Below are 89,590 nucleotides of genomic sequence, written 5' to 3' on the forward strand. Positions count from 1 at the left end.
TCTTCCGATCTGGTTATACCGGAAGTATTCTTCCACTGTTTGGTACTGTTCTTGCCCTTAGCTCGGTATGGACACTGATTCCTGCGGTCTTGGCATCCACCATCACTGTGATTAGAACCGCACTTGAAGACCAGACTTTACAGGAAGAGTTGCCCGGCTATCGAGACTATGTACACCGCGTACGCTTTCGTTTGTTTCCTGGGATATACTGAGAAACCGAAGTGAAGCAGGGTGAGAAACGGTGAACATGAAAATATTATCAGGCGACTGCCACTGTCGAAATATCACTTTTCAAATAGAGCTGACAAACGACTCCTCAACATATATACCCAGGGCATGTGATTGTGATTTTTGTAAAAAGCATGGTGCCTCCTATATATCTGATAAGGCTGGACAGCTAACGATCAAGGTAGAAAATGATTCAAATCTAAGCCGGTATAGGCAAGGCAGCGGAATGGCCGAGTTTTTACTATGTAAAGCGTGTGGCGTATTAATCGGGGCCGTCTATCGCGAGGCTGGTCAGATGTATGGGGCCATCAATAGTAAATCGATCGATAATGGGGCAGATTTTGGGAAGGAGAGCGTTACATCACCAAAGTTACTAGCCGACAGTGAAAAAATCGAACGATGGAGAGATCTTTGGTTTTCTAAAGTAGAGATTAAATTTGTAGGCGAATAACATTTTTTATGGCCTCCCGAGTCGGGACGATTGCACACGGTAAAAAGCACCAGCTGTTCCTCACCCTACTTTTGAATCCAGTGCATCGCGACGCTGTCTGTATCGAGGCAGTAGCCAGTCAGGGTGGGCATTATGTGAATGGAGCGCTCCAGCATGAAAGCGGAAGTTAAGGAAAAATTCGAAAGCTATCCCAGTCATATAAAACCACTTGTTCTTCAGTTGAGGGAACTGGTATTTAGCGTTGCAGAAGATTGGCAGTTAGGCGAGATCAACGAATTTTTGAAGTGGGGAGAACCAAGTTACCAGGTTAAAAACGGCAGTCCGATACGTATGGACTGGAAACCAAAGTTTCCGAATCAATATTTTCTATTCTTTCATTGTCAAACGAAACTTGTTGATACATTCCGAGAGCTGTATTCGGAAGTATTGGAGTTTGAAGGTAATCGCGCCATCGTGTTACATACAAATAGCGATCTACCAATAAAAGCCATTCGGCATTGTATAGAAATGGCAATGAGATATAAAAACATCAGGCACTTACCACTACTTGGCGCGTAGATGAACGCGCGGGCACACAAAACGCGCCCACCCTACCTACCTACCTGATCAGCGTAATAGATCGATCTGCTAGTGGAAATCTACGGCACCCGCTTCAAGTCACAGCGGATCTGCCCCTTCAGGAAATCATCCACCTGTATCAGTTTCTTGATGCCCCGACGAAACTCCCGGGTGGTGCCAAGGAGATCGGCGCAGTCACTCACACCATAGTTGTTGGAGTGGTTGCGACACACGGATACCGTCTGACCGTTCTCCTGAAACTGTACCCAACCGGTGGTAACGTACCTTTCATCCTGATCCCGAAACCGAATCGATCGACTCTCTCCTCTTACCAGGTCGAAGGCGATAGGTTTGGTGTCTCGCCATTTCCTGTGGTATCTGACTTCAAGCGGTTCCAAAACACACTGCACCAGGTCGCCGTAGCGGGCGTTCTGTCGCATTTGCATCAGCGCCTCTTGTTTTCTGGCATCGGCGTCTATCTTGGCTTGTCGTTCAAGGGCTTTCGCTTCAATGCGCGCCTTATCGAGTTCAGCCTGCTGTTCATACGCCTTGAGTTTTTGCTCCTGGGTCATCTGGGACCATTGCTCATCGGGGATGCGCAGCGGATTCGATGTCGTGCAGCCCGAGAGCAGCAGCAACGAAGCAAAGAGCAGGTGAAAGGCGAGAATCTTTGTATGCATGTGTCGGGCTCCTTATTAATCGAGGTCGACAGTTGAATGGATAGTTTATTGGTTGTAAGAATATACCGCCTAGCTGCGTTGGCGAGTCTTATTGGGGTTAATTTTGCCAGAATCTCTCGACAGTAAACCGTAACACCTTAACATTACACGCCAATTTTCCGGACATGGAGAAGTCCGGTTACTTAGTCTGACCGACTCGCGCTATCCCGCTTTCTCCGGTATGTGGTTAAAATAGGCGGATATTCTGTAGGTAGAGATGAAAAGCGGGAGCAATCAGTGCATAGAATCGTTCAAATAACTATCGCCACGATTCCCCTACTGTTAACACCCGTTCTGCTACTGCTGATCGGCGAAGATATTTTAAGTTTTGGCGGCGGGGAGAAGGATGTCGTCATCGCCATTCCGTGGCTGATCTGGTCGTTGATATTTGCCGTCTCTTCCTATGTGCTGATATTCAAGCGTTGGCGATTGAGACGCTGGTGGGTTAGATCCGCCATCGTCGCAACCGCGACGCTGGTTATCCTTTGGCTAGTCCTGTTTTTGTTGAGTATTGCAGGGTTGGTTTAAGTGGGTTCGGTCGGATGGCACGTTTCCGTGCTCATCCAATCCGACGACCTTCACTCCTTCCAGAACGGTTTACTACCCTCATTGTCCGCATCCGCCCGGCTGACGCCAATGTCACTGAGCAAACGGTCATCCAGCTTGAGCAGCGCCTGGCGCTGGCGTTGCCTCTCGTAGGCGGCGTACAGCCATTGAAAGACCGGGAGCACCCGTGCGTTGAACCCGATCAAGCGAAAATTTGATGCCTGTAGATTGAGTTGTTTGGTCTGCGTTGTCATGATCGCTCCTTATCCTGATTGCCTGGCGATCAAGCTACGCCTCCCCTCCTAATCGATCCAATCGTATGATCCGATACCGCCCTTCAGGAATTGTGATGACACGAATAGCCCGATATCTGCTTTAATTAACCATCAATTAAGCTCCCTGTGAGGAACCCATGGAACTCTACCAACTCAAGACCTTTGTGAAGGTGGCCGATGAAGGCAATCTGACCCGCGCCGCCGAACTGCTGTTCACCAGCCAACCGGCCATCAGCGCCCATATCAAGGCGTTGGAAGAGGAGTTGGGGGTCGAATTGTTCCAGCGCACACCGAAGGGGATGCAGCTCACCCCCTCGGGCGAACTGCTGTACCAAAAGGCGGCGGGCATTCTGGCTTCAGCAGACGAACTAAAATCGGCTGCCCAATCACTGCGACAGGAGTTGGTGGGCGAGCTCAAGATCGGCGTACATACCGATTTTGAATTTGTGCGTATCGCCGAGCTGTTAAGAGTCTTTACGGCGAAACACCCCAGGATACAACTGCATTTCCTGGCGGGCATGTCAGCCACCAACATCCCCGATGTACGCAAGGGCAATCTGGATGGGGGCTTTTTCTTCGGTCCGGTAAAAAGTGCCGACCTGACCACCCTGGAATTAGCCCAGGTTCCCATGAAAGTAGTGGCACCGGCTGCCTGGCGTAACCGGGTGGAGCAGGCATCGCCCGAAGCCTTGTGCGCCTTACCCTGGATCTACACGTCACAAAACTGCCCCTTCTACACCCTGCGCAATCAAATGTTCAGCGGATATCCCTGCACCCCCAATAAAGTGGCCTTTGTAGACAGTGAAGACGCCATCCGGGAACTGATCAGGGCCGGTTCCGGTATCGCCCTGCTGCGTCAGGACGATGCCGAAACGATGGAGCGAGAGGGCGTGGGTTACTGCTGGTCAGGAGAAGTCCCTTCCATCGCACTTAGCTTTACCGTGCAAAAGCGGCGCCAGAACGAACCGCTGATTCAGGCAGCTATAAAAGAGATCACAGCGCTCTGGGGTGTCGAGATGGAAGCTCCGCTGGAGAAGCTGATCGATTCGGCTTGAGTCACCGCTGCAGGGTGGGTGTAAAAAACGCACCCACCCTGCACAACTTACACCTTATTAAAACAGTACCTGCTTAATCATCCTTCTCGTAGTCATCAGGTAGTTTATGGGCAATGCCCTTATGACAATCAATGCAGGTCTTGCCCTTTTCCATACCGGGCTGCATCTTCTCTTTGGCACGATTACTCTGTTTGTGAAAATCCATAGCATCCGTAGCATGACAATTGCGACAGGCCCGCGAGTCGGTCTCTTTCATGGTCGCCCAAACATGCTCGGCCAGCTCCAGGCGTTTCGCCTCGAACTTTTCCGGTGTATCCACCGTACCGATAATTTTATGCCACACCTCTTTTGAAGCATAAATCTTTCGCAGCATCTTTGCGCCCCAATCTTTCGGCACATGACAATCCGGACAGGTGGCACGCACACCAGTCGGGTTTTTGTAGTGAATACTTTTTTTGTACTCTTGATAAACCAATTGCTCCATCTCGTGACAAGAGATGCAGAACTCCAGCGTATTGGTGGATTCCATAACCGTATTGAAGCCTACCCAGATAATAATACCCGCGACGCCGCCTGTGCCCACAAGAGCCAGCAACGCCTTGCTAGGGTTGATACGGATCCATTCAATCAATCTTTTCATCGTAGATCTGCCTGTACTGCTGACAATGAAAAGCCCTGCCAAAAACCTTTCTGGCAGGGCTGACAACGTTCTATAAACGGTTACCGCTCTTTCGGTAGGGTCTGGGCGTAGGCCGCGATATCCAGCACATCCTGGCGGGTGAAGGCACGCAGTGCGGGCATCTTCTCGGCAGGTTGACCGTTGAGTATCTTGTTCAGGTGCTCCCAAGGATTGCCACTGGCATTGTCACCGAGTGTCTCGCCCATATCTTTCGGAAGAAGACCTTTCTCTCCGTGGCATTTTGCACAGGCGGTTTCAAACATCTGCTTACCGTTAACCGGATCGCCCTTTACCTTTTTCGTGGCCCGGTCTATGTAATCATCCATATTGACCTGCCCCTTACTGACAAACATCGCCAGATCATTCAAATCAGCCATTGCCATTTTATCCGCGTAACCGTGTTTCGGATCTTTTAGCAGTGCGACGATTTCGCTAACCGGTTTACCGGCCGCACCTTGAATGCCTTTGATACCGGTAAAGTGTGATCCCTTTGCATAGGCACCATCCTTGCCCATAAAATCCCAACCATGGCACTCTTTGCAACGCCAACTGTCCTTGGCCTTCTTCCCCTCTTTTGGATAAAGCGCATGAGTAGTTTTCGGCTTCTCAACATCAATGACCTTATACCACTTGTCATACAACATTCCGCCACGGGCGATAGATGCCTGATTATCGGCAGCCTGTGCCACTGTTAAGCCGACGACAGTCAATGTCGAGACAAGTACAAGCGCCCACACACCCTTCTCTATTACACCTGTTTTTTTCATGCTTCTGACTCCAATTAAGAGTGACACGGCCAATTCCGCTGTCGACACCTTACATCTTCAACCTTAAGAAAACATTAAGGAGAAGTAAAAATAGGTAGCTATATTTTAGCACAATAGAAACATCACTCAGCATTATTGATGTACTTCACAAGGTGATCGACAAAGCTGAGGGTTTGTGTCGATCGGTCGAGCATGCCTGAAACTGGCCAGGCCAACCCGGCGAGTGAGTAAATTTGAATCACGCTGTCGTAATCAGCCGCTTTGCGGGCAACCGATCTCGCATGACAACAGCGCACAAGTGCTAATTTTACTGCCCTGTATCTGGCCATAACCCGCCTCTCCGGTTACCCTGTCGTTCACAAAAGGAGACGCGGTATGTCCGACACCCAGCCCCAATCCAGCCAAGCCATGACGGTCTACCTCCAGCCCGGTCGTTTTATCGACGCCGATGATCCGCGTGTTATCGCTTTTACCGACCAGCACCGGGTAAGCGACGAGCCGGAGGTCGCGGCGGCCGTACGTCTGTATCTCGCGGTACGTGACGAGGTCGTCTACGACCCGTATCGGGTGGGTCCGGATCCGCGCTACTTTCGCGCCAGTGACTGCCTGACTACCGGTAGCGGTTTCTGCATTCCCAAGGCGGCGTTGCTGGCCGCCTGTGCCCGCGTCATCGGCATACCGGCTCGGGTCGGCTATGCCGATGTGCGTAACCACCTCTCGACCAAGAAACTCGACGAGTTGATCGGCGGCAATGTCTACGCCTGGCATAGCTACACCGATCTCTACCTGGAAGGGAAGTGGGTCAAGGCGACACCGGCCTTTAACAAACAGCTGTGTGAGCGTTTCGGGGTACATGTACTGGCGTTCGACGGCCGCCACGACTCCCTGTTGCAGGCCTACAATACCGCAGGAGATCGGCACATGGAGTACGTACGGCAACGCGGCGTGTTCAAGGACGTGCCCTACGAATCGATTCTCGCCGATTTCGAAGCGCACTATCCACGTTGGCTACATCATCGAGCGGACCTTGACGATGCGCTATTTGGACATCAAGGCAACGTTTAAACGGCAGACAAACCGCTCCCGCACATCCCTGTGCTCCGCGGCATAAGTCCATCCCCCTACAACGCCGCTCCCGGCCATCCTTGGCCTCCGCGGCATAAGTCCATCCCCGTCCAACGCCGCTCCCGGCCATCCTTGGCCTCCGCGGCATAAGTCCATCCCTGGACAAAAAAAATGGGCCTCTGGAAAGTGAGGCCCTAAATGAGAGAATAGGAGACTAGATGATCAAGCCTGCCGGCAGTCCGAGACTGCCGGCATTTCGCCACCTCAACCTGGGCGGCAAAATCGGGTTATGGCGCGAACGCCTGAATGCCGGTCTGGGCACGACCCAGAATCAGCGCATGCACATCGTGGGTACCTTCATAGGTATTGACCGCTTCCAGATTCATGGCGTGACGAATGACATGGAACTCATCCGAAATACCGTTGCCACCGTGCATATCACGAGCGATGCGGGCGATATCCAGCGCCTTGCCGGCGTTGTTGCGCTTCATCAGAGAGATGGCCTCCGGTGCCGCCTGGCCGGCGTCAAACAGACGACCCAGTTGCAGACAGCCCTGCAGACCCAGTGTGATCTCGGTCTGCATGTTGGCCAACTTCAACTGGATCAACTGATTGGCGGCCAACGGCCGGCCAAACTGTTTACGGTCCAGGGTGTAAGTCAGCGCACGGTGCCAGCAATCCTCGGCCGCCCCCAGTACACCCCAGGCAATACCGTAACGAGCGCGATTGAGACAGCCGAAAGGTCCGGCCAGCCCCTTCACATTAGGCAGCAGATGTTCCGCCGGGACGAATACCTCGTCCATGACGATCTCGCCGGTGATGGAGGCACGTAACGAGAACTTGCCTTCGATCTTGGGAGCGGAGAGGCCTTTCATGCCCTTCTCCAGAATAAATCCGCGAATCACGCCTTCGTCGTCCTTGGCCCAGACAATGAAGACGTCGGCGATCGGTGAATTGGTAATCCACATTTTGGAGCCGGAGAGGGAGTAGCCGCCATCCACTGTACGGGCACGGGTTTTCATGCCAGCGGGGTCAGAACCGTGATCGGGTTCGGTCAGACCGAAACAGCCTACCAGTTCGCCGGTGGCCAGTTTCGGCAAGTATTTTTCCCGCTGCTCTTCGGTACCGTAGGCATAGATGGGGTGCATCACCAGACTCGACTGCACGCTCATGGCGGAACGGTAACCGGAGTCGACCCGCTCCACCTCGCGGGCAATCAAACCGTAAGAGACATAATTAAGGCCGGCGCAGTCGTAACCGTCGATGGTGCAACCCAGCAATCCCAACTCGCCCATTTCGTTCATGATTTCACGATCGAAACGTTCGTGCCGGTTCGCTTCCAGTACCCGCGGCATCAACTGCTCCTGGCAGTACTTGTTGGCGGTGTCACGCACCATCCGCTCCTCCTCGGTCAACTGCTGATCCAGGAGTAACGGGTCATCCCATTTGAATGGAGCTCTTGCCTGTGTTTTTGAATTCATAGCCACTCTTCCGGTTATCTGAGAAGGGCGGATGCGCTGCACTTATCCACCCTGCGTCTGTATCAATTGTAGGGTGGGCACGTCGTTTGTGCCCACCATCTTGTTCCGTACCGCCCGCTGCGCGTGGGCATAAAAAGCATGCCCACCCTACCCAGCTAAATATATTGACCGCTGTCGACCTTAATGACTTCACCGGTAATCATACGCGCCGCATCGGAGAGCAGGAACAGTACTGCATTGGCAATATCTTCCGGTGTCGCCAACTCCTTCAGCACGGTCTCATCCAGCGCCTTCTGCAGAAACTCTTCCGGCAGTTTTTTCGCCATCTCGGTCAACACCATGCCGGGCGCCACGGCGTTAACCGTCACCCCTTTGCCACCCAGCTCCCGGGCGGCGGTCTTGGTGAGGCCGATCATACCCGCTTTGGCGGCACTGTAGTTGGCCTGGCCGAATTTACCGCGCATGCCGTTAATGGAGGTGATATTGACGATCCGTCCATGGCCCTTTTCACGCATCCGCGGCGCCAGCGCCCGAATCAGATAAAACGCGCCGCCCAGGTTGATGTTGATCACCGAGTGCCACTCTTCATCACTCATCTTGGCGATACTGCGATCCCGGGTGATGCCGGCATTGTTCACCAACAGCGTCAGATCGTCGGGCAGTTCATCTACCGCCGCCTGCACACTCTCCGGGTCACCGATATTTACCTGATGAAAAATACCGGGCGTCGACCCGCTTTCTCCCCTACTCAGATCAAATACGTGGACCTCGGCACCGGCCGCTTCCAACATCTCGGCCACCGTACGGCCGATACCGCTGGCACCGCCGGTCACCACTGCTTTTGTGCCTGAAAAATCCCACATATCGATCTCCTCAGAGGGCGCAGGAGAGTGACAACTCCTGGGCCGGCCGGAACCCCGAGCTGGCCAGGAAACGGTTCAGGTCGAAATTCTCCCACTCCACTTCGGTGCGCACATGCTCCACCTGCAGCGAAGCCAGGTTATCCATCAGCTGGGCCATCAGTGCGGAGCCGATTCCGGCCCCTTTGTACTCCGGCCCAACGCCCAAGGTATCGACCACGGCGGTCGATTCGGCACAGCCGAAGCTACCGTAATCGACCCGCGCCATAATGAAACCGGCTACCAATCCATCCTGCTCCGCCACCATGGAAACACGGATGCCGCTGTCCGAGATCACCTCGGCCACCTTCTGTTTCAGGTAGGTTTCGCGATCTTCGCTGGTGATGTGCTTGTCGATGCGCCGGATCGAATCCAGATCGGACTCGGCCAGGGAGCGTACCGGACGCAAGCCGATATCCTCCTCTTCCTCCAGCTCCAGTTCCAGCGGGCTGGTATCCCGGGTCAACACATTACGTGCAGCGAGACTGAAGCCGGCATTGGCGAAGTAAGCGAGCAGTTCTTGCTGATGCCAATTGGCCTGTGTCCGCAAGGTATCACAACCCCGTTTTGCCGCTTCTTCCTTCAATGCATTCATCAGCTGCATACCGACACCCGAGCCCTGCTCGCCCGGCTGCACGCCGAGAGCATCGATCACGGCCACCGGCTGACGGGTACCGAATTCACCTCGCAAGACATGGGCAAACAGAAAACCGCAAAGCTGATCATTCACGCTGGCGACAAAACTGATATAGGTTTCCGGGGAGCGACCCATCGCCTGCAGACGTTTATTGAAAAACTCCGGGCGCGCATTGCCGCCCAGATTCTTATCCAGACCAATGACCTGCTCAATATCGCCTTCCTGCAGCGGCTGTATTTGGCATTTTTTTTCCGACATCTCAACCCACCTCCGGGTATTGTGTTAAGCATGCGATGCGTCAAAGCGCATCGCCTGTCTCATACGGCGGGCGAGCGGCTCCACTGCGGATCGGTATGGCTTGATCCCATCCGCGGGAGCGGTTGCCCGATTTGACCTGCAATCACTCAGTGTAGCGAGTCGTACTTCGCCTGCAGCGCTTCCTGGGTCTCCTCAAAATCCGGATTGGGTACGATACAATCCGGCGGGCAAACCAACTGGCACTGCGGCTCATCTTCGGCGCCGACACACTCGGTGCACTTCAGCGGGTCGATGATATACATTGGGTCACCGGCGGTGATGGCATCATTCGGGCACTCGGTCGGGCAGGCATCACAAGCCGTGCAGTCTTCATTAATCATAAGGGCCATAGCTGTTTCTCCTTACGTATAAATAGTGGGTTAGGACGCGATGGCCAGTGAGCCCTGCTCAGCCAGCTTCTCGTAACGATAAGCACCCCAGATAGCGGCACCGATGGCGCCGGCGTAGGGTGAATCAGGGTGATTAACCGCCTTGGTCGGAATCTTCATCTTAACCATAGACTCATTGATCGAATCCATCAGCCCCTCATCCAACGCCAAGCCGCCACTCAGGAAAGTAACACCTTCATTGGCCTTGATCACGCGCAACAATTTCACCAGTCGACCCGCCATGGAGTCGTGGATACCGCGCAGGATGTTGGGTGCCGAGATACCGCGGGAAACCATGTTGATCACATCGGTCTCGGCCAGCACCGCGCAGATGCTGGAGACGTTTTCCGGATTGTCCGCCTGCTTGGAGAGTTCGCCGATCTCGTTCTGGGCAATACCCAGGTAGCGGGAGATATTCTCCAGGAACTGACCGGAGCCCGAGGCGCACTGGCTGGTCATGCGGTAGGTCAACACCTTGCCGTGCTCGTCCATCTTGACCGCACGCCCGTTCAGGGCGCCCATATCCAGCACCGAGCGCGATTCAGGGTTGAGGTAGATGGCGCCACGAGCGTGTGTGGTCATGGAGTAGAAGTGACCGGTGGAAAACTCGATATTCTCACCCTCGCCGGTGGTGGCGGTGTAGTGGATATCGCCTTCGGTCAGACCCGCCTCTTCGATCACTTCGTCGTAGGCGCGCCGCGCCAGCTCCATCGGATCACGTTGGCGGATCTTATCGTTGCGGCGGGCTACCCACTCGATGTTGTCACCGTCGATCTTGAACAGTACGGTCTTGATACAACCGGTGCCCACGTCTATGCCTATACTTGTCGTCATGGTTATGCCTCCTCAACGGCACGACGGGCAAACTCCGCACCGCCCAGTGCACCGGTATAAATTGAATCCGGGTTGATATTGATCTGAACGTCACCGTAGTTTTCATTGACCAACTCACGCAGCTGCTTGACGGCGGCTTCGTTTTTGGCCACGCCACCGGTGAAGGTGAACTCATCAGTGATACCGCCGGAGCGGGAGATAATCGACATGGCGCGCAGAATGATGGCGCGGTGCAGACCGGCCATGATGTCCTCGCGTTTCTCGCCCAACGCCAACCGGTCACGTAGCTCAGCGCCGGCGAACACGGTACAGGTCGAGTTGATACGCACCGTCTTGTTGGCCTTCATCGCCATCGGACCCAGTTCGTGCAGACCCAGGTTCATCTCGTCGGCAATATAACCGAGGTAACGTCCGCAACCGGCGGCACAACGGTCGTTCATCTGGAAGTTAACCACGATGCCCTTGTCATCGATCTGGATACCCTTGGTGTCCTGGCCACCGATATCCAGCACGGTGCGGGTCTTGGGATACATCAAGTGAGCGCCCAATCCGTGACACAGAATCTCGGAGCGGATGTGCTCTTTCGGGAACGGCAGACGTACCCGGCCATAACCGGTACCGACTACGTAGGTCTCTTCCAGCTCCATGTCCAATACGCTCTTGATCGCCTTCATCACATCGTCCGAATTGACGCTAAGATCGGTCTCTTCAGCCAACACGTTTTTCAGGGCGCGCAGGAACTTGCCTTCCATGTCATCATTCGGCGGCCGGTTCTCCACCTCGATGATCGACTTGTCGTAGATATTGATCAGGGTATCGAAATTCATCCCCATCTCTTTCGCGGTCGCCTCGGCAATGTTCATATACTCGGAGCCGGCCAGGTCGCGGAAGAAGTCGGATTTTCTCACTACGCCCGGCGCGAACAGACCCTGCAGTTTGTTGGCAAGACGTTCAAACGCCACATCCAGTACCGCGCAGATCTTATCCTTCTGCCCCGGGTAACGCAGATCACCGGCGTTCTCGGCACAGGTCCGATGCAGGTCATCCAACTGCTCCAGGAACAGCTCCAGACGGAAGTGACGCTCCAGATTCAACAGCAGGCGATCGATCTTCTCGCCCTCCAGCCCGGATAATCCCTCCAACGCACGATGGAACAGGGTCAGACGGGTGCTGATGAACGCTTCCAGCTTGGCCACGCGGCTGGCGGTATCGTAGTTGGAACGGGAGTTGGTGATACCGCGGCCCAATACTTCACCATGCTCATCCATCACCACGGCCTTGGTGGTGGTGGAACCCAGGTCAATGCCTATATAACACTTCATGCTGTGGCCCCCTTATGCGCTCTTTCTGTTGGAACGACGTTTCTGATCGACCATCTGGAAATAACTCTCCAGGCGGTTTTTCACGTTGGCCGCAGAGAAGTAACGTGGATCAACCAGATCGGTCTCAATGAACGCGCCCGGTTTGCCGGTGCGTTTCTCGATTTCATTCATCATCATCAGCTGGCCGGCGGAGAAGCTGTTGCAGCTCTTGATGGAGTTGATGAGCAAGCCGTCAGCCTGGTACTCATTCATGTACTTCTCGATCATGTCGACACGGCTCGGCATGTTGCGGTTGGTGTAACAGCCCAGGCAGTAGTCGGCCAACGACTCCAGCGGATTGGTCGGGTCATGGCGGAAACCGAGGTCATAAACACCACCCACTTTGGTGTAGGTGCTGGCCACAACCACCGCGCCTTCGTCGTAGAACATCTTCCAGAACTCACGGAAGCTGGTCCAGTTAGGCGGACCCTCTACCACCAGGCGGTATTTCTCTTCGCCCATGTCACCTTCCGGCGTAATGGGGCCAAGGCCGGCCTCTATCCGTTTTTCGATTTCACCGCGCAGCAACTGGTAGTACTCGATCGCATCCTGGGTACCGCGGAAAGCGGTGAAGATCGGGCCGATGTAATAGACGCCGCCGAAGTAGGCATCGATCGGTGAGCGTACGTTCTTGGCACTCTCCAATACCCACACCAGGTCATCTTCCGCCTTGGCGGAGCGGGCCAGATTCTCCCGCAACCGGTCGATGTCGAACTTGACGCCGGAAGCCTTCTCCAGTGCTGGGATCACCTCTTCCTTCAACTGCTTGACCACAAACTGGCGCATGTTGTCGGTGATGACGCCGTCGCCGGTATAAGGCACCTGTAACATCACGGTGTCGCAGTTGTACTCTTTACGCAGCAGCTCGAACCACTTCATGAAGGTGAAACAGCCGGTGTAAGAGAGCAGCAGCAGATTGGGTGGAGGCATCACCTTGCCATTGGGCGCGATATTGCCCTTCGACATCATGCCGATGTCCGCCTTCACATAGGTACAGACATCTTCCGAGTGGCCGCCACGTTCGGCGTCCATGATCATGCCGCCACTCTGCTTGCGCATGCCGTTGTTGATCGCATTGATCTCCGGCAGGTTGTTGAGCAGACCGAAGCTGTTGATCAGCTCATTCAGGTTACCCGGAACAAAGGTTGAGACGATCTTTTTGCCGGTCTCCGGTGCACTGGTCAGCGCATCGTAGTTGCGTGCGATCATCTCTTTCTGTTTGAGCATCGACGCTTCTTTGATGACTTCTGGATTGGTTGCAGTATTCATATTGGTCTTAGCTCCACAGTTTGATCGAGTCGGCAAAGGTACCTGCCTGTTCACGGATCGGCTGCATCTGACCCGAGTTCTCTGCATACTTGAAGGAGATGTGCGGTACGTTGTTTTCGCTCATCTTGGCGGCCAGCAAGGGACGTTCCAGCAAGGCCGGATCGCAGAAGCTGGGGGCGGCAAAGATCACGCCCTCGGCCTGGTTCTTGTTTACCGAATCCAGCAGGTACTGCCCCACTTTCTCCTGGGTGTCGCAGTACTTGGCGGAGGAGTCGGCCGAGTGGTGCAGGAAGGCGTCCGCCAGGTTCTTGATCGGGTCACCGTCGGTGGGCACCTCTTCCATCAGCCAGCGATTGACCAGCATGTAGTCGTCGTCCACCACGTAGCAGCCGGCCATCTCGATCGACTTGATCAGATTCAGCGGCGGCTGTTCGCAGAACGAACCGCAGGTGATGATGCGGCAGTTGTCGCGGATCGGTCGATCCTCTTCCTGGGCCGCGGCCAGATAGTCGGTCAACATCACGATATGCTCTTCCACCGGCAGTACCTGACCGGCGCGCATCAGCAGGTAAACTTCGGAGCTGGGCACTTTCCAGGGCTCGGCAGAGCGCATGGCGTAGACATCCCGCACCAGTTGACGGTGCTGGTTGTAAATCTTGATGGAGTTGCTTAGCGCCTCATCGCTGATGGTGTTACCGGAAAGCTTCTCCATGTCATGACGCAGCTCCTGCATCTCGTTCTGGTAATACTCGCCACCGATATCGTCACGGTAGTTCTGCGGTACGTCGAAATACTTGGCGTAGACATTCGGCTTCATCAGCTTCCACATACCGGAGAGGTTGCGGATCACGTCGCAGATACTGGGGAACAGCATACCGTCAACGAAGTCGAGACGACCGGTCAAGCCCAGCTCGATGGTGGAACGGGGAATGCGGCAGATGTAACTCTGATAGAAGGCGTCACCATGGATCACTTCCAGGCCATCGCCTCCACCGAGGATACCCAGGGGCAACATACCGGCGGCGTGGATGATCTCTTCCGGAATATAGACCGGCATGAATCCAACCACTTTGCGACCGGGTGCGGCCTCTTTCCAGGCACGTGATGCAGCGAAGGTGGTATCTTCATACAACTCTTCACAGCGTGCGATTATCTCTGCAGTACTCATACTTACCTGTCCTCCCATTTGGCTGGACGTTTCTCGAGGAATGCATTCAAACCTTCTACAGCATCATGACTGGCCATCAGACCGTCCAGATAAAGGGCTTCAACGCTTGCCAGTTTGGCTTTGATACGCGCCACCACGTCACTCCGCGCCGCCTGCACCGCGAAACGCAGTGAAGAGGCCGAGTGGGGCGCAAGAAATTTGTCGAAATAGGCGAGTGCCGCCGCCTGTGGATCGTCTGCCACCTGATTGACCAACCCCATACGCAGCGCTTCGTCGCTTTTCACACTGCGACCGGAAAACAACAGATCTTCTGCATTGGCCTGGCCGATCCGTTCCGGCAACAGACAGGAGGCGGCCGGGGCGAACACGGCCAACTGAATCTCCGGCTGTCCCAGTCGCGCATCGGTGGCGGCAAACAGCAGATTGCCGGCGGCGGCCACTTCCAGTCCGCCACCCAGGCATTGACCCTGAATGGCCACCAGGATCGGCACCGGGCAATCCAGCATGGTTTCAATCAGTTGATGCAGTGAGCGCAGCATGGCTGCGCAACTGCCGGGCAGATGCTCCTCCACACTGGCGCCGAAGCTGAAGTGGGGACCTTCAGCATCCAGCAGCACAGCACGCAGCGAAGCCTGCCCGGCATATTGCTCGAAGGCCGCTTGCAGTGCGCCGATCATGGCGGCATCCACAATATTGGCCTTGGGACGGTTGAGGCGCAGGCGCAGCAGCGCCCCGTCCCGGTCCATCCAAACTTTGAGCGGCGAATCGCTCATGCTTCAGCCCTCCTTACCCGGCATCAGACTTTCGATCAGTTCCGGAGTCCAAGGAGTAGCTTCCGCCAGGGCCTGGCGCAGGGCGACAAAATCGATCTCGCGGCCCACTTCGCGATTACCCTCGTTGAAGGCACGGAAGCCGGTACGCGCTTCGTTCATCATATTCAGGGCCAACCAAGCCCGGGAGTTCTCTTTGTTGCGATTCCACGCTTCCAGTTTCGGTTTGCGCAGTTCTTCCAGACTCTTGGTCATGCACTCGGGGAAGGTTTCGATCAGCTTGGCGCAGAGCGTTTCCACCGCCTCGTCCAGCAGGCTGAGGTCGACTTCGCCCTGCTTGATCAGCGCCTTGGCGGCTTTCGCTTCGTCACCGGTCTTGAATTCGCCGTGCACGATGCGGCCGTACTCATCCAACATCTTGTCGGTAACCGCCATCGGATTGGCGACAAACTTGCCGTCCACCTTCAGTGCCGGCACGATCTGGGAGACGATACCCAGGCGGTACGCCTTGTGCGCGGAGAAGGGTTCGCACAGGGTGCCGGAGACCATCGCCTGCTCACAGCCGATCATCACCGGCAGGAAATCGGTGGCGCCACCGATAGCCGCCGAACCGTGCTTGGGACCGGCCTGGCCGAAGTTCGCCAGATCCTGGGCCACGGAGTAATCCGCCGCCATGCCGATCTCTTGTCCGCCACCGATACGCATACCGTTGACCCGGCAGATTACCGGCTTGTCACAACCCAGCATGGCACTGACCATATCATTGAACAGGCGCATGTACTGGCGATACTCCTGGGGATTGCCGGCGTAATACTCGGCGTACTCTTTGGTGTTACCGCCGGTACAAAATGCCTTATCGCCGGCACCGGTGAAGACCACGGCATTGACGTCTCGCGCGCAACTGGCGGCACGGAAGGCGAGAATGACGCCCTTTACCATTTCGGTGGTGTAGGAGTTGTACTGGGCCGGATTGTTCAGGGTGATCCACATATTGTAGAGCCCCTCTGCCACGCTGCCGTCACGACGCTTGGCCGGACGCTTCTCCACCAGCAAACCCTCGAAGCTGAGCTCCGGCACCAGGTTGTGATCGACCATGGAGGCCGGTTTGCTATCGTTGATAATGCTGCGAGTTGAATCTCTCATAATACGTCCCCTTTAAAGATTCGGAACCAGAATGGCACGCTCGGTCAGAAGGTGGCCCTTGGCCGCCTCGAACACCGCGTTGATGTCGTTGAGTGAATGAAGTTTGACGAACGGCTTCATCTGGATCTTGTTCCGCATCACCAGATCCAACGCCTTCGGATAGTATTCGGGCAGACAACCCCAGTTGCCTTGCAGACGGGCACTGAAGGCCATCAGGTTGGAGAGGCGAACCTCCAGTTTGGCCATGGTGAAACCGACCACCGCCAGGTGCGATCCATAGGTGATCAGGCTGAAGGCGGTCTCTTGTCCGGGCGTTGAGCCGGAACACTCAAAGATCTTCCACTCGGTGGCACGCAGGCCGTTGGCCTTCACATGCTCCTTGATCAGTTTCTTGATCGCGCGGGCATCGTGCTCTTTGGCGTTCAGCGTCAACTCGGCACCAAAATCCTTGAGCTGATCCAGCTTGCCCTGATCCACATCGATGGCGACCACATGGGCGCCCAGGGCATGGGCAATCTGTACCGCGTAACCGCCGACGCCGCCGACACCGATGACGATAGCCACATCACCTTCGTTGATGTCGGCCAGTACCGCCGCCTGATAGGGAGTCGTGACCGCATCCGCCAATACCGCCACCTCGGCCAGACTCATACCGGCCGCCTCCAGCTGTTTCTCATCCACCGGACAGAGTCCGCGGGCCGGCACATTGATATGGCTGGCGAAGCCACCCTGGATATCGTTACCCGGCATCTTCTGGCTGCGGCACATGGTGCCCAGGCCGCGCTGACAGAGATCACACTCGCCGCACGGCATCACCGCGGGAATCACCACCGCCTTGCCCAACAGACCTTCGGCACCTTCACCACAAGCTACCACCCGGCCACTGATTTCATGCCCCAGGGTCAGTGGCAGCTCATGGTTGGTACGGACACCGTCATAGAGAAAACCGAGATCGGTATGGCAGACACCGCAACCGGCCACCTCTACCGTCACTTCTCCGGTAACCGGCGTCTCGAAGGTGCAATCCTCTTTAACGAAAGGCTCGCCCACGGCGGTCATTAGCCAACGGTATCCCTTAATACTCATAGTCTGTGGTCTCCGAAATTCTTATTTCACGCACTCATACTGTGGCAATGAATTATATTTCACTTTTAAGCCTTGTCAACCTAAATTCGTGTACTATATTTCCTTTGACACAGCCAATTTCATGAAATATGATTCATTTCACCTGCAACTAATCGGGTAATTCTGAGCAAAATCCTGAGATATATGTCCTATATATAAGGTATACCTAATGAATGATTCTGCATCCACTGAGATCGCCAAAGGCAGCTCCACCGGCGCTCCCCGCTCACTCTCCATTGCCATGCTCGGCAGTGGCGGTTCCGGTGTCATGACTGCCGGCCAGCAACTCCTGGACGCAGCGGGCCAAGCCGGCTGGTACGGCATGATGACCCGCTCATCAGGCCCGCAGATCCGCGGTGGTGAAGCCGCTGCCCTGCTGCGCCTCTCTCCACAACCGGTGGAGACCCACAAGGGCCGCTTCGACATCCTGTTGGCGATCGATTGGCTCAACGCCGACCGTTTCGTCGGCGAGATTATTCTCGACAGCGACAGCATCGTGATCGGTGATGTGGGTGGCCAGGTACCCGAGGCAATCAGCGCCATGGGCGGCCGTTATGTAGAGCTGCCGCTGGGCGAACTGGCCAAGGGGATCAGTGGGGGACGCCCCAATATGGTGGCACTCGGCGCACTGGCCCAGCTGATCAGCCTGCCGGTGGATGCCCTGGAAAAGGTATTGACCAAGTCACTGGCCAAAAAAGGTGAAGCGGCCATCGAAGCGAGCATGGCCGGGGTACGCGCCGGTATCGAGCAGGCGTCGGCCATCCCCGATATCCCGGCGTTCCGTATCGAAGCGAACAGTCAGCGGGAACGCTGGAGCATTACCGGCAACGAAGCGGCCGGTATGGGCGCCATCCGCGGCGGCATCCGCTTTGTCGCCGCCTACCCCATCACCCCGGGCACGGAAATCCTCGAATGGCTCGCCCCCAACCTGAAAAAGGTGGGCGGCGTGCTGGTACAGGCGGAAGATGAACTGGCTTCGATCAACCAATTGATTGGCGGCTCATTCGGCGGCACCCCGTCCCTCACCGCCACGTCGGGCCCCGGACTGGCATTGATGATCGAGTCGATCGGTTTGGCCGTCGCCTCCGAGACCCCAGTGGTCGTGGTGGACGTGATGCGTGGCGGTCCCTCAACCGGTATCCCGACCAAATCGGAGCAGAGCGATCTGAATATCGCCCTCTACGGCCTGCACGGCGATGCCCCCCATGTCGTGGTCGCCCCGATGTCGATCGGCGACTGCCTATTCACCACCCAGTGGGCCACCCATCTGGCAGAGAGCCTGCAGACCGCCGCGATCGTGCTATCCGATCAGTCGTTGGGCCAGACCCGCGCCCTGATCGACCGCCCGGCCGACATCGCCTTTGTCTCCGGCGGTCGCCAGATCACCAGCAAGTCGGAAGATTTCCGCCGCTATGTGGTCAACGAATCGGGCGTCTCGCCGATGTCGATTCCCGGTACCCCCGGCTGCCAGTACACCGCCGACGGTCTGGAACACTCGCCCACCGGTACGCCGTCGAGCCGCGCCGAGGACCATATCCAGCAGTTGAATAAACGTCAGCGCAAACTCGACCAGTTCGACTACGGCAACCACTGGGCCAAGGTCGAGGGTGAGGGCGAAATGGCCGTCCTCACCTGGGGTTCCAGCACCGGCCCGGTCAGCGAAGCGATCGATATGCTGGCGGCAGAAGGTCGCAAGGTCCGATTAATCAGCATGCGTCTGCTGTCACCGGCACAACCGGAACGGCTGGCCGCCGCCCTGGCCGGCGTGGCGCGCACGCTGGTGGTCGAGCAGTGCCACGGCGCCCAGTTCTACCACTATCTGCGCGCCCACTATGACTTGCCCGGCGAACTCCGCTCCATGGCGGTGCCCGGCCCCCTGATGATCCGTCCCGACGATGTCTACAGCGAACTGAAAGCGTGGGAGAACGCCTAATGGATACCGCAAACAGCTGTCCCAGCCTGAAACCGAATGAGTACAAATCCGGCACCAAGCCCGTCTGGTGTCCGGGATGCGGTGACTACAGCGTACTGCTATCCATAACCAAAGCGATGTCGGAGATGAACCTGGCACCGGAAAACGTCGCGCTGATCTCTGGTATCGGTTGCTCATCGCGCCTGCCGGCTTACCTCAATGTCTACGGTTTCCATGCCGTGCACGGCCGCGCCCTGCCGGTCGCTACCGGCCTCAAAGTGTCGCGCCCCGATCTGACCGTTCTGGCGGCGGGTGGCGACGGCGATGGTTTTTCCATCGGCGGCAACCACTTTATGCACGCCTGCCGGCGTAATGTGGACATGACCTATATCGTGATGGACAACCAGGTCTACGGCATGACTAAAGGCCAGGCTTCACCCACCACCGATCCCGATTGGGACAAGAGTAAACTGACTCCGGGCGGCACCAAGATCAATCCCTATTACCCGCTGGTGATCGCACTCGCCTCCGGCGCCAATTTTATCGCCCGCGCCTCCAGTACCGACCCCAACGGTGCCGCCAAGGTGTTGGTGGATGCGATCCGTCACCCCGGCTTCTCCTTCGTGCACATGCTCAGTCCCTGCGTCACCTTCCGCCCCGAACAGAAGGAGTGGAAAAAGACGGTACGCCCGGCCCCGGTCGAGCCGACCGGCGATGCCGCCGTCGCCGCCAAACGCTTGATGACCGATGACAACTTTTTCCTCGGCACCCTGTACAAGGGCAACCGGCCGGCCTACCAACCGGAGCTGAAAACCACGGTGGAGCATATTTCTGAACTGGAACAGGGGTTCATCCTATGACACCGCTGCGCATCGCCAACAAGGCCGAGCTGCTGGCCCGCACCCTGACCATGTTGTCGGAAACGGTTGAACGTTACGACCTGTTTGCCGACCAGATGGAGGTGGTGAACAACCCGGAAGCGGCGGAGATATTTCGCTGGCTGGAGAAAAAACAGAGTGATCGAACCCGCGTGGTCCAGGAACTGAGCGAAGGGTTATCACTGCCGCACATTTCACCTTGGGATTACAACTGGGAAGACGCCATCAATATCGAGGTACCGGGGCATAGCAGCGCCCACTACATGATGACGCCCTATCACACCCTGTCATTGGCCATTGACGTGGAGCAGAGCGCCGCCGATCTGTTTGCAGATATCGAACAAAATGCCGAACTGCCGGAGGTTAAAAAACTGGCGCACGGCTTTGCCAGAGAAGCCGGTGATTATTGTGATTACCTGAAGCAAAAACGGGAACAATATCCGCAACCGGAAGCGGGCTGGGACGAGGACGAAGACCCTCCGCTTCTGCTTGAATAGTTGCTTATGAAACCTTTATTTGTTTTTTTTGATTGCAGCAAAAAATAGTTAGTCGTCGATGATCATCGAAACGGAGGTGACTAACTGGGCAATGTAGCTAGGTAGGGTGGGCACGCCTTTTGTGCCCACGCGGAAGGTGCGACGTGAATAATATGGCGTGCAGATATACGGGTTAACCCAAAGACGCATCGATGCCGACAGCCGCAGTTCATGACAAATGTCATAAACAGGCAAGATCAGAACAAAAAGAGGTTGACGCAAAATCAATTTAGTTTATTTTGAAACTAAATTAATAAAAATAATTCAGAACGCGAAAACTGTATCGGTTTATTCCAGTAACCCGATACAGCATCCTTACTTTAAGAACAACAGATGAAGGCATTGGTGATGAAAGAGAGTTTACAGGCAGGATTATCCAGAACCGACCGCTACGAAATCGACAAACCCCGTACCGTAAACTTTGTGGGTGACGACTGCGCGGTCTACTCCACGCCCAGCCTGATCTACGACATGGAAGTGACCAGTCGCAACCTGCTGCTGGAACACCTGGATGCCGGTGAAGACTCTGTCGGCACCCGCGTGGAGATGGATCACACCGGTGCCACCCTGCTCGGCATGTGGGTCGAGATCACCGCCACCATTACGGAAGTGAAGGGCCGTATGGTGAGCTACGAATTTAGCGCCCGCGATGCCTTGGAAAATGTCGCCAAGGGTAAGCACACCCGCTTTATCGTGGATACCGAACAGACCGCTGCACGTCTCAAGGCCAAAGCCGCAAAAGCCACCAGCTAAGGCAGGCAAGTATGACCACTGAATTACCCACAGGAAACACCAAGATCCCGACCTACTGTTATCAGTGTGTCGCCGGTCCCGATCTGCTCAATGTCCGGGTGGAAGACGGCATTGCCACCGAGGTTCAACCGAACTTCGACGCCGCGGCCTGCACCCCCGCCGGCGGCAAGGTATGCGTCAAGGCATTCGGGTTGATTCAGAAGGTCTACAATCCGCATCGCATCCTTACGCCGATGAAGCGGACCAACCCGAAAAAGGGACGCGACGAAGATCCCAAATTCGTTCCCATCAGCTGGGACGAGGCGCTGGACACCATCGCCGACAAAGTGAAACAGATCCAGGTCGAAGGCAAAACCGACGAGGCGGGCTATCCCAAAATTGCCGCCAGCTTTGGTGGCGGTGGTACCTCCACCTACTACATGGGCACCTTCCCCGCCTTTCTCAGCGCCATCACCCCGATCGACATGGGTTTCGGCAGCGGCCAGGGGGTCAAGTGTTACCACTCCGAGCATCTCTACGGGGAACTGTGGCACCGCGCCTTTATCGTCACCCCGGATACGCCGAAGTGCGATTACATCATCTCCTTCGGCATGAACATCGAAGCGTCCGGCGGCGTGTGTGGCGTCAAACGTCACGCCGATGCACGTGACCGCGGGGTAAAACGGATCCAGGTCGAACCCCATCTGTCCCAGACCGGGGCCGCTTCAGCCGAGTGGGTACCGATCAAACCGAAGACCGATCCGGCCTTCATGTATGCCCTGATCCATGTACTGCTGCACGAACAGCGTGATCGCCTGGACAAGGTGTTCCTACGTGACCGTACCGGATCCCCCTATCTGGTCGCCCCCAACGGTTTCTACCTGCGTGATCCGGAGACAGAAAAACCGCTGATCTACGATTTGAAGCGTCAACAGGCGGTTCCCTTCGACACCGCCGACACCGAACCGGCACTGGAGGGGCAGTACATCCTCAGCGGCATCGAGATCGGCGCCGATGAGGATCGTTGGGAACACAAGGATATCAAGGTCACCACCGCCTTCGAAAAACTGATCGAGCACATGAAACCGTTCACCCCGTTATGGGCCGGACGGGTGTGCGATGTGGACCACAAGATCATCCGCCGCATTGCGCTGGAATACCTGGACCACGCCCGTATCGGCGAAACCATCGAGGTGGATGGCCGCACCATGCCGCTACGTCCGGTGGCGGTCACCCTGGGCAAGACGGTGAACAATGGATGGGGAGGCTATCACTGTTGCTGGGCCCGCACCATGCTGGCGGTGTTGGTCGGCGCCCTGGAGGTTCCCGGCGGCACCATCGGCACCACGGTACGTATCAACCGTCCCGCCTCGGACCGCAACGACAGTGTCAAACTCTCTGAAGACGGCTTCCTCGCTTACCCGATGAATCCGACCGACAAGGAGAACTGGCTGGCCACGCCGGATGTGCGCAACGCCAACCGCACCCTGGTACCGCTAGTGGGCAACTCCGCCTGGAGCCAGGCATTGGGCCCGACCCACCTGGCCTGGATGCAGCAGGAGAAAGGGCCGGAGCATTGGCCGCAAGCCACCAAACCGGCGCTCTGGTTCGTTTACCGCACCAATCCGGCGATCTCCTTCTGGGACACCAACCAGATCACCGAGACCATCGCCAGCTTCCCGTTCACGGTCTGTTTCGCCTACACCCGGGACGAAACCAACCACATGGCCGACATCCTGCTGCCGGACCGCACCGATCTGGAAGGACTGCAGTTGATCCGTATCGGCGGTACCAAATTCATCGAACAGTTCTGGGATCACCAGGGTTTTGCCCTGCGCCAGCCGGTCACCGAACCGCAGGGCGATACCCGTGACTTTACCTGGATCAGCACCGAACTGGCGAAACGCTGCGGCGTGCTGGAGCAGTACAACAAGGCGCTCAACCGAGGCGCCGCCGGCGTCGCCCTGAAGACCGACTACTACGATTTCAGCCTGGATCTGGACCAGGTGCACGATGTGGAGACCATCTGGGAAGCCAACTGCAAAGCCGCCAGCGCCGAAATTACCGGCGGCAAGGAGAGCCAGGGGCTCGACTACTACAAAGAGAAGGGTTACCGGCTGACCGACTTCCCGCGCATCAAGTGGTACCTCACGGCCAAGATGGAAGACGAAGGGGTGCGCTACGAACTGCCCTATCAGGAGACCCTGAAACGGGTTGGCGTGCAACTGGGACGCCGTCTGCATGAGCGCGGTATCAGTTGGTGGGACGAACAGTTGGAAGAGTATGAACCGCTGCCCGACATGATGGATTTCCAAGCCATCTGGGAGGGGGCGCTGGAGCGTAACTTCGGTGTCGATATCAGCGACTACCCATTCTGGCTGGTCACCTCACGCAGTATGCAGTACGCCTGGGGCGGCAATGTCTCGATCCAGATGATCCGCGAGGTGTCGAAGAACATCGGCACCCACGGCGGCCTGGTGATGAATACCGGCCAGGCCCACAAGCTGGGCCTGAAGGATGGCGACCGGGTGGAGATCACCTCGCCGCTCAGCGCCACCCGCGGTGTCCTGGTGACACGTGAAGGCATCCGCCCCGACACCCTGATGCTGATGGGCCAGTTCGACCACTGGGCGACACCGTTCGCCAAGGATTTCGATGTGCCCAGCATGAATTCCCTGGTGCCGATGCTGCTCGACCTGACCGACTCCAGCGGCTCCGGCGCAGATCTCGCCAGGGTCAAGATCAGAAAGATTGGAGAGGCAAAATGACCCGTTATGTGATGGTCGCCGACATCAACCGCTGCGTCGGTTGCCAGACCTGCACCGCGGCTTGCAAACACACCAACGCCACCGCCCCCGGGGTGCAGTGGCGCAAGGTGCTGGACTTCGAGGTGGGCACCTATCCCAACGTGCGCCGCGCCTTTATCCCGGTAGGCTGCAACCACTGCCTGGACGCCCCTTGTGCCGACGTCTGCCCCACCAAGGCCACCTACAAGCGACCCGACGGCATCGTCTCCATCAACTACGATCTCTGTATCGGCTGTGCCTACTGTATCCAGGCTTGCCCCTACCAGGCGCGGGATCGTGTGGATGTACCGAACAAGGCCTACGGCAAACAGTTCGGCCAGATGAAGCATGAACAGAAGGTCCCCCACAGCGAACGTCGCGCGGTGGCCCAGAAGTGCACCTTCTGCGTCGACCGCATCGATTACGGTACCGCCAACGGCCTGACCCCGGGCATCGACCCGGACGCCACGCCGGCCTGCGCCAACGCCTGTATCGCCAACGCCCTGATCTTTGGCGACATCGACGACCCGGAGAGCAATGTGTCCAAGCTGTTGCGTACCCATGAACATTTCCAGATGCACGAAGAGCTGGAAACCGGCTCCGGCTTCTACTACCTGTGGGAGCGTAAATGATGTTGGCTCCGACCTTACAAAAACGCTGGGACTGGCGCGCCGCCGGTAACTTTATCTGTGGCGGCAGCGGATCCGGCCTGTTGCTGGTGGCGGCACTGTTATCGGTACTGGGCATGCAAACCACCGGCTACGCCCTGCTGGCCAGCACCTTCGTCGCGACCGGTCTCGGTCTGGTGTGGCTGGAGATCGGCCGCCCCCTGCGTTCGATGAACGTGTTCCGCAATCCGGCCAACTCCTGGATGACACGGGAAGGCCTGGTGGCGCTGCTGCTGTTGCCGCTCGGGGTGATCACCTTTTTCAGCGGCTCTACATCGCTGCTGATTCTCAGCGCCATTCCGGCGGCCGGTTTTCTCTACGCCCAGGCGCGCATTCTGCACATGGCAAAGGGTATACCGGCTTGGCGTACCCCGGCCATCAATCCGCTGATCATCAGCACCGGCCTGACCGAAGGGATGGGCATCCTGCTGATCTTTGCCGGTCTGGTAGAGGGCAATGTGGCAGTGCTGTTCGACGGTTACGGCTGGATAGTGGCCCTCGCCCTGGTATTGCTGCGTGGCATGGCCTGGATCAACTACCGCTACGCGCTGGCCGGCAACGCCCCGGAGGCGACCCTGCAAGTGCTGGAGCGGGCCAATATCGTCATCGCCCTGCTGGGCGTCGCGACCCCTATTGTGTTGCTGTTCCTGGGTAAAAGTTATGCCGCCTATCAGCTACCGCTGGCCGGGGCTGCCGGATTCTTCATGGTGCTGTGCGGCTGGTTCTGCAAGTACCAGATCATTATTTATGCCGCCTACTACCAGGGCTATGCCATTTCCCACACCCCGGCACGGGGCGGCGGCAAACCCGGTCCCGGACTGAAACCCGGCTGGAGATTACCCCAATGACAACGGCAGCTGTAGAACAAAAAACCATCCATGAGGTCCGGCTGCACGGTCGCGGCGGCCAGGGTGCGGTACTCGCTTCCAAGATCCTGGCCAAGGCCCTGGTGATGAGCGGACAGCATGTCACCGCCATCCCCGCCTTCGGCTTCGAACGGCGCGGCGCCCCGGTGGCCGCCTTCATGCGTTACTCGAACCGGCCGATCCGCGCGGTCACCAACATCTATGCGCCGGACTACATCATCTGTATCGACCCGAGCATCCCCAAGGCAGTGAATATCTTTGCCGGGGTGCAACCGGACAGCACCCTGATCCAGGCCACGCGCAACTCGGCCGAGTCCCTTAACTGTCCGGAGCAAGTGACCCGGGTCGTGCTGTGCGATGCCATCACCATCGGCATGGAAGTATTCCGCCGTCCCATTACCAACACCATCATGCTCGGCGCCTTCGCCAAAGCCACCGGCATTGTCACCCTGGACGGGCTGCGTGCCGGACTGGAGTCGGCCAACTTCCGTGACGCCGGCCTGGAACAGAACCTGATCGCGGTGGAACGCGGCTTTAACGAATCGATCGTCAAACAGCGGCAAGGGGATAAATGGATATGAACCTAAGCCGGAGATACAAAACGGTCTCATGTGCAGAATCCATGATTGTCGGGAGAAATCGTTTTCTCTCGCCAAGCGCGCCAAGATCGCAAAGATTTCTTGTGTCGGAATCTAAACGAAGAATTCCGTTTTCCTTGGCGTGCTTTGCGTCTTGGCGAGAATACAAAAGATCTGCTCCGTTAAATAACGGTCTGAAAAATGCGCATCGCTGCCATTACGCTTGCCGCCACACCACACATTTGGCGCTTGTCGCAAGCGATGTACCCATCAGAGGATTCTGCGAATGAGCCAAAAAATGAAAGCCCATCCAAGGCCCGACATGAGCCAGGTACCGGACAACCTCTGCCCGGTCGCCATTATTGAAAACGGTATGCTGCCGGGCGACTGGCGCGCCGAACGGCCGGTGGTGGACCGCGCCAAATGCGTCAAATGCGCCATCTGTTGGATTTTTTGCCCGGTGCAGTGCATCGTCGAAAAGCCGGCCTGGTTCGACATCAACTATGACACCTGCAAGGGTTGCGGGATCTGCGCCGTGGAGTGCCCGCACCGCGCCATCGAGATGATTGAGGAGATTAAATAATGGCCTCGCCCGCGCTGAAAATGAAACACCCCGGCTGCGCCCAGTCCATTGTCTGCGATGGCAACGAGGCAGCCGCCTGGGCGGTGGCCCTGGCCCGCCCCGATCTGGTGGCGGTGTATCCGATCACCCCGCAGTCTTCGCTGGTGGAGTACGTCTCCCAGTTCATTGCCGACGGCAAGATCGAGGCCGAGCTGATGAATGTGGAAGGCGAGCACAGTGTGCTCTCCGCCCTGCACGGCGCCGCCCTGGCCGGCGGCCGCACCTATACCGCGACATGCGGTCCGGGTCTCGCCTTCATGTTCGAACCCTACTGGCGCACGCCGGGCATGCGCCTGCCGATCGTCGCCTCCCTGGTAACGCGCGACGGCATCACCCCGCAGTGCGTGTGGGGCGGCCAGCAGGACGCCATGACCATGAAGGAGACCGGCTGGATACAGATCTACTGCGAAACCGTGCAAGAGGTGCTGGACACCACCGTCATGGCCTACCGCATCGCCGAACATCATGACGTGATGCTGCCGGTCAACATCTGTCACGACGGCAACTATCTCTCTTACGGCGTCACCCAGGTGGACGTGCCGGAACAGTCCGCCGTGGATGACTACCTGGGCGAGAAGAACATCAACTGGCACGTGGCGCTGGACCCGCTGCGGCCGATGGCGGTCGATCCCCTCACCGGTGGATCGGGCGGTCCCGGACCGAGCAAGTTTGTCGCCTATCGCCAGGGTCTTTGCGAAGGGATGCAGAATGCACTCGGCGTGATCGAACAGGCGCACAGTGACTGGGCGGAAATCTTCGGCCGTGACTACGCCCCGCTGGTGGAAGAGTACCGCCTGGATGACGCCGATTACGCCCTGGTCACCATCGGCTCCATGACCGGTGCCGCCAAGGACGCCGTGGACAGCGCCCGCCTGCGTGGCGAACGGGTCGGCCTGATCAAGATTAAGACCTTCCGTCCGTTCCCGGTGGCGGCGATGACCCGCGCCCTGAAGAGAGTCGAGGCAGTCGGCGTGATCGACCGCTCGGTGCACTACGGCTGGAACTGCGGACCGCTCTACCAAGAGGTATTGAGCTGTCTCTATCGCACCAGCAAACCGATTGCCGCCGGCTCTTTCATCGGTGGATTGGCCGGTGCCGACTTGACCGAGGGCCACTTCGCCCGTGCCATCGAGCGCACGGCACAGCTGATGGCCGGTACGGAATTCGACGGCCCGGTGTGGCTGAACGAGAACGATTGAGGAGCGCCCGATGAACAAGACCCACTATCTCATCGCCGGTGCCAGCCATGCCGGCCTGGAAGCGGTCCATCGAATCCGCCTGGTGGATGAGACGTCGCCCATTACCGTGGTGACCCGCGACGCCCATCCGCCCTATTCGCCCACTATCCTGCCCTACGTGGTGTCGGGCCAGAGCGAGCCGCAGCGGGTGGTACTGCGCCAAGCCGACTGGTTCGAACAGCACCAAGTCAATCTGGTCAGTGACAATGAGCTAACCGCTATCGATGAAACCCAGCACATCGCCACGCTGAAGTCCGGCGCGCAGTGGCAGTATGAAAAACTGCTACTGGCCACCGGCGCCGATCCGATCGTCCCGCCGATTCCGGGACTTAGCGAAACACCGTTCCACGTACTGCGCACCATGCAGCACGCCATCGACCTGCGCGACCACGCCGGCCAGGCCAAGCGCGCCGTGGTGTTGGGTGCCGGCCTAATCGGTATGCACGGCGCCGAGAATCTGCGCCACGCCGGTCTCGATGTCACCATTGTGGAGATGTGCGACCAGGTGCTGCCGGGCTATTTCGACCCGCGCGCCGCCTCGGTGATCGAGCGAGCCTTCAACGACAACGGCATCCTGATGGTGACGGGTAGCCGGGTGGTGGAAGTAAAACCGGACGGCGAAGGGTGTCAGGTGATGTTGGAGAACGGCGACAGCCTGCGCGCCGACCTGCTGCTGGTAGCCACCGGCGTGAAACCGCAACTGGATTACCTCAAGGGCACCTCGGTGCAGGTGGACCAGGGCATCCTGGTGGATCGCCGGATGCGCACCGACGCACCGCATATCTGGGCCGCCGGCGACGTGGCCCAGGCCGCCGACTTTTACGGCGAGGGCCAGGTGATGATGGGCATCCTGCCGGATGCCGTCACCCAGGGCGCCGTGGCCGCTATGGACATGGCCGAGGATGACGCCTTGAAACCCTACGTCGGCGGCGTGCCGATCAATACGTACACCTTCTTTGGCCAGCAGGCGATCTCGGTCGGCCAGAGTATGAACGACGACCAACTGGAAGAGCAGACCCGGGTGGACGAAGAGAACAACGGCTATCTGAAGATCCTGCTCAAGGATAACCGACTGCAGGGTATCTCCAGCATCAACCAAGAGATGGATGCCGGCATCATGTGGCAACTGATCCTGCGCAAGATCGATCTCACCCCGGTAAAAGACGCCTTTATCGCCCGGCCCCTGGAAACCGGCCGCGCCCTCATGTCCAGCAGCTGGCGATAACGGGAGAACAACGCATGACCGCCTATAACACCATCGCCTTCGACCCGTCCCGTTGCGAACTGTGCAATGACTGCGACGCCTGCATCACGGCTTGTTCGCAGATCAAGGCGGGCAGCGATGATCCGCAATATTCGCGTATCAAGATCGTCGCCGGCTTTAACGGCAACCCTCCCGAACTGGCACTGTGTCGCCAGTGCGGTGACCCGGAGTGCGTCAAGAGTTGTCCTTCGACCGCCCTGAGCAAAAATGCCGAAACCGGCCTGATCGACTGGGAAGAGAGTCTCTGCGTCGACTGTCTGCTCTGCACCGTCGGCTGCACCTACGGCGGCATCACCTACAATGCCGAACTGAAACATGTAGCCAAGTGTGACCATTGCGACGGCGACCCGGCTTGCGTCAAGGCGTGTCCGACGGGCGCGCTGACCTACATCACCTCGGCCAGCATCTTCAACGAACAGCATGAACGGGAAGATCTGTTTGTGCCCGGGCTCTCCGCCTGCCAGGGCTGCAACTCCGAAATGATCATGCGCCATTCGCTGCGCAAGGTGGGACCGGACACGGTGCTGGCCACCCCGCCCGGCTGTATCCCCGGCATGGGCTCGGTCGGCTTCAACGGCACCACCGGTACCAAGGTGCCGGTGTTCCATCCGCTGTTGACCAATACCGCCTCGATGCTGGCCGGCCTGAAAAAGCAGTACAACCGCATGGGGCGCAACGTTACCGCCATGGCCCTGGCCGGTGACGGCGGGGCCGGCGACGTGGGCTTCCAGTCGCTCTCCGGCGCGGCGGAACGCAATGATCAGATCCTGTTCATCTGCGTCGACAACGAAGGTTACATGAATACCGGCATGCAGGCCTCCGGCAGCACCTCTTACGGCTCCTGGACCACCACCACACCGGTGGGCACGCAGATGAAGGGGAAGCGCACGGGGCAGAAAAATCTCGCCATGATCATGATGAACCACAACTGCGAGTACGTAGCCACCGCCTCCACCGCCTTTGTCGAAGACTATTACGAAAAGCTGGACAAGGCGCTGGCCGCCTCCGAACGCGGATTCGCCTATCTGCACATCTACTCCCCCTGCCCCACCGGTTGGCGTTTCCCCTCGTCCCAGACCATCGAGGTATGTCGCAAGGGCGTAGAGACCAATTTCGCGCCGCTCTGGGAATATGAACGGGGTGGTGAATTGCACTTTACCCATCCCATCGATAACCCTCTACCGGTCGAGGCCTATCTGAATCTGAGCGGCAAATACCGCCACGTCGACAAGGAGCAGTTGGCGTATATCCAGGAACAGGTGAATGAGCGGGTAAAAACACTGAAACGCTTTGCCGGATTAAACTAAAAAATAGACTTGAGGAGTGTGACACCATGTCGAATATTGGTGCCGATAAATATTACTTTGATGCCGAAGCCGAGTGCATGCCGCGCGAGCAGCTATTGTCACTGCAGCTGCAACGGCTTAAAAAACGCCTGCAGCACGCCTATGACAATGTGCCGCACTATCGCGAAGCGTTCGATGCCCAAGGGGTGAAGCCGCACGATCTGGAAACGCTGGAAGATCTGGCCAAATTCCCCTTTACCGTGAAGAACGATCTGCGTGACGCCTATCCGTTCAACATGTTCGCCGTTCCCCGCGAACAGATCACTCGCCTGCACGCCTCGTCCGGTACCACCGGCAAGCCGACCGTGGTCGGCTACACCGAAGGCGACATCAACAACTGGGCCGATCTGATGGCGCGCAGTATCTCCTGCGCCGGCGCCCGTCCCGGCGATATCGTGCACAACGCCTTTGGCTACGGCCTGTTCACCGGCGGACTGGGTGCCCATTACGGCGCCGAAAGGTTGAAATGTACCGTCACCCCCATGTCCGGCGGCAACACCGAAAAGCAGATCGCCGTCATGAAGGACTTCGGCTCTCACGTACTCTTCTCCACCCCCTCTTACGCGCTGAACATCGCCGAAGTAGCCAAGAGCGAAGGGGTCGATCTGGCATCCGGTCCGCTACGTATCGGCCTGTTCGGCGCCGAGCCCTGGAGCGATGAGATGCGCGGCGAGCTGGAAAAACAGCTCGGCCTGAAAGCGATGGATATCTACGGCCTATCCGAGATCATGGGGCCGGGCGTGGCTTGCGAATGCCCTGAACAGAATGGCCTGCACGGCTGGGAAGATCACTTCTTGTTCGAGATTATCGATCCCGACACACTGCAACCGCTGTCTTACGGCGAGGTGGGCGAACTGGTGATCACCACCCTGACCAAAGAGGCGCTACCGATCATCCGTTATCGCACGCACGACATCACCCGCCTGACCGATGAACCCTGCGCCTGCGGCCGCTCTCATGTGCGTATCCTGCGCGTCGCCGGCCGCAACGACGACATGATGATTATCCGTGGTGTCAACGTCTATCCGTCGCAGATCGAATCGGTCCTGGTCGGCATCGCCGGTGTCGCTCCGCATTACCAACTGGTTATCCAACGCGAAGGGGTATTGGACACCCTGACCGTGGACATCGAGGCGGAAGCCGATTTCAACGGTGACAAGCAAGCCCTGGGAGCGGAAGTGAAACACCACATCAAGTCGCTGATCGGTGTGACCTGCACGGTCAACGTACTGGGTACCGGCGAGGTGCCGCGCTCCCAGGGCAAGGCCGTTCGGGTACGCGACCTGCGCAAGAAATAAGCAGTTCGTCTGCAGAGCTGGTGATGATGGAGAGAAGGCATTTTTCTCGCAAAGAACGCAAAGAGTACAAAGACGGTAGGAAACCGAATTTAAGTAGATAACTCCGTTTTCCTTGGCGTTCTTTGCGTCTTGGCGAGAGTATAAAACATTATGGAAAGAACTAAACCGAGGAGGTTATCGTGGGCTTTTGCAACGACTGCAGCCACTGGCGATTCGAGGAAAATGTCGTCCTGCGCAACGAGCACGAACAAGAGGGCTTCGGTCTCTGTGAACTGTTCGATCAGATGCGCGCCAATCCGTTGCGCGCCCTGATACGCACCGACGATGAATTTGCCGAGATCCAGACCCGCGGCGAGTTCGGCTGTAATCTGTTCGAGCAGAAGTAGCACACGGGGCACGACCCCGGAACACGATGAAGCGGCTTCCGGCAAAGGGAGTTATACAGGGTGAGGACGTGTCGGGCCAGGAGGCCCGAGCACGCCCGACCCGCCTGTGGACACTGGCAGAGAGAACATGAAAGAGGAAACCCTATGACTATCCGAGATCGCGTTGATGCACTGCTGAGTCGTATGCTGGATGCGCCGCAGTATCCTACTCAAGGCGCTGTGCTGTTTGTCGATCTGGAGCAACGCACCCACCGCAAGGCGTACCTGCCGAAGGCGGTAACGACCACCTTCCTGAGTGGCCGGGGCGCCAATATGTTCCTGCTCTATAACCTGCTTTCCGGCAACAACGCGGAACCGCTCGATCCGGAAGTTCCGCTGATTTTCGGCAGCGGCATCTTTACCGGCTACATGGCTTCCGCCACCCGCGGCAACGTCACCAGCCTTTCGCCGGAGAGTGACGCGATCCTCGACAGCAATGCCGGCGACTATTTCCCTGCTTTTATGCGCCACCACGGTTACGACCACCTGGTGCTGTATGGACGCCACCCGCAATGGACGCTGCTGAAGATATCCTTTGAAGACGTGCAATTCCTGGACGCCACGCCTTACCTGGGCATGAATAACCTGGATGTCACCGAAGCCATCGAGCGCGATTTCGAACGTACCGAACGCAAAGACATGGCGCTGGCACGCATCACCAGCGCCGGCGAAAACCAAGTGCTCAGCGCCGGTATCATGGGCGGCATCAAGGCGATCTGGGCGCGCGGCGGCGCTGGCGCCAAGATGGGATCGCTGGGATTGAAAGCGATCATGATCGACGGCGCACCGGGCAAGATCGCCTCGTCCAAGGAGTTCAAACTGGGCGCCAAGGAGATCAGCAACAAAGTGATCGGCACCAGCGTGATACACAACGCGCTGAAGACCGTCGGCACACCGTTCCTGTACAAGCCGAGCCGCATCCTCGGAGCTATCGGCACCAAAAACAACCAGGAGAACACCTGGGTCGAAGATCTGGACGCCGACAACTTCGACGTCTACCGCACCGGTATGGACGGCTGCTACAAGTGCCCGGTGAAGTGCCGGCCGCTCAACGACATGACCCCCGGTGCCAGCGGCGGCTTCGGTGCCAATGCATTGAAAGGCGTCACCGGCAACGCCAGCTACGACACCGCCCAGGCCGAAGTACAGCACGAGCATCACGCCAGCTATCAGGGCATTAAGGGTGACGGCGTGTTCGACCGCTACGACAAGGGCGACGGCCCGGAGTATGTCACCGTCGGCAAGTTCGGCCCCAACATCGGCATTAAGGCACCTGAACAGGTGCTGCGCCTGAACAATATCCTTAACGACCTGGGGCTCGACTCCTCCGGCACCGGTGGCGCCATCGGCTGGGCTATGGAACTGTTTCAGCGCGGCATCATCGACACCACCGCCACCGGCGGTCTCGACCTCAGTTGGGGCAACTACGAAGTGGTGGAAAAGCTACTGTTCATGCTGGCCAAACGCGAAGGTTTCGGCGATGTGGTGGCCGATTCCAGCCAGGCGGTGGCCACCGGCAAGTACCCGCCCGAGGCGTTGGATTACCGGATGACGGTGAAGGGCCTGTTTCAGTCCGACCCTCACGACAGCCGCATTCTCAAGGCGTTTGCCCTGGGCCTGGCGGTGGCTACCCGTGGCATGGACCACCTGCGCAACCGGGTTACCCTGGAGATCAACGCCCGCATCAACGACGACGCCGAGTTCAAGACCGCCCTGTATGGCGGCCAAGTGTCGGCCGAACCCAATCAGTACGGCGGCAAGGAGTACGCGGTACGCCGCTGTGAGGACACCTTCGCGGTGGGTGATTCAGTGGGTATGTGCCGTTTCACCACCAAGCTGTTCAACTCACCCTCGCTGACCGGCACCGAGGAGTTTGCCGAGCAGCTCAAGCTACTGACCGGGATCGAGATGAGCAGCGACGACTTGCTCAACAGCGGCCGTAACGTGATTGCGCTGGAGCGCATGATCAACGCCCTGCGCGGCCTCGGCGACGCCGACGATACCCTACCCCGACGCTGGTTCGAAGAACCCAACAGCGCCGGACCCTTTAGCGGCGAAAAGATCGACCCGCAGGCGTTCGAAGCGCTGAAATTGCGTTTTTACGAAATCTCCGGATTCGAGCCGGACGGCCTGCCCAACAGCGACTGGTGGAACCGCCTCTCCCAGGTACTGACCGGCTACAGCCTGACAGTCAATCTGCCCCAGTTGCCCGGAGTGAAGCGCAACAGTCTGGTCATCAACCGGCCGGTAAAGGATATCCAGGAACTGCGACAGCGCCTGATTAGCAGCCTGCCGCAAGCGGCCGAGGCGCTGGACGACAGTTCGTTCGGTATTTCCATTAACGACCACCTAGTGGTCGCCTCGGAACAGGGCCTGGCCCTGCACAACGGCGACGAGGTGAGTCTGGTGCCGATGCTGGCGGGAGGGTAGCACACGACAGAAAGCGGTGTGGAAAAGGTACAAATATCAGTATCATGTTAATATCTGGCGGGAGAGAGGTCCAAGTAGGGATGTGAGCGCATGACTGAGATCGTCAACGCCCCCGCGGGGGATGAGGTAAGCATTGAAGAGCTGACAGAGGTGGTCGGGGCGCGCGTGCGTTCCGTACGCTCCCGGCGAGGCTTGACACGAAAAAACCTCGCCTTTCATTCGGACGTCTCAGAGCGTTACCTGGCCCAGTTGGAGCGTGGCACGGCCAATGTTTCACTGGCCCTGTTGTCGCGCATCGCCAAGGCACTCGGGGTACGCATCGGCTCGTTGCTGCCGGAGCAGGAGGAGAGTTGCATCAAATACCCGCCTTTGGGTGAATTGATTGAAACCTTCACCCCCGAGGCACAGGAGAAGGCGTTCCAACTGTTACGCAACGCCTTTTCTCCGGGCCAGGGCGCCTATCGCGGGGTGGCTTTGGTCGGCCTGCGCGGCGGCGGCAAGAGTACCCTGGGCGAACGGCTGGCAAAGCATTTCCAGGTACCGTTCATCCGCATGCAGAATGTGATCTCGCAACTGGCAGGCATGGACATGGGTGAATTGATCTCCCTTACCGGCCAGGGCAACTACCGGCGGCTGGAGCTGCAGGCGCTGCAGCAGACCATCACCGATTACCGGTACGTAGTGCTGGAGACCGGCGGCAGCCTGATCTCCGAGGCGGAAACCTACCGGGTGTTGCGCGAGCACTTCTATACCGTCTGGGTGCGCGCCTTGCCGGAGGATCACATGAACCGGGTGATCGAACAGGGTGACATGCGTCCCATGGCCGGCAACCAACAGGCGATGGATGACCTGAAACTGATACTGGATGAACGCGAAGCGGATTACCGGCTGGCCAATTTCGAGGTCATGACCTCGGGCCAGAGCGTCGAGCAGAGTCTCGATGTATTGATCAAACAGTGCGCCCCCTACCTGCAGGGCAACTGACCGGTCCAGGTTCGCTTCACTGATTGGCCGGCGCTGCCGGCCATCCCTACCTTTCCCCACACCTCCTTTCTGATCCCGACGAATCAAACCGTAGGACGGGTGGCGTCTCAGTCACCCTGCGATCCTACAAAATTGCTTAACCGGCGATGCACTGTATTGAACAACCACTATTCAAACAAGGATCAGAACCATGCCCGAAGCCTTTATCTGCGATGCCATCCGCACCCCAATCGGCCGCTACGGCGGTAGCTTGGCCACCCTGCGTACCGACGACCTGGCAGCCCTGCCGGTGCAGGCGCTGATGGAACGCAATCCCGATATCGACTGGTATCAGTTGGACGATCTGATCTACGGCTGCGCCAACCAGGCCGGCGAAGACAACCGTAACGTGGCGCGCATGACCGCGCTGCTGTCCGGCCTGCCCGACGCGGTACCCGGCGCCACCCTGAACCGCCTGTGCGGCTCCGGCATGGACGCGGTGGGCACGGCCGCCCGCGCTATCAAGAGCGGTGAAGCACAACTGATGATTGCCGGTGGCGTCGAATCGATGTCCCGCGCCCCCTTCGTCATGGGCAAGGCAGAGAGCGCCTTCTCCCGCCAGGCGGAGATCTACGACACCACCATCGGCTGGCGTTTCGTCAACCCGAAGATGCGGGCGATGTACGGCGTCGACTCCATGCCGGAGACCGCCGAGAACCTGGCAGTTGAGTTTGGTATCAGCCGCGCCGACCAGGACGCCTTTGCCCTGCGCTCCCAGCAGCTGACCGGCGCCGCCCAGGAGGCCGGCCGCCTGGCCGAGGAGATCGTCCCGGTCACCCTGCCGCAGCGCAAGGGCGATCCGATTCTCTTCGACCGGGACGAGCATGCCCGTCCCCAGACCCAAATCGAACAGCTGGCCAAACTGCGGCCCATCGTCCACCCCGAGGGCAGCGTCACCGCCGGCAACGCCTCCGGGGTCAATGACGGCGCCTGTGCCCTGCTACTCGCCTCCGAGCAAGCGGCCAAGCAACAGGGGTTGACGCCGCGTGCCCGCATCCTCGGCATGGCCACCGCCGGTGTGCCGCCGCGCACCATGGGCTTTGGCCCGGCTCCCGCCAGCGAAAAGCTGTTGGCCAGGCTCAACCTGAGCCTGGACGACATGGCCGTGATCGAACTCAACGAAGCCTTCGCCGCCCAGGCCCTAGCGGTGACCCGCCACCTGGGACTGGCCGACGACGATGAGCGCATCAACCCCAATGGTGGCGCCATCGCATTGGGTCATCCGCTAGGCATGAGCGGTGCCCGCCTGCTCACCACCGCCACCTATCAGTTGCAACGCAGCGGCGGCCGCTACGCACTTTGCACCATGTGCATCGGCGTCGGTCAGGGCATCGCCGTGGTGATCGAGCGGGTTTAATAAAGAGAAAACAGGAGGCACGATCACCAACCCGTTCGCGCGTGAACATTTCATTCCTTCTCCCTCAGGGAGAAGGCCAGGATGAGGGGATCAACTGATAAAACCCAGGAGACGGAGCCAAACCACCAACGGGTGGCAAGTAATACGCCCTGCCCTGCGCGGCTCAACGTCGCCCCCCAGTGCATTTGAGCCACCGCAGGGGCAGGCCCCTGTGCCTGCCCGGGACCGATTTACCGGCTTGGCGCCCCGGCGCAGAACCGACTAATAACTACTTCAGTACAGAGCACAACACTATGAGCAATAACACACCCGACCTGAACGGTATCACCGCCCTGCTGCAAACCCGGATCAGCAACGGTCAACAGAGCCTGCCCAAGGCAGACCTGAGACAACTGTTGGAGATGGCCGGTCTATCCCTGGCTGGCAGCAAGACGATGGCCGGAACTGAACTCGCCCTCACCCTGACCAACACCCGCGAGTTCGGCATGGTGATCAGCGTCGGGCTGGGTGGTGAAACCGGCGCACTGTTGGCCGGCGCCCTGCAGAAAGGCCAGGGCGGCGTCAGTGCCGCCGCCGAACTGACCAACGGTGACGACCTGTTGCAGGCATTCAAGCAGACCATTGCCTACCGTCAACTGGCAGGAGCGGTCGCCGAACAGACATTGACTGACTGTTTCGACACCTTTATTCAACTCGCGCAACACTATGCACCGACAAATCCGGCAACCCCCTTCGTACTGGATCGGCTGGAACTCAATCCGTTCAGCTTCAGTGACGAGCGGATCGCCTTCAACAGCGGCAGCTGTACATTCAGCCGCCCGGCGCCCGTACCGGCACCCCGTCCGGCCGGCAAGATCCACAAGATGCTGCACCCCAAATCGATCGGCATCATCGGCGTCTCCGGCAGCAAGATGAACTTCGGTCGCATCATCCTCAAGAACATCCTGGCCAGCGGCTACCCCGCGTCGCAGATCACCATCATTCGTCCCAATGAAACCGAGATCGACGGCGTGAAGTGCGCCGAAAGCCTGGCTTCCCTGGAGCACAAACTGGACCTGTTCGTGGTGGCGATCGCGGCCGATGCGGTGTTCGACCTGGTGGATGAAGTGATCGCTACCCACGCTGCCGAAGCAGTCATGTTGATCCCCGGCGGACTGGGCGAAACCGCCGCCAGCCGGGAACAGGCGGCGGCGATGATGAAACGCATCAACGACGCACACCGCAACGAGGATGGCGGACCGGTGTTCCTGGGCGGCAACTGTCTCGGTATCGTTTCCCACCCCGGTGAATACGACACCTGGTTCATCCCCAAAAACCGCCTGCCACAGGGTCAGCGGAAGGCGGAGCGCAACTCGGCGCTGATCAGCCAGAGCGGCGCCTTCATGATCACCCGCATCAGCCACAACCCCTGGCTCGACCCCGCCTACATGACGGCATTGGGCAATCAAAACGACCTGACCCACGGCGACATGGTCAACTACTTTGCCGAATTGGATGGCATTAATACCATTGGCGTCTACGCCGAAGGATTCCGAGATCTGGACGGACTGCACTTCGCCAAAGGGGTCCGCAAGGCGGTGCTGAAAGGCAAGCAGGTGGTGCTCTACAAGGCCGGCCGCTCCGTGGCGGGCGCTAATGCCACACTGGGCCACACGGCATCCATCGCCGGCGACTTTGACCTGCTGGAAGCGGTCATCACCCAGGCCGGCGGCATGGTGTGCGACGACTTCGACCGCTTCAACGACCTCTTTTATATCGCCGACTGCCTGCATGACAAGACTATCGGCGGCAACCGCCTGGGGGCGGTCAGCGGCGCCGGTTTCGAAGCGGTGGGTATGGCCGACAACATCCAGACCGACAACTTCTCACTGGACGTGGCAGCCCTCTCCCCGGAAACCGAAGCACGCATCGGCGAGATCCTTAAAGCCAAGCGGCTGGATGCGCTGATGGAGATTCGTAACCCGATGGATATCAACCCCGGCGCCGATGATGAAGCACACCTGCAGTGTGCCGAAGCGATGGCCCAGGATCCCCACATCGACGCCGTGGTGGTGGGCCTCGACCCCATGTCACCGGTGATGCGTACCCTGGTGGAAAACAAGCTGCGTCCCGGTTATGACATCAGCGACGAGCAGAGCATCGCCCACCAGATGCCGAAGATGGTGGCCGCGCTGGACAAACCGCTGATCGGTATCGTCGACGGCGGCGAACTCTATGAACCCTTGGTAGCAGAGATGAAAGACCGGGGCGTCTGTGTATTCCGCTCCTGTGGTGCCGGTGTCAAGGCGCTGTCGCGCTATACTCGGGCGCGATTGCGGGCGGAGGAGATCAGGCAACGGTTCGGCGAATAGCCCTCCACACGGTAACAATGCCGGCCGACAGTCACTGAATAGCGAGGGCTCATGGAGCTTCCATCAAAAACCAACTGGGGGGCCGTTGTCATCGCACTGACGGCCGGCATTATCGCCGCGGCACATTACGGCAAGGCCCCGTCGGCATTACCGGAGATCCGCACCCAGATACCGATCAGCCTGATCGTAGCCGGTTGGATCATGTCAGTGTTCAGCCTGACAGGCATGGTATTCGGCATCGCTGCGGGCACCCTCGCCGATCGCCTGGGGGCCAGGCAGCTGGCCATGCTGGGCCTTGGCACCCTAGGCCTGGGCAGCCTGATCGGCGGCCTGGCCGGCTCCGGCGAAGTGCTGTTACTCAGCCGCGTCATCGAAGGTTTCGGATTCATCGCCGTAGCGGTGTCGGCGCCAGTCCTGATCATGCGCGCCACGGCTCTCAAAGACCTGCAGCTGGCGCTCGGCATCTGGACCACCTACATGCCGGCGGGCATGGCCCTCGCCATGGTTTTCACGCCGCTGCTGATCACGCTCATGGGCTGGCGGGCGATCTGGTTACTGATCGCACTTCTCTCGCTGCTCTGGCTACTCCTGGTGTGGTTGAAAGAGGGCGATAGCGAGCGAGCATGCACGGCGGCCAAACCGCCCGCGCACGGTCTGCTGGAAAACATCCAGCTGACCCTGGCGGCACCGGGTCCATGGCTGCTGAGCATTGCCTTCAGCTTCTACACCCTGCAGTGGATCTCACTGATGGCCTGGCTACCCAGCTTCCTGGTAGAGCAACGCGGCCTGTCGCTACAGATGACGGGTCTACTGACGGCGTTGGTGGTGGCTGCCAATATCCCCGGCAACCTGGCAGTAGGCTGGCTATTGCGCCGCGGTGTGGCGCGCTGGGCGGCATTGATGATCTCGGGTTTCGGCCTCGCCCTGACCGCGCTGGGACTATTCAACGACGGCTTCGCCGACCCGATCCGGTTTCTGCTCTGCCTGGCGTTCTCCTTCTTTGGCGGTATGACACCCGGCGCGGCCCTCTCCGGCGCCCCCACCGTCGCGCCCACCCGCGGCCAGATCGGCACCGTCAACGGCATGATGGTGCAGGGCTCGCACTTGGGCCAGTTGTTGGGTCCACCGGCTCTGGCAGCGCTCGCCACCTATACCGGCGGCTGGCAAGAAACGCGCTGGCTGATGCTGGCCGGCGCCGGCGGCATCGTCATCGTGTCACTCCTGTTCCGCCGCCTGGGGATGAGCGAACCAAGCCTCCAGCACCGGGCGGCCCCACCCGAAGCGGAGACAACCCGCTGAGACAAACGTCGACTCAACACCACCAAACCGACGCTGTCGACTGCCATTTCAAGGCCTCACCCCGCTTTCGCTACAAAAGCCGGTATTGTCCAACCGACACCGGCCTTTTTCAGTCCGTAACTGCACAGGTTAATACCAGACCGAACACCTATTGACACCCGACACGTGAGAAACCAGTTCCCTCTAATATTATACTTTGGTAACGTGTGTGGTTATTGGAACACTCACACGGCAGGAAGCTGAACATCCCACCCAATCAGCTACCTTGCCGAAACGACTGCACAAAAACAGGCAGGATAATGCATAGAACAATAAGCCGCATAACTCACTCATCCGAGCGTGCTTGCTGTATTTCTCACTTATCACTGCAAGAATGCTGGGTAATCAAATGTTAGGCTTATAAAATAATTATGAACCCAGATGACACTAATTTTTTAGATTATCTATCAAAAGAGGAATACAACCTCCTTGCATCTATAGTTAATCTAAGACTAGACATTGACGTGTTCAGTATGCTCGATGGTCTTTACAAAACTCCATTAAAAAATATTGAAGTAAAAGACTCTGAGGCAGTTATTCCAAGCTTATACCTATTTGTACATTTTCATTACTATTTCTCTGTTAGTTGTATTCTGAGGTCTCATGTCACAGAAGGACTCGCTTCTTTGCGTAAAGCTATTGATGCAAGTCTTACTGCATACAAAATTCTAGAAGATCCCACTTCAGAAGAAGCTTATCTAAATAGAGAATGGCTATTTCAAAACATTAAAACACATATCAAGAAAGCAAGAGACAAAGACAGTTCGCTATTTCCTCTTGCAGAAACACTAATCCCAATGCATGAAACATGCAGTGAATATGGCTCTCATGCTGATTTTAGCGCTCTTGAGCATCGAATTGATGTTTACGCTATTGAAAACTCAGAAAAAAGAAAACTAATATTCAAGTATTTTGACTATCCCGAAAATTCGGATATGTATCACTGTGTTTTCGTTGATATATTGCTTTGTTTCCATACAATGCTAATTATATTTCAACCATTTATGTCATCTAGACTAGGTGGTAAACAAGCAGAATGGGAAGCAGAGCTAGAAAAAATAGGGCAAGCATTAGCCAATGAACAAAATTCATGCCATGAACATTTGCAAGGCTCATAAAAAAAGCCTAACAAATGGGTCAAGCACGCTACGCTTGGACGCGCAAACAGCGCGCGCCACTTACCCGAGTCGTTAGAGCACCGAGTTACCCACAACTTGCAGACACCTCGCATAGTCAGCTGAACTTCCCATGGCCTAGTAGATGCACCCTGAATATGATTGGGAGTTACGAAATGTTTACGTCTAAGCAGGTACTTTTCGGGGCTGTATTTATCGCACTTTCTTCGACATCCACAGCCTCCGATTTTACGCCTATTATGGCTTTCCTCCTCGTTCCTTTTGCTTTAGCTGGAATGGGCATTTGGGCAGTGACCTGGCCCACTACAAAACACACCCGACCGATGTCTCTGAAAATACTGATTCGTACCTTTGGCCTATGCCTTATATTTACGCCAACCCATACACCCGGCGGCAATGGGCAAATGGCTTCCGTTGCATTGTATGACATCGTTTTTTCCGCACTGGGTGGTGATTCGGTATATGCTCGCCAAGCCTTCATTAACGTGGTGATACTAACTCCCATTATCGCTCTACTGCTTATCGGCATCATGAAAGCCATCAAAAGAAGTAAAGCAGAGCGTTAAGAATCAGCGATGATATTCTGTTTACCTTAGCCGATGTTTATATTGAGTAACACAAGCAACTGCGTATCATTTACTTTACACAATGAGTTATTCATTTGAAGATAATTAGAAATCGATAATCTGGATCATTTCACAAAGCAATCAGGCAGGTTACTAAACTTTAAACTTTATTTTTCAGTGAAGAAAATCACTACAAAACCATTCCTCTGACAAGCCTTACCACAGCCACCATGCTGTCTGCAGGAAGGAATATAAACTTATGCCATACAGAAAAAGGAAATAATAATGTTAATCAGTAATATGGAGATATTGCCAGGAAAGCAGATTCAGAAACATCTGGGTCTGGTGCAAGGCAGCTCGGTGCGCGCCAAACATGTCGGTAGAGACATTATGGCGAGTTTAAAGAATATATTTGGTGGAGAGCTGAAGGGATACACCGAATTGTTACAAGAGTCTCGTGAAGAGGCAATGGGTCGAATGCAGCAACAGGCGGAAGCGATAGGTGCCAATGCGATACTCAATGTGCGCTTCTCCACCTCATCGGTCGCCCAAGGCGCTGCTGAGATTTATGTCTATGGCTCGGCAGTCATTCTGGAGTAAGCGACATGGTTGAATTGATCGTATTTCTCGTTCTGATGACACTAGGCTACCTGGTCGGACAGTTCGCAGAAAAGCGCCACTACAAATCAATTATCGAGCGCGAGAAGGGTCTTAGCGAGTTGCCTACGGTTGCCAGCCGATTCCCGCCACCGGGAAAAAGGCTGGACCAGTGCCTGGTAACGGGTAGCACGGTAATCTCAGTGGATTATTTCAAACGCTTTATCGCTTCTCTGCGCAATCTTTTTGGTGGTCGGGTTACCTCTTATGAAACCTTGCTTGACCGTGCCCGCCGTGAATCCCTGCTGCGGATGAAAGAGCAGGCGAAGACAATGGGGGCGGAATATATCTTTAATGTGAAATACGAGACAGCATCCATATCCAAGGGGAGTAAAAACACCATCGGCTCGGTTGAAGTGCTTGCCTACGGCACGGCCCTGCTGCGTCCACAAGATAGATCATGAAGTTCGAGCATCGGGAAATTCCCGAAGGGATAAACGCCACCAAAGTTCATCCCCTTCGGGAGCTGGCCGTACTACTTGGTGGTGCGCTACTGCTTATTGCCCTACTGCTCTATGTCCTCGGACTATCTGCCGGCTTCCTTGCCCAATACATCCCCTTCGAAATGGAGCAGAAACTGACTGCCTCATTTCCGGTAGATGAACCACGCTATGCCGAAATTGATAACTATCTCGCTCGAATCAAAGCAGAGGTAGTCACAGCGATGGAGCTTCCCGAGGGAATGGAGATTACCCTGCACTACTCCAGTGACGACACAGTGAACGCATTTGCCACCCTCGGCGGCCACGTGGTGGCATTCCGCGGCCTGCTCGAAAAGTTGCCCAATGAAAACGCCCTGGCAATGCTGCTTGCCCATGAGATAGCCCACGTCAAACACCGCGACCCCATTGTCAGCGTAAGCCGGGGCTTGACCATTAGCACCGTACTGACGTTGGTACTGGGACAGAGCGATCTGGATGTATTAGGCAATACCGGACTCTACACCATGCTCCATTTCAGTCGAGAGATGGAGCAAGCGGCCGATATCGAGGCACTGGAAGCGGTATATAAGATCTACGGACACACCCAGGGTGCGGATGATCTGTTTCGGGTCATCCAGGCTTATCACAAAAAGTTGGGAGAAAAGGATAGCTTTGAGTTCCTACAATCCCACCCGCTTGACTTGAAGCGCATCAATGTCATCGACTCCTATGCGGAGAGCAATCACTGGAAAAGTAATGGCGAACCAATACCCATACCACCGAAATTCTTTAAGGCGATGAACAAATCGGTCCAGCATGTGGATAAATCATCTTAAAAATTTTTGCCATGGATGTATCAACTCATTTCCGACTCGCCATGGCATATGCTCTACGGCCGTCACTGAGTACCTAATATTTCCCACCTCGATAATCTTCGAACGCCTGATCATAGGCTCCACTCTGTTTCAACTCGGCCAAGCCATTATTGAACTTTTCCATCAACGCCTTATTTTCCGGAATTTTTTTTGACAACACCAGATGGTATGCCATAAGCGAGGTGTGTTTCGGATGGTAGGTGATGCGTTTCCGTTCCGCCGGCAAAAGATCTCGAGAAAGCACCGCCAATCCCACATTCAGATCACACACAAACAGCGAGATCCTACCATCCAGTAGTTTTTTCAGATTGACCGTATCCGAAGATCCCACCTCCGTTTTGAATTTTCCCGCCTTCTTAGCCTCTTCAAAAGGTATGCCGTAATAGTAACCCTCACTGATGCCTATTGTTTCATTTCCCAAGTCATCAAATGAGTCCCAATCAAAGTCTCTCGATTTAAGATAAAAGAAGTAGTCCTTGGGTTCGAGTACAGGTTCGCTGTAGTAAAAGTTTTCGTCCCGCTCTTTCGACCAACTCCAGACTGATGAACCATGCCACCAACCCGCCCTGGCCAGGGTCAGTGCACGCCGCCAGGCAAAGAATCCGAACTCAACATTCACGCCCTGTAGTGCAAAGGCCTGCTTAACAATATATGAGGCAATCCCGTTTCGTTTGAGTAATTCCGAAGTATAGGGTGGCCAGTCTCCAGAAGTTAATCGGATCGACTCTTCCGCCACCGCAATACTCAACGACCCCAAGAATAGGAATATCACTACGACCAATGCACTTAATCTACCGCGCATAAGATTATCTCCGAAGTCGGATTCAAGAACCCCTAAGGGAATGGAACAACGGCACACCACCTGCAAGCAACAAGGCTATGCAACACCTCTTCCAAGAGGCTCATAAGACCTATGATCGAACTCAACTGACTGCCGATAGATGCCGATTTTCGGGCGCTCCACGTCGCATTTAGGGCTCTGTTAATATTTCGCGGTTTGAAATGCCCTGAATAGCGGCCTTATACCCACCAAATGCCTGGATTTAGTCATTAAAGGCACCCTAATTTACCTTTGCACTTTCAGTAAATCAGGTTTAAATGCGCCTCAAACTGATGTGTCAGCGACCTTGTGAATACGGCAGGCCGCTTATCGTGCCTTGTTTCGGGGCCGGATAGCGGAATGTACGCTGGAAGAGATCAGGGATGCCACCAACAAAGGTTGGGGTTTAGGTAGTGAGCGGTTCAAGAAACAAATCAAGTAGGGTGCTAATCGTCGGATGAGTTCATTTGGGAGAGGGGGAGACCGAAAGTCGAAGGGATATCGGCAATCAGCTAATAATCAATTACTCCGACCCTTGATATATGAATAATAAACAGGTCATTATAATTATCGATAGGCGACCCGTGTCGCTGAATAACACTGCTAACTGAATAAAAAAAAGATCACCAAGGTATCGTGGAAATCTATCAAATTATAATTGGTATCACAATTGGTGTAGCTCTATTTATCGCAATTGTGGCATTCGTACGAACTCCACCATCAGATAGATGGCCGCCAAATCAACATGTAAAGAAGCCGTTTTCGTTCTGTCCATTCCGCCTGCTGGTCAATAATCCGAGCCTGCCATCTATCGATACGGTTAATCTCTTTATCAAGGACTCGAATGACTCACTGGCGCCGGCGGCATCTTCATTGTGTCACTCCTATTCCGCCGCCTGGGTATGAGCGAACCCGGCCTACAGCACCGAGCGGTTGCGGATCATCGGTAAACGGTCACTTAATCAATAGTGGGTCAGCCAGGTAGGAAGGGCACATTTTTGGTTATATGTTTTTAATTTCCTAGCCTAGTGCCGTAACCACCGGCCGCTATAGCCTGAAGCTCTGGATCAACTGATTGAGCGTTTCTGCCACCTGCGCTAACTGCTGGGCCGACTGCTTAGTCTCATTTCCATTGGTGGCGGTTGTTTCACTACGCTGGTTGATGGCGCCCATCTCCTCTTCGATCTTCCGTGCTACGCTGCTTTGTTGAGTGGATGCCTCTGCAATACTGCGATTCAGCTCGGCAATATTGGCGACTGAAGCGGCTATCCGCTCAAGCATTGCACCAACTCCCTCAGATTGCTCAACAGTTTTACTTGCCAAACCCTGACTACTTTCCATGGCATCCACGGCTTGTTGCACCCCCTCTTGCAGACTGGAGATCATCGCCGCAATCTCTTCGGTGCTATCCTGTGTCCTGGCGGCCAGCGTCCGTACCTCGTCCGCGACAACGGCAAAACCTCGCCCCTGATCACCAGCCCGAGCCGCTTCAATAGCTGCATTTAGTGCCAATAAGTTAGTTTGCTCAGCGATCCCTTTAATCACATCCAGCACTTGACTGATGTTGTCGCTGTCAGCCCTCATGCGACCGGTTAGCTCTACTGAGTTCTGGATATTGCTAGCCAAATGGGTGATCTGCTCCAAGGTGCAGTCAACCTGATCACGACCCGCAGTCGTGTCGCGGCTGGCGTCGTCAGCGGATTGGGTGGCAGAGTGGATTTGACGTGAAACCGAGTCAACGATCTGCCCCATCTCATTCATTGCTTGTGTGACACGGTTGATCTCTTGTTGTTGCTCCAGTATTTCTTTCTGGCTACTTTCCACAATCCTGTGCAGCCCCTCGGCCTGTGTTGCCACCTTGCCGGAGTGCATCGAAGTTGATGCAATCAAATGGTGCATTTTATCAACCATTGTATTGTACTCAACACAAAGGGTGCCCATCTCATCCTTGGATGTGGATTCCAGTTTCGCCGTCATATTGCCCTTGGCAACTTCACTGACAGCAGAAACGAACGAACTTATCGTGCGCTTGATGGAGCGGTAGAATCCGGCGTACAGATACAAGATCAAAAGAATCAAAGCAATGAGTGACGCGATGATCGCCAAACGCTTGGTAGATTGAGTATCGGCCTGTTCATCGAGAATCCCTTCAATCTGCTCGACCGCTGGTGTACGCATAGCGAGCGCACCCTTTATGAATACATCAGACTCCTTCTGAAACTGGGCAACAGATAAACGCGTACCTTGAGATTTAGTGATATTTTCTACATAGCTGACAAAGGCCTCAACATTCCCCAGTGAGTCATCGATAGCTTGATTGAGTCTACCCGTTGCCAACCCACTGTCAGAGAGGCTCGTCGCTGATTCTCTAAATGTCCGTTGCGAACGCTTCAGGGTTTGTATGCCATCCTCTAGAAGTGCCTTATTGGTGAATGACGTATAGCCATCGGCCCCTACCATCACACCGACCATGCGCAAGTTTGCCAAGGCATTAGCTAAATCTGCATATTCATGAACCAAAATATCTGCTGTCAGCGAAATGGCCGCATTTTCGTTTCGCGCCAGACCGCTATTTCTAGCTAAAGAGCGGAGTAGTGAAAGCGCCTGATTAACACCTTTACTATCATTTTGAAGTTGTTCGTTAAGCACACGGGAGGTGAAATTTTCTTTTACCAGACCCTCCCAGGCTTGCGCTAATGCTGATACGTCTTCAGACCAGGTTTTGTAACGCTCACTCGTTAGATTGAAGGTACTCTGTTTTTGAAGTGCATCGCGTACTTTCGATACTTGCAACTCCATGATGTCATCCATCTTTTTGGAGCCGCTAATCTTTTGTGCAGTGTTCAGGTCACGGTATTCCGATATGGACAAGTAGACATCGTAGAACTGATTTAAAGCCTGGAGTCCTTCGCGAATGGCTCTGGTTTCCGCAAGGGATGAATTGAGCTCTTTGACTACAAACGAACTTAAGAAGCCTATCGGTAGCAGAAACAGGATACTGATTAGCGAAAACTTGGCCACATAGTTTAGGCGGCTCATTAGAAGTTCTGCGGGTACAAATAGAAGTCTGCTCATGCTGAATTCCCTTCTATGGCGCCATATAAAAAAATAGGATTGGAATCATTCAATTGACAAGTGATCAATAAAAAATGATGGCTGTACCGGACTTTTACGGCATATCAAGTTTACCGAATAAAGCGTTCACACTGCTACTTAATGAATATCCCGGTCTTCCAGGCGCTCCCCTGGGTCATCCACGGGTTGTTCCGATAGGGCGTGTTCGATCAGGTCTTGCTGCTGAATCTGATGCAACCGTCCATTACCGCAGGCCGGCGAGGCCGAGGGTGCACGACCGGCATAACCGAGCGCGACCTGGCGGGGCTTACTAACCCGCAGATGATGCTGAATTTGATACCAGGCACCCTGGTTACGCGGCTCTTCCTGACACCAGACCAGCTCTGACATGGATACGTAGCTTTCGAGTAGTGCTTTCAGGGTGCGCCGGGGAAATGGATACAACTGCTCGACGCGTAATATGGCGATGTCATCAATATTTTTAACACGTCTCGCCTTGAGGAGTTCGAAATAGACCTTGCCGCTACATAACACAACCCGACGAACATTGTGGTCGACGATATCATCGACCTCTTCGATGATCAGCTTCAACCGTCCTTCACTCAGTTCCTGTAACGAGGATACCGCCATTGGATGGCGCAACAGGCTTTTCGGCGTCATAACGACCAACGGACGGCGAAAATCACGATGGTACTGGTCCCGGAGCAGATGAAACAGTTGTGCCGGGGTGGTCGGATTCCAGACCCGCATATTCAGCTCCGCACAGAGCTGAAGAAAGCGCTCCAGACGGGCCGACGAATGTTCCGGCCCCTGACCTTCAAAACCATGCGGCAGGAACAGGGTCAACTGGCAGAAACGGCCCCATTTCAGATAACCGCTTGAGATGAACTGGTCAATGACCACCTGGGCACAGTTGGCGAAGTCACCGAACTGCGCTTCCCAGATCACCAACGTATTCGGGCTTGAGGTGGCGTAGCCATATTCAAAGGCCAAAACCGCCAACTCGGACAACATCGAGTTAATGACTTCGAACCGCGCCGCTTCATTGATTTGGGTAAGCGGTATGAAATGTTCGTCGTTTTCCTGATCATGTAGCACCGCATGACGGTGAGCGAAGGTCCCCCTTCCGCAATCCTGTCCCGACAGACGTACCGATGCGCCTTCGTCCAGCAGGGTGGCAAAGGCGAGGTTTTCGGCCATACCCCAATCCAGGGGCTGTTCGCCCTCAACCATTTTTCTGCGCGACTCGAGCACCTTGTTGGCCCGCCCATGTAGCGTAAACCCTTCGGGAACTGCGGTCGCCTTTTCACCCAGTTCGATCAGCTTGGAGAGGGCTACCGGGAATTCGCCGCGGACTTTCGGGTCAGCCTCGATAAAGCGATTCCAATCATTGGAATCGTATCCGCTGCGCGATCCATCAAGATACTCCATGACTGTGACACGACCTGCATCGAGCGTCTTGCGGTATTCATCGCTCAGCTGTTCGGGATAGCCGCTAGCGATGATTTGCTGTCGAATCAGGCGACGTGCGTAGATCGCACGGGTGGTTTCCATCTCACGGATCTTGCGATACATGGCGGGCTGGGTGACCATCGGTTCATCCGCCTCGTTGTGCCCCTGCCGGCGATAACAGACCAGGTCGATAACGACATCGTTATTGAAGGTATTCCGATAATCCAGCGCCAACTGCGTGACGAACACCACTGCATCCGGGTCGTCGCCGTTGACGTGGAAAACGGGGGCTTGAATAAGTTTTGCCGCATCGGTGCAATACAGCGTCGAGCGCGCTTCCAGCGGCAGACTGGTGGTAAAGCCGATCTGGTTGTTGACCACCACGTGCAGGGTTCCGCCGGTCCGGTAGCCGGGCGTCTTCGACAGGTTCAGGGTTTCGGTGGTGACGCCCTGGCCGATGAAGGCGGCGTCACCGTGGATAAGAAGTGGCAGCACCTTTTCCTTACCGGCTTCACCCAGTTTATCCTGGCGCGCACGCACACCGCCTTCTACAACCGGGGATACAATTTCAAGGTGAGACGGATTGAAGGCAAGGGAAACATGCACCGGTCCGTTCGGCGTCCGGATGTTGGAGTAGAACCCCTGGTGGTATTTGACATCGCCGGAACCGCTGAAGTGATCCGGCTCGTAGTGACCTTCAAATTCAGCGAACAGCTCCTGTGGCGATTTCCCCATCAGGTTAATCAGTACATTCAAGCGACCCCGGTGCGCCATACCTATGACAATATGGGAGATCCCCTGAGTGCCTCCTCTCTGCACAACCTCGTCCAGCAATGGGATCAACGCATCCCCGCCCTCCAGGGAGAAGCGCTTCTGTCCGATGTATTTACGGTGCAGGTACTGCTCCAACCCTTCTGCCGCGGTCAGATCCTTGAGAATGCCGATTCTGTATTCCGGATCCAGTTGTCCCTGCCAATCGCCATGCGTCGACTCCAGACGTTGCTCGATCCAGCGCCGCTGTTCGGGATCGGTGATGTACTGATACTCGGTGGTGAGACTGCCGCAATAAACCGCGTCGAGGATTTCAACGATATCCCCGATGCTTCTCTTGTTGATCGGATCGATACTGACATGATCGATCTCCATCTCCAGGGCTTGTTCATCCAGCCCGTAATAGCCCGGATTCAGCTCGTCGGGTTTTGTCGCCGTTGCGGTGGATAGCGGGTCCACGTTGCCATAGAGATGCCCCAGATAGCGATAGGCCGAAATCAACCGTTCGGCGGCACCCGTGATCTCCTTTGATCCGATTCGCTCGAACTGCGCCGAATTGAGGCCGAAGTCCTCCGCGAAGCTGGTTTTCTGCGCATTGTCAAAGCCATAGAAATAGTACTTCCATTCGACCGGAACGCTATTGGGGTCCAGTTTGAAGGCTTCGAAGAGTTGATCGATGTACTCCGCGTTTTGCGGTGTCAAGCCTGATTCTCTGATCGAGCTGACGTATTTGGGACTCATGTTGATATCCGTAGTATTAAAAAATGAAGTTAAAATCCGCCCGATAACCGGCTTTTTATATTCAGTCTTAACGGCCAAGTATCTGCCATTTTTTCTAGGCATTGGCTCCAAATAATCAATATTTCATTACTAAATGGTCTTAATAATGTTCCTTTTATAGGAATTTTGGCTAAAAAACCCAGTACGCGTGATAAGTAGGCTCCAGGCGTATGGAGTGCTGCCGCCGTGTCGTTAGCCAACCGGATGAATCCCCTAAGACTCTGTGCGCAGCAGGTGCTTTGATGCCAAAAGATAAGCTGGCTATTCGCCGATTAAGGAAATGATGGATGCCTACTTATCCTCTCCTGTTTCAGTCGCTTGGCGGCAGTGGCCGCCGAGCAGACGAACGGGGCGCGCCATTGCTGTAACAGAGCCCGTTTCAAGGACAACCCCTATATTGGCATTATGTATTAATAATGTATTCGTTTTATAGATAAATTGTATTTAATGAACCTAATGGAAAATAGACAACCTGTCAAGAAGCCATTAGGAAAATGATGGGTCTCTTATCTCTGCAATGCCCCAGGCATATTAATCGTAAAAATAGATTTATACATAAAATTTAACTTGTTTGTACGATCAATGAAAACCGCCGTATAAAGTAATCACTGCGCTGTGTACAGGCTGAATCAACCCGCAGCACCTTGATTATTTCTCGATCAGTAATAGGAGGTTGCGCCATGTCTGAAAACAAATGTCCGTTTCACCACAGCGCTGGCAGGGGCCAGACCAACAGAGAATGGCGGGCCAACCTGATCATTCTCAACGGCAATGTCGCACTGGAATCGATGGAGTTTAAGACCTTCGCTTTGTCGGTGGTCATGAGGACATCTGGGAGCCCGAAAAGGATATTTACTGGAGCAATGAAGATACCTGGTTGGATGACAGGCGCTATTCCGGCGGACATATCGAAGTCAAGCTGAACCGGAGCCCTGTTGTTCAGCCATAATTGATATTCCCTTCATATTGATGGCGATAAGGCCCCACTGCATGGCAACAACCTTGCTGGGATATGTCCGCCACGTAATAAAACGTAACAGCCGTGTCCCTACCCCAATCAAATTTGTCCCACGCCCACGACGCAAAAAGGTCTACGACGTCCCATGGATCTGCCATCCCGGCTACACTGACTTTTGAGGGATAGCGGTCAGGATCCCCGATCGGGAGGGATAGACACCCCTGTAACGCTACCCATGTCGAAATATGAATAGAGCACCGGGAGTCAGGTAACAGAGATGAAGGCAGAAGAGATTCGCGCGCTTCAAGCCCCCTTGAAGCAGCAGTATCGGGAACAACCGGAGTCGGCACTTATCACACTTAAGGCCCAGTCCCGCATTGGTGAAGGTATTACCTGCAAGATTGAAACTGGCAAGGCGATGGTGGAGGCCGGGTTACATCCGGCCACGGGGGGCGACGGCCTCAGTGCCTGCTCCGGGGATATGTTGCTGGAGGCTCTGGCGGCTTGCGCAGGCGTCACCCTCAACGCCGTTGCCACGGCTATCGGTATCGAACTCCGTGATGCCAGCGTATACGTAGAGGGCGATCTCGATTTTCGCGGTACCCTCGGGGTGACCAAGGAGGCCGACGTGGGATTCAAACAGATCCGCCTGAACTTCGAGCTGGATTGTGATGCCGACGAAGAACAGCTCGCCTCCTTGCTGAAGCTGACGGAACGTTACTGCGTCGTCTACCAGACATTGACCCACGTCCCGGCGATTACGATGACCCTGAATCGATAAGAGGACGATAAAAAAACATTAAGCCGTACTCTCCAGACGGGTCTGTACTGGCCTTGGCATCATCGGCACACTTCGTCATATCAAATTCAGAGCCACATCGGCCCAAAGAGAAAACAACCATGCTAGTGACCTTCACCTGCCCGGCCTATGCCAATATCACGATGTTTGGCGATATTGCTACTCGACTGCTACACATGATGGGTCATAGCGGTACGGTACCCAGCGCAATACTGGCAGATGAGATTCATGGTGCCTTGACACGCCTTGAAGCGGCCATCGAAGCTGAGATGGCCGTTCCCGGTACCGATAACGTGGAGAATAACGACGATGAAGAGCCTGTAGTACCCTTGGCTCACCGCGCCCTGCCACTGATCGAACTACTGAAAGCCGCCGATAAGGAGCACTGCGATGTGATGTGGCGCCGTGGCAGTTGATGAAGCGATATACCATCCTTGAATCGCCTGTCACCGCTTTAGGAGATCATACTGAACACCGCTGTACCTGAGGCAATAAACCGAACTCACCAAAGGCACACACAGATGAAACGGTCACGATGCCACAGCATATTCCGCCCCGGCATTCAGATCCATCTCGCAAAGCTCCGGCGACACCTGAAAGTCGGCATCGGTCCAGTTCGCAATGTCTTCAACGGTTACGCCCTGCCACACTTCACGCAGTATCAAGCCCGTTTCCGTGATATCAAATACAGCTTTGTCGGTCACGATAACCGACACGCATCCACGCCCGGTGAGAGGTAGATTACACGCCTTGCGTATCTTGGAGTTACCCTGTTTATCCATATGGTTTAATGCCGCTATGACTTTCTTTGTGCCATAACAGAGATCCATTGCCCCGCCGATGCCCGGCCACCATTTTCCTTCACGCGGCACGGCCCAATTGGCCAGATTGCCCTGCTGGTCGACTTCCAGACCGCCGAGGATAGTGACATCGATATAGCCGTTTCGCATCGCCCCCAATGACGTGGTCAAATCCATAATGGCCGACCCCGGTATCAAGGTGATCGGTTCACAGCCGGCATTGGTAATATCGCTGTCGGCCGCGCCTGTCTGGGGCTTGCCCGCAAACCCGAAAATCCCATTTTCACTGTGAAAGATCACCTCTACCCCGCGTGGTAGATAGTTGGCCGTTAATGTGGGTATGCCAATACCCAAATTGACGACTTCACCATTTTTCAGCTCTTGTGCACAGCGTCGTGCTATTCGCTCTCTGGCTGACATTTTGTCGATTTGAATGGTTGTCATGCCCCCCTCCACATGCGTTTTATACGGTGCTTAGCCGCCCTGTCTTGATCCAGTGTGTTCTGTAATGTTCATGCTGCGTTTGTAAAGGCTTGCCCTGGACAACGGCGTCGACAAACACGCCTGGGCAACCTACCCGTTCGGCCGGAATATCTCCCACCTCAACAATTTCATTTACTTCGACGATGGTATAGCGCCCCGCCATCGCCATATCTTTTTGATTCTGTGTACTGGTGTAGCGAAATTCGACGTTGCCCATCGGGTCAGCTCGATAACCCTTGATAATCGATACATCGGCAGTAATGGCCGCCTCCAACAGGTAATCGCGCCCATCCAGTTCAACTTTCCGCTTTGCTCCATCCAGTTGCCGGAACAAGCCGGGCTGGTCCAAAATACCAACCCCCACGGGTACCAACACCCCGCCCAGCCCCACGCCTCCTGCACGTATTTTTTCCGCCCAGGTTCCCATGGGATAAAACTCCTTGATCAGCAGCCGGTCGTTTAGATACTGCGTAGTGGATTCAAGCGTAGTTCCCACGTGCGACCCGATCAAGCGATCTATTTGCCCGTTTTCAAACAGTTTCGCCTTACCAAACCCGCCCGGCATACCGGCGGTGTTGGTAATCAGGGTCAAGTTTGAAACGCCGTTATTTTGCAACCACTCTATACAGCACAGGGGTTCACCGGCGCCGACAAATTCGCTAATCATGACGACTGAACCCGCACCTACCTGTGACATCGCCACATCGATATTGGTAATTTTTGAGAACATAGACTCTCCTCCGCACTCTGTCTGATTCACAGTCATGCAGTAGCCATTCGGCAGAACCAACTCGGTTACGAAGCTGCTTCTACAAAGATGTGATCAGGTTCTTCTCACTTCATAGGCGCACACCCGCTGTATTGAGGATCAACGGCTATTCCTGCATACTCCGACATGATCTGCATCCGGCACCAATGCATGGCTGCGACAAAAAAATCCTAACAGCAGGCTACAGCGAGGTCTGTCACCTGGATGACAGTTTTTACGTGGATTCACTCGACTACCTATTGGACATCAGCCCCTGGACCCAGGAGCTATCCGCCGAACAGATGCGGAAAGTACGTGCCGCGATACGCTGCCGATCATATGTGGCAGGCGCGGTGATATGCCGCCGGGGAGACCCGGCGGATATCTGGCTCGGGGTTTGTGAAGGGATCGTGAAACTAAGCGTCAGCTCCGCCAGCGGAAAACATGCATCGCTGGCCACCGGTATACCCAAAGGCAGTTGGCTGGGTGAAGGTTCCTTACTCAAACGTGAAATACGCAAATATGATGTAGTCGCCCTACGCCACACCACTATCGCATTTATGCCCGCAGAGACCTTCTTCTGGCTGTTGGACGAAAGCATCCCCTTTAACCAATTTTTACTCAGGCAAGTTAATGAACGTCTTGGACAGTTTATGGGCTACATGGAAAATGACCGGCTATTATCGCCGGAGGCAAGAGTAGCCCGTGGACTCGCCTCCATGTTTAACCCGCAACTGTACCCAGGCAGCAGTGATGAATTGAAACTTTCGCAAGAGGAACTCGGCTGCCTTTCCGGCATTTCCCGACAACGTGTCAATAAAGCCTTGAACGTACTGCAAGAGAAAAATATCGTAGCCATCGACTACGGCACGATACGGATCATCGATTTTGATGCACTGCTAAATTTTGGCCAGGATGATGAATAGGGTTTAATTTTTGCAAAATACCGCGAATTTTTCGCATGACATCATTTACCCAATGGCCTTGTGCAACTGAATTGGAGTAAAAAAACACCTTGCTCATAGCCAGGCCCCGCTTCAATTATTATACGGTCCAATATTATTCGAATAAGAATCACTACAGGGAGAGAAACCGTGAACACACGTCTCGTACTGCTCATCGTAATGACCATCGCACCACTTACCAGCCATGCCGTGGATAAAGCACGACCCGGTCTTTCTTACACCTTTAGCATGAACCCGAAAGAGAATATCCATCTCTGCATGGATATTGCGGGTGGTAAGGCAAAGCCAGGGGATCGTGTACAAACTTACAACTGCAAGGAAAATATAAAAAGTAACCTCAATCAGCGCTGGTTGGTGACCGGTTTAAACGAGCTGATTGGCCACGGAGGTATCTGTCTTGACGCTTATGATCAGGGCGGGGGAGTAGGTTCGCAGTTGAAGATGCAACCTTGTAACGGGTCAGCATTTCAGAAATGGGCATTCCACTACCCGGGTGGTGAAGTGGTGGACCAATGGCCTAACGTGATGATCAAAAGCACCAAAGGCTATTGTATCGGCGTGGCCAATGGCACACCGAAAAACAAGACGCCGTTGCAATTGGTCGATTGCAAGCGCAAGACACTGGCAACTTGGCAACAGCGGCGAAGCCAGTCGGCACAGGCCGCCATTTGTGCCAAACGCGTACGGGAACTGAATAAGCGATACCTGACCGAGCTGGGCGGTGCCAACGATTACGATGCAGAAAAGATTTGCGACTCAAAAGAGAATGACGTTTACCAGGCGTTTGATACCTATCTCTCCCTAACACTCGACCGGTTCCGTCGGAATACACGGGAGAAAGCCAAAAGGACCCTCAACAGATAGCGACCGAGACACTTTTCAATAAAGGCAATTCAGGGCATTGTATGGAGTACACAGGTACCACGCAGGAGAATAGTTTGGAGCCGTTACTACCAACAAATACCGCGCTATTGATTATCGACGTACAACAAGGTCTGGACGCACCACAATGGGGCAAACGCAATAATCCGGATGCCGAAGCAAACATCGCCCGCCTGTTGCAGGCCTGGCGTAAGGCGCGCAGACCAGTGATACATATACAACACTGTTCGGTGCATCCCGATTCGCCGCTGCGCCCGGAGCTGCCCGGTTGCGAATTCAAAGCCGAAGCCAAACCGATAGAGGGTGAACCGATTTTCAAAAAGTCGGTAAATAGCGCATTTATTGGCACGGGATTGGAAGCTTTCCTGGGAAATAACGGTATCGAACAGCTGGTCATGGTCGGTTTGACAACCGACCACTGCGTGTCATCCACCACGCGCATGGCGGGGAACCTGGGATTTGTCACACTGCTGGTTTCCGACGCCACAGCGACATTTGACAGGAAGGGGCCTGACGGCAAGCTGTATCCGGCAGAAACGATCCACGCGGTTCATCTTGCCAGCCTTAATGACGAATTCTGCGAGGTCGTCACCACAGAAGCCCTCATGCAAGCCGTACCGCAGAAACACAGTACGACCGACCAGGATTGACCTCTGCTTATCGATCCACCCCCCCTCACCTATCGGCAGGACAACACTGGCCTGCCGATCCTCTTTTCCGTACACACGCCGTCTTAAGACTCTACAAACGCCCGCTCGATAACATAACTGCCCACCACACCATTGCGGGACTCCTCAAAACCGCGTCGTTTGAGCATATCGCAGGTATCCCTCAGCATGGAGGGACTGCCGCAGATCATAAAGCGATCACTTTCCGTATCAAATGCCGGCAATCCGAGGTCGGCAAATAGTTTGCCGCTCTCCATCAAATCCGTCAGGCGTCCCTGGTTGCGATACGGTTCCCGTGTCACCGTGGGATAGTAAATCAGCTTATCGGCGATCAATTCGCCAAAATATTCATTTTGCGGCAACTCCTCCTGGATCATCTTTTGATAAGCCAATTCGGAGACATAGCGCACACCGTGGGTCAGGATCACTTTCTCATAGCGTTCATATATATCGGGATCTTTGATAATGCTAAGGAACGGCGCCAGGCCGGTACCCGTTGCCAGCAAGTAGAGGTTTTTTCCCGGCAACAGGTGATCGGCAATCAACGTCCCGGTGGGTTTCTTGCTGAGCAGCAGTTCGTCGCCCACCTGTATTTTTTGCAGCCGTGAAGTCAGCGGCCCATCAGGTACCTTGATACTGAAAAATTCCAGTTCATCCTCATAGTTGGCACTGGCGATACTGTAGGCGCGCATCAACGGTCGCCCCTCCACCTCGATGCCGATCATGGTGAAGTGGCCATTATGAAATCGAAAAGCATCACTGCGGCTGGTCTTGAAACTGAAAAGTGTCTCATTCCAGTGGTGGACGCGCGTCACACGCTCGCGAATAATATTACTCATGGTTTTGAATTCCTATCCCGGTATGGGTCCATTGCCAAGAGTGACATTACCGCCAAGCACGACAGATGGGTAAATAATTTAATCGTATCAGCTTATACAGGATTGCTTACCCTAAGCATTATGCTGTTTTTAACACCTGCTAACGGGGACAAGAAATTATCCAGCTGAATCTATTCGGCATCTCCCTCGTTCCCGGTCGGCGCCGAGCCCATTACCCCCGCCCACTGATTGATCATATCCATGGGTAACGGAAAAATTATCGTATGGGTGTTTTGGCCGGCAATCTCCGTCAGCGTCTGCATATAACGCAACTGCAAGGCCTGAGGTTGCCGTGCCAGTATCTGCGCCGCGTTGAGCAACTTTTCCGACGCCTCCAACTCTCCGCTGGCATGGATCACCTTGGCGCGCCTGGAGCGTTCTGCCTCCGCCTGTTTGGCAATTGCCCGGATCATGCTTTCATCCAGGTCGACATGCTTGATCTCCACATTGGCGACCTTGATACCCCAGGCATCGGTCTGTTTGTCCAGAATCCGTTGGATGTCGGCATTCAGTTTGTCGCGCCCGGCCAGCATATCATCCAGTTCGTGCTGACCAAGCACCGAACGCAAGGTGGTTTGAGACAGTTGGCTAGTCGCCTCCAGATAGTTTTCCACGCGTATGATCGCCCGTTCCGGATCCACCACCCGAAAATAGATGACCGCGTTGACTTTGACCGAGACATTGTCCAGTGAAATGACATCCTGGGTCGGCACATCCATTACCAGGGTCCGCAAGTCGACACGAACCATCTGTTGAATGACAGGGATAACGATAATCAGGCCGGGTCCCTTCACCTTGTAGAAACGGCCAAGCAGAAAGATGACACCGCGTTCGTACTCACGCAGAACACGAAACATCGTAATCATCAACAGCACAACGAACAGGATCAGCGTTAATGTAAAGTAAGGTATTGCCACCATTTCAGCCCTCCAGTTTATCCACCTCCAAGGTCAAGCCATGCATGGCTTTTACCTTGACCCGATCCCCCACTCTCAGCGGATCCATGCAATGCACCGACCACAGTTCACCCTCGAAGCGCGCCAGCACCTGTGTCTCGTCGACCCGTTCCACCGTCATCGGTTGATTCAGCAGCGAAGCCGTATCAAATACCCGCGGCCGCCGACGCGCCCGCAGCACCATTCCCAGCACCAGGAACAGTATGGCGCCAGTCATGACCGCCAAGGCGACGATAATCGGCATGGCAATCTGATAGGCCGGTATTTCGGTATCCATCAACATGATCGACCCGACTATAAAAGCGATAAGTCCGCCGACACCGAACACACCGAAACTGGGCATCATCACCTCAGCCGCGATCAAACCCACACCCAGCAGCATCAAACCCAGCCCCGCATAGCTGACCGGCAGTATCTGAAATGCGTAAAGCGCCACCAGCAGACAGGTGGCACCGAGGATCCCCGGCAGACCGAAACCGGGATTGGAGAATTCAAAGATCAATCCGTAGAGACCCACCAACATCAAGACATAGGCGACATTGGGGTTGGTGATAACAGCCAGAAATTCACTCCGCCAATCTGGATTGAGAACAACCCGAGGGGATGCCAGCAGATCCAGACTGATCTCCCGTTCACCGATTCGTGCACGCCGCCCTTGCAGGGCCTTCAGCAAGGCTTCCGTGTCGGCGGCCATCAAGTCGATCACCCCCAGCTCCAAAGCACGGCTGGCACTGATACTGGCTCCCTCGCGCACCGCCTTTTCAGCCCAGTCGGCGTTGCGCCCCCGCAGTTCGGCGATGCCACGGATATAGGCGACGGCATCATTGGTCAGCTTTCGCTCCATGGCACTTTTTCCCTGTGAAACCGACTGACCCTCCTGTGCCTGATCGCTATCGTCGTTGGGCGTCGGCGTATCACCACCGGGCGCCTGGCTCAGCGGCGTACCGATGGAAACCGGTGTGGCCGCCCCAAGATTGGTGGCCGGTGCCATGGCCGCTACATGACAACTGTAGAGCAGGAAGGTGCCGGCACTGGCTGCCCGGGCACCTGAGGGTGCCACGTGGCAGATGACCGGTATCGGCGAAGCCAACACCGCAGCGATCATTTCACGCATCGAACTATCCAGGCCACCTGGGGTATTGATACGCAGCAACACCGCCGCGGCGCTCGACTCGGTAGCCTGCCGTAAGCCACGCACCAGATAGTCGGCCGTAGAGGGTCCCACCACACCATCCAGCTTCAGTATCCATACCGCACCAGCCGGTGCGGTCTCGTCTTCCACCGCCTGAACCGGCATAATCAGTGCCGTCAACAGGATGAAGAGCCATAGCCTAAATAAGGTATCCATACGTTTCATCGTTGCCTCACCTACTTACGATTTAAGTATAGAAGGCCCCAGCCAGACTTCCCGTCCGGCCCTAACCAAACACCCACAAACTTCGGACAACAAGAACGCCACAGCCCAGAGGAAATGCTATGGGGAGAGGTGAAACAGACTCATGTGGCTCGCTCAGGCAGCGTGACTAACTAGATACAGTTCAGGCGCTGGCGACACGACACCGATTACGACCGGCATGTTTGGCGGCATATAGCGCGTGATCGGCACGTGCAAGCAGCTCGCGGGTCTCTTCATGAAAGCGGTATGTGGTAATACCTATACTGATAGTCACGTTTAGTGAATCGTTCTCAAACTGGAGCGCCGTTTCCTCTACCTGCTCCCTCAAGCGCTCGGCAATTTCATTCGCCTGGTTTAGATTGGTATTGGGCAGCAGTATGACAAACTCTTCGCCACCATAGCGGGCGATGATATCGAACTCCCTGAGCCCCGCTGATAATACGGTGGCCGTATTGATCAATAGCTGATCACCGGCCAGATGTCCGAACTGATCATTTATCTGCTTAAAGTGATCAATATCCAGAATCAGCAGGCTCATGGCACTCTGCTCGCGGTTGGTCCTGCCCAACTCTTGATGCGCCAATTGAAAAAATTGACGCCGATTGTATATGCCGGTAAGCGGGTCATGGGTCGCCAGATCCCGGAGTATTTTCTCTTGCTGCTGACGACGGTAGATATCCATGCGAATAATCCAGGCGCTGATCAACACCATCAGCAAAAAAATACCGGTTAGAGGCATAGCCACCTGATAAGAAATCGCTGTTGCCGGAGAACGCTCATCCCAGGTCAGGGTAACCGCGGCATTTTTATTCAGGTCGGTGATGGTGTGAAAAAGGTTCGCATCACTAATCGGCCCCCTGGCAATACGCAGATTGGGGATCTTATACAGGTCTCCAATTGAGGCGATGTAATCGGGGGTAACCGATCGGGCAATTAACAGGTAGGAGCCGTCGGCAGCCGGGCTATCTTCAAATTCCGGGGTAAAGGTATCGACCGCCAACAACATCAACTGCCCGTCAACGGTTATAAAGGCGTTTTGCGGATCTGGTTGACGGGTATTCTTTCGAATAAGGGCGATGAGGGGGTCGATACCGGCCTGCCGAATTTTAGGCAGCACCCCTTTCACCTCTTTCCCATTACGATAAGCGATGGACTCCTTATCATCACCGCGCACCGCAATGGACAACGCCATGGAGAGGTTGTCCGCCATATAGCTACCGATATTCTCATCCGCCCATTTTGCATCGGGCTTTTGTATGAGGTTGAGGTGGGACACGTCCCAGAAGGCGTATTCGGTCAGCAGATCGCCCAGTCGTCTTGACTCGATGTTCAGGGCCACCTCGACCCGATCCTTCATCTCTAACTGAGCCTGATTGTCGATATTCTCAGTGGCGAACTGGAAGATGTAGAAATAGCTGCTCAAGCTAATACAGAGTACTAACAGTAATGGGACAAAGATACGTCGCCCGGAATCACTCTCTTGATAACGCACCGGAAAATTGTCGGCGCTATTTTCTGATCTGTTCACACGCTGTCTTCGGATTGTATTCGTCCAACTTTCGGTTCATGACACCGTTTATCCCAAGGCGTCGTCGACCGGCAAACCAGATGAAATCTCTCCATGTCAGCCGCGGTACCCTAATAAGGTACTCTAGTAAAGCACAGATAGCACCAAACCGTGTCATTTTTGCTTTCATATAGACATTTGTTTCCCATTTTCCTACCCGCAATCCACATGAGTACCTCACCGATTTAAACACGTCAAAAAATCACCCACTCGGGCCAACCTATTGAAAAAAATCATTTAATAAAAATAGCCATCTAATAAGTCAGATGATTAAAATTACCAAACCACCGGTTCTTTGCTAGTCTATAAAAAGTATATTTTGCAGGGTCATTGTCACCGAAGATGACCCGGATTGAGCAGGGAGCCAACACAGGCGTACTGAGTTGGACATTTACGGGAGCCAGACAGGTTCATTTCTCGTATACGAATCACCACGACAAGGAGTAGCGAATTAACAATGATGTTACGAGACCTCCATGGCCAGACCGTCAAGCTTGTCGCCACGCTCCTCTGCCTGTTAATGACATCGGCCCACCCTCTCGCGGCCAAAGCCGAAGCACGCAAAGTCCGTATCGGCATCTATGAAAATCCACCCAAGATTTTTACTGCCGGGCAGGGTGAGGCCAAGGGGATTTTTCCCCAGTTACTGGCACTGATCGGTAAGGAGGAAGGATGGAAATTTATCTATGTGACCTGTCACTGGCAAACCTGCCTGGAACAGTTAACTGATGGCCACATTGATCTATTACCGGATGTGGCTTACACCGAAGCCCGTCACCAACTCTTTGACTTCCACACAACGCCCGCACTCTACAGCTGGTCACAGATCTACCGACGCAAGGATGTCCAGATCGACTCGATATTAGACCTGGACGGCAAACGGATAGCTTTGCTGGATGGCAGTATTCAGCAAAGTAATTTTATCAACATGACAAAAAATTTCGGTCTGGACACCACCATCCTCGCCACCCACTCATTTGATGCGGCATTTCAGCAGGCCCGATCAGGTCAAGCGGATGGAGTGATCGCCAACCATTTCTACGGCGGCTATAACGCCGCCAACTTTCAACTGCTGGAAACACCTATCGTCTTTCAACCCGCGCGCCTGTTTTTTGCCACTGCAAAGGGAATGAATGCTGACCTGCTTGAAGCCATTGAAGAGCACCTGTCCGTTTGGCATAAAGATCCCGACTCCCCCTACTATGCGGTGCTAAAACAGTGGGACCAACGCGTACCGGAAACCCTGATTCCACAATCGGTAAAACTGACGTTACTGTTTATCCTGTCGCTGTTGCTGGCAACCGGGTTAATCGCTCTGGCATTGAGAGGGAAGTTAGCTACCAGGACTGGACATTTGGTCGCCATCCAGAATCGTTTACGCGCCACACTGGATGCCCTACCCGATCTGATGTTTGAGTTGGACAGGTCGGGACGTTATCTTGACTTTCACTCCCACTGCCGTGATCTGTTGGCAGCACCACCCGGGCATTTACTCGGTAAAACAGTGCGTCAAATACTGCCACCAAACGCTGCGGAAACCGTTTTACAGTCACTCCACGAAGCGGAAGTAGAGGGCGTCTCCCTGGGGCGAGAGTTTGAGCTGGATATCAACGACAATAAACATTGGTTCGAACTCTCCGTGTCCTGCCTGCCAGGAGACAAAAAAGGCGACGCCCGGTTCATTGTGTTGTCTCGTGATATTACAGCACGCAAACAAGACAAACTGAAGATAGAACGGTTAACACGATTTTATGCTGCCCTGAGCCACTGCAACCAGTCCATACTTCACTGCAACAGTGAACAGGAGCTGTTTCCTATCATCTGCCAAAATGCCGTCAGTTTTGCCGGCATGGCAATGGCCTGGATAGGCATGCTGGATGAAAAAGATGGACAGGTTAAGCCGGCGGCATCCTTCGGGAAAGGCATCGAATATCTGAAAAATATAACCATCACACTTAGAGCCGACGAGCCCTCCGGACAGGGTCCAACCGGTGTCTCGATACGCGAACAACGGCCAGTCTGGTGCCAGGACTATCTCAATGATCCACGGACCAAACCCTGGCATAACCGGGGTCGCGACCATGGTTGGGCCGCATCCGCCTCACTGCCGCTCTATAAAAATGGCCAGGCGATTGGCGCCTTCATGCTCTACTCTTGTGAGATAAACGGCTTTGACCCGGCAGTTCAAGACTTGTTGCTGGAAATGGCCCAGGACATCAGTTTCGCCCTGGAACAATTTACGCTCAAGGAGCGCTATGACCGGACACTCGTCGAGCTGCAGGAAAGTGAACAACGCTACCGCCTGGTTTTTCAGACCAGTCCGGATGCGTTGTACATCAGCCGTATGGACGACGATACCTATCTCGATGTAAACAGCGGCTTCGAGTCCATTACCGGCTGGAACAGACAGGATATCGTTGGAAAATCCTCCGCGAACATCCAGGTCTGGCACCATCCGGAAGATCACCAACACATGACCAATGCGCTCCGCACCCGTGGCATTTGTGAAAATATGGAAGCGGAGTTCGTCATGAAAAGTGGCGAGATGCGTATCGGCATGATGTCGGCAAAGCTTATTCAGCTAAAAGGGATACCCTGCATTCTCGCCATCATACATGACATCACCGAACACCGACGGACCACAGAACGCCTAAATAAACTCTCCATCGCCGTTGAGCAGAGCCCGGCGTCTATTATAATTACCGACACTGCCGCCAACATCGAGTATGTGAACGACACCTTTGAGCGGGTAAGCGGTTTCAGCCGGGAAGAAGTGATAGGCCGAAATCCACGTTTTCAACAGTCTGGGAAAACACCCAAGAAGACCTATCAAGAGATGTGGGACAAATTAACTCGCGGGGAGATGTGGCGTGGCAACCTGTATAACCTGCGTAAAGATGGTACTGAATACGTTGAATCGACACTGATCTATCCAATCCGTCAATCCGGGGATCAAGTCACACACTTCCTGGCCATCAAAGAAGACATTACAGATAAAATCGATGCCGACAAGCGCATCCATGAGTTGGCGTATTTTGATCAACTCACCGGGCTACCAAACAGAAGTCTGTTAAGTGACCGTTTTCAGTATGCCCTAAGCTTGGCGCAACGTAGTGGTGATCCACTGACGGTGATGGTTATCGATCTGGATAACTTCAAACATATCAACGACACACTGGGCCACAGTATCGGGGACAAAGTACTGATCGAAACCAGCAACCGACTTTGGGCAAATATTCGGGAGCAGGATACGGTTTCGCGCATGGGGGGAGACGAATTTATCATCCTGCTGCCCGGTACAGATGAGCATGGTGCGGCAAGAGTAGTAACCAATTTAATCGAAGAGGTTTCAAAGCCTTGCTGCATTGATCAAACCGAACTGATCATCACACCCTCTATTGGCATTGCCATCTATCCCCATGATGGCGAGGATATGGAGATACTGCTTAGGAATGCCGATGCAGCCATGCATCGGGTGAAGAAAGAAAATCGCAATGATTTTCGCTTCTTCACCCAGGAGATGCAGCAACATTCTGCCCGTAACCTGTATTTAGCAAGCGCCCTGCGACAAGCACTGAAACTGGACCAGCTTGAGCTCCATTACCAACCACAAATCAAATTGCTGCATAACCAAATAGTGGGTGTTGAGGCGCTGCTACGTTGGCAGCATCCGGATTACGGTTGGGTTTCACCCGGCGAATTCATACCGATCGCCGAAGAGAGCGGACAGATCATTAAGATCGGCGAATGGGTCTTGCGTACAGCGATTAGACAATTGAAGTGTTGGCTTGATCGCGGGCTACCACCCATGATGATGGCTGTTAACCTCTCCGCCGCCCAATTCCGTCACACCGGCCTGGAAGAGATGGTTATCACAATCCTTGACGAATTCGGCTTACCGCACGAATACCTGGAACTGGAACTCACCGAAGCGGTAGCGATGGATTATCCTGAAGTTGCCGTCACCATTATGGACCGGCTCCATGCACAAGGCATACAGATGTCTATCGATGACTTCGGCACGGGCTACTCATCCCTGAGTTATCTGAAGCGATTCAAGGTATGCAAGCTGAAGATCGATCAATCCTTTGTGCGCGATATCAATGACGACCCGGATGACAAAGCCATTGTTACCGCTATTATCAATCTGGCAAACAGCCTCGACATGAGCACCATCGCCGAAGGTGTTGAGACAGCCGATCAGCTGGCCTACCTACGCATGCAGGGTTGCAGCGAAGCCCAGGGCTATTATTTCAGCAAACCGCTGCCACCGGACCAACTTGAAGCGTTTATCAACAGTTTTGACGGCGGTTCAAACCCGTCAAAAAAAGCGGCGAAAACCGAACCACTGTCTCAATAGTGGATGCGGCTGGCATCCCATCGATAACCGACCTGCCGCTCCGTCGTCGCCTTAGATCAGGTCCGTTGGCATTTGCATGGTAACCGTCGTCACCACCCACCTTCCGATCCGTCATGAATCCATGTTGTTCAGCAGTTACCAGCCTGTGGTATATCTCAACCACGTTTCGACATCTACACTTAAATTCTATACCGATAGTCGATCGTTACATTAGGTAGTGCTGATGAAGAAAACACTGAAACAGACCTCCACCGTCGAAGGCAGATACCTGCGATGGCTTTTAAACGGGATGGAGAGTCTGGATCAGGGGTTTTGTCTATTCGATCGCCGCCTGGAGCTGGTCTACTGCAATGGCCGTTATCTGGAACTATTGGGCCTGCCCCAACAGTACGGAGAAAGCGGTACACCGCTGAGATCCATCATCCAGTACCAAGCTGAATGTGGGGAATACGGACCAGGTGACAGGAACGAACAGATTGAGATACGCATCAGGCGTGCTGAGCGCTTTGAGGCACACTGTTTCACGCATGAACGCACATCCGGGAAAGTTATCGAAGTGCGCGGCGCACCACTGTCCGGTGGAGGATTTGTCAGCACATTCACCGATGTCACCAGCAGCGTACAAGCACAAAAGGCGGCAGCCGCCAGTGAAGAGCAGTTGGCCCGCATCGTACAGGGCTGCGCCATTCCCATCTTTGTCCTCGATAGCGAACACCGAGTGAGTCACTGGAACCATGCCTGTGAATTGGCCACCGGTCTTTCCGCCAACATGATGATCGGCCGGCGCGAGTGCTGGCGTGCCTTCTACCAACAGCCACGCCCGGTATTGGCAGACCTGGTGCTGTCACAAGTGTCTGAGCCGGAGATATTTCGCTACTACGGCGAAAAGAGCTGTCGCCGATCACGAATCATCGCCGACGGTTACGAAGCGGAAGATTTTTTTCCCGAAATGGGTGACTCCGGCTACTGGATGTATTTTACCGCTGCACCGCTCCGCGGGCATGATGGTTCGGTCATTGGAGCCATCGAAACGTTACAGAACGTCACGGAACGCAATCAGGCACGGGCAGATTTGGAGCGCCATCATCGCCATCTTGAGGAGTTGGTGGCACACCGGACACACGAACTTCTTGCCGCCAATGAAGAGTTGTCCCAATACGCCTACGTCGTTTCCCATGACTTAAAGGCGCCACTCCGGGCCATCCGGAACTATGCCGACTTTCTTGCAGAAGATTTATCCGGAACCCTGGCGGCGGAACAGGAGGGTTACCTGCAAGGGTTGAAAAAGGCGCTGCGTCAGGGAGAGCAGATTGTTGACGATCTGTTGGAATACTCACGCATTACCCGAAGTGACACCAGGAATCAGTGGTTCCAACCCACCGCTGTGATAGATGAACTGCTGGCAATCCTGCCCATGGACAGTAATGTGGAGATCAACCACCAGAATGACTGGCCTACGCTGTACGGCGATCCGTTCCTGCTGACACAGATCTTACAGAATTTGATTGCCAACGGGATCAAATTTAACTGTTCAGAGAAAAAGCAGATCAATATGGGCTGGATATCCAACGGCAACGGCACGATTGAAATCTGGCTTCGCGATAATGGCATCGGTATCGCCGCACACCATCAGCAACAGATATTCCGTGTATTCCAACGGCTGCACACCAGTTCAGAGTATGCCGGTACCGGTATCGGTCTAGCTATCGTTAAGAAAGCTGCGCTACATATGGGTTGGGACATTCGTATTGAATCAGCACCCGGTCAGGGGAGTACCTTTTATCTAAAGGTTGCCGCCGACGGCCATCGATTTGAGGTTGGAAAAGTTGACTGAGCAATCCTTTGTAGTACTCATGGCTGAAGATGACGAACACGACATTGTAGCCACTCGAAGAGCTTGGAAAAAGGGAGAGATCCCCTATGCGTTACACATCGTCCACGACGGGGAAGAGTGCCTGGATTACCTGTTCAGGCAGGGGCGCTATACCCATCCGACCCACGCACCGCGCCCCGGCCTTCTGCTGCTCGATATCAACATGCCGCGCATGAGCGGCCTCGAAGTATTGAGATATCTGCGCGAGTCAGAACATTACAAGCATCTGCCTGTGGTCATGCTGACCACGTCCAAAACAGAAGAGGATCGTATACGGAGTTACGAAATCGGCGCGAATGCCTTCATCTGTAAACCGGTAGGCTTTGAACAGCTTTCTGCCGTACTGCGCACCACCAGTGACTTCTGGAATCTCGCTACCCACCCGGGAGACAAATATGATTCGAACCAAGACATCTGAACCATTAACTATCCTACTGGTGGAGGATAATCCACACGACCAACTCGCATTTACCCGAGCGCTAAAACAGGACAACAGCCAACACCGGATAACCGAATGTGTCCGGGCTGAATCGGCGCTTGAACTGATCTGCAAGCAGAAACAGTACTTCGACATCGCCGTCATCGACCACAAACTGCCGGGTATCTCCGGTCTGGAGATGTGTCAACAATTACTCAATCAGGGTTGCTCCCTACCTATGGTAATCCTCACCGGCAGGGGATCCGAACGCCTGGCTGTCGAGGCGTTAAAATTGGGCGTCGATGACTACATCGTCAAGGAGGGGGGTGAAGCCTATCTGGAGCTGTTACCCATCGTACTTCATGACGCCGTTAACGCCTATCGTGAGCGACAGGCCTATAAAAGCGCGGAAGAAGCGCTTAAAGAAAGCGAACGGCTACTGGGCCAGATTGTTGAACAGAGCTCGATTCCCACCTTCGTCATCGACAAGCAGCATACCGTCACCCACTGGAACCGCGCTTGCAGCCAACTAACCGGCGTAACCAGTGTCCAGGCGTTAGGATCCAATGAACAGTGGCGGGCCTTCTATCCCGAACAGCGACCGGTCATGGCGGACTTGATAGTAGAAGGCGGACTCGCCACTAACCTAGCGGAATACTACCGGGGAAAATTTGAACACTCTGACCTGCTTGATGATGCTTATGAGGCCACCGACTTTTTTACCACTCTGGGCGAAAATGGCCGCTGGCTGTTTTTTACCGCCGCCCCCTTACGTGACGAGCAGGGTAATGTTCTCGGTGCGATAGAGACCTTACAAGACATCACTGCCCGCCGACAGGCGGAAGAAGAGTTGGAATCCAGCAAACAGCTTTTACAGCAGATCGTGGCACGTATCTCGGTGGCCACATTTGTGATTGACCAAAACCACCGGGTCACCCACTGGAATGATGCCTGCGCTGCCTTAACGGGACACCCCTCATCCGAGATGCTGGGTACGACAGAACAGTGGCGGGCATTTTACACCAATGAGCGGCCGGTGATGGCCGATTTGGTTCTGGAGCAAGCGCTGGATGAAGGGGTTGCGGTCTACTACGAGGGCAAATATAAACGCTCAAATCTGTTGGAGGACGCCTACGAGGCCGAAGATTTTTTTCCTGAAATGGGTGAAAGTGGCCGCTGGCTCTACTTTACCGCGGCCCCTCTGCGCAAGGCTGACGGTACCATCACCGGCGCCATTGAAACACTCCAGGATATTACCGAGAGAAAGATGGCTGAAGCCGCCTTGCGTAAAAGTGAACAACAATTCCGTCAACTCAGCATTACCGACGGATTAACCGCTCTCTATAACTCGCGCCATTTCTACCAGCAACTCGCCACCGAAACGGAGAGGAGTCGTCGCCACCACACCCCACTCTCTCTGCTACTGATGGATGTCGACCACTTCAAGCGTTTCAATGATCAATATGGCCACTTGGCGGGTGATGAAGTACTGATCGGTCTGGCCGACTCCATCCGCTACTGTCTGCGCAATATCGATTCCGCCTACCGTTATGGCGGTGAAGAGTTTGTGGTCTTGATGCCAAACACCGACCTAAATGAGGCGTCTGCCGCAGCAGAACGCTTGCGTATTCATTTCAATCAACAACAGTTCACCCCCGACACCGATAGCCGGATCAACTCCAGCATCAGTATAGGTGTGGCCCAGTATCATCATGCGGATAGCGACCAGGCATTCATCCGACGCGCCGATACAGCACTCTACACCGCCAAGGAATCCGGAAGAAACAGGGTCGAGGTTGCCCTAGACAATCCAATCCAACCTTCCGAAATCGAAGAGCAAAGAGATGAACGGCCAATGTAGACTGATCGCATTTAGTAACCCATCTTTTCACTTAGGGAAGCCCTGATTAAAGCCATCCCTGGCTTTATCAGCGCTCGAAAACAAAAAATACGATTTTTCGTTTTCTTCATTTTCAATGGCTTACAGCCACCGAAAATGGCGACACATCCCTGTACTGCCGGAACCTCTGAATTAATCAGAGGTTCCTTAGGCTGAAAACAGCGATTGCATTGCCGTTTTATGTCGTTTTATACAGCCTAAGCAAACATCAACCAAGATGCCGTTTCAGGTGCCGCACACCTGAAACGGCTTAGTGCTTACACATGCACAATATGCGGGCGCATGCTATAGAGTACGAATAGCACCTCCTCCTGCTCACGCTGGGCAATATTATTTTTCGCCAGTGCCAACAACGCATCGTCAAGCACGCCCATGAACTCTGTAGCGGAAATATTCATACCCTTGTGTGCGGATAGCATGTCCTTTCCTTCATACACTTCAGGCCCGCCCGTACCGGTGATAAAGAATGTCGCCGCGGCATGCTTGAGCTTATCAAGATCAGAGTCTTGAAAGCGTTGGGAGATAGCCGAGTTGACCATATGATTATCGACCACATCATTGGCGATAGCGGTTATCCCCTCGCTCCCACCCAGTCTTTCGTAGAGTGATTGGCTCATCGTCTGTTTACCTCCGGTTGCGGCAGTGATCCTTGCCAGAAAAATAGATAACTCATAGTCACACCCGCAACATAGCACCGGGCCGGGCAACGCAGAAGTACAGAATCTGTAGTAAATGCTAGGCTTAGGTAGCGATTTATAAAAAGTCTAAACTAACAATGGAGTTAAAAGATGAAGGCATATGGTCAGTTTTGCCCGTTGGCACAGGCTACCCAGCTGCTGTGTGAACGCTGGACCCTGCTGGTTATCCGGGAGTTGATCGCCGGTAGCACACGCTTTAGCACACTGCAAAAGGGGGTGCCGCTGATGTCTCCGTCACTGTTGTCCAAACGCCTCAAGCAACTCGCCGAAGCCGGTATTATTGATTGCCAGAAAGAGGGAGGCACCATCCGCTATACCTTAACCAACGCCGGACGAGAGCTGCGACCGATCGTCGAACTGATGGGCGCGTGGGGTCATCGATGGGCTCAGTCAGAATTAAATGAAGATGATCTGGATGCCGGGTTATTGATGTGGGATATGCGAAGAAGCGTCGATCCGGCGGTATTTCCCGCTCACCGCGTGGTTGTTCAATTTGAGTATCCCGATGCACCAAAGGGGGCGCGTGACTGGTGGCTGATAGCGGAAAACGGCGAGGTTGATCTATGCCTGAATGATCCCGGCTATGAGGTAGACATCCTAATCCGCAGCCCGTTGCAGGTGATGACCGCGGTCTGGACCTGTAAACAGGAGTTTGATAAGGCGGTCAGCCAGGGAAAAATGCAAGTAATGGGAGACAGGAAACTAACCAGAAATCTGCAGCGCTGGATACGTTCCAGCCTTTTGTCCAGATTAGGGACCGTGACTGAGATTCCCGCTGTAAACTGGCCGGCCGTCTAACCGCCGGCCTTGGCCAGCCTGGGGCGACGCCAGTAGCGGTAGACGATGAGGGTGTGAATCAACAAACCAGCAGCGGAGAGGTAGCCGATCATGCCGTCATAACTTCCTACCATGAAGCTAAAATCGCTGTCAGGATTGAGGTCAGTAAATTTACGCACGACCTTGATCACAAACACAAAGCCGGCATGAAGACCGATGCAGTAGGCGATATTCCCGGTTCGCTCCCGTACGACCGCAAAGAAGGCCCCCAGACCAAACAGCGCGAGAAAAGAGTCAAAGGTCCCCCATTCGACAAGTTCCGAAAAGGCACCCGACAATATCTGCAAACCGCTATACCAGGTATCCGCCGTATCACCGGTCAACGGCATAGGACTGATAAAATGCAACCCGGCATAGAACAGACTGGAAAGCAGCATAGCGGAAACAAAACCGTGCTGCCTGCGAATCGCGCCGAACAGTCCGCCACGAAAGAACGTCTCTTCGATAAACCCGATCAGCAGACCACCGATCAGCGCCACCAGCACCGTACGCAGCAGTATCGGCTGCCACCCTTCGGCGGGCCAGTTCAGCGTACGCACCCCAAACAGGATCAGGGCGGCACTCAACAGCAACAGGATCGCCAGACCGCTAAACCAACCTTTCAGCAATTCGCGCAGAAATTCCATTTTCGGCAGACCATATCCCAGCCCAACTTTATTATCGATGGCGAAGTGCCGGATAATCAGGATAAACCCGGGAATGGCGATCAGTTTTGCCGTTGTGGTGATTAACTTGTGCGGTCCCTTGCTCAAGCTGTCCTGGAGCAAGCCATAGAGCGGGTAGTTAACCAAGCCACTGAGAAACAGCGATACCAGCATCAGCAGAATAAAGTAAAAAAACGCGCGCATCGATTGCGGATACTCCGTTACGTTCCTTGTCGTGGTTAACGAGGATTAGTGGCTTTCAGCCGCGCATTCTACCGGAAACCGCCAACCGAAAACATGGCGGCTCAAAAAACAAAAACGGGATAACGAGATCGGTCACCGACTGGGACAATGGGTAAACGCCAAGCAATTATGATGCAGCACCGTCGTCAGCACGCTGTGGCTGTTTGTCGCGTCACAGATTTTTTCGATAAACTCTGACCCAAGAGGCTGGCGGCGTTCAAACCGGTCAAGCCGCCTCCATCGCCGCTTCCAACAGCCCGATCAGCGCCTGTACCTCCGCAACAAAGGACGGAATCTCCTTGGCCTTGAGGCGTCGCCCAAAACGATAGAACAACAATTGGGAACCACGCCCCTCCACCACCAATCCGGGATGGCTAATCAGAAATGCCTGGACTTCCGGGCTGAACAGTTTGCGACAGCGTTCGGCATCTCGCGCCAATAGCCGGTAGGTTTGACCGAACGCCCGGTTCGCTTCCAATACCTGCGGCGTAAATGCGAACCGACTGGCGACCTGGCGCATCGGCCCCGAGACCGGACTCAGATCAAAATCAGGGAAAGTGGCCGTCGATTGCAGACGCACTACGGTTTGATTACGACGCTCGATATTCACCTGATCATCGGCCACAGGATGGGCGCCGAAACCTTCGCCGGCAGCGGTCGCATCAAAACTGTAGTCGAAAATCTCTATCGAATAGCCATCCCGACGCCCCCACATCCGGTTCGCCAGGTTTTCGTTACCTTGACGCAGCAGGTCGAAATCCAATGCGCGCAGTTCCGCTGTTACCGGCTGCAGGCCCGAACTGAAATCCAGCCCCAACCGCTTGGCGGTGTGTGTCAGGTTATTTCCGCGTTGTAGCTCGCTATAGATCCCCGCCGCAATAATCAGCACGACCACAATCAGAATGGCAATTTTGCTCATATCGTCACTCAATCTAGATGCGATAACCGACCAATAATCCAGGCCGATCAGCGGTTGTCCCACAACCAGCGCCATTACGATACACTATCTTACGAGCCCTGAGCAGACCGTTCTCCTATGCAAACACTTCACCGATTCATGGCGCAGCACCCGCAGCTATTCGTGTTAACCGGGGCCGGCTGCAGCACCGATTCAGGCATCCCCGACTATCGGGATAACAACGGCCTGTGGAAACGCCGTAAGCCAATTCTTTATCAAGAGTTCATGGGCAGTGAGCATACTCGGCAACGTTACTGGGCCCGTAGCTATCTGGGCTGGATACCGTTCAGTCGGGCAAAACCGAACGCCGCGCACCAGGCACTGGCCATCCTGGAATCGCGCGGCAGAATCCACCAGCTAGTCACCCAAAATGTGGACGGCCTGCACCAGAAGGCCGGCAGCCGTCGGGTGATCGACCTGCACGGCCGCTTGCAACAACTGCGCTGCCAAAGCTGTGGCGAACCGGAATCGCGGCACTGGATGCAGCAGAAACTGGCATCACTCAATCCCGGTATCGAGGCGTACACCGCCGCCATCGCACCTGATGGGGATGCCGACCTGGAGACCGATTTCACCCAGATACAGATACCCGGCTGCCCCATCTGCGGCGGCGTACTGAAACCGGATGTAGTGTTCTATGGTGAACAGGTGCCACGCCACCGTATCGACGCCGTATACGTCGCCTTGCGCCAAGCGGATGCGTTGCTGGTGGCCGGCACCTCCCTGATGGTGTTCTCCGCTTTCCAGTTCGTCCGGGAAGCGGTACGCCAAGGCAAACCGGTGGTCGCCATCAACCAAGGCAAGACCCGGGCAGATGATCTGCTTGCATTAAAAGTGGCAAGACCTGCCAGCGAAACACTGATGGAACTGGTGGATCAGCTACCGAAATGAGCGTCGGGCGGAGCAAAAATGGCGCTATCGTGCCCGGCGGCCCGACAGCGCGCGACCTTAACAATCGTCGGCTATTTCGTAGCGATCGATCAGCGCCCGCACCAGGCCGCTACGCACGATATCGCTACGTTCAAAGGCGTGTACATACACATCGGGGAGATCACGCACTCGTACAATGGCGTCAGCCAGCCCGTTGCGACCCGGGATATCGCTCTGCGCTACATCGCCGTTAATCACCACTTTGCAGCCTTCGCCGATCCGGGTGAGAAACATCTTCATCTGCAGCGGCGTGGTATTTTGCGCCTCATCCAGCACGACAAAGGTATTGCGACCAAAGGTCTTGCCGCGCATGAAGGCCAGCGGAGCCGCCACGATACGGCCATGACGTAAAGCATATTCCACCGCTCCCGATCCGAGCCGCTCCACCAATATATCTCGGAAGGCATCGATATAGACGGAAAATTTATCATCCACATCACCCGGCAGAAAGCCCAGACTCTCCCCCGCTTCGACGGCGGGCCGGGTCAGGACAATACGTTCGATACGACCCGACTGCATCGCTTCAGCCGCCAGCGCCCCGGCACAATAACTCTTGCCGGTGCCGGCCGGCCCGATGCCGAAGGTGAGACAGTGTCGGTGAATGGCTTCGATATACTGCCGTTGAGATTCGGTGCGGGCCTTGAGGGGCTGTCTGGCACGTTGGGGAGAGTAGGCGGTTTCCAGGTGGTGATAGGGGGCGTTCAGTTCGACGATATTGGCGTCTTGGGACTGGCGTCGTTTTGTCGAGCGGTTGCGCGATTCTCTGTTTCTTTTCGATTCTGTCTGGCGTTGTTGGTTGGCTATACGTCTTGCATGAGATTTTTTCGCCATCGTTTCCGTCTCTCCTTCGCTGATAAAACCCGAATTGACAACAGGTATACAGAACGGGAATGACAGAACGATGAATCTATACGGCCGGCTCCGTTTTCCAGCCACCATAACGCACTGGCTATTTCTCGCCGGAGGATGACTATTATCATTCACTTATAAACCGGGAAATGCGAGTATAGGTAGCAGCAAAATCACCCTGGACCGTCGACTGACGAACAGGGGCGGGCACCAGCCAGGGAGAAAACGGTGGACAGGAAAACCGACCTTACAACGACTCGCAGCCTCTCGGTGGCCATTATCGGCTCCGGGGGGAGCGGTGTGGTGACGACCGGAAAGATACTGCTGGAAAGCATCGCCCGGTTTGGACTCTACGCACTGATGGCACGATCATCGGGGCCGCAGATCCGCGGTGGCGAATCCGCCATCATGTTACGGGTTGCCGACCGGCCGGTGGATAACCTGGATGATCAGTTCGATATCCTGCTGGTACTGGATTGGCTCAACGTCGACCGTTTCGCCGATGAGATACCGCTCAGCGCCGAAACGATTATCCTGTGTGATCGCGACAAGGGCGACATTCCGCCTGCCTTTAATCTCTCGCCGAACCGGCAACTGACCAGCCCCCTGGAACAGCAGGCCAAAGAGCTCGAAAACGGCCGCGCCAATATGGTCGGCCTCGGCTTGCTGGCACAACTGATGGGACTGCCCCGGGAAACGGTAGCGGCAGCCACCCGGGATACACTGAAACGGAAAGGCGAACACATCGTCAACGCCAGCCTGCAGTGTATTGAACAAGGCTACCGGCAGGCGCCGGCGCAACCCTTACTGGAACCACTCAGCGTCCCGAAAATGCCCACAACGCGCTGGAACATCAGCGGCAACGAAGCCAGTGGCTTGGGTGCCCTGCAGGGCGGCGTTCGCTTTGTGGCGGCTTATCCCATCACACCGGCCAGTGAGTTGCTGGAGTGGCTGGCGCCCAATCTGGAGCGCCTAGGCGGGGAGCTGGTGCAGGCGGAAGATGAACTGGCATCGGTCAATATGATCATCGGCGCCTCCTTCGGCGGCGTACCGGCGCTGACCGCCACCTCCGGTCCCGGCCTCAGCCTGATGATGGAAGGTTTGGGTCTGGCCGTGGCCAGCGAAACGCCGATCGTGGTCAGCAACGTCATGCGCGGTGGCCCCTCTACCGGCATCCCCACCAAATCGGAGCAGTCGGATCTCAATCTGGCACTCTACGGCTTGCATGGCGACGCGCCCCATCTGGTACTGGGCGCGCTCTCCATACGGGATAACGTCTTCACCACCGAGTGGGCGGTGAAACTGGCCGAAACGCTGCAAGCGGTAGCGATCGTGCTGACCGACCAGTCGCAGGGTCAGTCCCGCGCCGTGATCGATCCTCCCCGCTCGACGCCGCTCGAAGGGAAGCGGAAACGGGCAACAGATGCCACACATTATCACCGCTACGCCGTTACCGATGACGGCGTGTCACCGATGGCTGTTCCGGGTGATGCCGACTGTATGTATACGGCGGACGGATTGGAGCACGACCCGGCCGGTACCCCTTCATCGACCGCCACCGAACATCAACGGCAGTTGGATAAAAGGCGCGACAAACTCACCACCTTCGATTACGGAGACGACTGGGCCGACATCACCGGCGAGGGGGAGATCTGCCTCATCACCTGGGGCTCGGCCAGCGCCGCCACGCAAGAGGCGGCGGCCCGCCTAACCCGGGACGGGCACCCGACACGCACCGTCGCGGTGCGCCTGCTGTCGCCCCTGCCGACGGCGGCATTTAAGGCGGCCATCGCGAATGCCCATCAGTTGCTGGTCGTCGAGCAAAATCATAGCGGCCAATTCTATGACTATCTGAATGCACGCAAGGTACTGCCGCACAGTACTGGTTCGTTTGCCCAAGCCGGCCCATTACCGATACGTCCCCAAGCGATCGTCAACCGCATAATGCAAGGATTGTAAGATGCACGGCACAGCTCCCCAACCTCCGCTTAAACCCAAAGAGTACAAATCGGACGTCAAACCGATCTGGTGCGCGGGTTGCGGCCACTTTGCCGTACTCAGCGCCATCACCAAATCGCTGGCTCATCTGGCCCTGCCGCGTGAGCAAGTGGCGATTGTATCCGGTATCGGCTGCTCATCACGGTTGCCCGCTTACACCCATGTCTACGGTTTCCACGGTATCCACGGGCGCGCCCTGCCGATTGCCACCGGACTAAAGGCGGCCCGGCCGGAACTGACCGTGCTGGTAACCGGCGGCGATGGGGACGGCTTCTCCATCGGCGGCAATCACTTCATGCACGCCTGCCGCCGCAACCTCGACCTGACCTATATCGTGATGGATAACGAAGTGTACGGCATGACCAAGGGGCAAGCGTCTCCCACCACCCCGCCAGACTGGACGGAGAGCAAATTGACTCCACACGGGACCGGCCTGCCCAGCTTCAATCCGGCCGCTATCGCCCTGGCCTCCGGTGCCGGATTCATTGCACGGGGATTTTCCGGCGACCCCAGCGGATTGACCGACCTGATTACCGAGGCGATCCAATATCCCGGCTTCGCATTTGTCCATGTGCTGAGTCCCTGTGTCACGTACCATCCGGAACAGAAACAGTGGAAACAGGTGGTGCATGAGCAGGTGGAGGGGGCTACCGCCGATCCGCTATTGGCCGCGCAACGTATGCAGCAGGGCGACCGGATGACAACCGGCGTCATTTTCCGGGCTAACCCTATCTATCCAACAGAGCGGAACGAGTCCGCCAAGGTCTCACTCGAGCAGTTGCGGGAGCAGTTTTTGACCGGCTGAAACCGGCAGCAATAACCGCACTCGGTGCGGCATCGATTTCGTTACAGACAGATCACATTTCTGTTGTATGATCGCGCCAAATCCACCACCCCGCTTTGTCACGGAGGCAAAGTCATCCATGGCGCTCAACCTGCCGCCTCTTAGCATCACTATCGGGTTGCTGCTGGTCAGTAATCTGTTTATGACCTTCGCCTGGTACGCCCATCTGCGAGACTTGAGCCAGAAGCCCTGGCTGATTGCCGCTTTGGTAAGCTGGGGTATTGCTCTGTTTGAATACCTGCTGCAGGTACCGGCCAACCGTATCGGCTACACAACGGTCAACCTGGGCCAATTGAAGATACTGCAAGAGGTGATCACCCTGTCGGTTTTCGTCCCCTTTGCCGTCTTCTATATGAAGGAGCCGTTACGGCTCGATTTCCTGTGGGCGGCACTGTGTCTGATGGGGGCGGTATTCTTTATGTTCCGACCCCATCTACCGGTGGCCTGACAGGGCTGAATAGCCTAGTGAAAACAGATATCCCGCCATGGGGCGGGATATCGGTTACAGCAGTGGAGTGATCGCATCCGTTAGGCGGTGATGCGTTCGTATTTCTCCATCAACTCCTCTTCCGTCTCCTCGTGATCCGGATCCTTGGGGATACAGTCAACCGGACAGACCTCTACACATTGGGGTTCATCGTAGTGCCCAACACACTCGGTACAGAGTTCAGGGTTGATCTCATAGATCTCATCGCCCTGAGAGATGGCCCCGTTCGGGCACTCCGGCTCGCACACATCGCAGTTGATGCACTCATCAGTAATCATTAATGCCATAATACAAACTCCTGAAAGAGGTCCTTCACCTCAAATCTTCTCGATTAAACCGGCTGCTTGCCGTTCAGCGCCTCGACCACGAGGGGGTGGACAAACTCTGACACATTTCCCCCCAGGGCTGCAATTTCCTTTACCAAGCTTGAGGAAATATAGGCAAACTGCTCAGCCGGTGTGAGAAACATGGTTTCCACCTCCGGCGCCAGTCGCCGGTTCATCCCCGCCAACTGAAATTCATACTCAAAATCGGATACCGCACGCAAACCACGCAGGATCACATCGGCCTTGCATCGCCGGGTGAAATCAACCAGCAGACTATCGAATTCGATGATCTCCACCCGCTCCACACCCGCCAATACCCGATTGGCCAGATCCACCCTTTCCTGCAACGAGAAACGGGGACGCTTGCCGCTGCTCGCCGCCACGGCAACGATCACTTTGTCAAACAGTTTCGCGGCCCGGTGAATAAGATCGGTGTGACCATTGGTAATGGGATCGAATGTACCTGGGTAGATTGCAATGGCCATAACAGATGTCCTGCGTATTTCGTTGCCCGACTCACGATGGAACCCGACGGCAATCGATAACGTTACAAGTAATGTGGTAATGGATGCAGAATCCGCCTGATTTCAACGCTGCACCTTACCGCGAAGAACCCGACCCCGCCCCTTGAGGCGAATCGAGCCCATTTTATTCCCCAGGGTGCGAGATAATAGTATCGAATGAGACAATGTCAAATGAGAAATCTCATTTTCCCCGGATTTTTTACCCAGGGATGGGTTTATCCAGCGGAGGCCAGGGATGGCCGGGAGCGGATTTGCCCAGGGATGGGCTTATCCGGCGGAGCACCATAAATATGGTGTAGGGGCAACCCCCTGTGGTTGCCCGCTGTTTCCGGCGTATCTGAAACCCAGGTAGGCACAGGGGCCTACCCCTACAGGACGGTGGTGGTTATTTCCGATACGGCGTAGGGCCACGTTCCCATGGTTGCCCGATTTTCCGAGGCATGCGGAAAAAAGGGTAGGTACAGGAATCAACGGGTATAGAGCGCAAAGGCCACCTGACCGGCCCTCTTCTCCTTCAGCAGGACCCAGTTCCCGGGGATTGAGGGAGCCGGTCCGTGCAGATCCCACTCCAGGTAGATACGCGGGTCATCCGCCAGCCAGCCGTTCCGTTCTAGTTTCTCGCAGCAGTCGCCGAGCAGCTGATCGGCAAACGGCGGATCCAGAAAGACAATATCGAAGGGCTCTGCCGATCGCTCCAGCCAGTCGACGGCGTTGGCTTGATGAACATCCACCTGTGACAATGCCAACAGTGCCCGGTTTGCCTCCAACTGCTCGGCAACCTGCCTATTCTGCTCCAGCAGGGTGACTTGCCCGGCACCGCGGGACGCCGCTTCAAAACCCAGTGCGCCACTGCCGGCAAAGGGATCCAGACAGCGCGCCCCAGGTAACAGCGGTTGCAGCCAGTTGAACAGGGTTTCACGAGTGCGATCGGCGGTAGGCCTTAGTCCTGGACTATCGGGAAACGGTAACCGGCGCCCACGATGGACGCCACCGATGATTCGGATCTGGTTACTGTGGCCCGATCCGGGTCCGGAGCGCCGCCGTTTCGCCATTGGCTCAATTGACCTGTGCAGGCTTCTGCTCGTTACCCACCACCACCGTCAATAACTGATCCGGTTTGATGCGACGCTGGAATGCCTCGCGAATCTGCTCGCGGGTAACGCTATTCACCTTGTCGACAAATGTGTCGAGATAATCCAGCGGCAGATCATAGAATCCCAGCATGGCGATATACTCCAGTATCTTGCTGTTACTGGCGATGCGTAGCGGGAAGCCACCGGTAATGTTCTGTTTGGCCGCCTTCAGCTCATCCTCGCTCGGTCCCTGTTCAATAAAGCGTGCCAACGTCTGTTTGATAACCTGCAGCGCTTCCCCGGCCTTGGCGTTCTGAGTCTGGGCCCCGATCAGGAACGGGCCGTTGCGGCGCATCGGTGAAAAATAACTGTAAACGCTGTAAGAGAGTCCACGCTTTTCCCTCACCTCTTCACTCAACTGGGAGACCAACCCGCTACCGCCAAGGATATGGTTACCCACATAAAGAATGAAATAGTCCGGATCACCCCGATGCATACCGGGTTGCCCCATCAGGATATGGGACTGACTCGAGGGAAATTGCAGATTCAAGGTACGGGCTGCCTGCAGATCGGAAACCGGCGGCAACGCGGGGGCACGCTCGCCCGCTTGCATGCCGCTGGTTACCAATTCCGCCAGTCGCTCCGCTTCGGCCCGTTCCACCGCACCAACAATGGCAATGACCGCATTCTTCGCTACATAGTACTTTTTATAATGTGCAATCACATCCTCACGGGTGATACGCGCCAAGGATGCCTCGGTACCTTCCACCTCGGCCGCATAGGGGTGCTCCCCGAACAGGGTGTGCATGAAGGTCTTCTGCGCCACCGTGCCGGGTGACTGCTCATCATGGTTCAGCGACACCAGCATCGCCTTGCGATTGCGTTCAAAATCGGCCGCATCGAAGCGCGGTGCGCCCAGCACCTGGGCAACGGTATCCATGGTGACGGTCAGCGCCTTTTTTTCGGTCAGGGTACGCACCGACAGCCACGCCATATCACGCTGAGAACTGACCGACATATTGGCGCCAACGCTATCCAACCGTTCGGCAATCTCATCGGCATTCCACTCGCCGGCGCCCTCTTCCAGCAGCGCACTGGTCAGGGAAGCGACGCCGGGAATCGCACCGCGCGCACTTCCGCCGTCGAATACCACCCGTACATCCACCATGGGTAACTCCGGTGCCGGCACAAACAGCACCCGAGCACCCTTTTCAGTGGTCCAACTCTGGATGGCCGGCCCCGCCCAAAGATGTCCCGAAAACAGTAACAGCCACAGTACCAGCAGTCTAAAACTCATCAATTTAACCCCCATGACGTCCCCCTGCCGAACCGCGAACCGATTTGCCGCTCTCTATCGGCAACGGATCCAACCGGGTAACCGTCAGATTTTCATCCGTCAGGTAACGCTGCGCCACTTCACGCACCTGCTCCGGCGTCACTTGCTTAAGCGCCTCTACATAGCGATCCATCACACGCCAATCGAGGCCGATGGTTTCCAGCATGCCGATCTGCATCGCCTGATAGAAGACCGAATCCAGCTCAAATACTTTGGCTGCGATCACCTGCGTGCGCACCCGCTCCAACTCCTCTTCCGGTACCGGTTCGCTGCGCAGGCGGGTTATCTCCTCCCGCAACGCCTTTTCCAAGTCGGTGATGCTGTGCCCCCTGGCCGGGGTACCGTCCAACGTCAACATGCCCGGTAGGCGGGTGTAGGCGTTGTACTCGGCACCGGCCGATACAGCCACTTCACTGCCACGCACCAGGTTTTTGCTAAACCGGGCGCTATTGCCACCATCCAGGATCGCCGCCAGCATCTCCAGCGCATAGGGTTCCCAAGCGCGCTGCGCCGTGGTCATCGCCGGCGTTTTATAGCCCATCACCAGATAAGGTTCATTAGCCGGTATCTTCACCACCGAGCGCGTTTCACCCTTCTGCGGCGGTTCCCGCAGTGGTTTAAGTGTCGGGATCCGCTCCTGCTTCAGCGGACCGAAATATTTTTTTGCCAGGTCAAAAACCGCTTTCGGATCCACATCACCGACCACCACCAGGGTGGCGTTATTCGGGGCATACCAGAGACGGTACCAGTCCGCCAGGTCTTCCACCTGCAGATGATCCAGGTCGTTCATCCAGCCAATCACCGGATTGGCATAAGGCAGACTCCGGTAGGCGACCGCCGCGAACTGTTCGTACAACTGGCCAGTCGGTTTATCCTCGGTGCGCAGTCGACGCTCCTCCTTCACCACCTCAATCTCCTTGGCGAACTCTTCGGCCGGGAGTGACAGATGACGCATCCGATCCGCCTCCAACTCAAAGGCGATACCCAGCCGATCGCTCGACATGGTCTGGAAATAGGCGGTGTAATCGCGGCCGGTAAACGCATTTTCGGTACCGCCATTGGCGGCAATAATGCGGGAGAATTCGCCCGGTGGATGGGAGGGCGTCCCCTTGAACATCATGTGTTCAAGGGCATGGGAGATACCGGTAATACCATCCGGCTCATAGGAAGCCCCCACCTTGTACCAGACTTGAGAGACCATGATCGGCGCCCGGTGGTCCTCTTTTACAATCACCTTCATACCGTTATCGAGTACGGTTTCGTGCACCTGATTATCCATCAGTACCGTATTGGCCAATACCGGACTGGAAAGCAGCAGTAACGCTGCGCTGACGAGTAGTCTCATAATGTGTTCCGTGACACCCTATGGTTATCTGAGGAGACAACAGGGATAGGTTGATTCCCCGCAAAATGTTACGATCCGACTTTAACACTTAAAACCGGCCTGCAGATTATTTTCACTGCGCCGTATAAAGTCCAGGGCCGGATTTCCTTTAAAGAGACAAGACGTATTGTCATCAGTTCAATGGCATACCGGATAAACCAGCATGTTCGGATTTGGAAAGAAGAAACCACCCCAACCTACACCCGTTGAATCGGCCGTTCCGACAGAACCCGAAGTTAAGGAAGGGCTCTTTACCCGACTCAAAAACCGCCTGACCAAGACCCGCAGTAATTTCACCGACGGCTTGGCCAATTTGGTACTGGGTCGCAAGAGCATCGATGCCGATCTGCTGGAAGAGCTGGAGACTCTGTTACTGATGGCTGATGTGGGGGTGGATGCCACCACCCGCATCATCAATGAACTGGCCGGTCGGGTAAAACGCAAGGAGTTGTCTGACCCGGAACGCCTGACGACCGTGCTCAAAGAACAACTGCAGCAGATTCTCAACCGATGCGACCAACCGGTGCGTGCGGCGCAACCCGGCAAGCCCCAGGTGATCCTGATGGTGGGCATCAACGGGGCCGGCAAGACCACCACCATCGGCAAACTGGCCAAGCGCCTGCAGGATGAGGGACAGAGCGTGATGCTGGCCGCCGGCGACACCTTCCGCGCCGCGGCGGTGGAGCAGCTCCAGACCTGGGGGGAACGCAACAATATTCCGGTGGTGGCGCAACACACCGGCGCCGACTCCGCCTCGGTCATCTTCGACGCCCTGCAATCGGCCACCTCGCGCGGCGTCGATGTACTGATTGCCGATACCGCTGGGCGCCTCCACACCAAAGGCAATCTGATGGAGGAGTTGGCGAAGATCGCCCGGGTGATGAAGAAGATCGATCCCGAGGCACCCCATGAAGTGATGTTGGTGGTGGACGCCACCACCGGCCAGAACGCGTTGAATCAGGCGACCCAGTTTAATCAGACAGTGGGATTGACCGGCATTACCCTCACCAAGCTGGATGGCACGGCCAAAGGGGGGATTGTCTTCGCCATTGCCGAAAAGCTCGGGCTGCCGATACGCTTTATCGGGGTGGGCGAGGCGATCGAGGATCTCAGACACTTCGACGGGGTTGAGTTCGTCAACGCCCTGTTTGCGGAATAACCCCAACCCATCGCCGCCGATGATTCACTTCGACAACGTCACTAAGCGCTACCCCGGTGGACACGAGGGCCTGAGTAACGTCAGCTTTCATATCGACCCGGGCGAGATGGTCTTTCTCACCGGCCACTCGGGCGCCGGCAAGAGCACCCTGCTGAAGCTGATCGGACTGCTGGAACGCAGCACCCGAGGACAGGTGCGGGTGGCCGGACGCAACCTGACGCGACTGGGACGCAGCCAGATCCCCTATCACCGCCGCGAAGTTGGGATGATCTTCCAGGATCATCGCCTGCTCTACGATCGCACGGTATTCGACAATGTAGCCATGCCGTTGGTGGTGGCCGGTCTGGGCCATATCGAGATTGGACGGCGGGTGCGCGCCGCACTGGACAAGGTGGGTTTGCTCACCAAAGAGAAGAATCTCCCGATCACCCTCTCCGGCGGCGAACAACAGCGGGTGGGCATCGCCCGTGCCGTGGTCAGTAAACCGCCGGTAGTGCTGGCGGACGAACCGACCGGCAACCTGGACCCCACACTCTCCCGCGAGATCATGAGCCTGTTTGAACAGTTCAACGATGTGGGCGTCACACTGCTGATCGCCACCCACGATCTCAATCTCATCTCGCGCATGAATCGAAGGATCCTGGTGTTGGAGAAGAGCCGCTTGGCCCGGGACAGCGCCAGCGAGGTCGCTAGCTGATGCGCCGGTCACGTAAAAAACGCTCCGCACGTATCAGCCCACGGAGTTCGTTGCGGGCCGATATCTGGTTGATGCGCCACCTGCAAGTCGCCTTGGCCAGCCTCGGCCGCTTGATCCGAACACCCCTCTCCACCCTGATGACCACCCTGGTGATCGGCATCGCCCTGGCGCTGCCGTCCGGCCTCTATCTGCTGCTGGGCAACGTGGAGGCGCTCAGCGGAAACTGGGATGGAGCGGCCAGCATTTCACTGTTTTTGACCCAGAAAGCCAGTGACGAGCAAGCCCGAAAACTGGCCGCCCAATTGCAAAACGACCCGGCCATCGACCAGGTTAAGTGGGTCAGCAAAGCCGAGGCGTTGGACGAGTTCCGCCAACTCAGTGGCTTTTCCGGTGTTGTCGAGACGTTGAAAGAAAACCCCCTCCCTTCACTGCTAATCGTGGAACCAAACTCGCAACACACCGAGCCGGCCCAAGCCGAGGCGCTGCTCACCCGGCTCAAGAAGCACCGCGAGGTGGAGTTTGCCCAGCTCGACCTGCAGTGGGTAAAACGCTTTCATGCCATCACCGAAATCGCCCAACGCGGCATCATTATCCTGGCCTCGTTACTCGGCATGTCGGTCCTATTGATTGTCGGCAATACCATTCGGCTGGAGATTCAGAACCGGCACGCCGAAATCGAGATCACCAAGCTGATCGGCGGCACCAACGCCTTCATCCGCCGCCCCTTCCTCTACAACGGAGCCTGGTATGGTCTGTTTGGCGGAATTTCCGCTTGGCTGATGGTCTCCATCTCTCTGTTACTGCTGGATAATCCGGTCGAACAGCTGGCCGGCCTCTACCAAAGCGGCTTTCAGTTAAGTGGCATTAACTTCGGTACCCTGCTGATTCTGCTTGGTGGTAGTACGCTACTCGGGCTGGCCGGTTCCTGGATCGCTGTAGGTCGGCACCTCAACGAGATAGAACCAAGCTAATCCTCTTCACCTCACCGCCGCTCCCGCCAGGAACGACCGGATTACAAATTTTTCGTTATATTGAGGAACCATTTCAGCTATTAGCACTCATACCCCGCGAGTGCTAATATGTAGTAGCACTCCATATTCAAGAGTGCTAATATAATACCAGACTAAACAACTAGGGTATTTCAGATGAGCAAAGAACTCGCTATCGCAAACACACTGCCCACCGGCAGTATCGATGCCTACATCAGCGCTGCCTATCAGCTGCCGATGCTGAGCGCCGAAGAGGAGCGTAGCTTGGCAGTCAGACTGCAGGAAGAGGGCGATCTGGAGGCGGCGCGCGCCTTGGTGATGTCCCACCTTCGCTTTGTCATCCGCATTGCCAGGGGCTATGCCGGTTACGGCTTGGCCCTGCCCGACCTGATTCAGGAAGGCACAGTCGGCCTGATGAAAGCGGTACGTCGCTTTGATCCCGACCACGGTGTACGCCTGGTCTCTTTTGCTGTCCACTGGATCAAAGCGGAAATCCACGAATATGTATTGCGTAACTGGCGCATCGTCAAAGTGGCTACGACCAAGGCCCAACGTAAGTTGTTCTTTAACCTGCGCAGCTCGAAGAAACGCCTGGGATGGTTCTCCCAGGAAGAGGTGGAAGGTGTCGCCAAAGACCTGGGGGTCAAACCTGAAACCGTGCTGGAGATGGAGAGCCGTCTGAACAACCATGATCTGGCATTTGACGGCGTTGATCACAACGATGATGATCAAGCCCCCGCGCCGGCCGCCTATCTGGCCGATATGCGGATGGAGCCCTCCCGTCAACTGGAGAGCGCCGATACCGAAGAGAATGACAAGAACCAGCTCTATCTGGCCCTGGAAGGACTGGATAATCGCAGCAAAGAGATCCTTGAAGCCCGCTGGCTGGCGGAAAAGAAGATGACGCTACATGAGCTGGCGGACAAATACGGCGTTTCCGCCGAGCGCATTCGCCAGATTGAAAAAGCGGCCATGGGTAAACTGAAGGCCCACCTTATCGCGTAATTCCAATCGTCTGGCATGAAGTATTATTCATGTCCGACGATTTACCCTGCCCACCTTAGGTAAAATAGTTCATCATTACCTTGCAAAAAAACCAGAAAAAAACTATTTACTTACATTTGAAACGGTATTTTTTACTTTAATTACATTCAGTTATATAGCATTCCAGTCGCAAAATAAATCACTCCATTTTTCTCCCAACCTGTTGACCCCAGACCACCCTAGCCGTTATGCTCACCACTCGAATCCTTAAACAACGGCAATTCAAGGGTTTTTATCCCGAGTCAGTTAGCCTTTTCTGCCCTGTCAGTACCCGGCACATGCGATAAAAGGGCACTAACTAACACATCCAGCCTAGTTAAATATGAATTATTTTTCATTTTCTGGGCAACGCAGGGGATATTTACCATAGGTTTCGCGAGGTAATAATTAAAATGTATAGTAGTGTTCTGCATTGGCGGTGTACTGCATCACAGCACCCTTCAATCGCACGATACACAACAACTTACAAACAGAGCATTGAGGAGCGATCATTCAATATGAACATTAAAAAAAGCATACTCGCCCTGGCCCTAGGCACCGTAATGACGCTGGGCACATTGGGTCAAGCTGTGGCGGCGGAACCGATCAAGGTGGGTACCTTCCTGGCGGTGACCGGTCCGGCCTCGTTTCTGGGTGATCCGGAGCTGAAGACCCTGCAGATGTACATCGAGAACATCAATGCCAAGGGCGGTATCGACGGCCGTCAGGTGGAGCTGGTGCATTATGATACCGGCGGCAAGGCCAAAGAGGCGGTCAACTTCGCCAAGCGGCTGATCCAGAAGGATAAGGTCGATGTCATCGTCGGCGGCTCCACCTCCGGTTCCACCCTCTCGGTGATGCCGCTGGTGGACAAGGCGGGGATCCCCTTCATCTCCCTGGCCGGTTCGGTCAAGATCATCGATCCGGTGCAGAAATGGACCTTCAAGACCCCCCATACCGACCGTATGGCGGCGCAGAAGATCTATGAGGATATGAGCCGTCGCGGTATCAGCAAGGTGGCC

Annotated in this window: 83 protein-coding genes; 50 read left to right on the plus strand and 33 right to left on the minus strand. The window is 55.5% G+C overall.

The annotated features are described in order from the left end of the window. From ACQY5R_RS12910 to ACQY5R_RS12920, 3 genes are all read left to right on the plus strand, one after another. On the plus strand, window positions 1–212 hold a 212-nt coding region (locus ACQY5R_RS12910; protein ID WP_428609104.1), incomplete at its 5' end, for a methyltransferase family protein. 29 nt (window positions 213–241) lie between these two features. After that, window positions 242–679 carry a GFA family protein gene (locus ACQY5R_RS12915; protein ID WP_428609107.1) on the plus strand — a complete coding sequence of 146 codons (438 nt, stop codon included), beginning with the start codon at window positions 242–244 and terminating at the stop codon, window positions 677–679. 153 nt (window positions 680–832) lie between these two features. Then, window positions 833–1,237, plus strand: coding sequence for a DUF1801 domain-containing protein (locus ACQY5R_RS12920; RefSeq protein ID WP_428609109.1), 405 nt, complete (start codon window positions 833–835; stop codon window positions 1,235–1,237). Window positions 1,238–1,317: 80 nt separating this feature from the next. Here ACQY5R_RS12920 and ACQY5R_RS12925 read toward each other — a convergent pair whose 3' ends face one another. Then, window positions 1,318–1,917 carry a hypothetical protein gene (locus ACQY5R_RS12925; protein WP_428609111.1) on the minus strand — a complete coding sequence of 200 codons (600 nt, stop codon included), beginning with the start codon at window positions 1,915–1,917 and terminating at the stop codon, window positions 1,318–1,320. Window positions 1,918–2,193: 276 nt separating this feature from the next. On the opposite strand from ACQY5R_RS12925, the gene ACQY5R_RS12930 reads away from it, so the two are divergent. Next, the gene (locus tag ACQY5R_RS12930; RefSeq protein ID WP_428609113.1) at window positions 2,194–2,484 is read left to right on the plus strand and encodes a hypothetical protein; all 291 of its coding nucleotides are present in this window, start codon (window positions 2,194–2,196) and stop codon (window positions 2,482–2,484) included. A 50-nt stretch (window positions 2,485–2,534) separates the two neighbouring features. Here ACQY5R_RS12930 and ACQY5R_RS12935 read toward each other — a convergent pair whose 3' ends face one another. Next, window positions 2,535–2,756, minus strand: coding sequence for a DUF1127 domain-containing protein (locus ACQY5R_RS12935; protein WP_428609116.1), 222 nt, complete (start codon window positions 2,754–2,756; stop codon window positions 2,535–2,537). Window positions 2,757–2,914: 158 nt separating this feature from the next. Between ACQY5R_RS12935 and ACQY5R_RS12940 the strand changes: the two genes are divergently transcribed. Next, entirely contained in the window at window positions 2,915–3,832 is a 918-nt protein-coding gene (locus ACQY5R_RS12940; RefSeq protein ID WP_428609119.1) for a LysR family transcriptional regulator, read from the plus strand. A gap of 73 nt (window positions 3,833–3,905) precedes the next feature. Here ACQY5R_RS12940 and ACQY5R_RS12945 read toward each other — a convergent pair whose 3' ends face one another. Together ACQY5R_RS12945 and ACQY5R_RS12950 are read right to left on the minus strand one after the other, a co-directional pair. Further along, window positions 3,906–4,472 carry a NapC/NirT family cytochrome c gene (locus ACQY5R_RS12945; RefSeq protein WP_428609121.1) on the minus strand — a complete coding sequence of 189 codons (567 nt, stop codon included), beginning with the start codon at window positions 4,470–4,472 and terminating at the stop codon, window positions 3,906–3,908. 80 nt (window positions 4,473–4,552) lie between these two features. Continuing rightward, window positions 4,553–5,278: a cytochrome c gene (locus ACQY5R_RS12950; protein WP_428609123.1), complete on the minus strand. Its 726-nt coding sequence runs from the start codon at window positions 5,276–5,278 to the stop codon at window positions 4,553–4,555. 375 nt (window positions 5,279–5,653) lie between these two features. On the opposite strand from ACQY5R_RS12950, the gene ACQY5R_RS12955 reads away from it, so the two are divergent. Then, window positions 5,654–6,343, plus strand: a complete 690-nt coding sequence (locus tag ACQY5R_RS12955; RefSeq protein ID WP_428609125.1) for a transglutaminase-like domain-containing protein — start codon at window positions 5,654–5,656, stop codon at window positions 6,341–6,343. Between the two features lie 287 nt (window positions 6,344–6,630). On the opposite strand, the gene ACQY5R_RS12960 is transcribed toward ACQY5R_RS12955, so the two are convergent. The 11 genes from ACQY5R_RS12960 to had all read right to left on the minus strand — a co-directional run bounded on the left by ACQY5R_RS12960 (window position 6,631) and on the right by had (window position 17,677). Further along, window positions 6,631–7,824, minus strand: a complete 1,194-nt coding sequence (locus tag ACQY5R_RS12960) for an acyl-CoA dehydrogenase (protein ID WP_428609127.1) — start codon at window positions 7,822–7,824, stop codon at window positions 6,631–6,633. Between the two features lie 155 nt (window positions 7,825–7,979). After that, a complete protein-coding gene (gene fabG, locus ACQY5R_RS12965) occupies window positions 7,980–8,687 on the minus strand; it encodes a 3-oxoacyl-ACP reductase FabG (RefSeq protein WP_428609130.1) in 708 nt (235 codons plus the stop codon). Between the two features lie 10 nt (window positions 8,688–8,697). Further along, window positions 8,698–9,618, minus strand: a complete 921-nt coding sequence (locus ACQY5R_RS12970) for a GNAT family N-acetyltransferase (protein ID WP_428609133.1) — start codon at window positions 9,616–9,618, stop codon at window positions 8,698–8,700. Between the two features lie 146 nt (window positions 9,619–9,764). Then, window positions 9,765–10,007, minus strand: coding sequence for a YfhL family 4Fe-4S dicluster ferredoxin (locus ACQY5R_RS12975; protein ID WP_428609136.1), 243 nt, complete (start codon window positions 10,005–10,007; stop codon window positions 9,765–9,767). Window positions 10,008–10,037: 30 nt separating this feature from the next. After that, window positions 10,038–10,880: a benzoyl-CoA reductase subunit D gene (bcrD, locus tag ACQY5R_RS12980; RefSeq protein WP_428609139.1), complete on the minus strand. Its 843-nt coding sequence runs from the start codon at window positions 10,878–10,880 to the stop codon at window positions 10,038–10,040. Window positions 10,881–10,882: 2 nt separating this feature from the next. Beyond that, a complete protein-coding gene (gene bcrA / locus ACQY5R_RS12985; RefSeq protein ID WP_428609142.1) occupies window positions 10,883–12,202 on the minus strand; it encodes a benzoyl-CoA reductase subunit A in 1,320 nt (439 codons plus the stop codon). Window positions 12,203–12,214: 12 nt separating this feature from the next. Beyond that, entirely contained in the window at window positions 12,215–13,510 is a 1,296-nt protein-coding gene (gene bcrB / locus ACQY5R_RS12990) for a benzoyl-CoA reductase subunit B (RefSeq protein ID WP_428609145.1), read from the minus strand. Between the two features lie 7 nt (window positions 13,511–13,517). Beyond that, complete coding sequence (gene bcrC / locus ACQY5R_RS12995) at window positions 13,518–14,678, minus strand: benzoyl-CoA reductase subunit C (protein WP_428609147.1); 1,161 nt, start codon at window positions 14,676–14,678, stop codon at window positions 13,518–13,520. 2 nt (window positions 14,679–14,680) lie between these two features. Continuing rightward, on the minus strand, window positions 14,681–15,451 hold the full coding sequence (locus ACQY5R_RS13000; RefSeq protein WP_428609150.1) for a cyclohexa-1,5-dienecarbonyl-CoA hydratase: 771 nt from the start codon (window positions 15,449–15,451) through the stop codon (window positions 14,681–14,683). Window positions 15,452–15,454: 3 nt separating this feature from the next. Beyond that, entirely contained in the window at window positions 15,455–16,591 is a 1,137-nt protein-coding gene (gene oah, locus ACQY5R_RS13005) for a 6-oxocyclohex-1-ene-1-carbonyl-CoA hydratase (RefSeq protein WP_428609153.1), read from the minus strand. A 12-nt stretch (window positions 16,592–16,603) separates the two neighbouring features. After that, complete coding sequence (gene had, locus ACQY5R_RS13010; RefSeq protein WP_428609155.1) at window positions 16,604–17,677, minus strand: 6-hydroxycyclohex-1-ene-1-carbonyl-CoA dehydrogenase; 1,074 nt, start codon at window positions 17,675–17,677, stop codon at window positions 16,604–16,606. 208 nt (window positions 17,678–17,885) lie between these two features. Here had and ACQY5R_RS13015 point away from each other — a divergent pair, with 208 nt between their 5' ends. The 24 genes from ACQY5R_RS13015 to ACQY5R_RS13130 all read left to right on the plus strand — a co-directional run bounded on the left by ACQY5R_RS13015 (window position 17,886) and on the right by ACQY5R_RS13130 (window position 44,981). Next, the gene (locus ACQY5R_RS13015; protein WP_428609158.1) at window positions 17,886–19,649 is read left to right on the plus strand and encodes a 2-oxoacid:acceptor oxidoreductase subunit alpha; all 1,764 of its coding nucleotides are present in this window, start codon (window positions 17,886–17,888) and stop codon (window positions 19,647–19,649) included. Further along, complete coding sequence (locus ACQY5R_RS13020; RefSeq protein WP_428609160.1) at window positions 19,649–20,488, plus strand: 2-oxoacid:ferredoxin oxidoreductase subunit beta; 840 nt, start codon at window positions 19,649–19,651, stop codon at window positions 20,486–20,488. Before ACQY5R_RS13015 ends, ACQY5R_RS13020 begins: the two co-directional genes overlap by 1 nt. Continuing rightward, window positions 20,485–21,003: a hypothetical protein gene (locus tag ACQY5R_RS13025; RefSeq protein WP_428609163.1), complete on the plus strand. Its 519-nt coding sequence runs from the start codon at window positions 20,485–20,487 to the stop codon at window positions 21,001–21,003. The genes ACQY5R_RS13020 and ACQY5R_RS13025 overlap by 4 nt, the downstream gene beginning before the upstream one ends. Before the next feature lie 372 nt (window positions 21,004–21,375). After that, window positions 21,376–21,795 (plus strand): thioesterase family protein, encoded by a 420-nt coding sequence (locus ACQY5R_RS13030; protein WP_428609165.1) that lies wholly within the window; start codon window positions 21,376–21,378, stop codon window positions 21,793–21,795. An 11-nt stretch (window positions 21,796–21,806) separates the two neighbouring features. Beyond that, window positions 21,807–24,542, plus strand: coding sequence for a molybdopterin-dependent oxidoreductase (locus tag ACQY5R_RS13035; protein ID WP_428609168.1), 2,736 nt, complete (start codon window positions 21,807–21,809; stop codon window positions 24,540–24,542). Then, complete coding sequence (locus ACQY5R_RS13040) at window positions 24,539–25,192, plus strand: 4Fe-4S dicluster domain-containing protein (RefSeq protein WP_428609171.1); 654 nt, start codon at window positions 24,539–24,541, stop codon at window positions 25,190–25,192. Before ACQY5R_RS13035 ends, ACQY5R_RS13040 begins: the two co-directional genes overlap by 4 nt. Continuing rightward, window positions 25,192–26,076: a hypothetical protein gene (locus ACQY5R_RS13045; protein ID WP_428609174.1), complete on the plus strand. Its 885-nt coding sequence runs from the start codon at window positions 25,192–25,194 to the stop codon at window positions 26,074–26,076. The genes ACQY5R_RS13040 and ACQY5R_RS13045 overlap by 1 nt, the downstream gene beginning before the upstream one ends. Then, entirely contained in the window at window positions 26,073–26,675 is a 603-nt protein-coding gene (gene padE / locus ACQY5R_RS13050) for an NADH-dependent phenylglyoxylate dehydrogenase subunit gamma (RefSeq protein ID WP_428609177.1), read from the plus strand. The genes ACQY5R_RS13045 and padE overlap by 4 nt, the downstream gene beginning before the upstream one ends. Before the next feature lie 283 nt (window positions 26,676–26,958). After that, the gene (gene padF / locus ACQY5R_RS13055) at window positions 26,959–27,255 is read left to right on the plus strand and encodes an NADH-dependent phenylglyoxylate dehydrogenase subunit delta (RefSeq protein ID WP_428609180.1); all 297 of its coding nucleotides are present in this window, start codon (window positions 26,959–26,961) and stop codon (window positions 27,253–27,255) included. Beyond that, complete coding sequence (padG, locus tag ACQY5R_RS13060) at window positions 27,255–28,493, plus strand: NADH-dependent phenylglyoxylate dehydrogenase subunit alpha (RefSeq protein WP_428609183.1); 1,239 nt, start codon at window positions 27,255–27,257, stop codon at window positions 28,491–28,493. Before padF ends, padG begins: the two co-directional genes overlap by 1 nt. A 10-nt stretch (window positions 28,494–28,503) precedes the next feature. After that, window positions 28,504–29,757, plus strand: coding sequence for an NADH-dependent phenylglyoxylate dehydrogenase subunit epsilon (padH, locus tag ACQY5R_RS13065; protein ID WP_428609186.1), 1,254 nt, complete (start codon window positions 28,504–28,506; stop codon window positions 29,755–29,757). A 14-nt stretch (window positions 29,758–29,771) separates the two neighbouring features. Then, on the plus strand, window positions 29,772–31,103 hold the full coding sequence (padI, locus tag ACQY5R_RS13070) for an NADH-dependent phenylglyoxylate dehydrogenase subunit beta (RefSeq protein WP_428609189.1): 1,332 nt from the start codon (window positions 29,772–29,774) through the stop codon (window positions 31,101–31,103). 26 nt (window positions 31,104–31,129) lie between these two features. Continuing rightward, window positions 31,130–32,440 carry a phenylacetate--CoA ligase family protein gene (locus tag ACQY5R_RS13075; RefSeq protein WP_428609191.1) on the plus strand — a complete coding sequence of 437 codons (1,311 nt, stop codon included), beginning with the start codon at window positions 31,130–31,132 and terminating at the stop codon, window positions 32,438–32,440. Window positions 32,441–32,619: 179 nt separating this feature from the next. Further along, entirely contained in the window at window positions 32,620–32,826 is a 207-nt protein-coding gene (locus ACQY5R_RS13080) for a hypothetical protein (protein WP_428609194.1), read from the plus strand. A gap of 144 nt (window positions 32,827–32,970) precedes the next feature. After that, window positions 32,971–35,295: an aldehyde ferredoxin oxidoreductase C-terminal domain-containing protein gene (locus ACQY5R_RS13085; protein ID WP_428609197.1), complete on the plus strand. Its 2,325-nt coding sequence runs from the start codon at window positions 32,971–32,973 to the stop codon at window positions 35,293–35,295. Window positions 35,296–35,385: 90 nt separating this feature from the next. Beyond that, on the plus strand, window positions 35,386–36,279 hold the full coding sequence (locus tag ACQY5R_RS13090) for a helix-turn-helix transcriptional regulator (RefSeq protein ID WP_428609200.1): 894 nt from the start codon (window positions 35,386–35,388) through the stop codon (window positions 36,277–36,279). A gap of 190 nt (window positions 36,280–36,469) precedes the next feature. Next, the gene (pcaF, locus tag ACQY5R_RS13095; protein WP_428609202.1) at window positions 36,470–37,675 is read left to right on the plus strand and encodes a 3-oxoadipyl-CoA thiolase; all 1,206 of its coding nucleotides are present in this window, start codon (window positions 36,470–36,472) and stop codon (window positions 37,673–37,675) included. A 293-nt stretch (window positions 37,676–37,968) separates the two neighbouring features. Then, the gene (locus ACQY5R_RS13100) at window positions 37,969–40,026 is read left to right on the plus strand and encodes a CoA-binding protein (RefSeq protein ID WP_428609204.1); all 2,058 of its coding nucleotides are present in this window, start codon (window positions 37,969–37,971) and stop codon (window positions 40,024–40,026) included. A gap of 51 nt (window positions 40,027–40,077) precedes the next feature. After that, window positions 40,078–41,325, plus strand: a complete 1,248-nt coding sequence (locus ACQY5R_RS13105) for a CynX/NimT family MFS transporter (RefSeq protein ID WP_428609207.1) — start codon at window positions 40,078–40,080, stop codon at window positions 41,323–41,325. Between the two features lie 410 nt (window positions 41,326–41,735). Continuing rightward, window positions 41,736–42,482, plus strand: coding sequence for a hypothetical protein (locus ACQY5R_RS13110; RefSeq protein ID WP_428609210.1), 747 nt, complete (start codon window positions 41,736–41,738; stop codon window positions 42,480–42,482). Between the two features lie 173 nt (window positions 42,483–42,655). Further along, window positions 42,656–43,066, plus strand: a complete 411-nt coding sequence (locus tag ACQY5R_RS13115; RefSeq protein ID WP_428609212.1) for a hypothetical protein — start codon at window positions 42,656–42,658, stop codon at window positions 43,064–43,066. A gap of 285 nt (window positions 43,067–43,351) precedes the next feature. Further along, on the plus strand, window positions 43,352–43,666 hold the full coding sequence (locus ACQY5R_RS13120; protein ID WP_428609214.1) for a YbjQ family protein: 315 nt from the start codon (window positions 43,352–43,354) through the stop codon (window positions 43,664–43,666). A gap of 5 nt (window positions 43,667–43,671) precedes the next feature. Beyond that, window positions 43,672–44,127, plus strand: coding sequence for a YbjQ family protein (locus ACQY5R_RS13125; RefSeq protein ID WP_428609217.1), 456 nt, complete (start codon window positions 43,672–43,674; stop codon window positions 44,125–44,127). Beyond that, the gene (locus ACQY5R_RS13130; RefSeq protein ID WP_428609219.1) at window positions 44,124–44,981 is read left to right on the plus strand and encodes a M48 family metallopeptidase; all 858 of its coding nucleotides are present in this window, start codon (window positions 44,124–44,126) and stop codon (window positions 44,979–44,981) included. Before ACQY5R_RS13125 ends, ACQY5R_RS13130 begins: the two co-directional genes overlap by 4 nt. A 73-nt stretch (window positions 44,982–45,054) precedes the next feature. On the opposite strand, the gene ACQY5R_RS13135 is transcribed toward ACQY5R_RS13130, so the two are convergent. From ACQY5R_RS13135 to ACQY5R_RS13145, 3 genes are all read right to left on the minus strand, one after another. Next, window positions 45,055–45,822 (minus strand): substrate-binding periplasmic protein, encoded by a 768-nt coding sequence (locus tag ACQY5R_RS13135; protein WP_428609222.1) that lies wholly within the window; start codon window positions 45,820–45,822, stop codon window positions 45,055–45,057. 1,065 nt (window positions 45,823–46,887) lie between these two features. Beyond that, window positions 46,888–48,915, minus strand: a complete 2,028-nt coding sequence (locus ACQY5R_RS13140) for a methyl-accepting chemotaxis protein (RefSeq protein ID WP_428609225.1) — start codon at window positions 48,913–48,915, stop codon at window positions 46,888–46,890. Window positions 48,916–49,053: 138 nt separating this feature from the next. Beyond that, window positions 49,054–51,879 (minus strand): 2-oxoglutarate dehydrogenase E1 component, encoded by a 2,826-nt coding sequence (locus ACQY5R_RS13145; RefSeq protein WP_428609228.1) that lies wholly within the window; start codon window positions 51,877–51,879, stop codon window positions 49,054–49,056. A 719-nt stretch (window positions 51,880–52,598) separates the two neighbouring features. Between ACQY5R_RS13145 and ACQY5R_RS13150 the strand changes: the two genes are divergently transcribed. The 3 genes from ACQY5R_RS13150 to ACQY5R_RS13160 all read left to right on the plus strand — a co-directional run bounded on the left by ACQY5R_RS13150 (window position 52,599) and on the right by ACQY5R_RS13160 (window position 54,091). Further along, window positions 52,599–52,841 carry a hypothetical protein gene (locus ACQY5R_RS13150; RefSeq protein WP_428609231.1) on the plus strand — a complete coding sequence of 81 codons (243 nt, stop codon included), beginning with the start codon at window positions 52,599–52,601 and terminating at the stop codon, window positions 52,839–52,841. 312 nt (window positions 52,842–53,153) lie between these two features. Further along, window positions 53,154–53,657, plus strand: coding sequence for an OsmC family protein (locus ACQY5R_RS13155; protein ID WP_428609233.1), 504 nt, complete (start codon window positions 53,154–53,156; stop codon window positions 53,655–53,657). Window positions 53,658–53,776: 119 nt separating this feature from the next. Beyond that, window positions 53,777–54,091 (plus strand): DUF1840 domain-containing protein, encoded by a 315-nt coding sequence (locus ACQY5R_RS13160; protein ID WP_428609236.1) that lies wholly within the window; start codon window positions 53,777–53,779, stop codon window positions 54,089–54,091. A gap of 114 nt (window positions 54,092–54,205) precedes the next feature. Here the strand turns inward: ACQY5R_RS13160 and ACQY5R_RS13165 are convergent, their stop codons facing one another. Beyond that, window positions 54,206–54,919, minus strand: coding sequence for a 3-oxoacid CoA-transferase subunit B (locus ACQY5R_RS13165; protein WP_428609239.1), 714 nt, complete (start codon window positions 54,917–54,919; stop codon window positions 54,206–54,208). 19 nt (window positions 54,920–54,938) lie between these two features. Continuing rightward, a complete protein-coding gene (locus tag ACQY5R_RS13170; RefSeq protein ID WP_428609242.1) occupies window positions 54,939–55,688 on the minus strand; it encodes a CoA transferase subunit A in 750 nt (249 codons plus the stop codon). Between the two features lie 185 nt (window positions 55,689–55,873). Here ACQY5R_RS13170 and ACQY5R_RS13175 point away from each other — a divergent pair, with 185 nt between their 5' ends. The 3 genes from ACQY5R_RS13175 to ACQY5R_RS13185 all read left to right on the plus strand — a co-directional run bounded on the left by ACQY5R_RS13175 (window position 55,874) and on the right by ACQY5R_RS13185 (window position 58,203). Next, window positions 55,874–56,632, plus strand: a complete 759-nt coding sequence (locus ACQY5R_RS13175) for a Crp/Fnr family transcriptional regulator (RefSeq protein ID WP_428609245.1) — start codon at window positions 55,874–55,876, stop codon at window positions 56,630–56,632. Window positions 56,633–56,800: 168 nt separating this feature from the next. Continuing rightward, entirely contained in the window at window positions 56,801–57,535 is a 735-nt protein-coding gene (locus ACQY5R_RS13180; RefSeq protein WP_428609247.1) for a ricin-type beta-trefoil lectin domain protein, read from the plus strand. Window positions 57,536–57,609: 74 nt separating this feature from the next. Continuing rightward, window positions 57,610–58,203, plus strand: coding sequence for a cysteine hydrolase family protein (locus ACQY5R_RS13185; protein ID WP_428609249.1), 594 nt, complete (start codon window positions 57,610–57,612; stop codon window positions 58,201–58,203). Between the two features lie 83 nt (window positions 58,204–58,286). Here the strand turns inward: ACQY5R_RS13185 and ACQY5R_RS13190 are convergent, their stop codons facing one another. The 4 genes from ACQY5R_RS13190 to ACQY5R_RS13205 all read right to left on the minus strand — a co-directional run bounded on the left by ACQY5R_RS13190 (window position 58,287) and on the right by ACQY5R_RS13205 (window position 62,979). Further along, window positions 58,287–59,060 (minus strand): ferredoxin--NADP reductase, encoded by a 774-nt coding sequence (locus tag ACQY5R_RS13190; RefSeq protein ID WP_428609251.1) that lies wholly within the window; start codon window positions 59,058–59,060, stop codon window positions 58,287–58,289. A gap of 170 nt (window positions 59,061–59,230) precedes the next feature. Next, window positions 59,231–59,965: a slipin family protein gene (locus tag ACQY5R_RS13195; RefSeq protein WP_428609319.1), complete on the minus strand. Its 735-nt coding sequence runs from the start codon at window positions 59,963–59,965 to the stop codon at window positions 59,231–59,233. Window positions 59,966–60,020: 55 nt separating this feature from the next. Continuing rightward, on the minus strand, window positions 60,021–61,412 hold the full coding sequence (locus ACQY5R_RS13200) for an NfeD family protein (RefSeq protein ID WP_428609254.1): 1,392 nt from the start codon (window positions 61,410–61,412) through the stop codon (window positions 60,021–60,023). Between the two features lie 181 nt (window positions 61,413–61,593). Beyond that, window positions 61,594–62,979, minus strand: a complete 1,386-nt coding sequence (locus ACQY5R_RS13205) for a sensor domain-containing diguanylate cyclase (protein ID WP_428609256.1) — start codon at window positions 62,977–62,979, stop codon at window positions 61,594–61,596. A gap of 496 nt (window positions 62,980–63,475) precedes the next feature. Here ACQY5R_RS13205 and ACQY5R_RS13210 point away from each other — a divergent pair, with 496 nt between their 5' ends. The 4 genes from ACQY5R_RS13210 to ACQY5R_RS13225 all read left to right on the plus strand — a co-directional run bounded on the left by ACQY5R_RS13210 (window position 63,476) and on the right by ACQY5R_RS13225 (window position 71,530). Continuing rightward, window positions 63,476–67,378, plus strand: coding sequence for an EAL domain-containing protein (locus tag ACQY5R_RS13210; RefSeq protein ID WP_428609259.1), 3,903 nt, complete (start codon window positions 63,476–63,478; stop codon window positions 67,376–67,378). 223 nt (window positions 67,379–67,601) lie between these two features. Continuing rightward, a complete protein-coding gene (locus tag ACQY5R_RS13215) occupies window positions 67,602–69,212 on the plus strand; it encodes a PAS-domain containing protein (RefSeq protein ID WP_428609261.1) in 1,611 nt (536 codons plus the stop codon). Further along, a complete protein-coding gene (locus ACQY5R_RS13220; protein WP_428609264.1) occupies window positions 69,205–69,669 on the plus strand; it encodes a response regulator in 465 nt (154 codons plus the stop codon). The genes ACQY5R_RS13215 and ACQY5R_RS13220 overlap by 8 nt, the downstream gene beginning before the upstream one ends. Continuing rightward, window positions 69,647–71,530 carry a diguanylate cyclase gene (locus ACQY5R_RS13225; RefSeq protein ID WP_428609266.1) on the plus strand — a complete coding sequence of 628 codons (1,884 nt, stop codon included), beginning with the start codon at window positions 69,647–69,649 and terminating at the stop codon, window positions 71,528–71,530. Before ACQY5R_RS13220 ends, ACQY5R_RS13225 begins: the two co-directional genes overlap by 23 nt. Before the next feature lie 296 nt (window positions 71,531–71,826). Here the strand turns inward: ACQY5R_RS13225 and ACQY5R_RS13230 are convergent, their stop codons facing one another. Next, complete coding sequence (locus ACQY5R_RS13230) at window positions 71,827–72,186, minus strand: group I truncated hemoglobin (protein WP_428609268.1); 360 nt, start codon at window positions 72,184–72,186, stop codon at window positions 71,827–71,829. A 171-nt stretch (window positions 72,187–72,357) separates the two neighbouring features. Between ACQY5R_RS13230 and ACQY5R_RS13235 the strand changes: the two genes are divergently transcribed. Next, entirely contained in the window at window positions 72,358–73,065 is a 708-nt protein-coding gene (locus tag ACQY5R_RS13235; protein ID WP_428609271.1) for a winged helix-turn-helix transcriptional regulator, read from the plus strand. Here ACQY5R_RS13235 and ACQY5R_RS13240 read toward each other — a convergent pair. Then, entirely contained in the window at window positions 73,062–73,952 is an 891-nt protein-coding gene (locus ACQY5R_RS13240) for a lysostaphin resistance A-like protein (protein WP_428609274.1), read from the minus strand. The genes ACQY5R_RS13235 and ACQY5R_RS13240 overlap by 4 nt on opposite strands. Before the next feature lie 265 nt (window positions 73,953–74,217). Beyond that, window positions 74,218–74,985 carry a hypothetical protein gene (locus tag ACQY5R_RS13245; protein WP_428609277.1) on the minus strand — a complete coding sequence of 256 codons (768 nt, stop codon included), beginning with the start codon at window positions 74,983–74,985 and terminating at the stop codon, window positions 74,218–74,220. A 42-nt stretch (window positions 74,986–75,027) separates the two neighbouring features. On the opposite strand from ACQY5R_RS13245, the gene ACQY5R_RS13250 reads away from it, so the two are divergent. After that, on the plus strand, window positions 75,028–75,840 hold the full coding sequence (locus ACQY5R_RS13250; RefSeq protein ID WP_428609279.1) for an NAD-dependent protein deacetylase: 813 nt from the start codon (window positions 75,028–75,030) through the stop codon (window positions 75,838–75,840). 57 nt (window positions 75,841–75,897) lie between these two features. Here ACQY5R_RS13250 and ACQY5R_RS13255 read toward each other — a convergent pair whose 3' ends face one another. After that, window positions 75,898–76,710: a PhoH family protein gene (locus ACQY5R_RS13255; protein WP_428609282.1), complete on the minus strand. Its 813-nt coding sequence runs from the start codon at window positions 76,708–76,710 to the stop codon at window positions 75,898–75,900. A gap of 246 nt (window positions 76,711–76,956) precedes the next feature. On the opposite strand from ACQY5R_RS13255, the gene ACQY5R_RS13260 reads away from it, so the two are divergent. The 3 genes from ACQY5R_RS13260 to ACQY5R_RS13270 all read left to right on the plus strand — a co-directional run bounded on the left by ACQY5R_RS13260 (window position 76,957) and on the right by ACQY5R_RS13270 (window position 80,018). Beyond that, a complete protein-coding gene (locus ACQY5R_RS13260) occupies window positions 76,957–78,687 on the plus strand; it encodes a 2-oxoacid:acceptor oxidoreductase subunit alpha (RefSeq protein ID WP_428609285.1) in 1,731 nt (576 codons plus the stop codon). Window position 78,688: 1 nt separating this feature from the next. After that, the gene (locus ACQY5R_RS13265; RefSeq protein WP_428609288.1) at window positions 78,689–79,531 is read left to right on the plus strand and encodes a 2-oxoacid:ferredoxin oxidoreductase subunit beta; all 843 of its coding nucleotides are present in this window, start codon (window positions 78,689–78,691) and stop codon (window positions 79,529–79,531) included. 67 nt (window positions 79,532–79,598) lie between these two features. Then, window positions 79,599–80,018, plus strand: coding sequence for a DMT family protein (locus tag ACQY5R_RS13270; protein WP_428609292.1), 420 nt, complete (start codon window positions 79,599–79,601; stop codon window positions 80,016–80,018). Between the two features lie 80 nt (window positions 80,019–80,098). On the opposite strand, the gene ACQY5R_RS13275 is transcribed toward ACQY5R_RS13270, so the two are convergent. From ACQY5R_RS13275 to ACQY5R_RS13295, 5 genes are all read right to left on the minus strand, one after another. Then, window positions 80,099–80,344, minus strand: a complete 246-nt coding sequence (locus ACQY5R_RS13275) for a YfhL family 4Fe-4S dicluster ferredoxin (protein ID WP_428609294.1) — start codon at window positions 80,342–80,344, stop codon at window positions 80,099–80,101. Window positions 80,345–80,388: 44 nt separating this feature from the next. Continuing rightward, window positions 80,389–80,868, minus strand: a complete 480-nt coding sequence (gene coaD / locus ACQY5R_RS13280; RefSeq protein WP_428609297.1) for a pantetheine-phosphate adenylyltransferase — start codon at window positions 80,866–80,868, stop codon at window positions 80,389–80,391. Window positions 80,869–81,374: 506 nt separating this feature from the next. Beyond that, window positions 81,375–81,959: a 16S rRNA (guanine(966)-N(2))-methyltransferase RsmD gene (gene rsmD, locus ACQY5R_RS13285; protein WP_428609299.1), complete on the minus strand. Its 585-nt coding sequence runs from the start codon at window positions 81,957–81,959 to the stop codon at window positions 81,375–81,377. Between the two features lie 4 nt (window positions 81,960–81,963). After that, window positions 81,964–83,277 carry a M16 family metallopeptidase gene (locus tag ACQY5R_RS13290; protein WP_428609302.1) on the minus strand — a complete coding sequence of 438 codons (1,314 nt, stop codon included), beginning with the start codon at window positions 83,275–83,277 and terminating at the stop codon, window positions 81,964–81,966. A gap of 4 nt (window positions 83,278–83,281) precedes the next feature. After that, on the minus strand, window positions 83,282–84,661 hold the full coding sequence (locus ACQY5R_RS13295; protein WP_428609305.1) for a M16 family metallopeptidase: 1,380 nt from the start codon (window positions 84,659–84,661) through the stop codon (window positions 83,282–83,284). 202 nt (window positions 84,662–84,863) lie between these two features. Between ACQY5R_RS13295 and ftsY the strand changes: the two genes are divergently transcribed. From ftsY to ACQY5R_RS13320, 5 genes are all read left to right on the plus strand, one after another. Continuing rightward, entirely contained in the window at window positions 84,864–85,859 is a 996-nt protein-coding gene (gene ftsY / locus ACQY5R_RS13300) for a signal recognition particle-docking protein FtsY (protein ID WP_428609308.1), read from the plus strand. Window positions 85,860–85,878: 19 nt separating this feature from the next. Next, window positions 85,879–86,556: a cell division ATP-binding protein FtsE gene (gene ftsE / locus ACQY5R_RS13305; RefSeq protein WP_428609311.1), complete on the plus strand. Its 678-nt coding sequence runs from the start codon at window positions 85,879–85,881 to the stop codon at window positions 86,554–86,556. Next, on the plus strand, window positions 86,556–87,527 hold the full coding sequence (gene ftsX, locus ACQY5R_RS13310; RefSeq protein ID WP_428609314.1) for a permease-like cell division protein FtsX: 972 nt from the start codon (window positions 86,556–86,558) through the stop codon (window positions 87,525–87,527). The genes ftsE and ftsX overlap by 1 nt, the downstream gene beginning before the upstream one ends. Window positions 87,528–87,701: 174 nt before the next feature. Further along, window positions 87,702–88,550, plus strand: a complete 849-nt coding sequence (gene rpoH / locus ACQY5R_RS13315) for an RNA polymerase sigma factor RpoH (RefSeq protein WP_428609316.1) — start codon at window positions 87,702–87,704, stop codon at window positions 88,548–88,550. Between the two features lie 536 nt (window positions 88,551–89,086). Next, the coding region (locus tag ACQY5R_RS13320) for an ABC transporter substrate-binding protein (RefSeq protein WP_428609318.1) at window positions 89,087–89,590 on the plus strand (504 nt) is incomplete at its 3' end.

Source organism: Sedimenticola sp. (genome assembly GCF_050289425.1).
Classification (GTDB): domain Bacteria; phylum Pseudomonadota; class Gammaproteobacteria; order Chromatiales; family Chromatiaceae; genus Sedimenticola.

What these genes read in the sequence shown, in the direction of transcription:
- ACQY5R_RS13210 (WP_428609259.1), top strand. Translation starts at nt 63,476, where the DNA reads ATGATGTTACGAGACCTCCATGGCCAGACCGTCAAGCTTGTCGCCACG.
- ACQY5R_RS13290 (WP_428609302.1), bottom strand. Translation starts at nt 83,277, where the DNA reads ATGAGTTTTAGACTGCTGGTACTGTGGCTGTTACTGTTTTCGGGACAT.
- ACQY5R_RS13090 (WP_428609200.1), top strand. Translation starts at nt 35,386, where the DNA reads ATGACTGAGATCGTCAACGCCCCCGCGGGGGATGAGGTAAGCATTGAA.
- ftsY (WP_428609308.1), top strand. Translation starts at nt 84,864, where the DNA reads ATGTTCGGATTTGGAAAGAAGAAACCACCCCAACCTACACCCGTTGAA.
- ACQY5R_RS13130 (WP_428609219.1), top strand. Translation starts at nt 44,124, where the DNA reads ATGAAGTTCGAGCATCGGGAAATTCCCGAAGGGATAAACGCCACCAAA.
- oah (WP_428609153.1), bottom strand. Translation starts at nt 16,591, where the DNA reads ATGAGAGATTCAACTCGCAGCATTATCAACGATAGCAAACCGGCCTCC.
- rsmD (WP_428609299.1), bottom strand. Translation starts at nt 81,959, where the DNA reads ATGGCGAAACGGCGGCGCTCCGGACCCGGATCGGGCCACAGTAACCAG.
- ACQY5R_RS13275 (WP_428609294.1), bottom strand. Translation starts at nt 80,344, where the DNA reads ATGGCATTAATGATTACTGATGAGTGCATCAACTGCGATGTGTGCGAG.
- ACQY5R_RS12940 (WP_428609119.1), top strand. Translation starts at nt 2,915, where the DNA reads ATGGAACTCTACCAACTCAAGACCTTTGTGAAGGTGGCCGATGAAGGC.
- ACQY5R_RS13025 (WP_428609163.1), top strand. Translation starts at nt 20,485, where the DNA reads ATGACACCGCTGCGCATCGCCAACAAGGCCGAGCTGCTGGCCCGCACC.
- padH (WP_428609186.1), top strand. Translation starts at nt 28,504, where the DNA reads ATGAACAAGACCCACTATCTCATCGCCGGTGCCAGCCATGCCGGCCTG.
- ACQY5R_RS13175 (WP_428609245.1), top strand. Translation starts at nt 55,874, where the DNA reads ATGCATGGCTGCGACAAAAAAATCCTAACAGCAGGCTACAGCGAGGTC.
- padE (WP_428609177.1), top strand. Translation starts at nt 26,073, where the DNA reads ATGACAACGGCAGCTGTAGAACAAAAAACCATCCATGAGGTCCGGCTG.
- ACQY5R_RS13000 (WP_428609150.1), bottom strand. Translation starts at nt 15,451, where the DNA reads ATGAGCGATTCGCCGCTCAAAGTTTGGATGGACCGGGACGGGGCGCTG.
- ftsX (WP_428609314.1), top strand. Translation starts at nt 86,556, where the DNA reads ATGCGCCGGTCACGTAAAAAACGCTCCGCACGTATCAGCCCACGGAGT.
- ACQY5R_RS12955 (WP_428609125.1), top strand. Translation starts at nt 5,654, where the DNA reads ATGTCCGACACCCAGCCCCAATCCAGCCAAGCCATGACGGTCTACCTC.
- ACQY5R_RS13200 (WP_428609254.1), bottom strand. Translation starts at nt 61,412, where the DNA reads ATGAAACGTATGGATACCTTATTTAGGCTATGGCTCTTCATCCTGTTG.
- ACQY5R_RS13015 (WP_428609158.1), top strand. Translation starts at nt 17,886, where the DNA reads ATGAATGATTCTGCATCCACTGAGATCGCCAAAGGCAGCTCCACCGGC.
- ACQY5R_RS13165 (WP_428609239.1), bottom strand. Translation starts at nt 54,919, where the DNA reads ATGACAACCATTCAAATCGACAAAATGTCAGCCAGAGAGCGAATAGCA.
- ACQY5R_RS13030 (WP_428609165.1), top strand. Translation starts at nt 21,376, where the DNA reads ATGAAGGCATTGGTGATGAAAGAGAGTTTACAGGCAGGATTATCCAGA.
- ACQY5R_RS13170 (WP_428609242.1), bottom strand. Translation starts at nt 55,688, where the DNA reads ATGTTCTCAAAAATTACCAATATCGATGTGGCGATGTCACAGGTAGGT.
- ACQY5R_RS13040 (WP_428609171.1), top strand. Translation starts at nt 24,539, where the DNA reads ATGACCCGTTATGTGATGGTCGCCGACATCAACCGCTGCGTCGGTTGC.
- bcrB (WP_428609145.1), bottom strand. Translation starts at nt 13,510, where the DNA reads ATGAATACTGCAACCAATCCAGAAGTCATCAAAGAAGCGTCGATGCTC.
- ACQY5R_RS13250 (WP_428609279.1), top strand. Translation starts at nt 75,028, where the DNA reads ATGCAAACACTTCACCGATTCATGGCGCAGCACCCGCAGCTATTCGTG.
- ACQY5R_RS12945 (WP_428609121.1), bottom strand. Translation starts at nt 4,472, where the DNA reads ATGAAAAGATTGATTGAATGGATCCGTATCAACCCTAGCAAGGCGTTG.
- coaD (WP_428609297.1), bottom strand. Translation starts at nt 80,868, where the DNA reads ATGGCCATTGCAATCTACCCAGGTACATTCGATCCCATTACCAATGGT.
- ACQY5R_RS13045 (WP_428609174.1), top strand. Translation starts at nt 25,192, where the DNA reads ATGTTGGCTCCGACCTTACAAAAACGCTGGGACTGGCGCGCCGCCGGT.
- ACQY5R_RS13295 (WP_428609305.1), bottom strand. Translation starts at nt 84,661, where the DNA reads ATGAGACTACTCGTCAGCGCAGCGTTACTGCTGCTTTCCAGTCCGGTA.
- ACQY5R_RS13215 (WP_428609261.1), top strand. Translation starts at nt 67,602, where the DNA reads ATGAAGAAAACACTGAAACAGACCTCCACCGTCGAAGGCAGATACCTG.
- ACQY5R_RS13245 (WP_428609277.1), bottom strand. Translation starts at nt 74,985, where the DNA reads ATGGCGCTGGTTGTGGGACAACCGCTGATCGGCCTGGATTATTGGTCG.
- ftsE (WP_428609311.1), top strand. Translation starts at nt 85,879, where the DNA reads ATGATTCACTTCGACAACGTCACTAAGCGCTACCCCGGTGGACACGAG.
- ACQY5R_RS12920 (WP_428609109.1), top strand. Translation starts at nt 833, where the DNA reads ATGAAAGCGGAAGTTAAGGAAAAATTCGAAAGCTATCCCAGTCATATA.
- ACQY5R_RS12935 (WP_428609116.1), bottom strand. Translation starts at nt 2,756, where the DNA reads ATGACAACGCAGACCAAACAACTCAATCTACAGGCATCAAATTTTCGC.
- pcaF (WP_428609202.1), top strand. Translation starts at nt 36,470, where the DNA reads ATGCCCGAAGCCTTTATCTGCGATGCCATCCGCACCCCAATCGGCCGC.
- bcrC (WP_428609147.1), bottom strand. Translation starts at nt 14,678, where the DNA reads ATGAGTACTGCAGAGATAATCGCACGCTGTGAAGAGTTGTATGAAGAT.
- ACQY5R_RS13135 (WP_428609222.1), bottom strand. Translation starts at nt 45,822, where the DNA reads ATGCGCGGTAGATTAAGTGCATTGGTCGTAGTGATATTCCTATTCTTG.
- ACQY5R_RS12925 (WP_428609111.1), bottom strand. Translation starts at nt 1,917, where the DNA reads ATGCATACAAAGATTCTCGCCTTTCACCTGCTCTTTGCTTCGTTGCTG.
- ACQY5R_RS13110 (WP_428609210.1), top strand. Translation starts at nt 41,736, where the DNA reads ATGAACCCAGATGACACTAATTTTTTAGATTATCTATCAAAAGAGGAA.
- ACQY5R_RS13190 (WP_428609251.1), bottom strand. Translation starts at nt 59,060, where the DNA reads ATGAGTAATATTATTCGCGAGCGTGTGACGCGCGTCCACCACTGGAAT.
- ACQY5R_RS12950 (WP_428609123.1), bottom strand. Translation starts at nt 5,278, where the DNA reads ATGAAAAAAACAGGTGTAATAGAGAAGGGTGTGTGGGCGCTTGTACTT.
- ACQY5R_RS13035 (WP_428609168.1), top strand. Translation starts at nt 21,807, where the DNA reads ATGACCACTGAATTACCCACAGGAAACACCAAGATCCCGACCTACTGT.
- ACQY5R_RS13100 (WP_428609204.1), top strand. Translation starts at nt 37,969, where the DNA reads ATGAGCAATAACACACCCGACCTGAACGGTATCACCGCCCTGCTGCAA.
- ACQY5R_RS13115 (WP_428609212.1), top strand. Translation starts at nt 42,656, where the DNA reads ATGTTTACGTCTAAGCAGGTACTTTTCGGGGCTGTATTTATCGCACTT.
- ACQY5R_RS13145 (WP_428609228.1), bottom strand. Translation starts at nt 51,879, where the DNA reads ATGAGTCCCAAATACGTCAGCTCGATCAGAGAATCAGGCTTGACACCG.
- ACQY5R_RS13270 (WP_428609292.1), top strand. Translation starts at nt 79,599, where the DNA reads ATGATCGCGCCAAATCCACCACCCCGCTTTGTCACGGAGGCAAAGTCA.
- ACQY5R_RS13160 (WP_428609236.1), top strand. Translation starts at nt 53,777, where the DNA reads ATGCTAGTGACCTTCACCTGCCCGGCCTATGCCAATATCACGATGTTT.
- fabG (WP_428609130.1), bottom strand. Translation starts at nt 8,687, where the DNA reads ATGTGGGATTTTTCAGGCACAAAAGCAGTGGTGACCGGCGGTGCCAGC.
- ACQY5R_RS12970 (WP_428609133.1), bottom strand. Translation starts at nt 9,618, where the DNA reads ATGTCGGAAAAAAAATGCCAAATACAGCCGCTGCAGGAAGGCGATATT.
- ACQY5R_RS13150 (WP_428609231.1), top strand. Translation starts at nt 52,599, where the DNA reads ATGTCTGAAAACAAATGTCCGTTTCACCACAGCGCTGGCAGGGGCCAG.
- ACQY5R_RS13235 (WP_428609271.1), top strand. Translation starts at nt 72,358, where the DNA reads ATGAAGGCATATGGTCAGTTTTGCCCGTTGGCACAGGCTACCCAGCTG.
- ACQY5R_RS13265 (WP_428609288.1), top strand. Translation starts at nt 78,689, where the DNA reads ATGCACGGCACAGCTCCCCAACCTCCGCTTAAACCCAAAGAGTACAAA.
- ACQY5R_RS13075 (WP_428609191.1), top strand. Translation starts at nt 31,130, where the DNA reads ATGTCGAATATTGGTGCCGATAAATATTACTTTGATGCCGAAGCCGAG.
- ACQY5R_RS13140 (WP_428609225.1), bottom strand. Translation starts at nt 48,915, where the DNA reads ATGAGCAGACTTCTATTTGTACCCGCAGAACTTCTAATGAGCCGCCTA.
- ACQY5R_RS13125 (WP_428609217.1), top strand. Translation starts at nt 43,672, where the DNA reads ATGGTTGAATTGATCGTATTTCTCGTTCTGATGACACTAGGCTACCTG.
- padG (WP_428609183.1), top strand. Translation starts at nt 27,255, where the DNA reads ATGGCCTCGCCCGCGCTGAAAATGAAACACCCCGGCTGCGCCCAGTCC.
- ACQY5R_RS13105 (WP_428609207.1), top strand. Translation starts at nt 40,078, where the DNA reads ATGGAGCTTCCATCAAAAACCAACTGGGGGGCCGTTGTCATCGCACTG.
- ACQY5R_RS13240 (WP_428609274.1), bottom strand. Translation starts at nt 73,952, where the DNA reads ATGCGCGCGTTTTTTTACTTTATTCTGCTGATGCTGGTATCGCTGTTT.
- ACQY5R_RS13120 (WP_428609214.1), top strand. Translation starts at nt 43,352, where the DNA reads ATGTTAATCAGTAATATGGAGATATTGCCAGGAAAGCAGATTCAGAAA.
- ACQY5R_RS13155 (WP_428609233.1), top strand. Translation starts at nt 53,154, where the DNA reads ATGAAGGCAGAAGAGATTCGCGCGCTTCAAGCCCCCTTGAAGCAGCAG.
- rpoH (WP_428609316.1), top strand. Translation starts at nt 87,702, where the DNA reads ATGAGCAAAGAACTCGCTATCGCAAACACACTGCCCACCGGCAGTATC.
- padI (WP_428609189.1), top strand. Translation starts at nt 29,772, where the DNA reads ATGACCGCCTATAACACCATCGCCTTCGACCCGTCCCGTTGCGAACTG.
- padF (WP_428609180.1), top strand. Translation starts at nt 26,959, where the DNA reads ATGAGCCAAAAAATGAAAGCCCATCCAAGGCCCGACATGAGCCAGGTA.
- ACQY5R_RS13195 (WP_428609319.1), bottom strand. Translation starts at nt 59,965, where the DNA reads ATGATTACGATGTTTCGTGTTCTGCGTGAGTACGAACGCGGTGTCATC.
- ACQY5R_RS13225 (WP_428609266.1), top strand. Translation starts at nt 69,647, where the DNA reads ATGATTCGAACCAAGACATCTGAACCATTAACTATCCTACTGGTGGAG.
- bcrD (WP_428609139.1), bottom strand. Translation starts at nt 10,880, where the DNA reads ATGACGACAAGTATAGGCATAGACGTGGGCACCGGTTGTATCAAGACC.
- bcrA (WP_428609142.1), bottom strand. Translation starts at nt 12,202, where the DNA reads ATGAAGTGTTATATAGGCATTGACCTGGGTTCCACCACCACCAAGGCC.
- had (WP_428609155.1), bottom strand. Translation starts at nt 17,677, where the DNA reads ATGAGTATTAAGGGATACCGTTGGCTAATGACCGCCGTGGGCGAGCCT.
- ACQY5R_RS13085 (WP_428609197.1), top strand. Translation starts at nt 32,971, where the DNA reads ATGACTATCCGAGATCGCGTTGATGCACTGCTGAGTCGTATGCTGGAT.
- ACQY5R_RS13255 (WP_428609282.1), bottom strand. Translation starts at nt 76,710, where the DNA reads ATGGCGAAAAAATCTCATGCAAGACGTATAGCCAACCAACAACGCCAG.
- ACQY5R_RS13230 (WP_428609268.1), bottom strand. Translation starts at nt 72,186, where the DNA reads ATGAGCCAATCACTCTACGAAAGACTGGGTGGGAGCGAGGGGATAACC.
- ACQY5R_RS13020 (WP_428609160.1), top strand. Translation starts at nt 19,649, where the DNA reads ATGGATACCGCAAACAGCTGTCCCAGCCTGAAACCGAATGAGTACAAA.
- ACQY5R_RS12975 (WP_428609136.1), bottom strand. Translation starts at nt 10,007, where the DNA reads ATGGCCCTTATGATTAATGAAGACTGCACGGCTTGTGATGCCTGCCCG.
- ACQY5R_RS12960 (WP_428609127.1), bottom strand. Translation starts at nt 7,824, where the DNA reads ATGAATTCAAAAACACAGGCAAGAGCTCCATTCAAATGGGATGACCCG.